The organism is Microbulbifer maximicatervae (SeqCode) (assembly GCF_052467065.1).
Window position 1 is genome coordinate 743,528 of the sequence record NZ_CP174299.1, and the last position, 115,343, is coordinate 858,870.

The window sequence follows — 115,343 nt, forward strand, 5'->3', positions numbered from 1 at the left end:
GAGGTTGCTTTAAAGGAATAGCCATCGGCGATTCATTTGGCGCCCCGTATGAGGGTGGCGTTCTAGAGAGACAACTCTGGAAAATTATCGGGAAAACCGAACAGGGTAAAAAGCGTTACACCGATGACACGCAGATGTCTATTGATATTGCGACCTCCTTTCTTGAGCATAATTACCTTGATCAGGACCACATTGCCAAAAAGTTTGCCCAAAGTTATCGCTGGAGTAGAGGGTATGGTCCCAGTGCAGCGACACTACTCAAAGGCGTCAGGGATGGTAAACACTGGCAAGATTTAAACCGAAAAAAATTTAAGCACGGTTCTATCGGCAATGGGGCCGCCATGAGAGCACCTATTATTGCCCTCTGCCATCCCCAAAATGACTATCGCCTCAAGCAATATGTACAGTCGGTGTCTGAAATCACCCACGCCCATCCAGTTGCTGTCGAGGGGGCATACTTGATCGCTATCGCCATCTGTGAATCCCTGCAAGAGCGTTCAAACAGAGAGATATTGAACAAACTGGAAGTAAGTTGTAAGTCCGAAATATATCGCTACAAACTGGAAAAGTGTGCGACTCTACTGTTTAACCAGAAAATCCCACATCCGCAGCAAATCAAGCAATGGCTAGGTAATGGCATTACCGCGCCAGAGTCCTGTATCACCGCCATTTACTTTGGACTTAAGTATCGAAACTCTCCTTTAACGTCTGTATTAGCTAATATTTTTTCTCTAGGTGGTGACACAGATACCTTGGGTGCCATGGCTGCTAGCATCTGGGGGGCATTAAATGGAGAAGACCGAATGGAAAGCATGGCCGACAAGGTCGAAAACATCGATTTTATTGCTGAGCTTTCTGAGAAACTCTATTTCACCAAATATCAGCATGAACAAGCCTTACAACCCGCATAGCCTACTAAAAGGAAGAATACACCGCGCTTGGACCCTATGGTGATTCTTTTCTTCCACCCCAGTATTAAGCCTTAAACAAGTAGAGCGGATCGTAAAATAACCAAAATGTTAATTTAAAAATCTCTGACAGCTTAACCAGAGCGCCATGAGGCTATTAAGAAGTGCTTTATTAGGACTGGATACTTCTCACCCTGGCCAAAAGCTTTTCGATACTTTCAACAGTAGTGCGCGCCCCAATAGCGCCAACAAAGAAGAAATGGTTACCTGTAACGGTCTGTGAAAAATAAGCGGAAGACGAGCGGATAATAAGCTGTACTAGCTCCCACCTTTCCCTTGGAATCTGCTCTGGAGATGCACCCCCTAAAAGTTTACTGGCAAGAACTCGATTGCGAATAAATGCCCAATCATCAATATTGCACAGCACATTTTCCAAATCCCCCATTGAATCACTCTGAATAACAACAGGAATTGGATAGTCCAAGAAGTCAAAGATGTTTGCCGTTTTCAATGCCCTGGAAAGATCTTCCTTAAACCCTTGCCCATCATACATTAATCCAGTGCCAATAAGCGCGATGGGAATTGCTCCAAGGAACGCGTCCCGATAGATATCTTTGGGGATAATTGTGTGTTGGTTTAAGGCATTCTGCTCATCAAGTGCGGCCAAAAAGGCAGGATATATGCCCTTTCGACTGGCCATCCCATCGGCTGTCATTTCGATGGCCTTAGCATTAGCTTCGGGAAGAAAACCCGGCAATGCGGGTTCTGCGGCCATAGCCACAAAGCATTCAATCGAAAAATTCATGGCTTTCGCCGCCCTCGCTAGAGCCCCAGCGATTTTCCCTCCCATACTCCAGCCGCACACCACTACCGAATTTGGAAGGTTATATTCAGACAAAATCTTGGCAATAATTTCTGCAGCCTGACCTCCCCAATCTTGAATTGTAAACTCCGGGTGAGTACTGCAAAATACCGCATTTTCCATAGGGTAAGAAATAGCAAGGAAGGGAAAACCCGCTCGATTGACCCAGTGACTTATAAAATCATCTGGGCGGCCACCGGGATAGCCGTAGAAAATACGCGCTAGATGTGCTGTGCCTGGAATAAATACCATTAGCGGATTGGTACTAACCGCCGGAATATAACGGTAAAGCACTGGAAAATCATTGATTGTTTCCAGGACTTCCCCGTCAAACAAAGTGGGACTCGGTGCCATATTCACCCTGCGGAGAGGCAATCCGTTAACTTGGCGCTTTCCCCCAGACCTCCTCTAAGCGCTTATCACGCCCACAGCGGTAGCGATAATACTTGTAACGCAGGGGATTACGTTGGTAATAGTCCTGATGGTAGGCCTCTGCGGGATAAAAGGTTGCAGCGGGTTTTATTTGTGTCACCACCTTTTTACCCAACTCCGCTTCTACCTTTTTCTTGCTTTCCTCTGCTAACACCTTTTCTTCTTGATTGCCGTAAAAAATCTCGGCTCGGTACTGGTCACCTCGATCGCAAAATTGACCACCGGAATCAAAAGGGTCAACGTTGTGCCAAAAAATATTCAGTAAGTCGGAATAGCTGACTTTATTCGCATCGTACTTTACCTGAACAACTTCCGCATGCCCCGTACCACCGGAAGACACCTGTTCATAGGTCGGGTTTTTGACATGGCCACCGCTGTATCCTGAGGTGGTTTCCAGGACGCCATCGACCTTGTCGAATGGCGGCTCCATGCACCAGAAACACCCTCCTGCAAAAATAGCCGTGCGAATATTCGATGAATCCTGAGCCAGGGAAATACTGGCCAATGAGAGGAACAAGAGAGCAATAATACTGCGCATCATTCAGTCCTTTACCGATTGTCGATGGAACACATTCTCTTCTGTCGTCTATTCGCAGGAATTTATTACAGAGTGACGGTACCTTCACAGGCGCGCAAGAAAATATCCCGATACTCTATCCCATTAAAACGCATCGGGTTAGTACTAGCGGAAGGCTCTACCGATGCCATTTTCCCAACTCTGTCGGCATCAGTGTCATCAATTCCAATCTCCGACAGGCTGTGGGGAATCCCCAGCTGCTTGCGCAATCCGAGCAACCAGTTGAGTACCGCATCAAATCCGCTATCAAACATTTCATTACCGGCCAGTTGTAGATAAAGTGCCAGATGCCCCATAGGCACCTGGATGGCTGGACGGTTGGCGATCAGGACGTAGGGCATCAATATCGCATTTAACAAACCGTGGTGCTTGTCGTACAGGGCTCCCAGTGGATGTGCCAGGGCGTGGATAGCGCCTAAGCCCCGCTGGAAAGCTGTAGCCCCCATACAGGACGCTACCAACATTTGCTGGCGCGCCTCGAGTTCTGCGCCTATAGCATAAGCTCGAGGCAAATACTCCTTGATCAGGCGCATCCCCTCCAGAGCAATTCCCTCGGCCATAGGATGGTATTGAGGGGAGTAAAAAGACTCCAGGTTGTGTGACAGCGCATCCATTCCCGTCGCTGCGGTGAGGTCTGGGGGCAACCCAATAGTCAATTGAGCATCGAGAATAACGATATCCGGCATCATGCGCGGATGGAAAATCAGCCTCTTAACCTGTGCCTTCTCATCGGTAATTACCGCAACCCGGCCAACTTCAGAACCTGTGCCAGCCGTCGTGGGAATGGCAATCAGCGGTAAAATACCCTCTGGGTCCACACGCCTGTAGTTGTCGCCAATATCCTCAAAATCCCAAATACTGTGCTGCTGTCCCGCCATAAGGGCAATGGCTTTGCCCGCATCCAGGGCCGAGCCCCCGCCCAAGGCAATGACCCCATCGCACTTCTGCTCACGCAGCTTGGCCACCCCATCGGCGATATTTATCTCATTGGGATTACCTTTGATTTTGGAAAAAACGCTAACTTCCAGACCCACCTGTTGGCATGGGTTAATCGCACTATCGACCAGTGGCAATGCGGCGACTGTAGGATCAGTAACTAACAGAGGCTTGTGAATATTCAGCTCCAGGCAAGCTTCAGCCAATTCAGTAATGCGACCGGGGCCAACCCAAACGGTCGTGGGATAATTCCAATTGACATGGTATTTATCCACAATTTCCTCTCTGACGTTCTGTCACTTTTGCATATTCAAAATAGGCTGTGACCTTTCGGAAAACAGGCAGACAATTTCACTTTCTGCATCCGGCAATCGTTCCCGCTAACCATCATGTTTAAAATGAAATGACTTGGGGCGGGTTAAATTCTCAAATCCAATTTTAGAAAGCGTACATCCACGACCAGATTGCTTAACACCCGTCCAGGCCAATTCCGGATCCAGGTAATCACAACGATTTAAAAAAACAGTGCCGGCCTCTAAATACCCTCCCATCTCCATTGCAACATCTTCATCGCGGGTAAAAATAGCCGCAGTAAGACCAAATGGGCTGTTATTCATAAATTCTAGAGCTTCGCCATCATCGTGCACTTTCTGCACCCCCAGCACCGGCCCAAAAGTCTCCTCACGCATCACTCGCATGTGGTGTCGCACCCGGGTTAACAGTTGCGGTGCCATATATTGGGTACCCCGCTTGTCCATTGGGAATTCATTCACATCCAAGTGGACCTTCGCACCCTCTGCTATCGCTTCATCCACCTGTGCGCGAGCCCGGTCTGCAGCTTCCGCACGCACCAAAGGCCCCAAAGTGGTTTCCACTTTATCCGGGCGCCCCAGTCGATAGTCACGCAGTAAGTCGACCGCTTGGGAAATAAACTCAGAAAAAATATCTTCATGCACATAGGCCCGCTCAATACCGCAACAGGACTGCCCGGAATTAAAATAGGCGCCGTCGACTACCGCAGCCACAGCCTGATTAATATCGGCGTCGGCGCGGACATAAGCTGGATCTTTTCCCCCCAGTTCAAGTCCCACTTGAATAAATCGACCGGCAACTGTGCGTTCTAGATTCGCGCCAGCGCCAACCGAGCCGGTGAAGGCAACATGCTGGATTTCCCCCGCACAGGCTAATCGCTGGGTATAAGCATGATTTAAATGAAGAAACTGAAAGACACCGTAGGGCAGTCCCGCCTCGCGAAAAATCTCCACCATTCGCTCAGCACACAGCGGTGTCTGCGCCGAGTGTTTTAAAATCACTGCATTGCCCGATAGCAGTGCCGGTACCACTGCATTAACCGCCGTCAGATAAGGGTAATTCCACGGGGCAATTACCAGGGAGACCCCTAAGGGCTCGCGGCGGATAAACCGGGTAAAACCCGGCTTCTCAGGTAACTGAATGTCAGCGAGGGCTTCAGTAGCAAGCTGTGCCATGGTCTGCGCACGATCCATAAACCCGTTAATTTCTCCTCCTGCATAACGGATTGGACGCCCCATCATCCAACACAGCTCCCGCCCCAAACGCTCTTTTTTAACGGCAAATATTTCCACAGCCCGCTCGACAATGGCGATGCGCTCATTGAGGGGAGTTCGCCTCCATGCTTTTTGTGCTTTACTGGCCCGATCCAGCACTACACGGATTTCCACCTCTCCCGCCAGAGCGCGCTCTACATAAACACTGTTATCAATAGGGGAAATACACTGAAGGTGGTGCATGATTTTTGTAGTCTTCATCGGCATCGATACTCCCAATTAAATAATTTCGAAGTACCGCTCCAACTCCCAGTCACTCACATGGCGGCGATATTCCCGCTCCTCCCATTCGCGACTGGCAGAAAAGTGTTCAACAAAGTCGCTGCCAAATAATTCCTGTGCCGCTTCTGACGCCTTAAATTGCTGAGTGGATTCCCACAGTGTACCCGGCAACACTTGTTCGTTTTCCAATTCCAGCGAGTAAGCATTACCGGCGACAGGCTCACTGGGCTGCCACTGCTGCATAACACCGTAAAGACCCGAGCCCAAAGCTGCTGCCAGTGCTAAATAGGGGTTGGCATCGGCGGCCCCCAAACGGTATTCGACGCGCTGGGAAGTGTCGCCGCCGGGGATAGCACGCAGTGCCGTTGTGCGGTTTTCCACTCCCCAATTGGCTCCCGTCGGCGCCCAAAAACCGGGTACCAGGCGGCGATAACTGTTAACGGTCGGTGCCATCAGGGCAAGGAATTGCGGCATCAGCCTTTGCTGCCCAGCTATGAACTGACGCATTATCTGGCTGATACCATCTGGCTGGCTCGAATCGAGAAAGGCGGAATCACCGCTGCCACTATTGCGCAGTGACAAATGAATATGCCCGCTTTGCCCCGGGTACTCACTGGACCAGCGGGACATAAAAGTAGCCATCAAACCCATCCGCTGTGCCAACACTTTCATAAAGGTTTTAAACAGAGCAGCTTTGTCTCCAGCGGCCTCAGCACCATCGACTGCAATAGCCGCCTCTAAAACTCCCGGGCCTGTTTCCGTGTGTAAGCCCTCCAAGGGGAAATCCATGCGCTCGCTCAGCTCCAGGATTTCCCGATACAGCTCTCCGTGTACGGAATTTCGCAGTATGGAATAGCCAAACACATCAGGGGTAAAAGGCTTTAAATTGCGGAAACCCTTGTTCCGCACTGAATCGGGCGTTTCGTCAAACAGGAAAAATTCGTACTCCAGGGCGGCACAGGGATCAAATCCCAATGCGCGACAGCGTTCAATCACCCTGCGCAGAACTGCGCGGGGGCACAGCGCCTGGGCTCGACCATCAAACTCCGCGAGAAACAACAACATATCGCCTTCAAAAGGCACATCACGGCAACTATCGGGGAGTATACGTACCGGGGCGTCTGGATATCCGGTATGCCAACCGGTATAACGAGTGTTGTCGTAGAGCTGATCCTTAACATCCCAGCCCAGGACCACATCGCAAAACGAGAAGCCCTTTTCCAGGGATGAGAGGAATTTGGCGCGGCTCATATATTTGCCACGCATTACACCATCGGTATCGAATAAGCCCACTTTGACATGACTGAGGCCTCGTTCTTCGACAATTGCGCGGGCCTCCTGAGCGGTTTTTACCTCCCGTGCCTTTACCATGACTGGTCCTGCCCCGTTGTTGTTATCTCCGAGTTACAGGATAGACCCGCCAGACGAGCTTCGACGCCATAAACCCGGCGCAGGCGTGACTTTCAGCCGAGCCCCTCAGCATATATAATCCGCGCTCCAGATTTTCAGTTATCTATTCATTCAGGACCAGCAATGAGCTTCGAAAAGATCCCGGCAGGTAAAGAACTGCCCAACGATATCAACGTAATCATCGAGATCCCTGCCAACCACGACCCGATCAAATACGAAGTGGACAAGGACTCTGACGCAGTATTTGTGGATCGTTTCGTTGCCACTCCGATGTTCTACCCAGCAAACTACGGCTATGTGCCCCAGACTCTGTCTGAAGACGGTGACCCCCTGGACGTGCTGGTTGTAGCGCCTTACCCGGTAATGGTTGGTTCTGTAATCCGCTCCCGCGTTGTGGGCGTTCTGAATATGACCGACGAATCCGGTGTTGACGCCAAACTGCTGGCCGTACCACACACCAAGCTGACCAAGCTGTACGATCACGTTGAAGAAATCAGCGACCTGCCCGAGCTGCTGATCAAGCAGATCGAGCACTACTTCGAAAACTACAAAGCCCTGGAAGCGGGCAAGTGGGTTAAAGTAGAAGGCTGGGCTGACGCCGAAGCTGCACGCAAAGAAGTTATGGCTTCCCGCGAGCGCTACCTGAAAGAAGAAGGCTAAGCCTCACTTCTTTCAGAAGACTCTGAGCAATAAAAAAACCGGCCTAGTGCCGGTTTTTTTATTGCCTGTTAGGAGAGACCCTGTCAGTTAACTTCCCAATTGGGAACAGGGACCGGAGACGGCTCCTCCCCCTTGCGCTCACTCTCATCCAGAAGCTGGCCTTCCGCTGCACGCAAACTGAGATGCTCTACCTCAACGCTGACCGGTTCCACCGACTTGCGTTCATGCTCCTTTACGAGGTTTCCCTCCATGGGTGCCAAGGTCCACTGCGGTTTGGCCGCAGCTTCCTCCTTGGGCTTGCTCTGCTCAGTAACAGCTGTTCCGCTTTCATCCTTAATGCTGACCTGTGCGCCTATTTTGGCCAGGTTTGCCTGAAACTGCTGTGCTTGGGGCAGAGACAAGCCTTTTTTCAGTACCAGCGGGCGCCCACTGAATAGTTTCTCTATCGCCTGGGGATTACTTTTAAACAGGCGCACCATACTGGCTTTTACATCACCAGCGGTAAAACCCGCCACCAAGTCACCGCGAAAAACCAAACTGTAGGTAGATTGCGACATCAATAATATTTCCCTGAGTTACTCTTCCGAATCCAGAGTCTGGTCCATGGTATAAGCCGGAGCCCCTTCAACACGCCCTCCTACCTGGCGGGCGGGAACACCGGCGACGGTTGTATGAGCGGGCACATCGTGCAAGACCAAGCTACCGGCGGCAATTTTGACGTCCTCTCCCACCTTAACCGGACCCAGTACTTTAGCACCGGCGCCAATCATCACTCCGGGGCCAATTTTCGGATGGCGATCGCCGCTGCCGCTGCCACTGCCGCCCAATGTCACCGAGTGGAGAATCGAGACATTGTCCTCAACCACACAGGTCTCCCCCACCACTAATCCAGTGGCGTGATCGATCATAATCCCGCAGCCAAATCGCGCTGCTGGGTGGATATCCACCGAGAACTGTTCCGATACCTGGCTCTGGAAATAGAGCGCCAAGGTATGGCGGCCTTGATTCCACAACCAGTGCGCTATCCGGTGGGATTGCAGGGCGTGAAAACCCTTAAAATACAGGAAAGGCGTCAGGTACTGGTCGCAAGCCGGGTCCCGGTCATACCAAGCGCAAATATCCTCGCCCATACAGCGGGAAATACTCGGGTCATTGGCCAGAGCCAGGGCAATCACTTCCTGAAGCGCGGTTGCCGTGAGGGCATTGTGCTCAAGCACCGAAGCCAAGTGATCAGCTATAGCATCATCCAAGGACTTGTGGCGCAAAATGGTATTGTGGAAATAACTTGCCAGGATAGGCTCACCGGCAGCTGCCTCTGAGGCTTCAGCCCGCATCGCCTGCCAGATATCCCGCTGGCCTTGAACGGCCGCTTCCTCACCCATAATTCATCTCCCTTATATTCCCCAGGGCACTCACTGCGGCGCAGCTTGGCAGGATCACTAGCCCCTTTCAAGAGGAAGCCTCCATCGCAAAGTAGCTTTCTTGCCACCCCCAATGAGGTGGTAATGAACTGTAACCAACCTATCTCAACAGGCCGCTATAGTTGCCCATTAAATGGGGGGTAGCAGTGATCCGGAACCCAGATATAGCGCGTATAGATGTCCTGAAGGTGCTCGCAAACCGCAGTGCCCAAGGATAGTTCTGACTCTTGCAGCAACTCGGACAGGCGTTCCACGCTGAGAAGTTCCTGAAGCTCTCGGGCCCTGGGGGCATAGCTCAGGTGCCAGCGTTCCGGTGCGACTCCGCCGCGATCCTCTGCGTAGGGTCGGAACAGCCCATAACTATTACCCGTGCTGATTTGGTTATCCAGCCAGCGATGGAAGGCGCCAAAAACTCCGTCGTCCGCCACCTCCTGGGGGGTGAGCTGGACTGCATAGTCAGCGGGGACCGCCGCCGCATCGATAATATCGAAATCGGTGCCCCAGTGGTGACGGGATGCTCCCGGCAATGCGGACCAGCGCAGAATGGCGAAGATCAGCTCCCGCTCGCTTAACTGTTCAATATCCAGGGGAGTACCGTGACTATCAAGAACCGGGCGGTGACCTTGTGCTTTGGCATTCCAAATCAACAGTTGTCGATCAAAGGCGCGAAAACCGGAAACGATTTTAGGGGCAAACCCCTCTTCACGGGCATTCCGGCTCAAGCGCTGGAAGGCGATCAGTGCTTCGGGATGTAAAAGCTGGTTAGAAGCTGGGTCGACAATGACATGCTCATCGCCGAGTCCAAACAACATACGCTTCAGCGGTGTCGATAACATTTGCATCTCATTATTAGGCGAACTCCAAAGGGCAGGCTAAATTATTCAACAGGCTATGCCTACTTTAACAGAGCGCAGACAGTCGCCCTTAACTATGACACCAAAGCAGGGGCACCAAAAGCAGGCGCGCCGCACAATAATCTGGCGGTAATGTTTGTTAGCCACCTGTTAATTTATGTTAAGTTCAAAGCCGCAGTCGAGGGGTTGGCTGCGACAACGGACGCTCAAACTGGTAGGGAAAACCGAATGCACCCGAGTCAATCAGAACTATTAAAACTAAAAAACCTGGGCCTGGCCTCGGTCAATATTCTCCACTCTATTGGCATTCGCTCCCACGATGACCTGCGCAGGGTTGGGCCTGTCGAGGCCTTTATCAGTATTCGCAACCGGGGGATTAACGCCTCCAAAGTAATGCTCTACGCTCTTCAGGGCGCCCTGATGGATGTGCACTGGAACGACCTGGAGCCGGAGCTGAAACAACACCTCACCAGCGAGGTCGACCGCCTCCTTGCCACCCAAAACTCTGACTAGTAATTCCCCTCAAGCACCACGGAAAGAGTCGCAGACACACGCACTCGACGGACTCGGCACAGCAGGCCAAGCTGTGCCGATCTACAGTAAGGCAAGTTGCGCCAACCCTATCTAAACTTACCGGTGGAGCCGCGGAATAATTCCGTAAAGACACTCACTCAAAGGAGAGATCCGATGTTGCGCATTGGGCTATTCCTGCTGACCAACCTTGCTGTCCTTGTATTGGTTGGCATTATTTTCAATATTTTTGGAATTGGGGGAATTCTTCAGGCAAACGGTGTCGATCTCAACCTCGGCGCCTTGTTGCTGATGTGCGCGATTTTTGGTTTTGGCGGGTCTTTTATTTCCCTGCTCTTATCGAAAACCATCGCACGGGTCAGTACCCGCACACAAATTATCGAGCAGCCCCGCAGTGCCGATGAACAGTGGTTGGTAGAAACCGTACGGGAACTCTCCCGCAAAGCAGGCATCGGTATGCCAGATGTGGGGATATTTCCAATGCCCCAGGCGAATGCCTTCGCCACAGGCTGGAATCGCAACAGCGCTCTGGTCTCTGTCAGTGCCGGTCTGTTGCAGCGCTTCAGCCGAGAGGAAGCCCGCGCCGTTATTGGCCATGAAATTGGTCACGTGGCCAATGGCGATATGGTGACGCTGGCACTAATCCAGGGCGTGGTAAATACCTTTGTGATGTTCCTTGCCCGCTTGGTTGGGTTCTTCGTAGACCGGGTTATCTTGCGCAACGAAGAGGGATTGGGCATCGGCTATTTTGTCACATCCATTGTTATGGACATCATATTCGGCTTCTTCGCCATGATGATTGTCGCCTGGTTCAGTCGCCGCCGTGAATATCGGGCCGACCATGCCGGCGCCACACTGGCCAGTCCTCAATCCATGATTGCCGCACTGCAACGGCTCAAGGTGGAGTCCGATCGCGGCCACGAGGAACCCCTACCCGGTAATATGAAAGCCTTCGGTATATTCGGTAGCATGGGAGCGCTTATGGCCACGCACCCACCACTGGATGATCGTATTCTCGCCCTGCAAAACTTCCGTAATTAGTGTCTAATTGGATAGATAAGTGATCAGAGCTGTAGTTTCAATTTCTCACAGAGCTGCCACTAAAACGTAGTTACTTTCTATGTGGACAGATGCAAAGTAAAAGCATTTATGCAAAGAAGTGTCCTGAAGTACATCCCACTACTCGTCGCCATATTTTTAATTGGGTGTTCTCCTTCATGGAGTGATGGCCCTTACGAGATTTATTGGATAGATGGCGAAAAAGCCCTTGGTTTTAATTTGGGTGACGATGCCTACATCCGCCGTATCGATAAGCCACATCATATCAGTGCAAACGAGATGTTCGTCTCAGTCTACGCTTGCCCTGAGGGTGCCTGCGCTTACTATTACATAGATCGACTTAAAGACCACAAATTTGCAGATTCTTCCGAGTTTGTTTTTGGCCCCTACACAGAAAAAACCTTTGTTCAATTGCAACAAAAGCTACGACTACCAAAACTGGAGCAACAATAAAAACATGAGAAAAGCATCAAGATTTATGCCTAAATACAAGCCTAAAAGGGCAAGTAAATTTACACTATTTGCTTTTCTAACAGCAGTGTTAGCTCTTCTTATTTACCATCCAATATACCTTTTAGCTTTAGTTGGCTTAGTATTATTGGCCATAATTTGGGGCTATCTCGAACAACCCAAAATTGATAGGCATTTCCAACATCTACGTGACAACCGCAAAGGTTTATCCATTTGTGAATTTGCCCGGGAGTTTGATTGCAAAATTGTAGATACATGGATTATTAGAGCGGTGTATGAGCAACTACAAGCGACACTTCCCACCAAACAACTGGTCCCAATTCAAACATCAGATGATTTCTTTAAGACCCTAAAACTGGATGAAGATGATCTCTATCTGGACTTATTTGAAGAGATCGCACAAAGAACCGGGCGAACCCTTGAGGACTATCAAAGCAATCCCTATTTTGGCAAGGTAACAACGGTCCGGAACCTGGTACTGTTTTTTAATCACCAGGCCCGTGGCGAGTCAACCTGACAGGCCGTAACAGGTTTTGTACTGTTCGACAAAACTAGCGCATATGTCATCATTAATCCCACCGCAGAAATTTCATTGCTCCAGCAGCAGTCGGCGACGCTCAGCCAAAGTGAGTTCCGATCCATAGCCCCCAACTTTAAATCTCGCCAGCAGCCCCCAATAAACAGCCAACACCGCATAACGATTGCAAACAAGATACACTTTTAAAACAGCAACAAACAAAAAGGAAGACGACAGTTACAGACGTCTCTTCCAATCCGGTAGTTCAAAGGGAGGATTGTATTAATGACTCTACTTAAAACTCTACGCGCCAGCTTAATCTCAGTCTTTTTGCTGCTTACCCCAGCAATATCTGCACAGGCGGAAACCTTTGCCACCGACGACGAACGCAACACCATGCAGGTGTTCAATTTTGCCAGTCCGTCGGTGGTCTATGTCACCAATGAAACCCTGGTGCGGGATCGCAGGACCCTGCGCCTCCACTCAGTGCCCAAAGGCGCCGGCAGCGGATTTATCTGGGACACTCAGGGCCATATTGTCACCAATTTCCACGTCATTGAGGGTGCGCGGCAAATCACTATTACTTTGCAGGATCGCAGCGAGTGGCCGGCCGAACTGGTGGGATCTGCGCCGGAAAAAGATCTGGCAGTTCTGAAAATTAACGCTCCCAGGGAGTTGCTAAAACCGCTGGTTGTGGGCACCTCCAGCAATCTCGCGGTAGGCCGTAAAGTACTGGCTATCGGCAACCCGTTCGGCCTGGATACCACTCTCACCACCGGGGTGGTCAGCGCTCTGGGGCGGGAAATTGAAGCCGCCAACAACCGCACCATTCGCAATGTTATCCAAACAGATGCGGCTATTAATCCAGGTAACTCCGGCGGCCCGTTGCTGGATTCCCAGGCGCGTTTAATCGGGGTCAATACCGCAATTTACAGCCCCAGTGGCGCCAGTGTCGGTATTGGCTTTGCGATTCCAGTGGATACGGTCAAAAAAATTGTGCCGGAACTGATCAATCACGGCCGCCTGGTGCGCCCGATTATTGGTATCGAATCCGCCCCGGACCAGTGGAGTAGCCGCTACGGCTTTGAAGGGGTCGCCGTATTGCGTACCGCTCCCGGGCTTCCCGCAGAGAAAGCCGGCTTGCGCGGTATCCACCGCACCCGGGGTGGAGGCTGGGAATTGGGCGATGTGATTGTAGAAATAGAACAGCAGCCGATTCGCAGCTACGACGATCTGCTCAATGCCCTGGAAAAACACAGAGCCGGTGACGAAATCACTATCGGCATACTGCGTGACGGGACAATTCGCTACACGTCCATTAGACTCGCGGCACCCGAATAAGCAGGCGCTTGCGCCCTGAACAAGAATTAGGCCGGGAGCCGAAAACCTATGCAGAAGTACTTCCTGTGTCGCTATGACGAATTAAGCGAAGGTCGATCCAAAGGGTTCTCCCTCGGAGACACTGCCGCCGGCACTGACAATGTGTTTGCTGTGATGAAAGATGGCGAGGTCTACGCCTACAAAAACACCTGCCCTCACCGGGGCATCAATCTGGACTGGCAGGAAGACCAGTTCCTCGATCCCGATGGCGCACTTATTCAGTGCGCCTCCCACGGCGCGCTATTCCTGATTGAATCTGGGGAGTGTATCGCCGGGCCCTGTACTGGTGATGCCCTTACGCCAGTACCGGTGGAATATGCGCAGGACGGTCTCTACGCATTACTGGCCGACTGACAGCCCCCTGCCTTTCCCTTACGGGAGAAAAGGCAGGGCCTCCACTAGCTCGACGCCTTCAGCACCGAGCCTCGCGCGGTATGCAAGCACTTGCACACCAGCATCAACAGCGGAATCCAGGGCCTCAGCATAAGCAGAGTCAATTTCCCGCGCCGCCTGCACCGTCTCGATACCGCTGTGTTGGACGCAGTAAAAAAGTACCGCCCGCACTCCGCTCTCAGCCAACTTTTGCAGTTCGCGCAGGTGCTTGGCGCCCCGGGTACTTACCGCATCGGGGAAGTAACCCCGTGCCCCATCTGCCAGGGTCACATTTTTCACTTCCACGTAGCAGTCCCCATCGGCGCCGGACAACAACAGATCGATACGGCTGTTTTCCTCGCCGTAGCGCACTTCCCTGCGCAGGGATTCATAGCCCTGTAACTCGCTGACTACGCCGGACAGAATGGCCTCTTCAACCAAAGCATTGGCGCGGCCTGTGTTCACCCCCGCCAGGGCTCCATCCGGGGTCGTACAGATTTCCAGAGTGTGGCGATACTTGCGCTTGGGGTTGCCAGAATCGGAGTACCAGCAGTCTCCCCCCTCCACCCAACAATTCTTCATAGACCCCGTATTTGGGCAGTGGATGGTAAACACTTCGCCACTGGCAGATTCCACATCGGCGAGAAAGCGCTTGTATCGGCGCAAAAGTGTTGCCTTTTGCAACGGAGGGGTAAATTTCACGGGCTGGACCACTTGGCTGTAATTTCAGGCGCCACAAAATAGCAGACAACTATTTGTGGCGCGAATCGCGCAGATTTGATAGCTTCCTCGCTCTCGGTCGCCAGGGGTATCGGTACCGAGAACAGGATTAGCCTGACACCACAGTGAATTTGATAGGTGAAAAAAGCATCACTTAGAAAGATTCCGGTCTAGGCTAGATTGAATTTGGTGGTATCGCCCCCATAAAGGGGGGCCCGTATAGAAAGAGAGGCAACGACTATGCCCAAAACTGCTGCGAGCACCGAATCTCTGCACGGCTTTGAGCCCTACAAGGAGACGCAGGGCGAAGAGTACATGAATGAGAAGCAGCAGGAGCATTTCCGCAACTTGCTGTTGGCCTGGAAGGCCGAGCTGATGGCGGAAGTGGACCGCACCGTTTCCCACATGAAAGACGAGGCCGCAAACTTCCCCGATCCCGCAGACCGCGCCAGCCAGGAAGAAGAATTTAGCCTGGAATTGCGCACCCGCGATCGCGAGCGCAAGCTGATCAAGAAGATCGATGCCACCCTGGAGCTTATCGACCAGGATGACTACGGTTTCTGCGAAGCCTGTGGTGTTGATATCGGCATTCGCCGCCTGGAAGCCCGTCCAACCGCCACTCTGTGCGTGGACTGCAAAACCCTCGCGGAAATCAAGGAACGGCAGATCTCCGGCTGATCCACAACCGATAGCGGCACGGCGTTCGCTTGCGATCGCCCTGCTCGGAGGGGGCGATCAATGTATCGCCCCTATTCATTTTGAACAGCACAACTCCCTATATTGGTCGCTTCGCACCCTCCCCGAGTGGACCGCTCCACTTCGGCTCACTGGTGTGCGCCGTCGGCAGCTACCTCGACGCTCTCGCCCATGGCGGACACTGGCTCCTGCGCATGGAAGACCTCGACCCTCCCCGGGAAGAGCCCGGCGCGGCAACCCGCATTCTGAAATCCCTGGAAGCCCACGGACTGCACTGGCACGGCCCCGTCGAATGGCAGAGCAAGCGCTACGCACTCTACGAGGAAACCCTGTCCACACTTCGCCAACGGCAACTTATTTACCCCTGCGACTGCTCACGCAGCCAGATTAAGAAAAATGGTGGACATGCGAACGACTTCTGTCGCCTTAAATACGATGTGAGCGAACCCTCAGCGCTGCGATTGCAATGCGCAGGCGGCGAGGAAGGCTTTGTGGATATTTGGCACGGAGAGCAGCGGCAGCTAATCCGCGAAGACACCATTCTCAAGCGCCGCGACGGCCTCTATGCCTACCAACTGGCAGTCGTTGTCGACGATATCGATCAACAGATCAACCAGGTGGTGCGCGGCTCAGACCTATTGGATACCACCGGTGCACAACAGCGCTTGTATAAAATCCTCGGCGCCACCCCGCCCCAGTTCGGCCATCTGCCGCTGGTGATGGGCCCTGACGACAGGCAAAAACTCAGCAAACAAAATCACGCGCCGGCTATCGACGACAACATGGCTTCCGATAACCTCTGTAAGGCTTTACAGTTCCTCGGCTTCAAACTGCCAAACACTGCCCTAACAGAATCCCCCGAGCATATTCTCAAGTGGGCTACCGCGCGCTGGCGCCGCCATCAGATAGATATGCGCAACCGCCAATTGCACTGATTCCAAGCTGCACTTACCATTTCCGCGCCAGCCGCCCTTAGGGGTCCGGCTGATAACCCGCGTTGACGATTACACAGGGATGACTTCTCACCGGTACAGTGCGCGGGCAACAAATTTCTCTAGCGGGTTTTCAAGGCGATCTATGAGTAACCGCACACTATTAATTCTGCTGGTGCTGGTGGGTTATGTATTCTCCCCCACCATCTTTACCTGGATGATCAATCCCGTCGGCGCCTGGTACCGGCCTTTTATCCTCTGGTTCGTGCTGATCCTACTGGCGATTTTTATCCAGTGGAGGCGCAAATCGAATGAGCTTTGATATTGCCCACATTGCCCTGGTGGGAGTGGCCTATATCGCCACCCTGTTTTTTGTCGCCTTCGCCACCTCCAAGGGCTGGCTGCCTTCCCGCTGGGTGCGCCACCCGCTGGTTTATGTGCTCTCCCTGGGCGTATCGTTATCGGCCTGGACTTTCTACGGTATCGTCGACCTGGCCTGGCAATATGGTTACGGGGTGCTCGCCTACTATCTGGGCACTGGCGCCATGTTCCTATTTGCGCCAGTAGCCCTGGAGCCACTGGCGCGCCTGGCACAGCGCTACCAGCTGTACTCCCCGGCAGATCTTCTGGTGTTCCGCTATCACAGCCGCCAGGCGGGGACTCTCGCCACCCTGTTTATGCTGTTGGCGCTGCTCCCCCTGATCGCCCTGCAAATCCAGGCGGTATCCGAGACCCTGGCCCTTTTGTCGCGGGATAGTGTGGCTGCCCTGGCACTGCCGGACAGCGGTGTATCGAGCAAAAATTTAATCGCATTTTTCTACTGCGTGCTGCTGGCAGTATTCACCAGTATGTACGGCGCTACCCGCGAGCGTGGCGAGGGCCTGGCCAGTGCCATGGCCCTGGAGTCCCTGGTAAAACTAGTGGCTCTCACCGCTGTGGGCGGCTATGCCATTTACGGCGTCTTCGGTGGGTTTTCCGGCCTGGATGAGTGGCTGCTGGAGAACCCCGATATGCACCAGCTGCTCTACACCCCCATCAAGCAGGGCTCATCCCACACCCTGCTGCTGGTGTTTATCGCCACTGCCGTGGCTATGCCACATATTTTTTACCTGAGTATTGCCGAGCGCCCCACCGGACAGGCAATGCGCACCGCCAGCTGGGGCTTCCCCCTGTTCCTGCTGCTGATGGCCCTGCCCATCTTCCCCATCATGTGGGCGGGCTTTGCCCTGGATGTGGCCGGCCCGGTGCAGTACTTCTCGCTGGCGGTACCCCGCGCCAGTGGCTCGGCACTGCTCACCACCCTGGCCTTTATCGGCGGCCTGTCAGCAGCCACTGGCGCGCTGATCATGATCACCCTGGCCCTCGCCACCATGGTGATGAACCACTGGCTGCTGCCCGGCACCCGCTGGCATTCTGAGGACAATATGTACCGGCAGCTGGTGTGGCTGCGCCGCGCGCTGATCGCCGCTCTATTTATTGCCGGCTTTGCCTTTTACCTGTTACTCAACAACCGACTCTCCCTGTCGGATCTGGCCCTGCTGGCATTTATCGGATCACTCCAGTTCCTGCCTGGGATTTTTGCTGTAATCCACTGGCCGCGAGGCAATCGACGCGGATTTGTCGGTGGTCTGCTGGCGGGCATGTTACTTTGGGGGGGCGGCCTGTTAATTCCGTCAATTTTTGGGATTACCGGCATCACCCTGCCCGGCACTTCCCTCCAAATTCCCTTGGGAATGTCTATCTGGACACAGATCACCACCCTGTCACTGGGGGTCAATGTCCTGTTATTTGTCAGTCTGTCTCTATTCACCCGCACCAGCAGCCTGGAGCAATACGCCGCTGACCTGTGTAGCGACGACACCATCGCCCAGGCTCTACGCCTGGGACTGGATGTGGAATCCGCCGCAGATTTTCGCCTGCGCTTGGCTGAAAGCCTCGGGGCCGCTACGGCGAATAAAGAAGTTAAACGCGCCCTCGCCGCCCTCAATCTGCCGGACAACGAGCGCCGCCCCTACGCCCTGCGCCAACTGCGCAACAAGCTGGAGTCCAATCTTTCCGGCCTGCTCGGGCGGGTTCTGGCGGTGCAAATTATTGATCGACACTTCCCATTCCAGAACAGCGACCAGCCGGCAAACAAGGACATCCACCTGATCGAGACCCGATTGGGTCGTTATAAGCATCAGCTCACCGGCCTGGCCGCAGAACTCAATAACCTGCGTCTGTATCACCGCCAAATGCTGGAAGAGCTGCCGATGGCCGCTTGCTCCCTGGGGCGCGACGGAGAAGTCCTGCTGTGGAACTACGCCATGCAGGACCTCACCGGTATCAGTGCCAGCGAGGTAATCGGCTCGAAATTGGAATACTTGGCAGAACCCTGGCGCAGCCTGCTGGGGGAATTTGCCCTATCCACCGATGCCAGCCGCTTTAAGCAACAGGTGAGCCTCGACGGCAATAGCCACTGGCTCAACCTGCACAAGGCGCGGCAAAAACGCAGCCGCAGCGACCGCTCCCGCGACGAGCGCGGCGATGCACAAATGTTGTTGCTGGAGGACATTACCGAAACACAGGTCTTGGAACAGGAACTTATCCACAGCGAGCGCCTGGCCTCTGTGGGTCGCCTGGCCGCCGGCGTAGCCCACGAAGTGGGTAACCCGGTAACGGGAATCGCCTGCCTGGCGCAAAACCTCCAGTACGACTGTGACAATCCGGAAGTCCTGGAAACCGCCGACCAGATCTTAAGCCAGACCCAGCGTATTAGCCGTATCGTCCACTCCCTGGTCAACTTCTCTCACAGCGGCAACCAGGAAGACAGCGAGCGGGCCCCAGTGGACCTCTATGCCTGTGTACAGGAGGCGGTCAACCTGCTGTCCCTGCAACGGGATAAGACCGAGGTCCAGTTTGAGAACCGGGTACCTGAAGACTTGATCGCCCCGGGAGACAACCAGCGCCTGATCCAGGTATTTATCAACCTGCTCAGCAATGCCCGCGATGCCAGCCCCGATGGCGGCCAGATTGTAATCGAGGGCTATCGCAAGAGCGGCAGCGCCTGTGTCTCTGTCACCGACAGCGGACCGGGAATTTCAGCTCAGCATCGTGAACGGATTCTGGAGCCCTTCTTCACAACGAAAGAGCCCGGCGAGGGTACAGGACTGGGCCTGGCAATGGTTTACAGCATTGTCGAGGAGCACGGCGGCCAGCTGGAATTGGTCAGTCCGGCCAACCCAGAAACCGGGACTGGCGCCCGATTTATTGTGCAGATCCCCCTGGGAGACTGAGGTGGCTGGACAACCATATCGATCATTATTTATGCAAAAACAACCCGATTAACCGTTTTTGAGTTGCATCGAAACGGCGCCCGGGTAAAACTAGGCGCTTACTGAGCATTTTGTAACCAGGCGTAACATATGAGCCACATCCTCATCGTCGAAGATGAAGCCATTATCCGAACGGCACTGCGCAAGCTTTTAGAGCGGCACCGCTACAAAATCAGTGAAGCGGGTTCTGTGAAGGAGGCGCTCACCAAGTACCGACTCAATGAAGTTGACCTGGTTATCTCCGATCTGCGCCTGCCCGGCGCACCGGGCACCGACCTGCTCAAGCACGCCGGTGATATTCCGGTACTGATCATGACCAGTTACGCCAGCCTCCGCTCTGCAGTGGACTCCATGCGTATGGGGGCCGCCGACTACATCGCCAAACCCTTTGATCACGACGAAATGCTCGCAACCGTCCGCCGGGTCATTGGCAAAGCGGAGCAGAATCGCGCCCAGCCCGTCAACGAGAAAGAAAATACCGGCACTATCGCCGGCATGATTGGCAGCAGCCCTGTGATGAGGGAGCTCTACGGTCGCATCCATAAAGTTGCCCCCACAGACGCCACCGTCCTGGTCCACGGTGAAACCGGTACCGGTAAGGAATTGGTTGCCCGGGCTATTCACGAGGAGAGCCGCCGGGCCAACAAACCGCTGATCTCCGTCAACTGTGCCGCGATTCCCGACACACTGATTGAATCTGAGCTGTTCGGCTACGAGAAAGGCGCATTTACCGGTGCCCAGAGTTCCCGCGAGGGACTGGTAGCGGCAGCCGATGGAGGAACCCTGTTCCTCGACGAGATCGGTGAGCTGCCCCTGGAGGCACAGGCCCGCCTGCTGCGTGTATTGCAAGAGGGCGAAGTGCGGCCAATCGGCTCGATCGAATCCCGCAAAGTGGATGTGCGCCTGGTAACAGCCACCCACCGCAACCTCCGCCAGTTGTCAGCGGAGCGTAAATTTCGAGAAGACCTCTACTACCGCATCAATGTGGTGCAAATGACGCTTGCCCCCTTGCGCGAGCGAGGCAGAGACGTCCTAGCACTGGCAGAGCACCTGTTGGAAAAGTTCTGCACCAAGATCGAGCGCCCTTTATTGCGCTTGTCACCGGAAGCCATCCAGGCTGTTACCACCTACACCTGGCCCGGTAACGTGCGTGAATTGGAGAACGCCATCCAGCGCGCTGTAATCCTAACGGATAAGAACAGCCGCGAAATCGACCACAAAACCCTGGATATCGACCTGGACCTGGTACCGATCGAAGAGGCCGACGGCATCCCGCGCCCCCGCAGTCTGCACACTGACCCCCGTGAGGACCTGTCCCTGGAAGACTACTTCGCCCGCTTCGTTATTGAGCACCAGGACACCATGAGTGAGACAGACCTGGCCAAGAAGCTGGGTGTCAGCCGCAAATGCCTGTGGGAACGACGCCAAAAGCTGGGTATTCCCCGCAAGAAGAGCCGCCGCAGCGCCGCCGCAGAAGCGTAAAACTAACGCTATCCCCAGGGGGCTTCGCCCCCTGCTCCCAATCCGTCCTCACCTGTCAAACTCCTTCGGCCACTTTGTTACCCCACCCCCACAGGGGTTACCAACCAGAGTGTTACCCACACCCACCCAGAAGTAACAACTCTCGCACCTTCCGTAACGCAATGGCTCTCAGAAAAGTTCCGTCAAATTTCGTAAAGATCGTAACTTATTGATTTATAAGGATTTTTAAAAGTTGGCATACTAAGTGCTTTACTCTTAGTACAAAAATTGAAAACAGCCAACAATAAAAATAAATGACTGTTAAAAGCCCTATAACAACTAACAATAAGTGGGGCGAAACATAATAAAAATAATGGGGCGGCCGACAATAAAAGCAATGAGTGGCCAAAACCGCAAGAACAACAATAAACAATAACAATAAAACTCAAGAAGAATAAGAATAACAACAAGCGCGTTGCAAACTGACTGAACTGTACCTGGGAGAGGGTGTTTGCTTGAAAGCAAATTGAGAGCGCAAGGAAGCCGCTGCCTTCATACTGGTAATAATAATTCCCATATTTCTTTTCCCCCGAACTTACAGGCACCCGCATATTGCGGGCGCATTCCTTTGCGTGTGTTAGAATCGCGCCCGCGAGTCCCAATCTCTGAGGATAAACAGCCACTGAGGCTCCTTTCCGGACTCGCTCCTGGGGTAGCCCAGGTATAGAGGCTCCAGCAGTGCCATCGTGAATCTCCCCAGAGGGACCACCACTTATACAGGCCGCCAACCAATGCGTGGCCAAGCACAGCGGGGCTTTCCCGGCCATCCCTAAATGGCAGCAGTCAACATAGACAGCCGTATGCTCAACAACCTGATTAGTAGTATCAAACGCTGGCGCAAGCCGGCCAGTAAAGGCCCCAGGGTTATCGCCCGCAACGACCACAGCATCTCGCGCCGGGAAATCAGCCGCGCGGCCTTAACCGTTATGAAGCGCCTTCAGGATGCCGGATACCAGGCGTATATCGTAGGTGGAGGTGTGCGCGACCTGATGCTCGGCGGTCACCCCAAGGATTTTGATGTGGCCACCGACGCCACTCCAGAGCAGGCCAAGGTGCTGTTTCGCGGCGCCCGCATTGTCGGTCGCCGCTTTCGCATCCTGCACGCCCGTATAGGCCGTGAAGTTATCGAAGTGACTACCTTCCGCGGTCACCACAGCGATGGCGAGACCCACGAGGCCAAGCAGTCCGAACACGGCATGCTGCTGCGTGACAATGTCTATGGCGACCTGGAAAGTGATGCCATGCGCCGGGATTTCACGGTCAACGCGCTCTACTACACCACCAAAGGGTTTGAAATCCACGACTACACCGGCGGTGTCGAGGATATTGAAAAGCGCCTGATTCGAATGATCGGCTCCCCAGAGGTCCGCTACAAAGAAGACCCGGTGCGCATGCTGCGCGCAGTGCGCTTCGCCGCCAAGTTGGATTTCACTATTGAAGGCAAGACGGAAGCCCCCCTGCACGAGCTGGCGCCACTGTTACGCAATATTGCCCCGGCTCGCCTGTTCGATGAGATTCTCAAGCTGCTGATGAGTGGCCACGGAGAGCGCACCTTTGAGCTGCTGCGCCAGTACCAGCTCTGGCAACACCTGTTCCCGGATAACGCCGCACAAATTGAGGCCAACAACGCGGCCCTGAAACTATCCCAGCAAGCCCTGCGCAATACGGACCAGCGTATCCGCGCCGATATGCGTGTTACCCCAGCGTTCCTCTACGCCGCCCTACTCTGGCCTGCGGTGAGCACCGAGCAACAAAAGCTGATTGCCAAGGGCACCCCGCCAGCGCCAGCGCTGGCCCAAGCAGCACAAAAAGTTACCAGTTCACAGCTGGCCCACACCGCTATTCCCAAGCGCTTCTCAATCCCAATGCGGGAAATCTGGGACCTGCAACAGCGCCTGCCCCAGCGCGGTGGCAGTCGGGCCCAGCGCTTACAGGAACACCCCCGTTTCCGCGCCGCCTACGACTTCCTGTTGCTGCGGGAAGAAAGTGGCGAGATTGAAGCGGGCCTGGGCAAATGGTGGACCGACTTCCAACAGGCTGACGATGAGCAGCGCCAGCAAATGGTACGCAAGCTACAGCGCACAGGCAGCGGTGGGCGCCGCAACCGCAACTCTCGCGGCCGCCGTCGCAAGCCGAGAGCAGAACAGTAATGGAAACGGTATACATCGGCTTGGGCAGTAACCTGGCAGAGCCCGGCAAACAACTGCGCAGCGCCCTGTCGTCCATGGAGCAAATCCCCAGTACAGAATTATTGGGGTGTTCGAGCTTTTACCGAAGCGCCCCGGTCGGCCCCGGCGATCAACCCGATTACATCAATGCCGTCGCAGCATTGAAAACAGCACTGTCCCCGCTGGCACTACTGGACCAGCTCCAATCTATCGAGCTGTCCCACGGGCGCGAGCGCTCCATCCGCTGGGGCGCCCGCACCCTGGACCTGGATATCCTGTTGTTTGGGGAATCTCAAATCGATGAGCCCCGCCTACAGGTCCCACACCCGCGCATGGCCGAGCGCAACTTCGTACTGCTACCCCTTTCTGAACTGGCTCCCGCGATGGAACTGCCCGGATTGGGAGCCCTTCCAGCACTCTTACAGGGCTGCCCGGAAAACCGCCTGGAAAAGGTTTGATCGACTGAGGCTCCCCAACTACTCGACGGGCGGCCCTCTCAATAGTACTTTTGCGTTTGCAACTCATCAGGGAAGACCCCAGACAAAGAGGAGTCGCTCAAGTGGTTATCGAAAAACCCGAGACCAGCACAGCTGAACTCAACCGGTCTAATAAAACACCGCCTAAGTTTATCGCGGTGGAAGGCAATATTGGTGTGGGAAAAACCACACTGGCAAAGAAGCTGGCCTCCACATTCAATTACGACACGCTGTTGGAATTACCCGAGGAGAACCCCTTTTTGGAGCGCTTCTACCGGGACCCCCAAAACGCCGCACTGCCCACCCAGCTGCACTTTCTCCTACAGCGATCACAGCAAATCCAGGCACTGCGGCAGGACGATATCTTTGAGCCGGTGCGGGTGTCGGACTTTTTGATCGAAAAGGACCAGCTGTTTGCTGAAGTCACCCTGGATAAGGATGAGCTGCACCTGTACCAACAGGTGTACAGACACCTCACCCTGGAAGCACCCAAGCCGGACCTGGTGATCTATTTGCAAGCCCCCCTCGATGTGCTACAAGCCCGAATCCGCAATCGGGGAATCCCAGCTGAGCAGGCGATAAGCAATGAGTACCTCGCCACCCTCAACAACGCCTACACCCGCTTTTTCCATTTTTACGATGAGGCGCCTCTACTCATCGTCAATACCGAGGAGATCGACATTGTCGATAGCCCAGAGGACTACCAACAGCTGGTCGAATATCTGTTCACGATCACCAGTGGCCGGCACTATTACAACCCAGGAAGTTAATCGTTATGTATGCACCCTCTGAATTAGAAAAGCTCGTAACCGTTCAAACCCTGCGAAAAATGAAAGCGAATGGTGAGAAGTTTATTACCGTTGCTCTCTACGATGCCCCTATGGCTGCGATGGCACAAAAGTCCGGGGTTGAGACACTGCTCGTCGGAGATTCCCTGGGCATGACCGTGCTGGGTTACGACAGCACCGTGCCAGTGACGATGGAGCAAATGATTTACCACGTCGAGGCGGTCGCGCGCGGCAATAAGAAGTCCCTGATTATGGGGGATATGCCGTTTATGACCTACGCCACCCCAGAGCAGGCACTCCAGAATGCAACCCGGATCATGCAGGCCGGTGCACATATGGTGAAGATTGAGGGAGGCGCCTGGCTCGCCGACACCGTGAAGATTCTTACTGATCGCGGTATTCCCGTTTGCGCCCACCTGGGCCTCACCCCTCAATCAGTACACAAACTGGGAGGCTATCGCGTTCAGGGGCGCGACGAAGAACACGCCAAGCAAATCCTCGAAGACGCTCTACAACTCGACGAAGCCGGAGCTGATCTGCTGGTGTTGGAATGTGTACCCGCCGACCTGGCAAAGCGTATTACCGAAGCCGTATCCATGCCCACCATCGGCATAGGCGCGGGCCGCGACTGCGATGCCCAGGTACTAGTAATCAATGACATCCTGGGCCTCACCCAACAGCCCCCCAAGTTTTCCAAAAACTTCCTGGTAGAGGCCGAGGATATTCCCGGGGCCCTGCGCAAATACGCCGAGGACGTCAAGCAGGGCGTTTTCCCCGGCGAGGAACACATATTTAAATAATACTCCCCTCATCCGGGTGCTTCTCACCCGGTATTTTTCTGCGGCAGGTCCCACCTGCCGCTCTCAAGCGGTAACACTATGACTTTCGACCAACTAATCCAGGATTGGCTCTCGACCAATGGCGCCACTTCTGTGCCCGAAGGCTGGACCCAGGGGCGAGCTACATTTGGCGGCCTTGTAGCCGCAATGCTGTATGAGCAGATGGCTTCAGAGCTGCCCTCTGAGAGCAGCTTACGCTCTTTTACCACCTCATTCGTAGGCCCGGTTGCCCCGGGGGAGATTAACACCCGTGCGGATGTCCTCCGCGCAGGCCGCTCTGTCACTCAGGTACAGGGGCACCTCGATCAGAATGGTGCCGTTATGCTGGCGGGCCTCGCCAGTTTTGGTCGCGGCAGGGAGTCATCCGTTCTCGCCAAAGGTCCCTCAGCACCGGAGTACCCCACCCCGGATAAATGCCTGCCCCTGCCCTATATCGAAGGTGTAGTACCGGAGTTCACACAGAAGTTCGATTACCGTATCGCATGTGGGAGCCTCCCTTTCAGCGGCGCGAAAGAGAGAGTTTTAGGTGGCTGGGTACGATTTAAGGATGGCAGTAAAGGCCGTACCGGTATCAGCCACTTACTCGCACTGATCGATGCCTGGCCACCGGCGACACTCCCGATGATGAAAGAGCCGGCTCCCGCCAGCTCATTAACATGGACAGTGGAGTTTATGGAGCCACTCCCAGAGCACACCGCTTCTGACTGGTGGCAATACGAGGCCGAAGTGGAACAGGCTGAGGATGGCTACGCAGTAATACAGGCCCGCTTGTGGGATGCCGATGGACGTTTAACCGCCCTCTCCCGCCAAATGGTCACTATCTTTGGTTAACCAGCACTCGTCGATCAACTATCCCTTTACCGCCACTCATTGAGTGCCTTGGCTCCACGGATGGAACCATTTAAACGGTCCTAAAGAATTTTGTAACTTTTCTGCAGCCTTCAGATAACTCTAAATAATACTTCCCGATCCTGCTTAACCCGCCTAACGAATCAATTATTACCTGCATAAAAATATACAACTTTCGTGATTTTTATTATTTTTTTATGAAAAAAATAATTCGCGCCGCCCTTACAGAAAAATAAAATAAAAAAAACCTCCTTTACTCCAATTTGTAATCTACGCTATCCATCATCCCCTCCATCGAAAACAAAGGGGCCGCCAGAGAAACGCCCCAATTTTCGACCCCACTACAAAACCGTCGGTAATAACAAAGTTGGAGAGCAATAATGATAAAAAGAATATTTTTTTCACTCACACTTCTATTCAGCCATTCCGCCGCAGCAGTAGATTTTGAAGACGTTTGGGATGCAATTACTTCTTGTAACTGGTTTGAATTTATTGATGATGTCGACGATACCGGCTCAAAAGACCTGGACGGCTATGAATACGGTGACACTGAATTTGCCGATGCCAATTCAGGCAGCTTTGACATGATCGTCTACAACATGGATGGATTTTTGGAGTGTATAGGCGGCAACAGCAAGTCTGACTTCAAACAAATTATTAACACTTTTGATAATAACCCCAAAGACCTCTGGTTGATGCAGGAGGCTTGGAGCAAAACCAAAGCCAATTATCTGGACGACGACGACAAGCTCGATAACGACACAGTCCCCTATCGCTCCAAACACTGGAAAGGCACTGGTACCAGCTTTGGCAATGGCCTGCTGACCTTTTCCAAGTTTCCGTTTGACCGAGATAATCGCGATGACGACGACTACACCTTCGCCACTTATGAGGAGGAAACTTTTGATAAGTGCGCAGGTAATGACTGTGATACCGAAAAAGGCTTTACCGTAGCAAAAGTTGAAGTGACCAAAAACTTCCATGTCCATGTGTACAACACCCATATGGATGCAGGACACCAAGACGATGACCTAAATGCCAAAGCCAAGCAACTCGACCAGATTGCCGATATGATCGTCGCCCATTCTAGTAATGCCACAGTCATATTAGCCGGTGACTTCAATATGGCGTTTGATGAAAATGACGATGGCTGGCGCGGTACAAACTACCAAACTTGGAAAGCATTTTTTGCCAAAACCGGCGGCAAGCATGCCTGCCAATATATGTTATCTGGCAGCGACACCAGCTTGGAAGCCTGTGCTGATGAACTTCAGGACGATACCGATCATGTCGTCGTTATTAATAACAACCCCAATTACACGCTGGACGTAACCAATTACTACATTGGCTCCGCAGAGTACACAGGGCTGAGCGACCACGACCCAGTATTTGTAGACTTCTCATGGGTTAAGCACTAAACGAGCGGCTCACAGCCTCTTCCGCAGGGGATCGGAAGGGGCTTAACCAATTTACCGACAGAGTGAACGACACCGGACTGAAAACACAATCCAGCTACAATTTTGCTTATTGAGGAGAACTTTAACCCACGCATAAACCGCATGCTTGGCGGGAAGGGCTTTCAGTGGACAGGATTAAGAACCTAGTTGTCGGGAGTGGTCCTGCGAGTATCGCTACAGTCAAGGCATTGCAAGATATTGGGCAAGAAGTTGAAGTCATTGACGTCTCATATGATCTTGAACATCACATTAAGCACCAGGTTCACTCCTTATCGCAAAAACATGTGGACAGCTGGAAAGATGAAGAAAAAAAACGGATTTTCCCTCCCCCCAAAGTCTCCAGCAGCGGCGTAGAAAGAAGGTATATCTTTGGGTCTGACTTTCCTTACAGAACCCCAGAACATTTTCAAGTCAACACAACCAACTGCAACACAGAGTTTTCCCATGGCTTTGGTGGCCTTGGAAACGTGTGGGGTGCAGCCATCCTTCCCTACAGCGAGCGCCAATTAAGAAACTGGCCACTCTCCCTAAGTGAACTGGCCCCATCTTATAAAAATGTTCTCCGATTTATGCCAATAAGTGCGGAGCCAGACAACCTCCAGACAAAATTCCCACTGTTTTCGGAAAATTATGAAACCCTGAAAAGAAACCCAGCAACGGATTTTATATTGCAAAAACTCACCAATGTCGAAGACAACCTCCGGGGCAATGGCATTGAGTTTGGTCGGGCTCGTTTAGCCGTGGATGCAAGTTCTGGCAAACGTGGATGTCGATATTGCGGACACTGCCTTTACGGCTGTGCATATCAATCCATCTTCAACCCCAAAACATTATTTGAAGATTTGCAAAAGGATGGTTTGACCATACACCAGGGATTTGTTGTATTGGAGCTAAAAGAGAACAAAGAGGGAGTGGAAGTTATTGCAGTTAGTATAAACGATGGAAAGGTATACAGTTTTTTTGCAGAAAAAGTCTTCTTGGCTGCGGGGCACTTCGCCACAACCACTATCGTAGCAAGATCCCTTAACCTGCTAAATACACCTATCGAGATTCAAAGCAGTCAATATTTCTTTTTTCCTTTTCTAACCTATAAAAGACACCACTATGAAATTGAGTTCACGTTAGCAGAAATTTTCCTGGAAATAGAAAACGCAAACATAAGCCCAGAACAGATTCACCTTCAATTATATGGTCGCAGTCAAATCATTGAAGACCAGGTTGAAGCTTTATTGCCATCATTTATCTCAAAAGATCTTGCCTTGGACCGTCTATATATCATTCAGGGTTTCTTATCTTCGGAAGATTCGGACACTCTGGAATTGACTTTAACTAACAAACGCCCAGATAGCTCTACAGTAGAAATAAAAGGGATTGAAAACCCCAGGGCCCGGTGGGTTATAGCAAGAACTCAGTCATTGATAAGGCGCAGTTTAATTAAATTGGGGGTGGTACCTCCCTTTTATTTGAAAGTACTTCCTCCGGGGAAAAGTTACCATAGCGGTGGAAGCTTCCCAATGAAGGGGGAACATGAAACCTTTTTCTCTGACCTGTTAGGACGGCCTGCAAACTTCAAAAACGTCCATATTGTGGATTCCGCTAACTTCCCCAACATTGCAGGTTCAACCATTGCTTATACAATAATGGCAAATGCAGATCGAATTGTAAGATCTATAGAGTTTTCGTAATTAACTGCTATATCGCCAAAATTCGAAAGCAGCGAAAGAACGCTACAACCACTTTTTCCAATAGAATAAAGCGACTTGTCCAGCCAATGCCACCACCAGCAAGATACAAAAAGCAATAAAGCCCAATGATGACTGCCCCCAGGGAATACCACCGACATTAATCCCAAACAATCCAGTGAGAAAGCTCAGAGGCAGGAAAACTGCTGCCACCACTGATAGTACATACATACGACTATTCAACTGATCTGAAGTGCGACTCAACAATTCCTCCTGAGCGATTGCCGCGCGCTCCCTTACCGCATCGATATCGTCGATATGGCGCTGTAATCGATCATTTACCTCTCCCAGGAGGGCGTGGCTGTGCTCATCAAACCAGGATAGGGATTCCTGCTGCAAACGCCCGAGCACCTCCCGCTGCAGGCATAAGTAGCGTCGCAATACGATAGTTCTCTTGCGTAGCCGAACCAGTAGGGAAGAGAGCTCCGAACCTCCCTTATCTAATAACAGGTTTTCCAGGTCATCGATTTTTTCTTCGAAGTCTTCGGCCCGATCACACATACGCAAGACCAACAGATCTGCCAGGGACATCAAAAGAGCCGCAGTTCCACGGGGACCAAAGCCACTGCGCAAGCGAGAAAGCAAGTCATCCTCTGACAGCAACTTCCGTCGGCCGGTACTGATAATACGGTTTTCCTCGGCCCAAATGCGAATGGCGATCATATCCTTTGCGCGCGGCTTGGATTTTCGCTCAATGCCGTACATAGCCAACATCAGCCCCTGATCCACAGTCATTACACAGGGGCGCGTTGTCTTCGCAGACAGGGTCTCTATCGCCGTAGCTGTGAGTCCACTATCCTGTTGCAGCCACTCGACGGTGTTCGTGCTGTCGTAGTCAAAATGCAGCCAGAGAATTCCCTGATCAGGTTGCCAGGATTTCACCTCTGCCCAGGAAAGCTCTCGGCCCGAGCCTTTGCGATCGAGTAAGACAGCGTAGACCAGACCAGTTTCCATAGGCTCTCATATCACCTGATATTGATTGGAGCATCACTTTCTTTGCGCGACTTATTTGCTGAGATGGGCCAGCTCTGCGGCGTTCTGCTCCCAGTTTTGACCATCGAAAGGTTCTACCTCCAAGTCTCCGGGTCTCTCATCAAAACAGCGCGCATTAAGACTATAGCCATCCGGGTTGGAGCGCGGCACATAAAAAGACTTAACGCCGCAATGGCGACAAAACAGGTGCTTGGCCACTCCCGTATTAAACGTATAACAATCCAGGTCTTTTTCCCCAGACTCCAGCTTAAAGTTTTCAGCGGGAATAATGACGTGCAGAAAACCCACTTTCTCACACATCGAGCAATTGCACGCATGGGCTACCAGTTTCTCCTCTGAGTCGCGCTCGTGCCGCGCCCGATAGCGAATAGCGCCACAGTGGCAACCTCCGCGAAGTTCAGTAGTAACTTTACTCATTTGAATTATTGTCCTTTTCAAATAACGGGCGGGCAGCCAACAGTGAAAACAGCGAAAGGCCCAGCAGCAGGTGGAACCAGTTTGTACGCGCCAAGCCCAGCACTCGCGGAGCGCCGGTACCCACAAACAATCCATCCATTGCAATGACTACTGCCCCTGCCCCCAGTAACAAAGGACCCGGTGGCGATAGTCGTCGCGGTGACATCAATTCCATCATTGCAACCCACAACCACAACAAAAGCCCCAGGGCGGAAAATACCTCTGTCACTTCCTGCGGCGATAACCTGCCACTTTCCGAGACGCCAATAGACGAGGCCAATACCAGCACCAGCACTACATAAGCGGGTCCCCGGGTACTCTGTCCAATACCTATCTCGAAACGTGCCCAAACCAACCCTATTCCAATTAGCAACAGCGAACTAAACCCGGATAGTTGCAGTAAAGCCCGGTGTAATTGGGTTGCCCCGGGATCAATACCGTAGCGATAGGCACCGACAATCGCGGAGACAGCGATAAATAGAAGACCCGCCATCACCAAGAGTGCAGCTGATTGGAAGCGAGCATTGGTAAGACGCCAGTACTGATTGGCAATCAGCAGTGCGGCGAGGGTGAGGAGAATGTCGATCAGCCAGAAGTTGTCCAATGTTTTGCCCTTTTTTTCCAGAATTCTAATAGAAAACCGGTAATAAGCGACAATTCCGCTTCGGCAGATACAAAAAAACCCGGCTTAAAAGCCGGGTTTTTTCAGTCCGTAGACTTAAGCTTCGTCGGAAGCTTGCTTGGCTTCTTCAGCGGCAGCTGCATCGGCCTTGGCTTCCTTGATAGAAAGCTTGATACGTCCACGCTGGTCAACGTCGAGTACTTTAACCTTAATCTTCTCACCTTCACTCAGGTAATCAGTTACGGCATTTACGCGCTCTTCAGCGATCTGGGAGATATGCACCAGACCGTCTTTGCCCGGCAGGAAGTTAACGAACGCACCGAAGTCTACGATACGTACCACGGTACCTTCGTAGATAGCGCCAATCTCAGCTTCCGCAGTGATCTCCTCGATGCGGGTTACCGCCGCTTCCAGGCTCTCACCGTCTTCACCGAAGACCTTGATAGTGCCGTCATCTTCGATATCAATGGAGGCGCCGGTCTCTTCAGTGATGGAGCGGATAGTCGCACCGCCCTTACCGATCACGTCGCGGATCTTGTCCGGGTGGATCTTCAGGGTCGCGTAGCGCGGTGCGTTCTCATTCACGGTGGTACGGGAAGAGTCGATCACCTTGTTCATTTCCGCGAGGATGTGCAGACGCGCGTGCAGAGCCTGCTCCAGAGCGGTCTCCATGATCTCTTCGGTAATACCTTCGATCTTGATGTCCATCTGCAGCGCGGTCACACCAGAGGCGGTACCCGCTACTTTGAAGTCCATATCGCCGAGGTGGTCCTCGTCACCGAGGATATCGGTCAGAACCGCGTAGCCTTCGTCTTCCTTCACCAGACCCATAGCGATACCGGCTACCGGTGCCTTCAGCGGAACACCCGCATCCATCAGCGCCAGGCTGGAACCACAGACGGAAGCCATGGAGCTGGAACCGTTGGATTCAGTGATCTCGGAAACCACACGTACGGTGTAGGGGAAGCTGTCCGGGCTCGGCAGAACTGCAGCGATACCGCGACGAGCGAGGCGGCCGTGACCGATTTCGCGACGACCGGTAGCACCTACACGACCCGCTTCACCTACAGAGTAGGGAGGGAAGTTGTAGTGCAGCATAAAGTAGTCTTTGCGCTCACCTTCCAGGGCGTCGATGATCTGTGCATCGCCAGTGGAACCGAGGGTAGCCACTACCAGAGCCTGGGTCTCACCACGGGTGAACAGCGCAGAGCCGTGGGACTTGGGCAGAGCGCCAACTTCCACAGCGATCGAACGTACAGTTTTGCTGTCGCGACCGTCGATACGGGGCTCGCCGCGAACGACAGCGCCGCGCACCAGCTTCTTCTCCAGCTTGCCGAAGTAGCTTTTTACCAGATCGGCGCTAATTTCTTCAGTAGCCAGGGCTTCAGCGGCTTCGCTGCGCAGTTCCGCCAGGCGGGTGCTGCGCTCTTGCTTGTTGGTGATGCGGTAGGCTTCGGCAACCTTCTCGCCAAATTGAGCGTCCAGGGCAGCTTTCAGCTCGGTGTTTTCCGCCGGAGCCTGCCAGTCCCACTGGGGCTTGCCCGCTTCCGCTTTCAACTCTTCACAAACCTTGATAATGGCCTGCATTTCCTGGTGTGCGTAGAGTACGGCACCCAGCATGATGTCTTCCGGCAGCTCCTGGGCTTCGGACTCCACCATCAGTACGGCGTCTTTGGTACCGGCAACGACCATGTCCAGCTCGGAGGTCTTCAGAGCTTCGTAGCCCGGGTTCAGCAGGTAGCCGTCTTGCTGGGTGTAACCCACGCGCGCAGCACCGATTGGGCCTGCGAAAGGAATACCGGAAACAGACAGCGCTGCGGAAGTGCCGATCATGGCAGCGATATCCGGGTCCATGTCCTTCTCAGCGGAGAGAACAGTACACATCACCTGAACTTCGTTCATAAAGCCGTTCGGGAACAGCGGGCGGATCGGGCGATCGATCAGACGGGAAGTCAGGGTTTCTTTTTCAGACGGGCGGCCTTCACGCTTGAAGAAACCACCGGGAATTTTGCCAGCCGCGTAGGCTTTTTCTTGATAGTGCACGGACAACGGGAAGAAGCCCTGATCAGGCTTGGCTTCTTTAGCGCCGACAACAGTACACAGGACAACAGTCTCTCCCATGCTAACCAGGGCAGCACCGGTAGCCTGGCGCGCGATACGGCCGGTCTCGATGGTGACTTGGTGTTGTCCGTATTGGAAAGTTTTGCTTACTGGATTCACTAGTTTTTTTCCTATTTCCTTACGGTTACTGGCCCATTCCAGTAACCCCTACAGTGGTTGCCTGGATAGAAGTTCCAAACCTTCAATCCAGAGCGATACGGGGATGTACCGCTACCGACCCGGGTGGCCGGTGCAAACGCAGCACATCCGCCGGGATATTTGCCCCTGGGGTTGTGTTGCGAAACTGCCGAAAAGTGACAACAGCGCCACTTTTCAGCAAGCATTAAAGAAGAAAGCCCGCCAGAGGCGGGCATTCCAGGGTCTTAGCGACGCAGGCCGAGCTTAGCGATCAGCTGTGCGTAACGGTTCAGATCCTTGCGCTTCAGGTAGTCCAGCAGCTTGCGACGCTGGTTTACCATGCGGATCAGACCACGGCGAGAGTGGTGATCCTGCTTGTGCGCAGAGAAGTGACCCTGCAGTTTGTTGATGTTGGCAGTCAGCAGGGCTACCTGGACTTCCGGAGAACCGGTGTCGCCTTCAGATTGGCCGTGCTCTTTCAGGATTGCTGCTTTTTCTACTGCAGACAGTGCCATAACGATTAACCTCGTCGTAATATGCTTTAAAAGATTCGGCTGGCCCGTGCATATTTACAGACCAGCTACTCACTGTTGTGGACATAGTCCACTGCAATACTCTCACATCAACCGCTATCGGCTCTCACCAATATAGCGTTTTCTGCTTAAGTACTGCTTACCAGACGCCGAGGCGCTACGCACCCGTCGTCAGTAATTTCTCCTACGCCCAGAAAATCGCCATTTTCCAGGAAGAGGCGCACCATATCACCTTCTTCACCGATACGGTAGACCTGCAAATCCATTACCGGCTGCCCCTGACGCACATAGTAACCAGACTCGTCCGGAAGGGTGAGTTTGGGCAGCGAAGAGGCGGGAGAATCCACCGATAACAGGTGGTGATCCAACTCCTCCGCCATGCCCTCACCGCGCTCCTCGGTGAGTTCATCCAGAGTCACTGAATCGGCTTCGACGTAGGGACCGGCTGCGCTGCGGTGCAACTCTTCCACATAGGCACCGACACCCAGGGCCTGACCCAGGTCTTCGGCAATACTGCGAATATAAGTGCCCTTGGAGCAGTGAACCTCAACTTCTGCACGGGGCTGGGCGCCCGGTGTAAAGCTCAGCAGTTCAAATTCAAAAATCTCTACTTCCCGCGCCTCGCGCTCCACTTCCAAGCCCTGGCGCGCCAACTTATACAGCGGCTGCCCCTTGTGCTTGAGGGCAGAGTACATGGACGGCACTTGCTTGATGGGACCGCGAAAGGCTTCCATCGCTTTCAGCACAGCTTCTTCGGTCAAATCGGAAGCATCTTTGGTTTCCAGTACATCGCCATCGGCATCGCCACTAGCAGTGGTCATACCGAAAACAAAAGTACTGCGATAGCGCTTGTCCGCATCGAGTAGGTACTGGGAAAACTTGGTCGCTTCGCCGAAACAGATCGGCAATACGCCGGTTGCCAGGGGGTCCAGCGCTCCGGTATGACCGGCGCGATTGGCGAAAAAGAGTCGTTTGGCTTTTTGCAGGGCGTCGTTGGCGGTAATCCCGGCGGGCTTGTTCAATAACAGCACGCCGTGAACCGGCCGGCCCCATTTTGGTCTGCGGCCCATGGATTAATCTTCGTTGGAGTCGCTATCGTCGTCTTGGTGTTTGCGATCTTCTTTAACCGCCTTGTCGATCAGGGCAGACAGCGCCTGACCGCGCACCGAGGTCTCGTCGTAGCGGAAGTGCAAACGGGGAATAGTGCGAATCTGGATTGCGCGCGCGAGCTGCGTACGCAAAAAGCCGGCGGCTTTGTTCAGCACTTCGATAGAGGTATTAATTTTGCTGCGATCATCCTCACCCACCAGGGTGACAAAAACTTTAGCAACGGTTAAGTCGCGGCTGACTTCAACATCATTGACGTTGATCATACCCAGGCGAGGATCGCGAATCTCGTGTTGGATCAGCTGGGCCAGTTCGCGGCGCATGGCGTCGGCGACGCGGTCTGCGCGATGAAATTCTCTTGCCATTGTTTACCTATTGAGAATGGCGGTTTAAAGACAGGAAAACCCGCACGGCTAGGCCGCGCGGGTTTATCCTCGATCCGCTGCGGAACTCCTTAGAGTTCGCGAGCAACCTTAACGATATCGTAAACTTCGATCTGGTCACCGGACTTAACGTCGTTGTAGTCCTTAACCCCGATACCACACTCCATGCCGTTGCGCACATCTTGCACATCGTCTTTGAAGCGACGCAGGGATTCCAGTTCACCCTGATAGATTACAACGTTGTCGCGCAGTACGCGGATCGGCTTGTTGCGGTAGACGGTACCTTCAGTAACCATACAACCGGCAATGGCGCCAAACTTCGGTGAGCGGAATACATCGCGAACCTGGGCAATACCCACGATTTCTTCACGTATTTCCGGATCAAGCATACCGGACAGCGCCTGCTTCACTTCGTCGAGCAGGTTGTAGATCACGCTGTAGTAACGAATCTCTACGCCTTCTGTCTCAGCAACCTTTCGGGCAGCCACATCAGCACGGGTGTTGAAGCCCAGTACGATAGCGCCGGAGGTCAGGGCCAGGTTGATATCGTTCTCGGCGATACCACCTACACCGCTGGACACGACGTTGACAGAAACTTCTTCGTTGCCGATATCCGCCAATGCGCCCAGGATAGCTTCCAGGGAGCCGCGAACGTCCGCTTTGATCACAACCGGCAGTACTTTGCGCTCGCCGGCTTCCATGTTCGCAAACATGTTTTCCAGCTTGGCCGCCTGCTGGCGCTGCATGCGCTCACGACGCTCTTTATCACCGCGCTGTTCAGCTACTTCACGAGCTCTGCGCTCATCCGCAACCACCATGAACTCGTCACCGGCGTTGGGTGTGGTGTCCAGACCCAGCAGCTCAACCGGAGTTGAAGGGCCAGCTTCTTTAACCTGCTTGCCCAGCTCGTTGGTCATGGCGCGAACACGGCCGTAGCTCTGGCCTGCCAGTACGATATCGCCGCGCTTCAGCTCGCCGTTCTGTACCAGCAGGGTGGCCACAACACCGCGACCTTTTTCCAGGCGGGATTCGATCACAACACCTGTTGCCGGTACCTTGACCTTGGCCTTCAGCTCCAGCATCTCTGCTTGCAGGGAAATCGCTTCCAGCAGGTCGTCGATGCCTTCACCAGTGTGTGCAGACACATTGATAAACTGGGTATCACCGCCCCAGTCTTCAGGAATTACATCTTTCGCAGCCAGCTCGTTTTTAACACGATCGGGATCGGCAGCTTCTTTGTCGCACTTGTTGATTGCAACAACCAGCGGTACACCGGCAGCGCGGGCGTGGTTCACAGCTTCTTCAGTCTGCGGCATCACACCATCGTCAGCGGCCACAACCAGAATCACGACGTCAGTCGCCTGGGCGCCACGGGCGCGCATCGCAGTAAAGGCGGCGTGTCCCGGGGTATCCAGGAAAGCGATCTCGCCCTGGCTGGTTTTCACACGGTAAGCACCGATGTGCTGGGTAATACCACCGGCTTCACCGGAAGCCACCTTGGTCTTACGGATGTAGTCCAGCAGGGAGGTTTTACCGTGGTCAACGTGACCCATAACGGTAACTACTGGTGCGCGGGACACCTCAGTGCCTTCACTGGCTTGGGTCTCGGCAACCAGCGCTTCCTCCAGCTCGCTCTCAGAGCGGAATACCACCTTGTGGCCCATCTCTTCGATGATCAGCTGTGCAGTTTCACGGTCCAGGCTCTGGTTGATAGTAACCATCTCGCCCATTTTCATCAGGCGCTTGATCAGGTCACCGGCTTTCACATTCATCTGTTTGGCCAGCTCGCCAACAGTGATGGTTTCGCCCAACTGTACTTCGTACACCTGTTTCTCCGTGGGCCTTTTAAAGCCGTGCGTAGGTTTAACCTTCAAGGTCGGACGAGACAGGGAGCGCGTGCTGCGCTTGGATGCTTCGTCTTCCTCAAATACTTCCAGCGCCTGTTCGTACAGAGCGGTTTTGCTGGATTTTTTCGGGCCGGACTTGGAGCGGCGACCGCGACGCTTACGCGGCTCGTCCTCAGAGCGATCAGCTTCAGCGGGAGCAGTGGATGCTGCCTCCAGCTTGCGGCGCAGAGCAGGCTTGACCTCAGTGGTCTTCTCAGCACTTTTTGCCGGTGCTGGCTTAGCCTTGGCTGTCTGTGCAGCTTGCGCAGCTTTCTCTTTCTTTTCCTGGGCTGCGCGTCGGTCAGCTTCTACTTTAGCTTTCTTCTCTTCAAGTTCACGCTTTTCCTGCTCAGCCTGCTGCTTGCGACGCTCCATCGCGGCAATACGCATTGCCTCGATATCGTCGGAGTAGCTTGAGCGGATTGGTGCGGCGGGCTCTGCCTTTTTCACTACGTTTTCCGCGGTCTTATCCTCTGATTTAGCCGCATCTTGATCGGCTTTTACTTCATTGTTTGCTTTCGCTTCGGCTTCAGCCTTGGCTTTTGCTTCTGCTTCGGCCTTGGCTTTCGCTTCGGCTTCAGCCTTGGCTTTCGCCTCGGCTTCGGCTTTGGCTAGCGCCTCTTCTTCCGCCGCTAGGCGTGCAGCTTCTGCCTCGGCTTCTGCGCGAGCGCGTTCGGCTTCGGCCTCCAGTCTTTCCTGCTCATTTTGCAGGGCATCGACTGCCGCTTCCTGCTCGGGGCTGCTCGATTCTTCGCCTGCCGCTACGGTTTCAAGCTCAGCTTGAGGGCGCTTCACATAGGTGCGCTTCTTGCGCACTTCCACATTCACAGTCTTGCGGCCGGTGCCAGAGCCAGTCTTCAGCGTGCTTGTGGTTTTGCGCTTCAAGGTGATCTTGCGCGGCGCGGCGCCCTGCTCCCCGTGACTGCTTTTCAGGAAACTGAGCAAGACCTGCTTTTCCTCGTCTGACACCACTGCATCCACAGAGGTGTGAGGCAAACCCGCTTCTTTCATCTGCTTGAGCAGACGGTCTTCGGTGGCACCAACCGATTTGGCGAGTTCACTAACTGTTACTTCGGCCATTCTCTCTCCTAAAAGTCACTTGGTCGGAGGGGGTTACTTATACGTAAGTTATTTTTCGCTGCACTTAAGCTTCTTCGCCGCTGTCATCGGCAAACCAGGGCTCACGCGCCTTCATAATCAGCGCTGCAGCGCGCTCCTGGTCGAGACCTTCGATATCCAGCAGGTCATCGACAGCCTGCTCTGCCAGGTCTTCCATCGTGGAAATACCACGGCTGGCCAGTTGGAATGCCAGCTGGCGCTCCATACCGTCCATATTCAAAAGGTCTTCCTGGGGCTCAGATGCATCCAGCTTCTCTTCGGATGCCAGCGCTTGGGTCAACAGGGTGTCCTTGGCGCGGGCGCGCAGCTCCTCAGCGATATCCTCATCGAAGCCCTCAATTGCGAGCATCTCTTCGATGGGTACATAAGCTACTTCTTCCAGAGAGGCGAAGCCCTCTTCAACCAGTACACCAGCAACGTCTTCATCGATATCCAGGCGATCCATAAACACCTGCATGATGGAGCTGGACTCGGCTTCCTGCTTGCTCTGCCACTCGTCACTGCTCATGACATTGATCTGCCACTGGGTCAGCTCGGAGGCCAAGCGCACATTCTGGCCGCTGCGGCCGATAGCCATTGCGAGGTTTTCCTCTGCCACGGCTACGTCCATAGAACCGGTGTCTTCGTCGACTACGATGGATTCAATTTCTGCTGGCGCCATCGCATTGATAACGAACTGAGCGGGGTTTTCATCCCACAGAACGATATCTACGCGCTCGCCAGACAGCTCGTTGGATACCGCCTGAACACGCGCGCCGCGCATGCCCACACAGGCACCCACCGGGTCGATGCGACCGTCGTTGGTATTTACAGCGATTTTTGCACGCAGCCCGGGATCGCGGGCCGCGCCTTTAATTTCGATTACCTGCTCGGAAATTTCCGGCACTTCAATGCGGAACAATTCGACAATCATTTCCGGGCAGGAGCGGCTCAGCATCAGCTGGGGGCCGCGGGCTTCCGGTTGGATTTCCAACAGGATTGCACGCACGCGATCACCGAGTCGGAAAATTTCGCGACCAACCAGCTGATCGCGGGGCAGGCGCGCTTCGGCGTTATTACCCAGGTCTACAGCGATAAAGTCGCGGGTCACCTTCTTCACAGTGCCGCTAACCATCTCGCCGACGCGATCGCGGTACTCGTCTACAACTTTGGCGCGCTCGGCTTCACGTACCTTTTGTACGATGACCTGCTTTGCAGTCTGTGCGGCGATGCGTCCAAATTCTACATTTTCCACCTGCTCGCGGAAAACGTCACCTGCTTTCAGGTCAGCATCTTTTTCGTGGGCTTCTTCCAGGGTGAACTGGGTACCCAACTCAGCCAAGACTTCATCACCGACCACTTCCCAGCTGCGGAAAGTCTCGTAATCGCCTGAACGACGATCAATGATAACCTCAATGGTTGAATCTTCGTCGTAGCGCTTCTTCGTGGCCGTTGCCAATGCCGCTTCGATGGCCTGGAAAATAATCTCCTGGTCAACGCCCTTCTCGTTGGATACCGCCTCGGCTACCAGCAAGATCTCTTTGTTCATGCAACTGTGCCTCAAAATCGCCTGAGCTCAGGCTCCTACAGGTTATTTGGTAAATTGGGGAATGATATTTGCTTTTTCGATACTGTCGATCGGCAAAAGGTATTCGTTTTCACTATCTACACGCAGAACCACTTCATCACCCTCTACACCGGCCAGCAGTCCGCGCCACTTACGCTGCCCATCCAGAGGCATACGCAGGCGAACTTCAATCTGGGCGCCGATAAAGCGCTCGTACTGGGCCAGCTTATAAAGAGGGCGGTCGAGCCCTGGGGAAGAGACTTCAAGTGTGTACTTACTACTGATGGGATCTTCCACATCCAGTACAGCACTGGATTGGCGGCTCACTTTCTCGCAATCCTCAACGGAAATACCGTTTTCGGAGTCGATATAAATGCGCAGCAGCGCGTTGCGACCGTGGGTTTGGTACTCAATACCCCACAACTCACACCCCAGCGATGCCACCACCGGCGCCAGAAGCTCTTCCAGCAATTCGCGTTTGCTCGCCATTCTCGTCACCACATACAAAAAATGGGCCTACGGCCCACTTCGAAAAATATCTGCAACTTTTCTTGCAGATACGAAAAAGCCCCTGACGGGGCTTTGACCGCACATTCGCGCAGTCAGTGTGCACGAATGCAAAATTTGGTAGCGGGGGCAGGATTTGAACCTACGACCTTCGGGTTATGAGCCCGACGAGCTACCAGGCTGCTCCACCCCGCAACAACGAAAGCGCAATCAAAGTTTCCCTAAGGAAAGTTGGTAGCGGGGGCAGGATTTGAACCTACGACCTTCGGGTTATGAGCCCGACGAGCTACCAGGCTGCTCCACCCCGCAACAACAAATGCGCAATCAAATATTTTACCCGAAGGTAAAATTGGTAGCGGGGGCAGGATTTGAACCTACGACCTTCGGGTTATGAGCCCGACGAGCTACCAGGCTGCTCCACCCCGCAACAACTCCAAGAAACAAAGCCTGGTTGATCTTTGTTTCCCTGCGGTGGGACCTGCCCAACCACTCAAGAGGCTGCGCATTCTATTGGTGCTGACCCGGTGAGTCAAGCCGTAATTGGCATTTGTTTTCACCGGGGGGTTAAAGCCGTCTCTACCATCTCGCAAATCAGTATAGAAAAGGAAGAAAATCCCGCAAGCAGGCCACTTCCATATACCGTCTTCTTTCTTGCACATGTACTTTTTATAAAAAGAACGAAGAGTAAAACTCTCTTAACAAGCCTCTGAATAAGCTAGCGAGTTAACTGGTGCACTATTGCTTTTCGAATTGGGGGAAAGCGATCACTGACCCGCAACACCATTTTGCGCAGCAACTTGGCCGGCAGGCGATCGTCGGTAAACAAATCCACCACCCTATTAGTTCCAGAGTAAATCGGCTTGGATTCAACCCGGTGCAGCATCTGGTAACGGGCCAGGGCCCGAGTCAGCTTGGCCGGGTTATATAGACGGCTAACACTATCCAGTTGGCGGGCCAAAGTATCCGCACCGGCCAAGCCCAAATTAAATCCATGTGCGGTCACTGGATGCATCCCCACAGCGGCATCTCCCACCAAGGCAAAGCGCTCAGCGAAAAAGTGATGTGCGTATACCGCAACCAATGGATAACAGTGGCGCTCACCAAAAGCTTCGACACCGCCGAGCTGGGACGCGCTTTCGCGGGATACGTGCCCGGCAAACTCTTCATTGCCCATCGCCATAATCTGGGCAGAGAGACTGGCGGGAACAGTAACCACGGCCGATGAAATATTTGCCTTGGGCAAAGGTAACAGCGCCAGTGTCGAGCCGTAGCGGAAACACTCCCGGGCAATACCATCGTGGGGTAATTCGGTGCGTACAGGGCCGACAATCGCCACTCGGCCAAAGTCGCGCATATCGGCGCCAATTCCCGCCATGCGTCGCACTTCAGAAAAACGGCTGTCGGCTGCAACCACCAGGGAAGCGCGCACGCCCTCCCCCTCTGCCAACTCAAGATGACGCATGGCGCCACTCAATGTCATCCCGGTAACGGTCGAGTTATCGAGCAGAGTTATATTCTCAGTCTCCAAAACTGTCTCATATAAGATTCGCCGGATTGCAGAGTTGGAGACAATAAAACCCAGAGGCCCCCTCTCTCCCGGGCTAAAGTGGAGTGTCGAAGGGGAATTGCCGTCGACTACTTCGGCAGCATTTAGCGGGCTAATCTCTTCCGGGGATAATCTCTGCCAAGCCCCCAGTTCTTGCAGCAGCTTGTAGGATTTATGTGTCAGGGCAATCTCGCGGCCATCATCAACGGGAGAGGACAGCGCCGACTTATCCTGGCGCTCAATAATTGCCACCTGACACCCTTTGCGGGCGAGCATCACCGCCAAGGAAAGTCCCGCCGGTCCAGCACCTACGATAGCTACATCGGACTCCGTCATTTTCACACCCCTGATTTGCACGCAACAAATACAATTCACTCTAGTGACTCACATCCGGGATAAACTGATCCAGATCAGGTTAAAGCCAATCCCAAGCCGCTCTACAGAGGTATAAATTGGTGAACTTTAGGGGTATAAAATATCACGCCCGCCACCAGCGCTTCTGAAAAACTGGAGCACCATGGAGTTCAAATATGGAACTTGAAATTCATTTCATTAACGCTTTTACCGACAAAGTCTTTCACGGAAATTCAGCAGGAGTTGTTGTTACTGAGGATTGGCTGGATGAAAATTTAATGCAATCCATCGCTGCAGAAAATAACCTTTCCGAAACCGCGTTCCTGGTAAAACGCCCAGATACCAGTTATGGAATTCGCTGGTTTTCACCGTTAACGGAAATTGATTTTTGTGGTCATGCCACCCTGGCGTCAGCCCATGTTCTTTTTTCTCAAAACCCTCTATGCGAGCAACTCCAGCTCCATGCGGCCGCTGTGGGCAAAATGACAATAAGCCGAGGGGAAAATAGAATTATTTCCATGGACTTCCCACGAAGGGAGCCACAACCCATAGATCGCATACCGCCAGAATTACTGGAGGGGCTTTCAATAACACCAAGTCAAGTGTTACTTCACAACCAAGCTTACTTTGCCATCTACAATAGTGAGCGAGAAGTATTGGATGTACAGCAGGATGCGAGCAGCCTGCGAAAGCTCGCCCCCTACGATGTGGTCGTCACGGCAAAATCCGATAAGTACGATTTTATCTCCCGATATTTCTGGCCATCCAATGGTGGTGCCGAAGATCCGGTGACCGGTTCTATTCACACAGGGCTCGCCCCTTACTGGTCACAAATTCTGGATAAGAAAGAGCTGATCGCCTATCAAGCCTCCAAGCGCGGCGGCCTGCTGAATTGCACCATCGCCGGGGACAGGGTCATTATCTCAGGCAAAGCAGTACCCTATTTGAGCGGGACCATACGGGTTTGATACCCCAAAAACCCACCGAGACATCCAAAATAAATCACAATTTCCCCCAATTACGATAAGTACAACTAAATAGAGGAGCATTGAGCAATGGAACAAAAAGGATCGTGCCTATGCGGCACTATTAACTTCGAAATTGAAGGTGACTTTGGGGGCTTCTTTCTCTGCCACTGTAGTTACTGCCGCAAAGATACCGGTTCAGCTCATGCAGCAAACCTATTCTTCGCATCAGCGAAACTTGAATGGCTATCCGGTGCAGAACAGGTCAAAACCTTTAAGTTAGCAGGGACGAGGCACAGCAAAAGCTTTTGCAATCAATGCGGTTCCGCAGTGCCACGAGAAGATCCTGAAATTGGCCTCTTAGCGGTTCCCGCTGGCAGCCTGGATCGCCCAATAGATGTAAGGCCTAATGCCCATATCTTTATGGCCAGTAAAGCCGAGTGGGACCGGGAACTGGAAACAGTACCTAAAGTAGACAAACTACCCCAGGTAGCTAGTGCGGACTCTGAATAGACCAGCTAATGATGGCTTTACTCGACCACAGTTGCTGCGATGATAAGGTTTCTCGCAGCAACTGAAGATCACATAGAGAGAATTAGCCGGGATGACCGTCAACGCGCGGCTGGAAAAGCACCGGGGTGTAATACAGTAAGAAAAGCGTGTAACCGACTACCCAGGCAATAATTGCTGCGAGCAAACCACTCGGGGCGGGTGCCCAAAACACACGTGCGAGAGCAGATAACGCCAGGGCCATAAAAGCCAGGGGCATCAAGCGCGGCGCCTTCAATATCCGACCTGTGTGGCCGAGACTGACGCGGCTGGTCATAGACAAGATCAATCCGCCAATACCGCCAACGGCAAATGCGTGTAAAGCGGGACTCTGCCAGGAAGGGGCAATTTGGCTCCAGGCCAGAGCCGCGAGAAAACACCCCAAAATAACTAACCAGTAGCTCACATGCAGAGACCAAACCATCGGTTCTGCCCATATTTTTGTCGGGTGCCAGCGAACTACCCGGATCACCTGCAAAATACCCAGAGAGACCGCAAAAAAAGCCCAAACCATTTGCGGCAAACCAACAGCCACCGACAGTAACAAACCCACCGCGGCAATATGGGTACCCCACTCTACAGCCGGTATCTTATCTCTTGGGCTCAAGTGAAAGCGGCGCGCCGTAAAGAAGGGTATAACCCGCCCGCCGATTATCAGAATAATCGCCGTCACCAACAGCAGAGCCAGCAAGGCGATTCGGCTCTGTGCCCCTGGCAGCAACCAGTGGCTAGCGGACAATGCGGCAAACATCAGCATCGCAGGCAATACAAACATATTTCGCCACTGCTTGGTTCGCAACACCCTGGCTCCGAGCAAAAACGCTGAGAACAGGAAGAAGGAGACTTCAGCAATTACCGGCATCCAAATAGGGACCGCCGCCAACAGGTAACCCAAACGGGCCAAGAGCCACAGGCCGACCAAAGCAATAAGTTGGGTTCCCTTTGGCGAGGGGATACCAGTCCAGGTTTGCATGGCCGTGCCGAGAAAACCTACAACAACAGTAGCCGCGAACCCGAACAGCATCTCATGAGAGTGCCAGACTACCCCCATTCGAAAAGCCGGCATCTGCCAACCGAATAACTGCCCCTGCCAGATAACCAGGGCAACCATACTCCACAGAGCAGCTCCCCAGAAAAAAGGGCGAAACGGCATACGCCAAATAGGTGCAATAGACTCCGCGCGCGCGCGGTCAACGATAGGTATCAAAATCCATTCTCCTTACCAACTACGGGAACACCAGGCTCCCTACACAAATAATTCGCAGTACAAGACCACCCCGACAGGCCTGCTTTGCTTGGAGAATCAAAGGCGTCCTAAAAAAAGCAGGACACAGGGGTTTATCTGTCCGGCGGCGCCGCAACCTAGGCAAAAGCGCCGACTTTTCAGTCATCCGCATCAGTGCGGGATATCGCCCGAGATTCCATTTCCAGGGATTGGGAAAGAGCCCTATTCTCACTCAATTAACAAAAATAGTTAACAAAAAAATGAGTAGTCTGTGAATTATTCTAACTGGGGTGAAGAATCTTTTTCTGTGTAGATAACCTGAAAAAACCACACGTTTTATAGGGTTATTTCTATTTTCAGGAAAAACTGGGCAAAGGTGAAGTGGACTTGAAGTATCTCACAAGTTTACTCAAATTGGGAAGCACTTCCATTTACAGAAACATACACGGAGCCACCAATAAACAAACACTCAACCAGGAATAAAGCTTGAACCTATTTCCCTAGTAATTCAGTACTTATCTCTCATATACAAACCATTATATTTTCACCATAATTTTATATGGCAATCATTACACGGTGCCCAGTGCCGGCAAGATACAGCCTAAGTTAAAGATTTACGCCAGCCTGTGCAGTGGAGGAATTATGCTCATACCAGGCTATCTTATCGCGGCATCAACCTTACTATTCTGCTGCCAGGCCCTCGCAACCAACACTTATATCCTGTCACAACAGGGTATTGGCAATCGGGCTATAGGGGACCAAAGCGACCCAACCATCATTAACAATCTCATCATGCAAACACAAGATGGTGAATTTAATAATGTGGTGGCTCAGCAATCCAACGGCAATACTGAAGGATCTATTATCCAGTTGCAGAGAGGCGTATCAAACGAGCTAATGTCAGTCCAATCCAGCAGCCTGGGTAGCACGACATCAGTCTCCCAGCTTAATGTTCTCAACAAGGCCGAAACCTCACAGACAAGTACACTGTTTAGCACTATAAGCATCAGTCAGGAACAATCCCTAAATCAAATTACGAGCATACAAAACCTTTCCACTGGTACAACTGCTAACATCTCGCAGATAGGAACCCTAAATTTTTCGGAATCTATCCAAGATGATGTTGCTCTTAGTGATGTCTCTATTAGCCAGTTAGGTAATTTTAATAGAGCTGAGATTATCGATAAAGAAAGTGGCATAGCAAACTCTGCCAGTATTATCCAAAGTGGAAGCCAGAATATTGATACTAGAATTATCCTGATACAGTCTCTGGGAACCAATAATCAAATTCAACAATTTGGCAATAACAACACTGCCCGGATAACAAATACTAACGGCGCCTTTAATACCAACTCAATAGTACAACTTACAGATTCCAGTGCTACTAGCATCCAAACAAGCAACTCTATTCAGGGATTTAACAGTTCCATCCAGCAAGGACAGAGTAATCGCGCTTCTATAATTGTTAATCTTGCTCAAAACAACCAGGCCTTTACATCTCAAAGTGGAACAAACAACGGGTCCACAATCAACCAGATAAACATCAATAATTTTTCCGAGATAACACAAACAGGAACAAGTAATAGCGCCACGTCAATACAACTCGCTATTGAAGGGGCCAGTAGTGTTGTCACACAAAGTGGATCGGATAATAGTGCTGATATTAGTCAAAGTGGATCAGTCTCTGAGGCAGCTATAGACCAGGAATTTGATCAAAACACATTAATAGCCATTCAAGATGGCTTTAGTGCAAGACTACAGTTGCTGCAACAAGGCCTACAGAATCAAGTAAGTTCAACGCAGTCTGGTTATATTGATGATGCGGACATCATTCAACTGGGTGAGCTAAACACTATCAATCTCACTCAAACCGGCAGCGTTAATAGTGCAGAGCTACTACAACTAGGTACAGACAACTTTCTCCAGGTAATTCAATTGAGTTTTGGTGCTACTATCTCCATTTCACAGATTGGCAGTAACAATTCTGCGATACACATACAGTAGAGAAAGAGGCTAAGAAAAACCATATTATTTATTGCTCAGATTTTTTCTTTCTGGGAAACATCCCCTTTCACAAACAGCAAACTTACAATCAGTGCTGCAGCAGCCAAACACGCATTAACAGTAAATGCCCGATCAATACCTTCAGATAATTCCGGAGCCATCGCAACAACCGTTGTATTCATCGCCAGACCAATAGCACCGCCGATAATTTGGAACATATAAATTAAGGCCGCCGCCAAGCTTGCCCTGGCAGGCCCCAATACCGTAACCGCAGTAGTCGTTATCGTAGGAAAATATAAGCCTAATCCTATACCGAGAGTGAGCATTCCCGGTACCAAGTGCAGATAGTGATCGCGAACCACTAGGCCAGAAAGTAAAAACATACCCAAACCTAAAAAGAGTGCCGCTCCCGCTAAAATTAGGCGAGCCCCCAAAAATTCATATAACCACCCTGCTATATATGAGACTACCGCATAGGTAATCATCACCGGCAATAAACCCGCACCAGACCAAACTGCAGAATAGCTCAACTCCTTAATTAAAAATTGAGGAATATAAAGCAACATAGATACAAAAGTGACCGATAGAAGCAAAGTCACCACACAGATAGAAAAAAAGCGCCAATTAGTAGCTACATCCGGGGGAATAAGTGGGTCAGAGCGAGTATGAGGCTCAACCCAGGCAAATACCAAAAAGAAAATCACCGATGTTACTAAAAGTCCAATCACTAAAGGACTTCTAAATCCTACATCGATAACAAAATCCAGAGATAACATTAAAGCCAAAAGGCTAATTGATAATGAGGCCATCCCCCAATAGTCAACCTTTTCATTGCTCTCATCGGGCTTATCATCCTCAATTACTTTCCAACCCACCAACATTGCCGCCAAAGCGATGGGTAAGTTAATAAAAAAAATCCAGCGCCAGCTAAGAAAATCTGTAAAAAAACCACCCAACAGTGGCCCTACAGAGTTCGCAAAGCCACACACCGTCATTATCAAACCGCCTGCCTGACCGGCGCGGTCGTCAGGCATGATCTGATAGGTCATGCCGAGCACAGCGGGCCACATCAGAGCACCACCAACACCCATTAATGCCCGGCTTCCCAGCAGCATCCATTCATTGACGGCCAGACCACCCAAAACTGAAAAAAAGACGAAGATTGAGGTTCCAACAAAAAATAGCCGGCGTCGACCAAACATATCCGCCAAGCGCCCGCCAGTAACTATAAAAATCCCGAACACCAATGCATAACCGTTAATCACCCACTGAAGAGTGGAGATATCTGCGTTAAAGTGTTTTTCCATTGCAGGGATAGCGACTGAGAAGGCCGTAAAATCATTGGCCACCAAAAAGACTGCCAACGACAATGCTGTTAAGCCAATAATCTGTGATCGCGATAGCGGGGTCTTTGAGGCTGCCATAAATGCCAAACTTTACACTTTGCAAATTATGCAATGGATATATAAGCTTGGACCAATGAAGGACCAACTGCAGCGTAAATTATCAGGCAACACCAAGTAACAGCCTAGTACCAAGGGGGTTCTCATAAACTTTATTACTAGATTCTCGGTGCTTTTCTCCTATATCCAGAATTACTTTCTTCCGCAATACTCTGATTAGGTCCCAGCTCAGGCATAGACAAGCATTAATGCCAACAACAATGGCTTGATGTCAGTGTAAGTCCGCAGTCTCACTAATCCTCATTCCATGTTTAGCAGATCGAAACAGTCCAAAAGCAGTATCCGGTAGCAGAAGTATTTAAAGCTATCAGCCGATGATCAATCAGGATTGATCGACAGTCTTGAGCGGGGCCCCTACTCCAATTCTTATAAACCAAAAATCAAAAATCAAAGACTGACAGGATTTTCCCATGAAGGTGCTATCTTTAGCCATTACCATTCTCTCGATCAATCATGGCCATCAGGCCCAGGCGAACAGTACTTACTCATCAACCAAGTAAGAACTGGCAACACTGCTACTGAAGATCAAATTGAACAAACAACCACTAACAACTTAATAAATCAAGCTCAGATTGGTGACAGTAATAACGTTGAAGCAACACAATTTAACGGCAACAACAATTAAATAATGCCCACGCAGGCAGGAATTAACGATAGCATCACCACTACTTAATTTGGTAATAATACCGCGATTTCTCTGCAGTAAAGCCATGTGCCTATCTCTAGGAATTTGTATGTTCAGACAGCTATCTCCCAGAATCTATCATCCAACCCTCCTCCCAGCAGCCACATCCTAACACACTGAAAATATCAGATATTTTCCGACTTTAGTCCCAGTATCTCTGTGCTTTTATCTCATTCCCCTGAGGAGTCTCATTGTCAATACTTTTTCCAAGGCTCCAATATCTGAAACGAGCTGGATTTCGACTTTTGGAGAGCCCAATCAAACGGATTACAGAGGAGAAATATCTATGACAAACGGTGAGCACTTATGCCCACCAGAATTTGGAATCATTGAGCCTTTTAGATAAAGCCGCCAATGATCACCGCCCCGGCATAGCCAGGTATTAATGCCGATGGCTTGGAGCCAGTGCAAGTCAGCAGTCTCACTACTTCTCTCACCATTTAGGGCCGATCAAATAACCTCCAATGCCCGACGGATGGTAGGTCGACGTTCGATTACACGGGATTGGATATGGATTTCACCTGTGTTGTACAGGAAGTACTGTGGACGCAGTCAAAGCGCCATAGCGAGTTGAAGTAAAGAAGTTACTTGTGAAGATCTTACCTATAGCCGTTACCGCTCTATCCCTTGCCATCAGTGGCCTGGTTCATGCAGATGACAATGAATATATTATCTATCAAGAAGGTACGGGAAATACAGCCTCAGGGGATCAAAGTGATCCCACTATATTTAACAACCTCATCGAACAGACTCAAATTGGGGATAATAATGATGTTGAGGCCATCCAGTCTAATGGCAATACCAACGGCACTATTATTCAATTTCAAGAAGGGGATAATAACACTTCAGATGCCACCACTGACTCCATCATTGAGGTCATTATCTTTGGTGACGGCAATGATATGGATCCCACGCAAACATCAACCAGCAATTCCTTCATGCAATTGGATGTAACAGGGAATAATAATTCTGGAGGCGGCTCACAGGATGCCACTTCTGATACCTCATTAATATACATCATGGAAGGCAATGACAATCTTGGCTTTCCAGTTCAGAATAATGTTTCCAACAGTTCAATGAGCTTTACCTTTGTAGGTGACGATAATCTTGGCTCCTCTGTACAACAAGACTCCGATTCCGCAACTTTAGTAGCTGAAAGTTATGGTGACGATAATCTTGTTAGCACCACCCAGAATGTCAGCTCAAGTACTACGATAATGATCTTTCAAACCGGGGATAGTAATCTTGCGGCCGCTGGAGAGCAGATTGGTAGTGCGAATAATACAGCCACAATTACTCAAATTGGGAGCTCAAATATAGGTGGACTTGGTCGTTTTAATAGCTTTAGTCAAAGCACTACGTATGAGCAGTTTGGAGACGGTAACCTATTTGATAATGCAACCATTGACTCAAGCAATAGTATTGGAACGGTCCTACAGCAAGGAAATAGCAATACTAGTCTTACCCTATTACAGACGGTATCTGATAACGCCTATTACATATCACAGATCGGTGATGGAAATATGGTATTTCTTACCCAGTCTGGATCAAGTCACACTGCTGAGATCATTCAAATGAGTGATTTAAATGAGATAAATGCTGATCAAGAAAGCTTTGATAACGACCTTTACTCCCTACAAAACGGTGAGGACAACCTGATCAATTCACTGCAGGATGGGGACAGTAAATGGCAACACTAAGTCAGGCAGGCACCCTGAATGAAATAGATCTCACCCAAAGTGGACAACAGGACACTGCCACTCTACCTCAGGATGGTAACAACAGCTTCCTGAGTGTCACTCAAACAGGATTTAGCGATAGCATCAATGTTACCCAGCTAGGTGACAATAATAGCGCCACTTTTACACAGTAAATCGTTGATAGGAGTCCGTATACCCATATATGGACTCCACCTAACCATACATATTCTATCCACTATCAAATATCAATATAACTCTGCAATGAAAATACTGATTAAATCAGACTTTTTTACTAGCATCTCAGTGCTTTTATCTCATACCAATTATCTTATTTATTAATAATACTAAAAGCGATACCGTAAGTAGGGGTCATTTATCACTTCACTACATTTTGGCGGACCAACAAACCAAATAGGAGCAAATTAAATGAATAGTAAAATCAACCAATACAGGTGAAAAATTTGGAATAAATATTTCACATCAATCGAAGCAAAAATGAATATAGCCTCGGCATCTCCAAGCATTAATGCCAAAAAATGGCTTGGGATCAGTACAAGCAAGCATTATCACTACTTCTCTCACCATTTAGGGCCCTTAAGCTTCTTACTTAGCGCTCATTAAAAATTAACTGAGCTACAGAAGTTTCATTCGTTAATTACCTTTATAGAAGCAAGAGATCTATCGCTCTTAACACCATCCATAAATCATTAAATGAAAGGAATCATTTATGAAAACATCAGCCTTTGCAATCACTACCTTAGCGTTAGCCATTTCCGGTATTGCGTATGGTGACAATACTTATATTGTCAATCAAGAGGGAATCGGAAATATGGCCATGGGGGACCAAACTAGTGCCACTGATAGTTTAATCTCGCAGACTCAGATTGGAGACAATAACGATGCCGAGGCAATACAATTCAATGCCACCAGCAATGGAACCATTATTCAAACCCAGCAGGGAGACAACAACTTCGCGAATAGTGAGCAAGACGGCAGTAGTAATTCTTCAGCAGTAATTACTTTGATAGGAGACAATAATAGTGCAGGAACGGACCAAATATCAACTAGTAATAGTCTAATGCAAAAAACATTAATCGGCACTGACAACTCCGCTAGTTCAAGACAGGAAATAACCACCAATACAACTATGACATACACCATGATGGGGACCAATAATGGTAGTGGCTCCATACAGGAGAATACGACTAATACGGTAATGACCTTCACAATAACGGGAACCGACAATAATGGCGGATCAATACAGGAAAATACCACCAATACTACAATGATCTATACCATTAGCGGAACAAGCAATATTGGTAGCTCTCCGCAAAGGGACTCTACCAATAGCTCAATGCAATTTACTATGATTGGCACCGATAATATTGGTTCTTCAGGACAGACCAATATGGATGAAGCATTTCTGAACGTAGTATCCATCGGTGATAGAAATATTGGTACATCAGGCCAGTGGGATAGTTTTAATAGCAGTATCAGCGTCTTTCAAATGGGTGATGATAATACCGGCGGAGGGGTAGATGATGATGGCAGCTCAAACACTTCAGTCCAATTAACACAGATCGGCAATTTCAATTCAGGGTTTACCGTACGAGGCCAAAGTTCTGATCAATTTACTACAGTTGAACAATATGGAAATGACAATATCTTTGGTTCCACAGATGACAATGCCAATAACAGTGTAGGTTCAAACCTTCAGCAAGGTGACAACAATAGTATTTCTGTTAGCCTGCAAACTGTATCTGATAATAACTACTCCATCAGCCAAATTGGTAATGGCAATGATGCGGATCTGACACAGACCGGCTCCAACCACTCGGCTGAGATAATTCAAATGAGTGAAATAAACACAATAAATGCGGAGCAAACCAACTTCAATGCCGACCTTTACGCCTCACAAGATGGCGAGGACAACTTGATTAATTCCCTCCAAGACGGAGACAGTATTTCAGCCACCCTTAACCAGAGCGGCAATCTCAACGAAATAGATCTGACTCAGAGTGGATCTTCAGATATTGCTACATTGTCTCAGGATGGCAATAGCAATTTCCTAATGGTAACGCAGACCGGTTTTAGCGATACAATCAGTGTCACCCAACTAGGTGACAACAACAGCGCCACCTATATGCAGTAAAAAAACCAAGGGCCTTGCAAACCTCTTTGCAGGCCCTATCAGACCTTATTAGAATTTCAAATACTGACAAGACAGTTTTGAAATTATCGGCTTGAGTTTTTCTTACTACTTTCTCAGTACTTTTATCCTATATACATCTCACCGCTCATTGACAATAATTTTTTGGGACAATTTAATGGTAGATATCAGCAACAAACATTTCAATTGTCACTATTGCTTTATCAGTGCAGTACATCATAGGCTTTAATTTAGTACAAAGCAGTACAGTGTACGTTTGGAAGTTCTATGCTTTATCCCAAATAAACGAAGAGTTCCCCCACCTGGCATAGTCAAGTTTTAATGCCAAAAATATGGTTTGAAGCCAATACAAAAAGGCAGCACCAGCGATGATTTTAAATTTAGCTTTAACGATGAGCTATAAATCTAAGTCACCCACTAAACCAAACCTTAGTCACAGCGTAGCTCGAAGAGGAATTCAACAATGAAATTCAAAGCCACAATTGCCGGATTATCCACCCTTGCTGTGATACAGCTAGCACAAGCGAGCAACACCTACATAGTCAATCAAAATGGTAACAATAACACTGCCATGGGGGATCAAAGTGATCCCACCGTTGCCAACAACCTAATTGTGCAAACCCAAAATGGTGATAATAATACAGCTGAGGCAGAACAAATCATAAATAGCAATAATGCAGTGATCACTCAGACTCAAATTGGAGATGGAAACTTAGCCACAGCAAGCCAAGAAAATAGCACCGACACAATCGATACCGTCGTACAGATGGGGAACAATAACGAAGTCGATTCCTTTATGCAAAATGATACCGCGAGCACCAATTTCGTTTTTCAAAGTGGTGAATTGAATTTCACCTCTACCGTTAATTTCAACTCTACATCTAATAGTACTAATGTTTTACAAACCGGAACCGACAATGAAGTTTTCACAGCTCATAGCTTTAACTCAAGCAACAATTCCATATTTGTAAACCAAAGCGGATCTCAAAATACGAGTTCTCCAGGCGCAAGTTTCGATACGGAGAACAACAGTATTGTCATCTTACAGGATGGATCGTTGAACAATGGGGGAGTTGGGCAAGTTAGTGGCTCTCAATTTATGACAAGTACGGTCATTCAAAGTGGCGATGATAATCTAGGGGGAGCTAGTAATTTAAATAGTAGCTTCGGCAGTACCTTTTCTAATCAAGTGGGAAGTTTAAATTTAGGAAGTTCAAGCCAAATTGATAGCACACAGAGCCATACATTTATCCAGCAAACCGGTACTGACAATTTAGGCAGCATATCGATAAACTCTAGCAATAATGTTAGCGCCTCCATCACACAAATAGGCGACCAAAATATAATTGGTGGTTCAGGCCACTCCTCCAGTAGCAATGGTACTGTAGAGGTCACTCAAATAGGTATTGCTAATGATGCAATTGCTTTCCAAATTATGAGCGACTCGGGATTGTTAGCTATTTCTCAAAATGGAGAACAAAATATGGCCCTGGCGGGGCAAACAGGGATATCTAACATCCTTCTTGGCGTGCAAACAGGAATACAGAACGTACTTTCTATTATTCAGGATGGTGATTCAATTTCTGCCGATACCAATCAGAGTGGCACACTTAATGAAATTGACCTTGATCAGACCGGCATGAGTAGTGTTGCCACACTTACACAAAGTGGTAACAATAATTTTCTACAGGCTATGCAGGCAAATCCATCTGCCTCATCCACTGTGACGCAGTTTGGCGAAAACAATAGTGGTAATATCATGCAGTAACTCACCCACTATTAGCTCAAAGTACACAAAGTAGCGGAATACATGACCATTCATAAAGGACATGCATTAGGAGAAATGCTCATATCATTTACTCCACTTAAGACGTGAATTTCTTTATATGTAGTCGATGATACCAAATGCTTCTGTTTGGTGTCATTTTTTCTGTTAAAAAAGGGTGTAAGTTTATCCCCGGATAATCTTCCTGGATAAATCAAGGCAACAGGGTTAGCCTAAAGCTTTCATAAGCTAGGACTGCAACCTCTATCTAGATTTAAAATTATTCACAACCAGATAAATTTTGATCCATTCTAGAAGAGAAAAATTATAGTGCAAAAAATATCAGTTGGCCTAACTCACTGGAAGTAAACTTTATTACTAGCAGTTACACACTTATCTCTCATTGAAAAGACTCATGCTTCATCAATACTTTTACCAAACTTTCAACTTACTCAGGGAAACCAAAGGCAGTAATCATATATAGGTAGGGTAGAAGATTAAATAGCTCTACCCGGCATTAATAGATTTCAGGAGGTTTAAAGGAGAATTAGACAGTAAGCATGCATTTATTAATCGCAAAATTTTTAGTCCATACTTGATGAAATCTTAAGCATGTTCAGCTTTGATCAATAACAGGCATAGCTAAGTATTAATGCCGATTAGTCAGTTTCGGAAAATTTCTTTTGGCAGCTCTGAAACTTCCCCAAGCAAATATTGATCTCTATAGCGCCAACCTGCTATCAGCTCCAGATAGAAATGGACATTAATGATATTCATTTAAGCTTGTACCTACTCAATTTAAATATGTAACAAGCCTTTTTAAAATTTTGTTTTAGGAAAATGACTACACTAGAGAAGTCGAGGTTTTATCAATGAGAATGTCTTCGTATATTCCAGCAATCCCATGCATTTTAGCAATTAGTATCAGCGCTGCGGCACAGGCTAGTAATATATATATTGTAAATCAAACAGGCAATAACAACATGGCTATGGGAGACCAAAGCGATCCCACCGTTACCAATAATTTGATTGTACAAACCCAGAATGGGGATAATAATACAGCAGAGGCGGAACAGATCATTAATAGCAGTGATGGCGTGATTATTCAGACCCAGATTGGAGATGGAAACTTAGCCAACGCGAGCCAGGAGGATAGTACAGGCACAACGCTGACAACCTTACAGGTAGGTAATACTAACGAAGTTACATCCAGTATGCTTGGTGACTCCAATAACACCAACTTTGTCTCCCAAACCGGTGAAATCAATTTTGCTGAAACCGTAAACTTTAACTCCAGCTTAAACAGTACAAATATTTTTCAGGTTGGTACTGACAACCAATCAGCAGCTTCTCATTTCAATAATTCAAATAACAACTCCATATTTATTAGCCAGGATGGATCTGAAAATATTGGTTCTGCATCTGCAAGCCTTAATACAGACAACACCACCTCCGTAGTTTTACAAACTGGATCACTTAACAACGGTGGAATTTCACAGTTCGACAATTCTGACTTTATGACAAGCACTGTTATTCAAAATGGCACTGATAACTTGGGGGGGAGCAGTAATTCAAACAGTAGTTTTGGTAGTACTTTTACTAATCAGGTCGGGAACTCAAACCTTGGGGGCTCAAGCCAACTTGACAGTACACAAAGCCACTCGTTTTCCCAGCAAATAGGGAATGATAATTTAGTAGGTGGTGTGCAGGCACTTTCAAGTTCCAATGTAATCGGCTCTGCAACCCAAATCGGCGATCAAAATATCATTGGAGGTATGGGCCATTTTTCCAGTAGCAACGGTATTGTAGAAGTCACTCAGATAGGCATTGCCAATGATGCAATTGCTTTCCAAATTATGAGTGATTCATCAATATTAACCCTTTCACAAAATGGCGAACAAAATATGGCCTTGGCTAGCCAAACTGGATCATCAAATAGCCTTCTAAGTACGCAAACAGGTACACAAAATGTCCTCACTATTTTTCAGGATGGTGATTTGATTTCTGCTGATACAGACCAAAATGGTACGCTCAACGAAATCGATCTTAACCAGACAGGTATGAGTAGCTGGGCCACACTCTCACAAAGTGGAAATAATAATTTTCTACAGGCCATGCAGGCGAACCCATCTGCCTCAACTACCGTGACACAGTTTGGAGACAACAATAGCGGAAACATAATGCAATAATATGCCTGGCTTCAAGCTCACTTTAATTTCATAGAAAAATATTTAGTGATCATAAATTGGGGATTCACTGAACTGATACAATTATTGAATATATATTATTCTGTTTTGTTATCATATCTATCGTCTCAGTGCATCCCCAAAACTACTATTTCTTATAGAACCAACCATCAGCACATTGAATATCGTGGTAATACCACAAAAAGAGGCAATTTAAAATTACACCCACACTTACTCACACTCTTCGGTTTGTTTGCGCCCCCCCAAATTACCGAAACACTACAGCATCGCTGCACTCACATAGTACTCTCCAAAAAAGTCCCCTCTTGAAAATTTCAAATACCTGGCTACATATACGCCATCAGACATCCATCGTATTTTAAGTGGTGAACTTAGGAATATATATTTAACATTTAGATCATGCTTACTAACCGCATACCTGCTGTTCAACTCAACATCCTATTAATGCCTAACTTTTAAAATACTCATCTAATCTTCCACATCAAAATCTCATACATGGAAACATATCAACATTTAGATGCAAATATTATTTAATTCATACAATAACATTTAAAGTGAAAAATACACGCCTGAGAGCCCTTTACAAGATACTCACCTTAGAGATATTTTTATTTTAATTAAACCTCTACCACATTTCACTATAATAGATATAAATATATTTATATTATGCTACATAAAGGAAGCTCATATATTTCATATACGAGCCCCTAATAGATTGCTGATTGATAAGTTTTATAAAAAAATTAAGTAAATCGATCTATAAAATTCCACAAAACGTTACCACCAAATTTAACAGCCCATGGAAAAGAAATTGTCTATTAAGAATTGTCAATCCAGGCAATCTGGATCTTTAGTGAGATATTCATTGTTTACCCAAATATTAGTACCACTGCAATCAGGGTCAACTGTATCCCTCAGATCAAAAGGATCATTACCAAGAGAAGAGTTCGCAGAAATAATATTGAAGTTGGAATTAGTAAAAATAAGAACTATACCACCATCTTGGCTATCACCGTTGCCATTATCGGTAGTTGTGTTCTGTGATATCACATTATTTGACGATCCTTCTATCAGAATACCAGCCCCTCCATTTCCACTTGAAGTGTTGTTAAAAACTCGTGAAAAACTATCATCCACCTGGATTCCGTCGGCAACACTACCTGTTACGGTACAGCCAGAAAAAGTATTGTAGTCATCATCCATATCGACTCCGACTCTACCACTATCAGTAATAACGCAGTCATTTATAGTATTGTAAATACTATCTATATCTATCCCATCATTAACACTATTAACAACTTCGGTACCAAGTACTTTGTGATACCCCTCTCCCTCTAAGAAAATTCCATCAAAACAGCCATCTATAACGCCCCCAGTGAGGGTGGCGCCATTGCCTTCGATTCGAATTCCTGCACCACCTAGATCTCCTCCTGTAGTACAGGTCAGGGAATAGTCGCCCATATTTAAGCTGCCACTTGGGCCGACAATAGTAAGTGCATCAGGTTCATCGGTAGTTAGATCACAAGATAAGTCCTCAGTGAGCACTTCTGCAGTTGTAATTACATCGCCACAAGCCACTTCAGCCAAGGCAATTGATGAATATGAAGACGCCGAAAAAGCCATTATCGCTAATAGTGCCACCTTATCTACAGACTGCTTAATTTTCACATCCAACTCCTATCAGTTCAGAATAAAGAATACATCTCAGCACAGAGATACTGAGTCCCCTAAGTTTGGATGCAATAATAGCTTCCACCATAAGAAAAATTGCCTAAAATAATTGACGTTCGAACGAATAAAAAACTACGTCATTCTTTTGAAGAAGCTAGCGCAGCCATATCGATAGCAACGATTAAAAATAGAATCTTAAGCTGGCGCAATTACTTTTTAATGATTACTAGCATTTAATCCAGAACCCATACTCTGATCCAATTTTGGAAAGTACGATTTTATTCGCCAGCTAGTGCATGCAGCTTATTATGAAAAACTTAGGTTATTTATATAAAATTTACTCATGATAGAAGTACTAACTTCGGAAAACTGTTACTTAATGTTCGGTCATAGAAAGGAATTATCATGTACACCAAGGCTGGTATTTACGTCGCTCTATCTTCATTTATTGCCACAAATTCTTTGGCTGAAGCAAATAGTACATCACTGTATCAGTAGGGTAGCGCTAACAGTGCCACTACTGACCAAAGCGATATTACTAGTATTGGCTACCAGATTGGCGATAGCAACCAGGGAAGTTCACTACAAGACTCCATTACTAACAGCCATTTTAACTATATCCAGTTAGACCATCAAAATAACGCCCAAGGTGTTCAAACCTACTCTAAAAATGCTTCTATTTCTATCTATCAAAAAAACACAGAAAATTCTGCCACTAGTTCACAAGGTAATATTATTAATGGAGAAATGCAATTTCATCAGATAGGACTTAGTAACAAACCAACAATACTAGATTCAAACAATGGCTCTAATAATAGTACACTTTCCGCTCAAATCGGTGATACCAATCAAAACTAGGTATTTATTAGCACGACAAACTCGGCAATAGACTATATCAAGAAAGTTGGTGCGGACAACCAGGTTTTTCTAATTCACAGTGTTAGTGATAATGACAAAGTAGAGATTATACAAGCTGGGGCCAGGCACACTATCGATATTAGTCTTATCTCTACAGCTAACAATGAGGTCATTATTAATCAATTCGGCAGTAGTATTATTAAAACAGTGAATTTGGGCGGCACAAGTAGCGAACTGCAACTACTGCAGGAGGGATATATTAATAGTTTAAACGTCACTTAGAGTGGAGAAGAGACTCACCTCTACACTCACCAAATAGGTAGCGATCATGGGCTCAGTCTAACCCAGAGTGGGAGACAAAATACTGTCGAACTCTCCCCAATTGGTAGCAATAACTTTATACAAATGATGCAAACTGGGGGTTAATAGCAGTGCTGACATACTACGAATAGGTGGTGACAACAGCGCAAACTACCAGCAGCAATAACCTAGCCCTTTCAAGGTTGTCTCGAAAGCTGTGCTGATCGGTGAGCTGATGTGATCATCAGGGCGCAACCTCCCTATATTCTTGTCAATCTATAAAATATAGATCAGCCCAGTACGTAGTCAGTCAAAACACAAACTCGACTTTATTCCTAACTTTGCCAAACTAAATTCTCATAGCTACATACCAATTCATCGACAAAAATTAAAGTAGCCTTTGATTGATCTGACGCTATAAATCAAATGGCTAACAACCCAACCTATGGCTTTAAACCATATCATCGTGTAGTAGAGTGATATTTTTTATGTACTAGCCTCCACTTAAGATTCCCAATCATTATTGACCGCACATAATTTTTCGTAGAAACACGAAAAACACTCTGCCTTTATATGGATGTTAAAGGCAGAGTATATGCTTACCACCCAAAGTCCAAATTGGTAAAGGAGTTATCCAATGAAGACCTATTCCCTTATAGCCACGGCCTTATCCTTTATGCTCAGTGGGATTTCCTATGCGGAAAATACTGTCATCCAGAACCAGATGGGTACAGATAATAACGCGACAGCTGATCAAAGTGATCCGACCGTATTTGATAACCTTATTGTGCAAACACAAATTGGTGATAACAACGACGCTGATGCCAGTCAAACTAATGGCAATGTCAGCGGCGCCATTTATCAAACACAGCAGGGGGATAATAATAGTGTCACCTCGACACAAGATGCCACAACCAGCACTACGGCATCAGCACTCCAGGTCGGGGATAACAATATCGTTTTAACCAGTCAGGAAACCGCTTCAAACGGTAGCAGTGAAATCCTCCAGAATGGTGACACTAACTTTGCCAGCTCTGAACAAACCTCCTCAGATTCTGATTCTATTTCAATCAGCCAGTATGGCGATCAAAACCTGGCTACTAGTACTCAGGACACGAGTTCCAGCAATATTGTAGTCATTACCCAATCCGGTGACTTAAATATTTCAACTACATTGCAAAACACAGCAAGCTCTGGTAACAGCGCTACCACAATTCAATTTGGGCAACAAAATGCTGCTGGGATATCTCACCTTAACTCCTTTACCAATTCAGACTTGATAAGTCAGGTTGGTGATTTCAACAATGCCTCAATTAACAGAAACACCTCAAGTTCCGATAGTGCTATCGTAGTACAGTCCGGAGACTCCAATTTTGCCAGTGCTACTAGTTTTGATACTGCAGACAATACATTATCCATCTACCAATATGGGGATAATCAATCAGCGGTTGCCACACAAAGTAGTGCTTTTGAAAGTAACATTTATATTAGCCAAAGTGATGACAATAATATGGCTTTGGCAACACAATCAGGAGCCAGTGACAACATTGAAATTTATCAGTCAGGCTCATCCAATATGGCTACAGCCTTACAGGCGTCGACTGACAATAGCTCCAATATTATTTCCCAGGACGGTACACAAAACGATGCTACTGTCACACAAAGCGGTTCATCGGATACATCCTCTGTTGAACAAATTGGAAATATGAATATGGTTTTAGCTAGCCAATCAGCATTCAGTGGCTCATTGGATATCACCCAGGAAGGTGATGAGAACGAAATTACCTCAACACAGGATGGAGATATGGAGACAGCAACCATGCTGCAGGCAGGTAACTTGAATTTGATTGAGTTGGCCCAGAGCGGCATGCAAAACACTGCAACATTATCTCAAGACGGTAGCAGTAACTACATATCGGTTACGCAAACTGGCTTTAATGATGCTATCAGTGTTACCCAACTTGGAGACGGCAATAGCGCTACATTTATACAGTAGACTGATAGAGACTTTCGTTAAGGTGCCCTTTGGGCATCTTAACCTACTCAATATGCAAAAGTTAATGAGCACATCGCCTAAACATCACCATATACTGTCATAGAGATTTTGTAGTCAAGGAGTACCTTATGAAAATCTCTTCCTTCCTTACCGATTCCCTGGCGCTGACCATCAGCAGTGCTGCTATCGCCGAGAATAATTTTGTTACTTCACAGCAAGGTAGGGCCTTTCTGAGCACCGCTGTAACACAAAATGGCAGTACCATGAGGCAGACAATACCCATACGGATCTGAGAAATTTGATGATATTAATCCAGATTGGCTGCTGTCATTCTGAAGAAATTTCACAAAGTGTATGTAAACCAAACTTCATTTACGTTACAAATTGGTAATGCCAACTTTGCCAGTGTGCAGCAATAGTTATATCCAAAACTCACAGGATTAGGCTCTGTATGCAGTATCGTTCATCGGCAGAGCCTCAAGTGGATATCAGTGGTCAATTCGATTTACAAGGAGGAAGCAGTAACTGAACGGACAATGATTTAGGGATTTTTAGTTTAAAGGAGTAACTTATGAAAATCTCACCACTTATCTTTAGCTCACTTGCGTTGGCAATCAGCAGTGTGGTTTTTGCCGAAAACAATTTTGTAATCCAAAACCAAACTGGCATAGGCAATACCGCGACAGCCAATAATGCAGACTCTGATGTTAACAACAGCTTAATAGTACAAACTCAAATTGGAGTCAACAACAGCGAGGATGCCCTCCAAATTGATGGAACCAGTGAAAGCACCATCGTGCAAAGCCAGATCGGTGTCGCCAATGACAGTGAGACTGCCCAGGAAAATACCAGTAATGGGCATATCAACACTTCTCAGACAGGGGATAGTAACAGCGCTAATGCTGGCCAGGGAAGCTCATCAGACGGATCGATTATCGTCAATCAAATCGGCGTATCGAATACCGCTACCTCCCAACAGGTTGTGACCTCTTCAATCTCATCACTCACCACTCAATTGGGAGAACAAAACTCTGCGGAAATTTACCAGGAGAATATAAGTTCTGCTAGTGGCACACTTCAACAATTTGGAGTATCAAATACGGGAAATATTCTGCAACTGCTAAGGTCTGGTAGCACTGGAACTCTGCTTCAGGTCGGATCATTAAATACAGGCCGTATTGACCAAATCGACAGCGACACCGCTCAAGGGTCTATTACCCAAATTGGAGGTAATAACTATGCGAAGATTTCTCAGCTGGATGCCAATTCTGATAGTGCAGAAGTATTACAAACTGGCACTCAGAACTCCGCTGAAACTACCCAGACTATTAGTAACTCTAATAGTGTATTCATTGCCCAGCTAGGAACCTTAAATACAGCGACTACTAACCAGAATCTATCTGAAGATGGCTCCCTAATCATTACCCAAGGCGGTTCAGGAAATAGTGTTGAGGCCGACCAAAATACACTGATTAGTAGTGGTGAGATTGCTCAGCTCGGAAGCCAAAATGCAGTGGATACTGATCAGTTAGGGCTTGATGTACACTTGCTGGTTGCACAGATCGGAACAGCTAATGCCGTCAGCCTACAACAGGATGGCGTTATTCTCAGTGCAGATGTTGCCCAAATTGGTAATTCCAATGAAGCAGTGATCTCACAAAGTGGCCTGAATAACTCCATCACACTCCTACAAATCGGCGAAGGGCATTACAAGGAGATATCACAATCTGGTGAAGGTCATTCCTCTTTCACGATCCAAATCGGCAGCGCCAACTTTGCCCAGGTCACACAGTAGGAGTAAACCGGCACCCCTATTTTTAAGTAGCTCTTGAATATGTTGTAACACCATGCCGCCAATATCCTTTGTGATATTCGGCGGCATTGTAGTTTATTAGTCCTGTTGCATATTTCCACCTTATACGCAAGGCGCAGTCACGATACCACAGAGTAAAAAGAGTAATCTGCACGTATAAAAACAGTCTGTCCAGGAAGTTCTGAGCCGCTAATTATTCCTACTTGTTTGGCTGGAATCTATGCAAATATCAATAACATGCACCCATTTCCCACGCCTGATCTCCGTCATCTATTACCTCACCCTCCAATCAATCATATCTATATTTTTCTCAGAAGATCCGCTCAAAGGATCTCTTTTAAGCGCCACCTTAAAGCAACTGACAGAGAAGAACCCCATGCAGGCAGGAAAATATTTCCCGTTAATTTTTGCATCCGTGCTTTTACCAACCCTATCTTTTGCTGACGTTCAGTGCGGCGATACCATTACCAGCGCTGAAATAATGACTGAAGACATATTATTCTGCACTGCTATGCCGCCAATCACCATATCCGGTCCTAGCGGCAATCTGGATATGAACGGGTTTACCGTGCACTGTGCCGAACTTCCCGTGCTAAATACTGGCATTATTTTGTCTGGTCAGGGGGCTTTTCTCTCAAACGGGACTATTGAAAATTGTTATACCGGCGTCAGCGCAGAGGACTCGGGATTTCATGGAATTTACAATATCCTAGTGCAAACTAACGAAATAGGTATTTCCCTAACCAGCAATAACAACTTTGTTAGCAGTTCGACAATTTCTTTAAATACCGAAATGGGTATCTCTTCCGATGGGGATTTTAACAGCATACTTTCAAATGAAATTGTAAATAACGAGAGGGACTCTATTGTTATCCAAGGGGACTATGCACTCGTTTCGCAAAACACCATAGAGCCAGTAACTGGAAGTTTCGTAACAGGAGAGAATGGTATCGTTATCGGAAGCTCGTCCGGGGGTATTATTACGCAAAATACCGTTTTAAATATTATGTTTAGCGGCATATTGATGCAGGAGTTTGCGCAAACCAATTACCTTATCACTGGCAACAGAGTTGATGCGGGCGGCTTCGGCATTGGCTTCGACCTTAATGACGCCAATGCGGATGCCTGTACGTCTTCCAATACATGGATCTCTAACACTTTTACAACTGCTAACCCCAACTGCCTGGATTAGAATTTTGTCTAACAGGAATGTATATGCCTGTAGATAGGTTTGGAGAAAGATAACACCGAAGGAAAGGCAATAAAAAAGTGACTTGGCTGCGGGGGAGAACCAAGTCACTGAAAAGGTTTGGGTGGGGGCTATTCAGCCCCCTGGTTTTTAGTCTTGGTAATCGATGGTCATATCAAAGTTGCCCTCAACACACTTGGCATAATCGCCCTCATTCAGTGCTGAGTAGGCAGTCTGGTAATTCACCAACTGACATGCGTAGCTCTCATTATTTGGGGTATCTGCAGACCATCCCCAATCTTTATCCCAGTAAATATCCAGGGAGGCTGCACCACCAGTCTGGAACTGCCCCATATTGGCACAACCGAGTTCTTCATCTGCCGGAATTTCTACACCGAAGTATTCCGCTGTGCTCTGGTAGTACTCGATCCGATACTGTGAGCGGTAGTCTTCAGTACCAGAACTACATTCGATCGCTCCATTAATAATATTGGTGGTAACACCGAATCCAGAAGTCAGGTTATTAGCCAGATCCACACTGTTCGGTTCCCAGGTACCATCGATTACATGCAATATGCTTGGCTTGGGTGGCTGTGGATAGACGAAGAAGAAGATGGAGCTTGCCAGGTTCAACCAGGTATCCGCTACCAACTCCGGTGCTTCCAGCAGGGTGTAAATATCACCGTACATCGCCTGGGAGAAGGGACCATAGTTATAGTTCCAACTCAACTGCTTGGCGCCGCGGCCGAAGTAACTCTTGTAGCCACCATCACTATTGATCGCACAGGGCCATGCTTCAGCTGCCCAGCTGCTGCTGGCATCACAGGCGCCGTAGCCACCGGAAGTATCTTCAGTCCAGCCAATTTCCCGCAACCAGTACAGGCCCTGGCGCCATTCCGGCACTTCCCAACCTGTTGCGTGGGCACCGGTTTCCTGGGCGTAGTGTGCAAACATTACCGCCATCGACTTGCGACAGATCGCCTCGGCATCACGGCCATCGGTGTAGTCACCACAGAAAGCTGGGAACTTGGCTACGGCTCGGAGGAAATTGGTGTAGGTGTACTCTTCCGCTCTGAGGGCGAAAAGGTAATCCCAATCTTCTTCAGACAGGATGCTCTCAACGCGGAGGACATTTTCAGGGTTTGCACTGCGGCCAGGTTGCACCGCCTCAACCACGGCGTTGTCCCGGGTTTCGACAGTATCCTTTACTTCCTGAAGCAGGGAATCACTGCTGGTAATCGACTCTTCTGCAACTTCCAGTTCGCTGATGCCCATCACATAGCCATCGGCTGCGGCACAGCCATCCTGGCTAATGGAGACCTCGTCCACATCACTGGCTTGGGTGGAGTCAGAGGCCGTCAGCTGGAAGGTATAGGTTACATCGCTGTATACCTCAGACAGGGTCACTGAGGTAGCGCTGCCGGTATAGTTGGTCATCTTTACAACCGGGCCACTGGTTTGGCTCCAGATGTAAGAGATATCGCTGCCACCGGTACTGCCAGAGCCATCCAGATTAACCATTCCACTACAGCCAACGTTGATACTTGAAGCCGAGATATTTGCGGTTACTGAACTCTCAGAACCATCGGTATTATCATCATCCTCGTCTTCATCGGTATCGTCCACCGCGAGGTTTTGCACGGTTACCTGTGCTTCTTCTGTAGTGTCACCATCACTGACGATTAGGCTAAAGACATAGCTCACATCAAAAGTGCTTGATGGTAGGGTAACAGTGGTGGATGCGCTGGTCGCAGAAGCAATATCTGCTTCAGGAGAGGCCGGGGATAATTGGGCCCAGCTGTAAGATAAATTGCCCTCGCCACCGGAGGCACTGGCATCAAGTGTTACAGTGCCACCACCGGTAATTTGTGTCTGCGACACTGAGGCACTGACCGTAATCGGAGTGCCGTCGGAATTATCGCTGCCATCGTCACTGTTGTCGTTATCGTCGTTATCACTGCCGCCATCGTTGCCACCGGTGCCGGTGTCGTCATCTGAGCCGCCATCACTGGAGCAACCATCCGCTTCCTTAAGAAGCCAAGGGGAACCCCAGGTATTTTCAGCCGTTAATGCATCGGTGGGGTGGTCGTCACCATTAGCCCACCACTGGGCAACAAATAAGTCGCCGTCGTAACAAACTTCTTCGCCTTTGCGATAGTTTTGACCGGAAATATAAGTATCGGAGCCACCAGTGCCACCACCACTGCCGGAACCTGCATCATCATTGTTACCAGAATCCGTATCTCCGTTATTACCGGTATCAGTATCATCATCAGAGTCGTTGTTATCACCATCACCAGAATTGGAGTCATCGCCACCACTGGTATCGCACGCACCTGACTCCTCCAAAATCCAGGGGGAGTCCCAGCGGTTTTCTGCTGTCAGGGCATCCGAGGGAATTTGAGAAGCTGTTGCCCACCATTGAGCTTTATATAAGTTTCCCCCGTAGCAAACCTGGCTGCCACCGGTATAACTCTGCCCCGCAACGTAGTCGTCGGCGGGTTGTGCCGCACTCAAACCTTGAGCGCCCAGCATCAGCGCCGATGCTATGGCTGTGCGAATAAAAATATGGCTCATAGAATCTCCAATTGTCGTTTTTAGGGTTCTATTTAAAAACGCAGTTTTATGCGATGAGGCAACCACCGAACTGCTAGGTATTACTTGTAAAAATAGAGATTAAGAGCTCGTGTGAATGATCTGTAACGGATAGCGTTTGCGATTTGAGCAGTAGACAATTATGAAATTGTTTTATGCGATCAAAGTCATTGAACTCAGCGAAGGGCAACATCCCCTCTCCCGTTATTATTCACTCGATTAAATGCAGCTGCCTTTGCGCCCCTTAAAAACCTTTACAAATACTTACTTTATTTTTGTACGCTGTTCATATAACCCCATACGTACACAGCAAATTCGATAAACCCCAGGGGGAATGGTTCCAGACATACAGAAAATATTTCGTGACCACCTAGACATAGATGATGTGCGCAAGTGGGCAAATATTATTAAACGAGGAATTAATTGCAAAAAATAAAGAATAAGGGGTTTTTAAAACTCAAATATAGCTTTAACTGGCAAATTATCCTAACCGATGGATCGGGAAGTATATGAACAGGGAAGAGATAGTTGCGACCCAATGTGACTTTGAGAATTTCTGGAGCCGTATCCGTCATCATTAATGGAGTCAAGTGCTTATTTTATGAATAAATGAGAACAATTTCCTAATACCACTGTGACCCACAGACAGTAAATAATAAATTAAATAAGTACCAACCTTATAAAAAGTGACTTTATTCTCAAGTTTAAAGTACTTATATCCCATGGCATTCCCCCCACTTCATACGACACTTAAGTCGGCAATATCAGTAGTAATAAGCCGAAACTAGCAACCCTTCACCTTATCGACAGTATCAACTCATCGCCATAAGCCTCAAACAAATATGTATTTTGATTAGCTCAATATTGGGAGTTTTCTGTGAAGCAGCACCATTTCCTTTTTGCGGTCATACTTCTTTTGCCAAGTATGGCTATTCGCGCCGACAGTAATACTTCCAATGTGGAACAGACCGGTGATGGAAATCTGGCAGTCGCCGATCAAACCGACCCCTCCGTTGAAAATAACCTGATAGATCAGTCGCAGACAGGTAATACCAATTCAGCTGAAGCCATACAAACTGTAAACTCTTCATTTAGCTCGATAATTCAAACACAAACCGGCAACAGCAATGATGCCTCTTCCAGCCAGGAGGAAAGCAACTCCACAATGATGTTGATACAACAGGTTGGTGATAACCAAATTGCATTGAGCACCCATTTTCTCGCAGAAAATACTATCGGGGAGATTTACCAGGAGGGGCAATTGAACGATGCTGAGATGTTCCAAACTGACTCACTCAATGATACCGGCTACCTATTTCAATCAGGACAAAGCAATATAGGCTTTGTTCGCGCCACCAGTGGTGAATTCCATACAGGGTCATTATTACAAACAGGAACCTCAAATGACGGTGTCCTTATACAACTGCGTGGTGCCTTCTACACGGCAACAGTTACACAAAACGGTGTAGGAAACGAGGCGACAAGCGCACAGAATTTTGGCGAATCCATTATGAATGAAATAACCCAGAGCGGCGATAGTAATAATGCGAGTGTGTTGCAAATATTCATTGAAAATAGCTACGCCCAATCAAGTCAAATTGGATCAGACAATATTTTATTTACCCGACAAGAGGGAGAATTTATGAATATAAGCACGACACAGGTCGGTATGACTAATGAGATTACAGCAAATCAGGGTGGCTCTTTGAGTTTTACTACAGCTCAGCAAAATGGGCTGGATAATTTTATGGAAATTTCACAAGATGAGATGAATGGAAATATCACCGCTAATCAGGCCGGCAACGGGAATACCGGGATGATATTCCAGTAGTAATAGTAGGAATAAACCGTGGGAACACTCACTTTCCGTTGACTTACAGAGAGCTTAATGTGCCCCCAAACACAAAGGGAAATACTTTAAGGGCTTTTGTGCCTGAGATTATTTTCTTTACACTTCCTCTCTGGCACACCTGCTACCTAATGGCCAACAAAAATTATACGCTGATAGGTTCAAAACTTGGTGAAAACACTCTAAGTCGACCCTCACGCTTCTCCTCGCTAAAGTCACAACTGGTCAACCTAAACATCAATACATATTCGGAAAGGCAATGAGTATCGTGAATATCCCCTGGTAAGAACGCACTACAGTCACCGGGCTTCATTTGATAACAGCCCCGGCTCACCAGTTGTTCACCGTCGTCTTGATTGAGCAAACCATAGGTAGACATCTCCACTTCACCATGTTGCACCGCGTAAAATACCCAGCCATTGCCATGATTATGTGGTGGACGATAGAGCCCACGAGGCTCCACATGAGCCAGTAAGATAAAACCCTTATCTTCGTCACGGTATAACTCTACACTGGGTTCTTGGCGACTGTGTAGATCAGCCAACCACGCTTCATCAGAATTTGATACTGCCAATTTTCCCAGCGCTTCTCGACATCTCACAATCGATGAAGTATCAAGTCCCTGCCAATTCGCTTTAAGTGCTTCAACACACTGTCTCAAAGAATTCTTCACTGTTTGGTCCTCCTAAAGCTCTCTCGATATCTTGTTGAAAATTACTGCGAATCCACAAATTTAAGATACAACTTGAAGCCAGCTTTAAGTCAACCAGATCTGCGCCTGTATTTTTAGCTATTTAAGTCGTGGGTGAAGTGTAAAGGCGTTGGCCTGGAAAATCGGAATAACTCGGGAAATAACGATGGGTAATAACAGCTCCAGCAGCTATTAATACCCGCGAGTGCTCACTAAAACGAAGCACTCGCTAATGGGTTTACTTTATAATTCTGGAGGTAATCTTTAATTTTGCGCTTTGGAAGCAAGCTTGCTGGCAAGAATAGACACCACCTGTATTGTTAATGCGGTTAACAAGAACACTGATGCCAGGCGATAAACGGCATTGAGACCATCCGCTATCTGCGACGGGTTCATGTCTTGCAGGGGCTGGCTGGGTACAAGCCCTACAAAAATCACACTCATCACTGAAGCTCCAGTCAATAAACCCAATCCTCGTGAAAGGCTGAGAAACCCGGAAATACGCCCACGAACTTCGGCCCGGGCGCTATTCATGGTCATGGTATTAACTGTCGACAGGTAGGTTCCGTAACCCATTGCCATAGTGACGGAAAAAATCAGATAGCCTACCAAGCCCTGCTCTACCCTGAGCAGCCCCATTCCCATGGCTCCACAAAGTAAAATTACCAGACCCAGTAATACGATACCTCTACTATTGAATCGATCCACGGCTCGACCGGCTAGATTTGAACAAGTAGCCACCATAAATGAACCGGTTGTCATCACCAGCCCTGCGATAAAAAGGTCCAGATCCAGTGCCAGAGTCAAATAAAAAGGCCCTACAATCAGGCTGCTCATTACCGATGAAGCCACCAAAAAGTTTCCAGCCACATTCGCCAAGAATGTCTGCTTTCCAGAAGATTCCGTAAATCCTTCACGCAGGGGTTGTACTTTCTGCCTGACATAAAACAACCCCACACCAAATATCACCGATAGAGCGATAGCAATTCCATTAACCGCTGAATATCCCTCTCCCAATGGTTTAATCGCCAGGGTATAAAAAACAATGCTAAAGAACAGGAATGCTGCGGCCAGGTAGCGTTTGAATCGACTTCTGCCATCAACAACTTCGCCGACTATGTTTTCCGGCAGGGTTCGATATGCCAGGAAAAACACCCCCAATCCCACCGGCACCACCAGCCAAAAGATGGCCTGCCAATTCAGATTTTCGACAATCAAGCCGCCCACGATAGGGCCCATACCAGTCCCAACCGCAGACAGACTGCCCAGTAATCCAATTATCTTTCCCGTTTCACTTTTATCGAAAACGTCGCTGGCAATAGCCATAGACACAGCCACGAACATCGCGGCACCGACCCCTTGTATTGCGCGGAAAAAAACCAGGGTCCAAACATTAAAAGACAGCGCGCAAAGTAATGTCGATAAGGTGAATATCAATCCGCCACTTAGGAACAATTTTCTGCGACCCAGCTTGTCGCTGAGACTGCCGGCAATAGGCAGGGTCGCAGTCATACACATCATGTAGGCCACGGTAATCCACTGAGTATTACTGAAGGAAGCCCCTAAGCTTTCGATTAATACAGGCAGCGCCATATTAATTGCGCTGACTCCCAAGGCTGCGAGCAAGGTCGCCAAGCACAAGGTGATCAGGACTCCTCTTTTGGAAACCTGAGCAGCCTCTTGGGAAATTGGGTCTTCGGAATAACTTTTCGCGGTGTGCATAAGCTGAACTTTGACTTGCCAGTAATGACGCGTGAAACTAGCATACAACTTCAAGTGAGCTTGAGGTCAATAAGCGATGAATAACAGGGAAGAACTGGATATACGCGAAGTCTCCAAACTGTCGGGACTCCCCTCTTCCACACTTCGGTATTATGAGGAAAAAGGCCTGATAAAGTCATGTGGTCGTCGGGGAATTACCCGGATTTTTAAAGCCACAGTGATAGAACAGTTGTCCCTTATCTCCCTTGGCCGCTACGCCGGTTTTTCCCTGGATGAAATTGGCGAGATGTTTTCCTCTAATGGCAACCCCGCTATCGACAGGGAGCAGCTCCTCGCCAGGGCCGACGATCTGGAAAAGAATATCCGCCGACTCGAAGCTATGCGCGATGGGCTACGCCATGTGGCCAACTGTCCCGAGGTCAATCAGCTGGAGTGCCCCAACTTCCAAAACCTGATCAGGAAAGCGACCAAGTTACAGCATAAGGAAGACAGGAAACAGAAGCGACGCTGACAGAATAGCAGCGAATAAAGTCAGGAGACACTAAACTCTGTCATCATTCCCGAGTCTTCGTGTTCCAAAACATGGCAGTGCGCCATGTAGGGCATATCCGGCATCGCCGGCAGCGGGAAACGAACAAATATTTCCGCTTTGCCGCCATCGGATATGGGCATCGTATCTTTCCAGCCACGCATATAGAGTGGCGGTTCTGCATTATTGTATTTCGTGACTCGAAACTGGCAGCCATGGATATGTACCGGGTGTAGCATTCGGTCCTGTCCTTCAGAGATCTCCCAGCGCAGGTCCTTATTCCTCGCAACCTTAAACCCGGGCTCGGTAAATGCGAAGGAAACCCCATTAATCGCATTCGCAGTTAATTGCTCTTTTAACGGCAATGCCGGCCCCTCTGTAATTAGCTTCAATACTTTGGCCACCACATCGGGGTTGGTCGTACCTGCGGCAACCATCTGCGGCAGCCCCGTTGCACCGATCACTGCTTGCGCCTGCTTCTGTCGGTTCATTTGCATCACCAGCTTCTGACTGATTGGTGGCAGGTTTTGGGGGATCTGCGGCAGGGATACCAGGCGCTCCGGCAATTTTCCTTTCCCCTCGGATGTTCCAGGCACCACACTGAGAAAACTGTGGGCCTGATCAAATGGCGGCAGGCGCATTATTGGCTGGGGCACTGGCAGTGTTTGGAAGTCGAAAGGCTTGCCATCGCGGGTATCGATCATTACTTCGTAGCGCTCTCCCGCAGCAATAGGTAGTACATCCACTTTCACTGGTTCCGAGAGAAAACCGCCATCGCTGGCGATCACGTAGAGTGGTCGCTTGTCACTGGTGGCAAGCCGATAGTTGCGTCCGTTGGAGCCATCCAAAATACGAAAGCGCACCCAGCCTTTAGGTGGCCTGACCACCGGATTAATAACGCCATTAACCAGAAGTCGATCCCCACAATAGCCCGCCGCAACCGTCACTTCGTTAAAGCGATGGAAGAACTGACCATCATCGGTGAAGCGGCGATCCTGAATCACTAACGGAATGTCATCCACACCCCACCGCGAAGGTATCGGCAGTGCATCGCCTTCTTCATCGTCGATAATAATCAATCCCGCCAAGCCTTTGAGTACCAACTCGGCGGTTGTCGGGTAGAGGTGGGGATGAAACCATAAGGTGGCGGCGGGCTGGATTATGTTCCAATCTACGGTCCAGGTTTCTCCAGGCTTCAATGGCATATAGGGGCCACCATCGGCATTGCCGGGTACGATTAGTCCATGCCAATGCGCAGTTACATTTTGCGGCAGATGATTGACCACGCTGACGGTTACTTTCTCGCCCTTGCGCACCCGTATCGCCGGACCTAAAAACGGACCATTGAACCCATAAGTACGCGTAGTCACCCCGGGTAGGAAAGACTGCTTGCCCGGGCGCGCTGCCAATTTAATCCGGCCTTGCCTATCTGCACGCAACTCCGGGGGAATCGGTAAAGCCTGACGGCGACCCTTCTGTTCCTGGGCAGCTTTGGATGTCGGCACCCCTGTTAGCAAGGCCGCCCCCAATGCGCCAGTGGCAAAACAAAATTCCCGTCGCGACAATTGAGCCATTGGCTCACCTCCCTATGCGCCATAGCTCCAAGTGTCTAGGGCATTGGTCATTTTTATCCCCAGAAATCTTAGACGGCTTATTCCCATAGCCCAGTAGTATATTGCGACAACTGTGCACTCAATACAAAGTGGTACCCTGGTGCACAACTCCGTGATCCACAGCTCTTGTGTTCTAAGCGAACTCGGTTAACCTTGCCCTCGAAAAGTTAGTCGTGAAAATAAGAAGAGTAATCCCTATGCCGTTTCTTATTCTATCCATCCTTATTCAGGCAGCTTTTGTAATTCACGTGCTCAAAACCGGGCGCAACACCACTTGGATTTGGGTTCTGGTGATGCTGCCCATGGCCGGAGTTATTGCTTACCTGGTCCTGGAAATTCTGCCGGAAGTAAACCAATCACGCAGTGCCAAAAATGCGCGCAGGACGGTGCGGGAAACTCTAAATCCCAATCGGGATATCCATCAGGCTGCGCAAGAATTGTCCCGTTCCAATAATGTGGAAAACTCTATGCGCATGGCCGATGAATGCGTGAAACGCGGCCTTTATCACGAGGCAAAAACTCTCTATGAAAAGTGCCTCCAGGGGGTTCATCAGGATGACCCTGAGCTGATGTTTGGGTTGGCACGCTGTCAGTTTGCTCTCAATCTGTTTGAACTGACCAAGGAGACACTGGATCAATTAATCGAAAAGAACCCCGATTTTAAAAATCAGGATGCTCACTTACTTTACGCTCGTACACTAGCGGCATTGAAGCAAGTAAAAGAGGCCTACCACGAGTATGAAACGCTGTACCAATACTACAGCGGACCAGAAGCGACTTTTTACTTTGCCTTATTCTTGAAAGATCAATCCCAGGTGGAAAAGGCCAATGTCTTGTTCAATGAAATCCTTGATAAATCCAAAACACTGGGCAAGCACTACAAAGCGACTCATAAGCAGCTGTTAAAACAGGCAAAACTGGAAGTATCCTGAACCAATCGCAACATTCGGCTCAATGGAAAAAAAAGGCTCCCAATATGATTTTGGCGGTAGATGTAGATTACCGGGACCCCGGAGCAATGGTAGCCGGGGTCGGCTTTGACGATTGGTCAGCTCCTGAGCCCGAGCAACTATATCTCAGTAAAATAGAGAGTACCTTGGCCTATGAGCCCGGTGCTTTCTACAAGCGAGAACTCCCCTGTATCCTCACCCTAATCGAGGAGCACAAGATAGAAGCAGAACTGATTGTTATCGATGGTTATGTATTTCTCGGAGGGGAACAAAAACCGGGGCTGGGTGCCCATCTCTACTCTGCTCTCCAGCAGGAAGTTCCCATCATCGGTGTCGCCAAGAAACCGTTTAAGGACACACCTGTTAAGGCGGAACTGCTGCGGGGAAAGAGTGTAAAACCACTGTATATCAGCAGCCTCGGTCTCCCTTTGCCGGAAGCCAAAAAATTGGTGAAAAAGATGCATGGAGACCACCGTATCCCCACTTTATTGAAACGCGTGGACCGCGAGTGTCGAAAGTCCACGCGATAATTCCCGAGAGAATGAAAGGCGGTTATCGCCGCCATTTCCCAGTCACATCCCTGGGACTTTCTTCCTACATTTTCAATACTTATTTCTCATATCCTACCCCTTCGATGCCAGCAATAATTTTTCTATTCGGCGGGAAATAGCTACTGAAAGTGAAAGCTTCCTGGCATCCGTTTATCCCATAGGGATAATTTGGCGCTTAGATAGACGGCTAGAAGTAGCTAAGATCCCATACTGATGTATTCGGCTCGTAGTTTTTGATGTCCACTTGTGAAGTGCGAGTGGACGATGTTCATTAGCAGCCCCGAATGGGCTCCTTGGAAGTTTTGTAGTAAAGGAGTTACTCATGAAGTTATGCGCCAGTATTGCGACACTCGCACTGGTTGCCTTTAGCGGCAATGCGCTGGGCACCAACTCTACTGACTTGGAACAAATCGGTTCAGGTAACTCAGCAAATTCCGATCAAACTGAAGCAGGTTTCGGCAATACTATTATCAAACGCCAAATAGGTGATACTAATACCGCTACCGCCACTCAAAGTGGCGGTGTTATTAACAGTAGTATTCAGAGTTCCCAAATCGGCAGTCAAAACGAGACCACGATATCTCAATCCGGTGGTGCTTCTCTAAGCGCAACCAATACACAAATCGGATCGCAAAATACTTCCGAGATCACCCAAGAACTCTCTCTCGACAGCCAGGTCTCAATTCTGCAACTCGGTACCTCCAACGCTTCCACTATCGAACAGCGCTTTGGCAGCGGTAATACCATTACCAATATCCAGGACGGAGACAGTCACTTTTTTATTGGTCGCCAGGAAGCCAGTGCTAACGGCAGCATTTTTGTATTCCAGGACGGCGAAAGGCAAAGTGCCGTGGTAGAGGAAACCGCAGGCAATATAGGCAGTTCCGTTTTAATCTTTCAGTTTGATCGGGACGACTTCGCCACCGCCAGCCTGGTTGCCACAATCGATGGCACCTTGGACATACTGCAGGATGGCAGCGATATCTATGGCGGGCTCGCACAATTTGCCAGTGTCAGCAGCAGTATGACCTTACGGCAAACAAACAATCGCCACTTCGCCTTTGCAACCCAAGTAGACAGTCTGTTCAATGACCTTCTGATTATCCAAAGACTCGGCGATGCCAATATCACCTCGATTACCCAAACCGGTGCCTTTAATACCCTTGAGTTGCGCCAAAATGGTGGGGGCAACAACGCGGCTTTAGAACAATCCGCACTGAGTAGCAGTATCGATATACGCCAGACCGGTACCACCAACCAGATTACGGGTTCCCAGCTGGGTGCCGAATTCAACTCCATGAACAGCGAACAGTTCCTGATTGATAATGTGGTTGTTATTAATCAAGGTGGCTTCCTGATCAGCGCGACCAATGAACAAACCGGGTTGCAGAATGTTGCCAATATCGAACAGGCTGGAACAGAGGTAGATATATTCACCCGTCAATTGGGTTTCGATAACCGGGCAACGTTCGAACAGGCTGGTGAGTCTCTTTCAATAAGCTCCCGACAATTTGGCGATAGTAATAACATCACCATCACCCAGAGTGGCGATTCCAACTCAGCTTTTAGCCTGCAAATTGGTAACAACCACACAAAAGAAATTACCCAGACAGGTTCCAATGGCCGCGCTTTTAACTTCCAGATCGGCGGTGAGAGTAATACCGGCGTAATCCTCCAATAATTTCAGCCAAAATTCAGAAGCCCCCGGTAATACACTGCGGGGCTTTCGATTGCGAAATCTACAGGAAAAAGAAGAAGGGAAAAGTCGTTGTGCAGCCCCGCGAGAGCGGGGAACAACTAGGATGCACTCCGACAACTTCTCCATCGTCGGTTTATCCCCGAGCATTCAGGGAACACCTTGCGCAAAGCACTAAGGCTATGCCTTATCCGGTTTACCCCTGTACAAACAGGGAACAGTCGCGCAAAAGGAGCGCGATCATAGCACACCCCCATTGCATCCCCGAACTTTCGGGGAAACATTTTCAGAACTAATGTCCGTGCGCTATCGGCTACGGTCCAGCCCCGCCCAGCGGGGGAACAAACTCAGGTGTCGGCACAACCCAACCCCACACTCGGTTTACCCCCGCAGCAGCGGGGAATAGCCCGAATAATTACCGTGCAGCTTTGACGATTTTCCACGGTTTAACCCCGCCTGGGCGGGGAACAGACTCGGTTAAGATCGCCTTATTGCGCAATTACCGGTGCAACTCCGCTTATGCGGAGAACCTATTCGGAAAGGAGTGTATAACAGGATACCCTCCGGTTTAGCCCCGTATATACGGGGAACAATATCAAGCTGGTTTGACCATCATATCACCGGTCGATTTATCTCCGCTGATGCGGGGAACTCACTAAATCTGCCTATTTGCTATCCGCTAAAGTCTTAGTATCGTTGCAGATACTTTTGAATCCCAGCCCTCGCTCTCAAACACTTCCAGCTGTATAAAAACTCTATTTATCCCAATCAGATTCGGCGGATTAACATCAATCCACAACCAAATGCTTTGGCCGGCCCCATACCCGCAAAAATATTTTTTATAAATAATTCGGGTTCAGTAACCAAAAGCTCTCCCCGGTAATCCACAGAACTGAAACCAGCACCGCGCTGCTTTTTATGTAACAAATTCCAACGATAGCCATTGCAGTGAAGCTTTGGAGGGTAAATATCAAATCCGAGGCGCGTCCCCCGGTGAATTAACCAGCTGCGGGCAGCAGTTTGGCTGACATCCTGTAACCGGGTTTCAATCTGCCCCTGATCAAACTGCTCCGGCTTTTCCTGCACCAAGCTCTGCTTCAGCTGCCCTTTGCCACCTTCAACAGGTAAACCATGCAATTCGCACTGCTCCCGCAACCAATGGTATTGGGCATCCATCAACACATCGTGCCGCTTGCCGCGCTTTTGCCCTTCGGTTTTACGCGCCACTGTAGGGTTCGCCCGCAGGCGAAAGGCCAGCCGATCGCCGGGGTTTAAGCGGGGCTCAAAGATTTTAGTCTCTACTAAAAATATCGGATTGTCCTGCACAGGCCGGACTTTTGACAGCAGGTAATACACCGGTAGGTTGCGTTTGCTAAGCAGCTGTTCCCGCGAGGATTCCTCACGAAATAAAAAACGCTCATCACCATCAAAAAGATCCCACAAGATTTGATGGATACCGTAGCTGTTTTCGCTGAGCAACCGTGCCAGCTGCTTCTGCACCGCCAGCGAGGGAGATAGTTGAACTCTGGATAAATACATAGCCGCTCCCTTATGACTGCCAGAGATTTTCAATACGCGGCTGGAACTGCCAGCGCTTGCGAGATAGGGGCTGATCGAGACGGCTAAGCCGCTGTACAGATCCTGCTGAAAACACCCCATCTTCCGCAGAGAAATCATCCAAGCTACCCTCCCAGTAGTAACGACAACTCTCTTCAGTGGGCAACCAGCGCTCCTGCCGGGCCCATTCCGGTTGGTAATCCAGCAACTCCGGGGATTCATAATGATCCAGGGCGCTGCGGAAATTGTCCGCACCAATCACCCGTGCGGCAGTGGGGGCTGAAAGGGGAAATGCCTTGCGCCCCAGGTAGAGGTGATACTTTGGCCGGGCCAGGGCTTCACACAGCTCCGCCAGAGTCCAGTTAGCCTCTTCACAGGATCTCAGGGCCACTATCGCCTGCGCATCCACCAGATACTCCCTGCGGGATAACAGGGTTCCCAGACGCGCTCTCCCTACAACCAGCTCATCCCGGCGCGTACGGTAGCGGCGCTTGCCGGCGGAATCTGGGACCTGTACCGTGTGGAAATCCTTCAGCAAAGTACCGACATTCAGCACTTTTACCGCCTGGCAATATTGCCGGGCCAGGTTCTGATGTAAATCCTCTCGCTCCCGAGGTATCCCCAGTGCCGCACCAAATAGTCCCGCAATAGCGGATTTACCCGGATAGCGTGCGCTGTGGCGGGATTCCCCCACAGCCACTTCCCCCCAGGAAGCCATGGCACCGTAAAGACGAAATACTAGGTATTCCATAGCGCCACCTATTCGCTGACAAAGGCCAAAAGTTCCTCGATATTACCTTCGCCAGTTACGGCATTGAGAACATAGCGGCTATCGGCACAATCCCCGTACACCTTATCGAAACTCTGCAATTGCTTTTGCAGTGCATCAATAGCGTCATGGGCGTAATCCTCGCTATAGCGATCAACCGGCTTCAGGTAGGCCGCAGAGAGAGAGCGCGGTTGCTGGTCACCGGCTTCGGCCACGACATATGAGGCATAGGCACGGCTGGCATAGCTGTTTTGTTTACCGCTGGGAGAAACTTTAAGGATTGTCTCAGTCAGCGCAGCTACAGCTCGATCGGCCAGGGGTTTATCCCCGCCCAGGTTTTCAATGAGCAGCTCTTTGTTAATGCAGATATAGGAATAAAATAATCCCGCAGCAAAACCCGCCTCCCCCAAGTGAGCAGCACCGGCATCCTCACTGCGATCATTCAAATCGTCTACCGCAGTAAAGTAATCATCTTCAATCACTACAGAGTGAGCCGAGAGTGCATGGGCCACCTGGCACGCCGCTTCAACGTTATAGGTGGGCTTGGAAGCGAGCATACGGCCAAACAAGGCGATATCCACTGCCATGTTTTCCTTGCGCAATAAATCCAACTCTGTCTTCTCCGGCTCCCGCCCCTCTTCTGCCAAGGTTTTCAGTAGTGCATTGATCCCGTTTTGCTCGGCACTACTGAGGTGAACCAACTGCTCGATTTCCAAATCGGCCAGAGGGTTATCTTTTTCCGGCTTTTTTAACTTACCGAATTGCTCGGCAATTTTCTGCGCCCACAATTTGGCCTTTTTCTCAGAGACGCCCAGTTCCAATAAAGTCTCATAGGCCAGTACCCCCTGACGCTTGGTTCTGGTGCCAATGAGGCTATCCCCCTGCTCCGTTGCCAATACCTGTTGGAACAACTCCGACGTTCGCCAGTGACGCTTAAGGCTCTGGGAGGAAATTCGCAGGCGATCACAACCTCCCATCTTCGCTGTTTTTGGCCGCCCCAAGTCATCCCGGTTCAGGTTCGCAGGGGGATAGGCGGTCAATACATGCAATTGAATAAAGCGGCTCATAAATCTCTCCTTGTTGCGACCGTCAGGCCATCACATTACTTCGATTCATTTCTCAGGTATCTGATCAACAGTCACTGTCAATCGGTCTGGCTTTGCTCTGTGCTTAGTGTTGTTATGGGAATAGCTTTTAAAAATTCTTTAGGCCCCTAAGACACCTTTAATTTGTAATTCTCTAAATACTTCTCAGTCTGGTAATACGGCGTAGTAATCAGTTGCCCAACGCACAGCTAGGCGTTCCTGTGGATGCCGTGCTGGAATCGTGCGCATCTCTCTTTGCCAGTGCAGCAAATCATTGGCAAGAGAAGCTATATTGGCTCTGCCATCCAGCAGGGCCAGGGCCCGTACTATGCGGCGGTAGAACTCAGCCGTATCGCGACTTTTTTGCAACTGAAAAAAACGCAGCTCACTTAAAGGGGGGCGCCCGCCTCTCTCCCGGGGCATAGCCAGGGACCGGGCAAAACTGATATCCATAGCCTCGCTGCTGTCAACATCAATTGTTTTGCTGGTGTTATCAGCTTTTACGTGTGCAATTACGGTGGCTACCAGAGCCGCATCTTCGATACGAATTTGCTCATCTTTCTGCCAGCGCTCGGGCATATCCTTTAAAAAACGGATAAAGGCGGGAGTAGGCATTACATCCATGGGCTCTACCGCACGGCGCAAACGCGCTCGGTCGGCTCGGCCAGCTTTGTCATTGAGCCAGCGGTGCCATTCGCGCAGTCGGCTCACATCTGTATCGCTAAGATATTGATATCCGGCCATCACAATTCCTCCTGTTGTTGCTCAACTTTGGCTGTATTATCCAGAGTCTTTAAACTTGCCAAGCTGGCGAGCTTATTCCTTAAAAAACGTCGCGCCCGAGTCACTCGCTGCAATTTCAAGTCTTCCGCCGAGCCCTCCATTGACCAATGGTCAAACTGCGCCAAGGCCGTTTTTTTCAATGTGTGTGCCCAGGTAATAGCCACTGGTGCAGGTGTAAATTGGGATTTCTTGGATTCGAGGGATAATTGCTTGAGCGAGTGATAAAACTGGCTTTCCGTCGCCTGCCAAAACGCCTGATCGACAAATGAAAAATCCCCTTTAGTCTCATTAGGGTTATTAAACCAGGCAGCCTTGACCCTAAAGCGCAGCTCTTTCAAAGTATCTTTTGCAGCCGTTAAAAGCTGCCCTGCCAGCTGAATAAATAGCGACCGGTACTCGGGGGAAATAGGCAGTACTGGCATTTCCTGTTCATACCAGCAACGCGCTTTCATATTGTCCATGTCATAGCCAAATCCCCACAGACGCACATCGACATTCGAATCCAGTTCTTCGAGAATTTCCGCATATTCCTCGTGGAACAAGCGCACCGCCCAGCTCGCTTCATCGCCATTTGAATGGTCATTCCACATAAGCCCCAACCAGTGCCGATAACCGAGACCACTCTGTTGACCTTTCAAACTCAAGGGTGGGGCTTTTTTCTTGGGATCACGTCGATAGGGCGTCAGGGGATGAATCCAGGGACCCTCGTAATTAATGCCATAATTCTTAGTGGTATATTCCCGGATTAATTGATTCGTCTGCTCTCCACAAAGGTCGCAGTAATCCTTGCCTTCTCTCGGGATTTGGAAACGTATCCTGCGCGGCATACCCCAGTACATTTGCAGAGGATGGGTATCATTGGGAGACGTAGAGGAACCTTGTTTGTCAGAGAGGCGGGAGGGAGCGAGCCAGGGGAAGATACAACTATCAGAGCTTTCAGACCTCGCCCCAAACTCCTTTTGTGGCAGGATATTGAGCCACAATTTCTGCCAAAGGTTGGCATCTTCTGCCTCTGGAATTATCAATGTGGTCAAAGGGCCACCACCACGCAAACTGGTTCTATGCCCCACTCCTCCGGAGGGGGCGTTAATTTGCAAGGTAAACAAGGCACTAGCGGCACAGCTGGGACATACACCCTGCACCCTACCGCCCTTAATAAATAGATCCTGATTATCTCTACAGGTTTTACTGCCCGGCGCCTCAATCAGTAGGGCAGCAATCGACTTTGATTCCCCCACACTCAATTCCAAGTCCTGCATAAATGCAGGCCCGGACTCTTGAAACAATTCAAAATTGGGAGCGTAGCTTTGCAGCCGTGATTTCAGTGTTTCCTCAGTAGGTGCCTTTTTCCAGTAGACTCCCCAATCATCGACACTTTCAGGTGCAAAAGCTGTTTGCAACAGGCCAATTAAAAACTGGAACAGCGCCCCGCGAAAATCCGGTCGTACCGTACAGATATCTACGACAGGATTATCCACCTCGACAATTTGCCAAGGAGCAATTCTTTCCTGCATGCCGCATCGCCGGATAATTGGCAGCCAGGAATCTTCAACCAAATTCACCACGATCCTCCCTGATCCAGTCTCCGCCCTCTTACTCTGCTATAGCCATGCTTTTTTCAAGAGCTAGAGGGAACAGTTACACTCAGAGCAGTGCGAGCGCCTCTGCCTCATTTTTGAGTGCTCAATCTCTCAGCGTCACTGCCGGGACACTAATTGCATTACCTTATGCCACTCTGACTAGGGAAAAATGATCTGGCTCAAGTCTGGGCATCTTTCTCACTTCCCGCATAGGAAATCATAGGTAGCGCCTACTACCTGACACAAAGTAAAGTGCTCGGTTATCGCATAGACCACACACAATATAAGGATATTTATCCCATTCCCTTCTCTATATACGAGTATTCCTGTACAGACAATTCCCCCACCCTTTAGCCTGCATCAGCTATTGACCTCAATTGCCAATCAACAGATACAAAAAAGCCCATTGATGGGGCTCAAAACTAGCGACAGATTCTATTGTGGAGGAAATTTAACGAATCGGTATCCAGCTCAATATAAGCTCATCACTTTTAACCGGCCGGTAGCTATCGGCACTGAATCGCCACTACTAAGCCCTTCAACCCTTACCGACTTCAGATAAAAGAAAAGACTTTATTAACTGCTTCTGACTCTGCTACAGAGCTGACATCATTTCTATTAGATGTGCGGTGATCCACTACTTTTGATTGTATGGATATACTAGATTGGAGTTCGACTGTGAAAGTGCCGGCAATTATTACCGACACTTTCATACTATTAACTAGAAAATTTCGTAGGTGAAAACTTTTAAATTTACATCTTCAATAGCCTCTAAATCACCCTGAATATCAACTGTCAAGGTATCGCACATATCCGCGGCAATTGAACCATTATCTATCGTTAAGACTACTTCATTGCGAAAATCTGAAATGGGCACATTCGTAAAAATATTTTTATCGTCCCTATCAACCCCTATTGCAGTTTGAGTACCATCTTTGGCAACACAACTTGCCGTGATCGAAACGTCATACACATAGTCAAAAATTCTAGGATGATTTCTAGTGTAGCAACGCTCCCCCCTATGGGAATAACGACAAACGACATCTGGCCTCAACCGTCCCAAACCAGATACAATCGCAGTAATATCGAAACTGATTTCTTGAGCACTATCACCCAAGATATCAATCTCAGCAATTCGCCGAGTATCCGAAGTATAAGAGTACTCAGTAATATTGTGCTTAACGCCGCTAATAAAAGTCATTTCTGCAAAAGACTGACTCGCTAACAACAAGGCAAACACCGGCAACATAGACTTCAAAAACTTCATTTTTCATCCTTAAAAAAATAATCGAGCAGGCAGTATAAATACCCAAATATTAACTAGCAAGAAGATCCAAACAAAAAATTAAAATTATAAATACTTCAGAAATTACAGCAAAAAACCTATATATTCAGACTGCATTCACACTCAGTATGCCTTACAAAAATCTCAAAAAATATAAATCAAAACTTAAATTAACCGATTATTTAAATCTTCATTTATCTTTACTCGCCACAAAATGACAGATCACAACACCCCAACCAAACGACAGGAAACCACTTAAAGACAAACTTAGCTTCTATTTGAATATTGCCCCTAGATTAAAAAGCAATAATTAACAAAGCAAAGGAAACATCAATCACATCGCAGACATCGACAACATGTTTAAGAACCTTATGATATTAAAAAGCTAAAACAAACAAAGTAATAAAACATCAATTCAGCTAGCCTAAAGCTTATTCTCGATCGAATTACAGCTTAAGCACTCTTTTATTTTACTTAAAGTACACCACCTCGATTACAAGGTAGCTCCTGGGTTATCTCAAACTGGTTAAGTTGATTTCACTCACCCCAACCACTTTTCTTTATTGCTGAATCTAGCATCAATACTCTTCAATCAATTTTCTGCCACCACTTGATCTACTAGTGGAGAAGAAGTAGCAGATATTGACTCCAACTATCCACTCTTTTCCTTATGATCAGCTGATACCCTTCAGAGTCGAAATCTGGTGACCTACCATCCTAAAGAGAAAGCAATATCAGGAACCAGCTTCATTTTTGAGAACTAAGCCTCTCAGCGTCACTTTAGGGGCACTAACTTTATTACCGCATGTCACCCTGATTAGAAAAAATACCTTACCCAAGTCTGGGTATCTTTTCCAGCTCACTAAGGAAGTGTATGTACGATTGCTTATCAGCCAAAAATCGACTGCTATTATATAAACTGTAAAATATGCAAGGTAATTGCATCAACTTCGGTCATTATTTTGATACTTAAACCCTTTAGTGCAAAGTTATTAGAAACAAATATTAGCTAATTACTTTTAGCACCCCTGCATTTAAACATTAAAAAAGCCCCTAAATAGGGGCTTTACGTTTACTTACTAAGAATTATTTAATCAAAATTTGGCACCAAAATAAGAGCTTCATTTTTTATCTCACCTGCATCCACAGAGACAGCCTCACCATTACTTAGCCTCTCAACCTCAACTGACTCTAGGGTAATCGAAAAGGCCTTACTTACGGGCTTTTCTTCTGGCTCAACTATGTTATTCGAAGAATCAGCACAACCACCAACATAAGCAGCGATAACTAAAACAAAATAAAAGCGCACATTGGATTTTAAAGGTTTCATATATCCACCAATTAATAGCAGTAATTCCGAAAAACTCTCTGAGGCTTTAAAATTCATACGTCACCAGAAACTGGGCCTCACCAACGGGCAACTGAAACTTTTTGAATAAATCTAACTTCAGATAGCCATTATCAATTGAAAAGAGACCATCGCCGATTAACTCCGAATTACTGGCAATTCCATTGTTATCCATATCCAAATACAAACGCACCCTCTGTATGTCCGATACTTCATCCAACTCACCATCGGCCTTGAGTGTGAGTGACTTCAGTATCGCATCAGCAGAGTCACTCTGTAGGGAGAAAGCCAACACCGGTGCCTCCTCCTCTAACTGAAACTGTGAATTCTCAAGTGCATAGGATTTTATATTTACAATAGGCTCTTTAACATTGAGGGTCGCGACAGCACCAGGATCGACAATAATGCCATTCATCTCTCCGTCATCATCATTGAGGCCACCATCTACCAAGCTAAGCTGGATACAAAAATGGCCCTCATGGAGCCCAGGCTGGTACTTCTCACTACCCGGCTCAGGACAATCACCCAACTGCCCCAGTGCAGAAGATACACGGTTAAATTCATCCTCAATAAAATCCACCCATCCAACACTTTGGCGGTATTTCAGATAACGAGCACCTTCGAGTAAAGCGGCATTTAAAGGGACAACAATGTTAGCGCTTTCCCCAAAATCTGTATCGTAAATAACAAAGTCAAAAATACCATGCAGGAATTTATAACTATTCTGTCCTGCCAAATTATCCTCAAAGAGATTATCTATATCCTCCAACGTAACCTGGCCCACTTGTTGACCGGCAATATAGGCACTATCACCAAGTCTCAAGCTTGTCCCTTCAGAGCTTTGCATCACTGCACCAGTTCTATTTACCGGCAGCTGGGAACGAACCGCTACCCTATCTAGATAGTCCGGTATTCGATCACCATCTAAATCTAAGAATCCCTCAACGCTGTCACTCAGCCCATCCTGATCAGCATCTTCATTATCGGACAATACAGGGGCACTGCCATCCACTCGCAATATCAGCTTCGCAGTATCTGACAAACCACCAGAATCTGTAACAGTAACAGTAACTTCGAAAGCTCCCGACAAACCTGTTGGATCAAAGGTAAATACGCTTTCACCAGAGTCGTTGAGCTGAACTAGCTTTGGGCTGTTCCAACTATAGGTAAATGGGTCCAGCTCATACTCATCTGTGACCCAGGCTTGAATCTCTGCCGGTCCCTGATCCTCATAAATTACAGCCCTGAACTGGCCAGCTTGAAATAGCTTTGCCGTAACTTTGGGGTAAAAGTTAAATGTAGCGCTAGGTATAAGTGGAATACTTGAAATAGCAACTAAACTGTCACCATCAGCCCAATCTTGAAAACTAATCGTTGACTCAATAACACAAAAGCTATCACTGTCCTCGGAGAAATCACTAGCACCGCACCCGTTATCAACTAAAGGGAATTTAGATAAATCAATAACAGATACTTCATTACCTTCTACTGGAGATTCGAAATTAATATAGGGTAATTCTATCTCAGCACCTGTTAAATCCAAGGTCAGCACTACCGAACTGAATACACATGTCGTATCGAAGTCTCCATTGGAAATTGTACTAGACTCAACCGCTTCGCCCGAGCATCCCTCACTAGGGTTTGCCGAGTCTTCTCCTGCGGGCATAACACCCATGAAAGAAACAACGGTATCAACTGTAGTAAGGTTATGTATTTCCGCCGATTGAGCATGTCCCAGAAGGCCTGAGTGTTCATTTAGAATTGTAAATTCCCCTCCATTGAAGTTTATATATAAATTACTGATGGAATAGCCATTACCTTCAAAGGTCGCAGTAAACGGGTTTTCACTTGTACCGATTGGCTCCCAGCCCAAGCCCTCGTTCCAGTACTCATCATTCGCATCAACATAACTATCGCCATTGGTATCAAAATTCAGGTCTTTGGTCAGCTCAAAGCCATAACAGCCACTTTCTGGGCAACCATAGTTACTACTGTATAAAGTTGATCCGTCTAGGTTGTTACGAATCTCATTAAGATCTTTGAAACTGCGAATCTCAATCAGACCATCATTATCAATATCAAGATCAGAAAGAGAGGCGTCAGCTGATACACCTTCCATGGACAGTAGCCCGACAAATATTAATAGCCCCCGAAGTGTCGAAAGCTTTTTGTATTTAGTGGTATAAGACTTCAATCGAAAACTCCTTTTTCTATATTTACCAAAAATCTCAGCCAATTTTTAATTCACTTTCAGAACTGGTGCCGAGAATAGGGATCGCGAAAGGGAAGCAAAATAGTTACTAACTTGATACCGAGCAACTGGAGTAATCCAGTATCCATCCCCCCAAATAAACCCGCAACCAAACCTCCCTAAAAAGCTATTACATAGAATTACAGGCCTACTAGTGAATGTTTCCTGTCCACAAAATCACATCAACCACCGGTGAGCTCTGCAGATGGCTTATAAATTATTGGAGAGGCACCTGGTCTTAAATGAGTGAGCCAGGAAGGGATATTCAAGGCTATGCAGGGCAACTCCTGACAAAGTGAAAGGTTAATATTTTTATTTTTTAAATAGTAAAAAGCCCGGACCAGCCGGGCTTTTTGGGTGATTCTGAGCTTCTTCGTTTCTTGATCAGTGCGGGACTTGAAAAATAACTTCTAGCCAGTGGTTACGGGACGTATAGGAAAGCACAACAAAAAAGTAACACCACTTTGAATCCTCCCTCTACTGAGGCGTCTCAACGACTGAGCGTGATACTGAAATTCAAGCGTGGCTTCACCTACTCCAAATCGACAAAGTGCGAGTTTACCTAATACTGAACAGGCAAGCCGGCTTTAGCAAAAGTGGTTATCAAAAGACCCCAAAGGGAGTCCAGAATCGCCCCCTTACAACCCTTGGTGGTTGGCAAGGTCCAGGACTTCAAACAGTATGGACCATCAAGACCGCACTATTCAGCTATGCATATGCGCGCTTGTAAAAATTTTCATTCGTCTTCGCTATACATACCAGAGTAAAGCCACGTTGAGAAACCGACGAATATTACACCAACTACAAGACAGCCAATCACCCACAACCATGGAAAGGCAAGAAGCCAGTGCAGGACATAAATTAGGACGAATATACTAAAACTTATAGACAAGCAACTGCGTAGGGTAGGCATAATTATTCCCTGACTTAGTCAAATAGCTAGTAGCCCATATCGCTTCTAGCTGAAATGACTAGCTCTCTACTTGGCCAAAGTTGAGATCTAAAGCTGATCTCAGGGCTCAAGTTATATTGATTACATTACTTTGCGTATTGAGCACTGAGCGGAAGAGCCGCATACAGAGCTACCAGATATCCGCAAACCACAGCTTCTTGCCACTTGGTTTGGCTGGCTTGATTTGAGTATCTGTCAGAGCCATGGTGGTGCTACCTGTTTCTAAATTGAACTAGGTAGCACCAAATGTAGCACCAGGTAGCACCGGGTGACAACGAACGAGAACGGAGGGCTGTGTACCCTTCAGATAGCAAAAAGCCCGGATTTACCGGGCTTTTTGGATGATTCCGAACTTCCTCGGATCTTGATGTGGTGCCCAGGGCGGGACTTGAACCCGCACGAGCATAGCTCACTACCCCCTCAAGATAGCGTGTCTACCAATTCCACCACCTGGGCAAAAATCTTTTACTGCTGTTCCTCACTTTCCTGGTTAGCAGCTGGCTCTTCTGAACCGGTGCTGTCTGCAGGAATCTGCGGGATATCGCCAGTTTCCAAATCTGTTTCGAGCTGCGGGATATCGCTATCGATAGCCGGCAGTTCTTCAGCTGGGCCAATTTGCTGCACCGCTGCTGGAATTTGCGGAAGGTCCGCATCAACGTTGGTGCCTGCACCTTGCTTAGCCAGGATGGCCAGGCCGAAACTGGTGACGAAGAATACCGTCGCAAAAATTGCTGTCAAGCGGGAAAAGAAATTTCCGCTACCTTGACTGCCAAAAACTGTCTGAGACGCGCCCGCACCAAAGGATGCACCGGCTTCGGCACCTTTACCTTGCTGCAACAAAATCAGGCCAATAATGCCCAGTGCGGTCAAAACGTGTACAACTAATACCAATTTTTCCATCTTCTGGAAACTCTCTACCGGGGTCTAAACAACCCGTTATTCAGTATTCGCCAACCCGCGTGCTGTTAATTTAAACAGCAGCGCGACAAATCTCAGCAAACTCGCTGGCATCCAGCGAGGCTCCACCCACCAGGGCACCATCAATATCTGCCTGGGCAAAAAGCTCCCTGGCATTTGCGGATTTTACACTACCGCCATATAAAATCTGTACTTCAGCGCCCAAATCTCCCAACTGCGAGCGAATAAATGCATGTACAGCTTGGGCTTCATCAGGGGTAGCAGTTTTTCCGGTGCCAATGGCCCATACCGGTTCATAGGCAATCACGGACTGCTTCCAGCCAGCCGAATCAATGATGTCGGCAACCGCTTGAAGTTGTTCTGCAACCACTTCGAGAGTGCGCTCCTGCTCGCGTTCTTCAAGGGTTTCCCCGACGCAAAGTATTGGAGCCAGTCCCGCCTCTTGGGCCGCAACAAATTTTTTCGCCACTAACTCACTGGTTTCTCCGTAGAGACTACGGCGCTCAGAATGCCCGACAATAACGTAACGGGTATTCCAATCCAGTAACATGCTAGCGGAAACCTCACCAGTAAACGCCCCTTTGGGCTCCTGGCTAAGGTCCTGGGCACCCAGACTAAAACCTCCGCTCTTTTCCGCCGCATCAGCCACCAAGCCGAGGTATGGAAAAGATGGGCAAACAACAACACCGGACTTCACACCTTCGAGGTTGAGTTCGGTGAAAAAACGTTCGGCAAACTCGCGGCTGCCGTTCATTTTCCAGTTTGCTGCTACTAGCGGTGTTCGCATGTGTGCTCCTTCAAGGGGCGCAAATCTTAGCGACATTGACGCCAACATACAACCAAAATTATACGAGTTTCTTCTGCGCCCCAAGAGGACCGATTTACTACGGGTTAAATCGCAGCAGATCAGTTATTTCCAATTCGCTCCACCACGGAGGAAATATCTTTGGCCAGCTGTTCCACCAGGGCGCTGTCGCGGCCTTCAACCATTACCCGGATCAGAGGCTCTGTGCCAGATGGCCGCAGCAGCACACGTCCGCTGTCTGCGAGCTGACGTTCTGCATCGACAACAATGGCCTTAACGTCTGTGTGATCGAGAACACCATCGCGATGAGCCAGTTGCACATTAATCATGTGCTGGGGGAACATTGTCATACGGGATTTAAGCTGATGCAAGGGCTCATCAAATTCACACAGGCCACGCAGTACCTGCAATGCGGCAATGATACCGTCGCCGGTGGTAGATGCATCGGCACAGATAATATGGCCTGACGACTCGCCTCCCAGCTTCCACTGATTAGCTGACATTTTTTCAAGCACATGGCGGTCGCCCACTTTGGCTCTCTCAAACGGAATTTTGTTTTCGCGCAATGCAAGCTCAAAACCGTAATTGCTCATCAAGGTGCCGACAACACCACTACAACCGCCCAGGAATTTATGCTGGTGCATAGCGATGATATACAACAGCTGATCGCCATCGACCAATTCCCCATTGGCATCGACGAACAACACCCTGTCCCCGTCACCATCAAAGGCTATACCCAGGTCCGCACCGCGCTTAACCACGGCCCGTTGCAACTGCTGAGGTTTAGTGGAGCCGCAATCTAGATTGATATTGAGTCCATCAGGGCCCGCTCCAATTACGCTGACTTCTGCTCCCTGCTCACGAAACACCATCGGCGCTACGTGATAAGTGGCTCCATTGGCGCAGTCGAGAACAATCTTCAAACCCTCAAGGGAGAAACCCCAGGGCGTGGAAGCCTTGCAGAACTCGATGTAACGCGCGGCTGCATCATCAACTCGATAGGCGCGACCGAGATCGTCAGAAGTTTCCATCGGCAGCTCGAGAGCGGCTTCAATCTCCAATTCAACCTCATCCGGTAACTTGGAGCCTTCAGCGCTGAAAAACTTAATGCCATTGTCGTGGTAAGGATTATGGGAGGCGCTGATAACAATGCCTGCACCGGCATGGAAAGTCCGGGTCAGGTAGGCGATCGCCGGAGTCGGCATTGGCCCCAACAGGGCGACATCAACACCGGCATTAATCAGGCCCGCCTGCAGCGCTGCCTCAAACATGTAGCCGGAGACCCGTGTGTCCTTACCGATAAGGATGCGGGGGCGCCGGTGGTGTTTAGCTTTGGAAATTCTTCCCAGTACCTTGCCCGCTGCATATCCCAGACGCAGCATAAAATCGGGAGTAATTGCTCCCTCGCCAACGCGACCACGAATACCATCAGTGCCAAAATACTTTCTTTCCATAACGCTTCTCAATTGTGTACTTCGCCGCTTTTCTGTTCTGTCGGAAAACCACAACAGGACCCTGCGGCTCAAGGTCTCTGTAAGACATCACTCATCAAATTTCTCTGCAAACCAATTGCTGCATGCGCAACACATCCACGGTTTCCGCAACATCGTGGACACGTAAAATTCTTGCGCCCTTTTGCGCAGCCAACATGGCCAGGGCCAGGCTACCGGGGAGGCGGCCATCTACATCTCGATTGAGCAGGCGGCCAATCATCGACTTGCGCGACAAGCCTGCCAGTATGGGCATATCCGCCGGCGCCAGCTGCGACAAATTACGCAACAACGCCAAATTGTGCTCATCGGTTTTGCCAAAGCCAAAACCCGGGTCGAGAATAAGCCGGTCCCGTGTCACCCCCAGTTCGATACAGAGATCGACCCGTTTCTGCAGATACCTGGCGACATCCTCTACAACATCAGTGTAAGACGGATCATCCTGCATGGTGCCGGGCTGACCCTGCATATGCATCAGACAGATCGCCAAGCCACTCTCGACGGCTGCTTCCAGTGCACCCGGGCGCTCCAGGGCACGAACATCATTGATCAGTCCCGCCCCTACCGCAGCTGACTCACGCATCACTTCCGGGGTACTGGTATCGACAGAGATGATCGCGTCAAAGTTCGCTTTGATCGCCTCCACCACCGGCACTACCCGATCCAGCTCCTGCTGCTCGGTGACCGGCGATGCGCCAGGGCGTGTCGATTCTCCGCCAATATCCAGGATTTTCGCTCCCTCAGAGAGCATCTGTTCTGCTCTCTGCAGAGCCAGGGTCAAGTCCAGGCTACCGGAGGCATAGTAATTGCCACCGTCGGAAAAGGAGTCCGGCGTTGTATTCAGGACCCCCATAACCACCGGTTGGGAGAGGTCTAGGGTGTGGTTACCACAAATAATTTTCATTGGCTGAAATAAAAAAATGCCGGATTGGAACAGGCTATCGCCCTATCCCCAACCCGGCATTTGATTTTGTCCAGTTAGTCGCTTCGGAGAATCAGTGGCCGTTTAATGGGCCGCCGACGGTATTGCTCTTATCCGCCTCAGTTGAGGCCTCTGTGGTTTCAGTATCCTGGGTCGGGCTGTTTCCACCAGAACCGAAGTTATTGTCTTCCCAATCCCTCGGTGCGCGAACTTTGCGGCGAGCCATAAGATCGTCCACCTGCTCCGCATCCAGGGTTTCGTATTCCATCAGCGCATCTTTCATCGCTTCAAGAATATCGCGGTTATCTTCCAGCAGCTTTTGTGCTCGCTCGTAGCAGACATCGATAATACGGCGCACCTCCACATCAATTTCATTGGAAGTCTTGCCGGAAACCGGATTGCCCTGACCGGGCTGGCCACTTTCATCTTCGCCGTAATGCAATGGACCGAGCTTTTCGGACAAGCCCCACTTGGTCACCATACTGCGCGCCAAGTCAGTGGCTCGCTCGATGTCATTGGAAGCGCCCGTAGTAACGCCGTCGATACCCAGTGTCATTTCTTCAGCAATACGGCCACCAAACAAGGAGCACAGTTGCGATTCAATCGCACGCTTGGACAGGCTGTACTTGTCTTCCTCCGGCAGAAACTGAGTGACGCCCAGTGCGCGGCCACGGGGAATAATAGTTACTTTGTGTACCGGATCATGCTCGGGTACCAGTCGACCAATTATGGCGTGACCGGCCTCGTGGTAGGCGGTATTCACCTTCTCCTTTTCATTCATCACCATGGACTTGCGCTCGGCACCCATCATGATCTTGTCACGGGCGCGCTCGAACTCTTCCATGGTCACGGTGCGTCTATTGGCCCGCGCAGCAAACAGGGCAGCTTCGTTGACCAGATTGGCCAGATCGGCACCGGAGAAACCAGGGGTTCCACGGGCAATCGTCTGCGGATTCACCTTGTCGTCCATAGGCACTTTGCGCATATGAACCTTGAGGATTTGTTCGCGGCCGCGAATATCCGGCAAACCAACAAATACCTGGCGGTCAAAGCGACCCGGGCGCAGCAGGGCATGGTCCAGTACATCTGGGCGGTTGGTCGCTGCAATAACGATCACACCCTCATTACCTTCGAAACCATCCATCTCAACCAGCAACTGGTTCAGGGTCTGCTCGCGCTCATCGTGACCGCCGCCAACACCGGCTCCACGGTGACGGCCAACAGCGTCGATCTCATCGATAAAGATGATACACGGAGCCTGTTTCTTGGCTTGCTCGAACATATCCCGCACACGGGAAGCGCCCACCCCCACAAACATCTCGACAAAGTCAGAACCGGAGATAGAGAAGAAAGGTACTTTAGCTTCGCCGGCAATTGCCTTGGCAAGCAGGGTCTTACCGGTACCGGGAGGACCACACATCAGTACGCCGCGTGGGATATTGCCACCCAGGCGCTGGAACTTGGTGGGGTCGCGCAGGAACTCGACCAGCTCCTGTACCTCTTCCTTAGCTTCATCTACTCCGGCAACATCGGAAAAAGTTGTCTTGATCTGGTCTTCGCCCAGCAGGCGCGCCTTGCTCTTACCGAATGCCATAGGACCTGAGCGACCGCCGGCTCCGCCCTGCATTTGGCGCATAAAGAACATAAATACAGCGATAATAATCAGGATCGGGAAGCTGGCTACCAGGAGCTGCTGCCAGATGCTCGGTGACTCAGGCTCGCGACCAACGAATTGCACATTGCTGCGAACCAGTTCATTGGTGAGTTCATCGTCGATAATCTGTGGCTGGATGGTCTTGAAGCGGCTGCCATCGGCTTTTTCGCCGGTGATTACCAGACCGTCTACGATCACGTTCTTAACTTGGCCCGACTGCACATCCTGAACAAAGTCGGAGTAACTGAGAGCCTCATCCCGTGACTGTGGTTTAAAGTTTTGAAAAACCATCAGCAGTACCGCTGCGATGATCAACCACAGTACCAGGTTCTTTGCCATATCATTCAAAGGGATAGCCCTCTCGCTTTCGCAATCAAAATCCGTTCATTCCGGCAACGCCGGCCACATCAATACCGGATAAAACCAGTATAGGTGCGGGGGGTCAACAGCCTTCGCCCCCGATACAGGTATCGCTTATACCATATGGGGAGTCAGACTAGAAATACGCCGATGTTCTCAGTCGCTCTCAGCCCTTAAATCCTCGCGCCACCACGTATACTTCACGTGAACGGGGGCGGGAAGCACCAGGTTTGCGAGTTACGACACTGTTGTAGCTCCCACGCAAGTCGCGGATCAACTCGTCGAAACCCTCTCCCTGGAATACCTTTGCAACAAATGCACCACCGGGCTTAAGTACCTGCCGGGCCATATCGACTGCCAGTTCCACCAAATACATGGAGGCGGGCTGATCAACATCGCGTATCCCACTCATATTGGGGGCCATATCGGAAATCACAAGGTCTGCCAGTTCATCGCCCATGCGCTGTAACAGTTCACTGAGCACCGACTCCTCTGTAAAGTCCCCCTGGACAAAGTCCACACCGGCCAGCGGGTCCATCGGCAATATATCTGACGCCAAAACCTTGCCTTTGTGCCCTACCAACTCCATCGCTACCTGGGACCAGCCCCCTGGAGCCGCACCCAGGTCGACAACAGTCATTCCCGGCTTGAATAAGCGGTCCTTATTTTGTAGCTCCTGCAGCTTGTAGCTGGCACGGGAGCGATAGCCCTCTTTTTGGGACTGTTTGACGTAATGGTCATTAAAATGTTCACGCAGCCAACGGTGGCTGCTCTTAGATCGGCCCATCGGGTACAATGCCTACAATCACTACAGCTTAATTATAAGAGCGGCCACTGGCCGCGATCGGGTCCGCCGAACAAACGCTGGCGACGATCGCGGTCTGTGGCCGCTCCCACATCGAATTCCACAAAGTGGTAATGGAGTATTGTATGCCTTTAACCGCCGACCGCAAAAAAGCTCTTCGCTCTCTAGGTCACAACCTGAAACCTGTCGTGACCGTAGCCGGCAACGGGCTGAGCGAGGGGGTGATGGAAGAACTGAACCGTGCACTCGAAGACCACGAGCTGATCAAGGTCAAACTGATGATCGCCGACCGGGAAGTACGCCACCAAATCGTTGGTGAGCTTTGCGAAAAATCCTCATCCGAGCTGATACAGGAAATCGGCAAGATTGCCCTGATTTTCCGTGCAGCGCAAAAACCGGATATTCGCAAGTCCAACCTGCTGCGTTAAACAAAAAGGGGAGCTAATGCTCCCCTTTCTTTTCTCAACCAGTGGAAACTGGCTTACACATCACAGGCAACTCCCAGGATTCTCCATTGGACAATCGCCTCAACCAGCATTTCTCACCATTGCCGACTAATTGAAACTTGATCGGCCGCCCCATATCCCGGCCAATCAGAGCCATCTTTTTGGGATCATTCTCAATCACCAAAATAGTATCGTCCACAAACACCCTCGGGCCCAGGGTCACATTAACCCCGCCCAGCGCTTGCGAAACTGCCACCTGCAGCTTGTCCTGAATCTCCGGGCTCGTTTCCAGTAACAGTGCCGGTTGTGCAGTTTCAATATTTTGCTGGGAGGAGCAGCCAAGACACATCAATGCAAAACCACAAAGTTTAGCCAAAGCTGCCTTTTTCATTTTATTTCACCATTATGCGGTTACTGCGAGAGACTTCCTTGGTCACTCGTGCATTGAAAGCGGGGGCACCCTCGCTTTCACCGGAAATGGAGAATGCGCTAACCGCAATATCTCCACATTCGCCAGTCTCAATGTAATTCAACGCAGTGGCAAATCGCGCTTCATCAGCATCACCCAAGAGATTGTCAAAGTCATCCCCAATCACACACCCGGGCAAATCTGCATCAGTTCCATAATTACCATTGGGTACAAAGCCATCGGAGTAATCGCCAAAGCCTTTTGCATTCACACCGGAGAACTGAATAGTGAAATAAGTGGTGCCACAGTTATCCAGGGGATAAAAACCGTAAGGCTTACCGCAAGTAGTCTCACCGATCTGAATAACTTCTACATCAATTCCGCGCAAGCCATTGATAATTGCCTCACTGGCTGAGCAGGTATTTTCACTGGTTAAGACAAACAGTCGCGACAGATTTAAAGTCGGCAATTCTTCCCCGTATAAAGACTCATCAACAAAGCCCAGACCGGTCGAGTAGAATGGAGTCCCATCCAATGGCGCTCCGGTAATTGGGTTAGTTTCCGGATGCTGGTCGTTAAACTGGGCAATTTCAAATACCTGCCCCGCAGTATTATCACCTGCGATCATATAAGCTAACTCTGCAGCGATATCGAGGTAACCACCACCGTTATAACGAAGGTCTAGTACTAAATCGTCAACAGACTCAGACTCAAGCTCGCTGACAGCATCAATCAATTCCGCTTCGGCTGTCGCAATATGATCATTGAATAACATATATCCGACTTTGCGGCCCGAATTTGTGTCCACCGTTTTAACATATTGAACAGGATCTGATTGCACTGGTGATGCGACCAAAGTGACAGTCTCAATCGTTGAAGAACCCAAAGGTCTTATTTCAAATACATGGGACTCACCATCGTTTTCCGGCCACATACCGTAATTTAAGGTATCGACATCATTACCGTAAGCCAGGTCAACGCCATCCACACTGATAACTTCTGCACCGCGGGTGATAATATCCGGCAGATTACCACCGTTTTCCTCATCCAGATATGCGACTACCGCTTTACGTGGCGGCTCATCGGAAAGTAAAGCCCACTGAATACCATAGCCAACATAAACCCCAGATTCGGTTTGTGAATACCACTCATTTGATGGAACCGTATAATGGAAGCGATCCTTTTCCTGACCCGAGGGGGTTAAGGCGAAAGTTTTCAGCTCATCGAAATAAGCCAAGGAATCATCGAAGCTCGCTGGATCCTGGTCTTCAATCTCGTCGTACCATAGGTAGAGCTCATTACTCATTGAGCGCAACCAGTTATTTTCATCCTCGCGGGTGCCCGCTACATCAGCATAAGCTGAACCCGTTGCTGGGTCTGTGCCACTGCGGGGAGCAACACACCGGCTCGCATAAGTTGAGACAGGCAGGAAGTTACCCTTTTCCCAAGTGCCGCCAACGGCGGTTGGCGTCTCAGAACCATCTCCACTATCAGAGTCAGAGCCACCTCCGCCTCCCCCGCAGGCTGCCAAGCCTAAAGCTCCCAGAGTAACAACCCCTGCTAAAGCTAGCTTACGTAGACGGATTTCCATCCCCAAACTCCTATTAACCTTTTTATTAGTAAAGATATGTAAAGCGGTGGAGCCTACCACTATTTGAAAAAGGGTTCGATAACCAAGTTTTTCATCAAAAGAAATTGCTAAACCAAAATACAGAAAGGCCTGAAGAGGCACATCACAATTTGTACCCCACCAGGCCCTTCAGTACAAAATAGGTTAATTACTATTATTAACCCGAGTCAGCAACTAATTGCCGACTTTACCCAAAACCCCCTGCAAACTATCTTTTGCATCACCGAACAGCATACGTGAGTTTTCTTTGTAAAACAGCGGGTTAGCAACTCCCGCATACCCGGAAGCCATAGAGCGTTTGAGGATAACAACCTTACCGGCCTTCCAAACTTCCAACACCGGCATACCGGCGATAGGCGAGCCCGGTTTTTCCACTGCATCCGGGTTTACCGTGTCGTTCGCACCGATCACCAAAACCAAATCTGTAGCGGGAAAGTCTGGATTAATCTCATCCATTTCCAGAACGATATCGTAAGGCACGTTAGCCTCAGCCAAGAGCACATTCATATGTCCGGGAAGACGTCCAGCTACCGGGTGAATACCAAAGCGCACTGTTTTGCCTGCTTTTCTCAAACGATCAGTCAAGTCACTAACCGCCTGCTGGGCATGGGCTACCGCCATTCCGAATCCGGGAACAATAATGATACTGTCCGCCGCATCCAGTTCATCCGCAAGCTCCTGTTGATCAATGGCAATTACTTCACCATCGACTTCCTCATCGGACACTTCACCACCATCAGAGCCAAATCCACCGAGAATAACGCTGATAAAAGAGCGGTTCATTCCCCGGCACATGATGTAACTCAGGATGGCACCGGAAGAACCCACCAGGGCGCCCACTACAATTAACAGATCATTGCCCAGCATAAATCCGGTAGCGGCAGCGGCCCAACCGGAGTAGCTGTTCAGCATGGATATAACCACCGGCATATCAGCGCCGCCAATAGCCGCCACAAGGTGAATACCTAACAGCAATGCAATTGAGGTCATTAACAGCAAGTTAATAACCGTACCCGCATGCACATCTGCCGGTACAAACAACACACCCAGAACAATACAGGCCAAAATGGCAATCAAGTTAAGCCAGTGCCGGGCCGGTAGCATTAATGGTTTCCCGGAAACCAATCCCTGCAACTTACAAAAAGCAACCAAAGAACCGGTCAGGGTAATTGCCCCAATAAATACACCCAGGTATATCTCAGTGCTGTGGACAACATGAGCAGCCCCGTGTAACTCCACAACCGGATCGAGGAAACCGCCCCAACCAATTAATACCGCAGCCAAGCCGACGAAGCTGTGTAGCAAAGCCACCATTTGTGGCATTTGAGTCATAGCCACACGCTTGGCCAGTGCCAAACCAATCACCGCGCCGACGATCATGGCGATGGCGACCATCCAGTAAGCCCCGGCGGCCACTCCAGCAATAGTGGCGATAATGGCAACTGCCATTCCCACCATGCCGTAAATATTTCCCCTGCGCGCAGTTTCGTGACTGGATAAACCTCCCAGACTCAAGATAAACATCACTGCCGAGAAGAGATAAGCCATTGCAATCATACCGTTCATCACTCTCTCCTCCCCTTACCGGCGAAACATTTTCAACATACGGTAGGTCACAAAGAAACCACCGAATATATTAATACTGGCCACCAACACACCGATGAAAGCAAGCAGGCTCACCAAACCCGAATTGGCAATCCCAAGCTGCACTAACGCACCAACAACCACTATGCCGGAAATTGCATTAGTAACACTCATTAGCGGAGTGTGTAGCGCATGAGTAACATTCCAAATCACTTGCCAGCCAACAAATATTGCCAGGACAAATACGGTAAAGTGCGAGACGAAATCAGGAGGTGCCACGCGCCCCAACCACAGCAATAAGATTGCCGCGATCGCCCAAAATGCAAAAATAGATACGGGAGATTTTCGTTTCTCAGCTTTCTCCTCAACAATTTTCACTTCCTCAGTAGCTTTCACCGATGGCTTGGGCTGAGCAGAAATTTTTGGTGCGGGTGGAGGCCAGGTAATCTCACCGGATTTAACCACTGTGGCACCACGAATCACTTCATCTTCAAAATTGAGATTAATCTCACCATCTTTCTCTGGAGTTAGCTCCCCAAGCAGGTGAGCGAGATTGGTTGAATACAGGCGCGAGGATTGTGCCGCTGCTCGACTGGGCAGATTGGTATAACCAAGAATAGTGACGCCGTTCTGCTCCACTTTTTCATGAGCCACCGTATAGTCACAGTTACCGCCCATTTCTGCTGCTAAATCCACGACGACAGAACCTTTAGGCATACTGTCGACCATATCTGCAAGCCATAATTTCGGAGCGGGTTTCCCCGGAATTAAGGCAGTGGTAATCACAATATCCACTTCTTTGGCCTGCTCGCGGAACAGTGCCATTTCAGCATCAATAAATTCCTTCGACATCACCTTGGCGTAACCACCGGAGCCCGAGCCTTCCTCCTCAATTTCTACGGTGAGGAATTCAGCCCCCATGGACTCCACTTGCTCACGTACTTCAGCGCGGGTATCGAAGGCCCGCACTATAGCTCCCATGCTTTTTGCCGTACCTATTGCAGAGAGCCCCGCTACACCAGCACCAATAACAAGTACTTTTGCCGGGGGAATTTTTCCTGCTGCCGTGATCTGCCCTGTAAAGAAGCGACCGAAATTGTGGGCAGCCTCCACAACCGCACGATAGCCGGCAATATTTGCCATGGAGCTGAGCGCATCCATTTTTTGCGCGCGGGAAATTCTTGGAATCGACTCGACCGCTAGCGCATTGATATCGCGCTCGGCAAGTTTCTGTAGGAACTCGGCATTTTGTGCCGGCTTCAGAAAGGCGATCAGCGTAGCCCCTTTGGGAATCAGGGCCAACTCTCGATCAGTTGGTGCTTGTACTTTTAATACTATGCCCGCATCAGCCAGGCACTGTTGCATATCCTCTCGGATTTCTGCACCGGCTTCAGCATAAGCTTCATCAGTAAAACTGGCCCTGTTACCAGCCCCCTTCTCCACCGCTACGGAAAAACCCAAATCGCGTAATCGTCTTACGCTATCGGGAGTCGCTGCAACACGTGCTTCTCCCTCTGCGGTCTCTCTAGGTATGGCTATAATCACCGCCGTGCCCCTCTTAGTTGGTTTTATGAACTTACAGCTACATCTACCTCAAAAAGTATTGGATTGCCCAATTTATAAACAGATCGAGTGTAAACGTCGTCACATAGGATGAAAAGGGGGATAACCTGATAGCCGTAATTGGTGAAATTAATAAGACTATATATCCTGAATTGGCTATATAGACCTGAGAGAAATAAGCAAAAATTAGTCTCGCTCGAAACCTTTTCCCTGAAGTTAGATTGCTATTTTTTTATCCAAAATATAAGGAGTTTCACTTTTTAAATGGCCTTACCGTTCAATTCACTATGAATTTTCAATCCAAAAAAATCCCCACAGTGGAGCAAGCACCTACAAACAAACAAAAAACAACAAAAATTTAGGGGTAACTGACTATTTTTAACAGCTACAAATAGATCACCAAACACACCATGTTAGTTAAATATTATCGACAAAGACAACAATCACATTACATTTATAATAAAAAATAACGCGCCATGTGACAGTCTGTTCACACAAACCACAAATGTGCAGATAATTTTGCCTCCATAGTACCAAGTCACACTTTTCTGCCTGAAAAATATGTACTAGCCCCCTACTTGTGCAAAAAAAACAATATCCGCAGAATGTCGCACCAGGAAAAAGCAGTAACACCAGATTTATCTCATGGAATTAGAGACACACATCCACTCCCCCACCCCTGCGTATTTGGCACAACTATTGATTAAAAGTTGGTAAAGCCCAATAAAAAATATTAGATGAGTGCCGCAGTAAATTGTGACTAATCCAAGCCCTGGAATCATGCTGGTTGATGACAATCCCGAGCGAGCCCACTTGGTTTGTGAGCGATTACGTGCTGCTGGATACAGTATTCTCGCCCAGATCAACAGTGCCGAGGGGCTCCTCTTCCAGGTGGAAAAATACCGTCCAGATATTGTGCTGATAGACATCGAATCCCCAGACAGGGATATCCTGGAAAGCCTTGCCATAGTCAATCGTGAGGCGCCAACCCCAGTGGCTATGTTTTCAGGTAGCGGAAACGCAGACTTTATTAGTCGCGCGGTCGACTCCGGGGTAAGCGCTTATATGGCCGAGGGAATGACTCCTGAGCGCGTGGCACCGGCGATAGAAATCGCTATGGCACAATTTAAACATTTCCAGCAATTGCGCCAGTCTCTCGAGCGCACCCAGCAGCAACTCACAGAGCGAAAAGCAATCGAGCGGGCCAAAGGGCTATTAATGGCCAAGAAGAACCTCAGTGAAGAGGATGCCCATAAGACCTTGCGCAATCTCGCGATGAACAGCAACTCGACCATCCATACAGTTGCCGAGCAAGTAATCCAATATTTTCAGAAAGAGCATTAGAGTACCGATGTCAGCCCTTCTGTGCCCGGAAAAAAAGACCATCAAACTTCTTTACCTGCGCCTGACCGACAGCGCACCGCTGATTGTCGCCAATGAACTAGGCTACTTCCAAGAATATGGATTAAAGGTACAGCTGCAAAAAGAAACAAGCTGGGCCACCCTGCGAGACAAGTTAATTGCGCGCAAAGCAGATGCTGCAGCAATGCTCGCTCCTATGCCCCTGACACTGGAACAAGCGTTACCCAATTGCCACGAACGCTTGTTAAGTGGATTAATTCTCAGCTGCAATGGTAATGCTATTACCCTTTCCGCAGAATTATTCGAACGCCTGCAAAATTACTGTGAAGGTGACTCACAAAGCGATATCGCCTTGGCGCTAAAGCGCTACCTGCACGACAATAAATACCCTCCTACTGTCAGGCTCGCCACGGTTTATCCATTCTCCAGTCATAGCTTGCAATTAAGATACTGGTTGCGCTCCGTCGATATCGACCCGGACCGGGATATAAAACTGGTGGTATTACCGCCTGAACAAATGCTGGAAAACCTCCACAGTGGCGTTATCGATGGCTATTGTGTAGGCGAACCCTGGAACTCCCTGGCCGCCCACAAAGGGTCCGGCGTAGTCATTGCAGCCTGTAATACACTGCTGCCAGCTATGCCGGAAAAAGTGCTGACAGTCACTGAAAGCTGGCACCAAGCCAACCCTGCGACCCACCTAGCCCTAAGGGCCGCTCTTCTCAAAGCCTGTACCTGGCTTGCCGCACGCGCAAACAGAGCCGAAGCTGCCAAGCTCTTATCCCTGGGGCAATACCTCAACTTGCCTGAGGAGCTGATTCAGCGCTCCCTCAATGACCAGATTCTCTACCACCGGGACCGGGAGATTCTCGCCAATCCCGGCTGGCACCTCTTTGCCCATATTGATAACGACTGCGGGCGCCCAACTCAGGAAAAAGCACGGCAACTGCTGGAGATGTATTCAGATCTGGGGAGCTCGACACTTCGTGCAGCAGAAGCCTATCGTCCAGACCTCTACCGGCAAACGGTGGATTTCCTGCTCGCAAAAAAATAGTGGCACATTAATTGAATGGAAATAATTCGATGATGCAATTGCCTTCCCTCAGGCGCATCAGCGCGGTGAAGCGGTTGTTCGCCGAATATAACGGGCAACGAAGTCCATCGTCTGCAGTCAAGCGGCTGCAGCTGTGGGCTTTTTTTGTGCCTGCGGAATTAGCAAACAAAGGAAATGCGCATGTCCAGTGACTCACTTAATCTATTCTCGTTCCGCGGGAAGATAAAAGTGCTCCACCTAACTTGGGTGGCCTTCTTTATCACTTTCTTTGCCTGGTTTAACCACGCACCATTGCTAATGGCAATTGCGAAAAGCCTTTCATTAACTCCGGACCAGGTCAAAACCCTACTTATTTTAAACGTGGCCCTGACAATACCCGCACGCATTGTAATCGGGATGCTCACTGATAAATATGGCCCCAGACTCACCTATTCGCTATTACTGGCAATCGGCAGTGTGCCTTGCTTTATTTTTGCCCTGGCAGACAATTTTGTGCAGGCAGCCATTGGCCGATTCCTTTTGGGCTTTATTGGTGCAGGTTTTGTTGTAGGTATCCGCATGGTATCCGAATGGTTCCCGGCTCGACAGCTGGGTACCGCAGAGGGTATTTACGGGGGATGGGGAAATTTTGGCTCAGCCGCAGCGGCCATGTCCCTACCCACCATCGCCCTGTTTTTTGGCGGTGACGACGGCTGGCGCTATGCCATTGGCCTCACTGGCGCAATCGCACTGGTTTACAGCGTAGTTTATTACTTCTCTGTGACTGATACGCCCAAGGGGTCAACCTATTTCAAGCCCAAAAAAATTGGTGCTATGGAAGTCACCAGTCCCGGGGATTTTTTCCTGCTTCTGGTGATGAAAGTGCCCATGTATGCGGCACTGGCTCTGCTAACCTGGAAATTATCCAGCGGCGTTGCATTAATATCCAACCTTACCGCCAACCTGATCTATGCAGGCCTGGTATTACTGTATCTTCTGGACGCGTATAAAACCTACAGTATTAACCGTGAAGTACTCAGCAACCCACCAGCACCGGTACACCGCTATAAGTTTAAGCAAGTAGCAGTTTTGAATCTGCTCTACTTCGCGACTTTCGGTTCCGAATTGGCTGTGGTTTCCATGCTGCCCCTGTTCTTCTCCGAGACCTTTACACTGGACCCGGTAAAAGCTGGCTTGCTGGCCTCCGCCTATGCCTTTATGAACCTCATGTCACGCCCTGCCGGCGGATTGATTAGTGACCGCTGGGGGCGCAAACCTACCCTGCTGATCCTCACCGCTGGCCTGGCTCTGGGTTACTTCACTATGAGCATGATCGATGCCGAGTGGCCCCTGTACCTGGCGGTCGCCGCTGCCATGGCCTGTTCCTTCTTTGTGCAAGCTGGCGAGGGCGCTGTATTCGCAGTGGTGCCCTTGATCAAACGCCGCCTAACCGGGCAGATTGCCGGCATGACTGGCGCCTACGGCAATGTCGGAGCCGTTTTCTATCTCACCGTTCTCAGCATGGTGTCTTACCAGGCCTTTTTCCTGGTAATCTGCGCTACCGCATTGCTCGGCTTTGCCGCCCTGCTTCTACTGGAAGAACCGGAGGGACAAATGGCAGAAGTACACCCCGATGGCAGCGTATCCATGATCGATGTTGCCTAATAACGATCTACCCACTGCAGCGAGCACAGAAGAATCCGGGCTCGCTGCCAGTGACAGTTCGCAGGGCGATAAAGAAGATGCCCTGCAACTGTTCACTGCCTCCTGCGCCGGACTTCGCCAACACAATGACGACGCCTGCGCAGTGAGGCTTCCCGAAGGCGCTGAATTACAGCGCCACGGCAGCCTTGCCGCAGTAGCCGACGGTGTTGCCAATGCAGAAGCCGGCGGTGAAGCAGCCCGCGCTGCCATCAATGGATTCTTTTCCGATTATTACAGCACCCCGCAAACCTGGTCGACAAAGCACGCTGTTGCGCGGGTTTTGCACTCGCTCAATAGCTGGCTGTTTCGACAGAGTGGCGGCAGTGCCGAAATTAAACGAGGTTGGTTGACCACTTTTTCTGCCGTTATTTTCAAAGGCACCAGCGCACACCTGGTTCACATCGGCGACTCCCGGATCTACCGACTACGCAACAGAAAATTAGAGTGCTTGAGTAGCGATCACAGCCACAGCCTCGGACCTGGACGCACCTTTTTGAGCCGCGCCCTGGGAATGGATGCCCATATTGAAGTGGACTACCGCTGTGAGGAACTGCAACCCGGGGATATTTTCCTGGTGAGTAGCGATGGTATTCACGATTTTCTGCCTGAAACAGAGTTAATTGAGCTATTGCTTAATTTTTCCAGCTCAACCCCTCAAGGGCTTATTGATGCTGCTCTGAAAGCGGGCTCCACCGATAACCTGACTGCTGTCACTTGCCGGATAAATTATGTAGGACTGCCCCAGTGCGATGAATTGGCTATGCGCAATCGCGAACTCCCGTTCGCACCTGACCTGCGCCCAGGCCAAAAGCTCGACAACTTCCTTGTTTTACAGGAATTACATGCCAGCAGCCGCAGCCATCTCTATCTGGTCCGAGACCTCAATACCGAAGTATTGCGGGTGATAAAAACCCCCTCAGTTAATTTCTGTGATGACCCCCACTACATCGAGCGATTTATTGCTGAGGAGTGGACCGGGCGACGAATCTCCCACCCAGGAATTATTAAAGTTTTTGCTCCCACTTCTGAAAGGCACTGTCTCTATCATATTCTCGAATATATCGAAGGACAGACTTTGCGTCAGTGGATGCAATTAAATCCACAACCTCAAATTCCCCAAGTGCGGGAGCTAATGGCACAACTGGTTAGTGCGTTGCGAAGTTTACAGCGGTTGGAGATCGTTCACGGCGATCTCAAGCCAGAGAATATTATGATGCGCAACGACGGGCGCCTGGTAATCATTGATCTCGGTGGTGCCGATGGCCCAGGGCTCAGAGAGCAATTACATCTATCTGGTGAAACAGCACCCGGCAGTAAGAATTATGCAGCTCCGGAATTCTTTTTTGGGGATAGCGCCAGCCATCGATCAGACATCTTTTCCCTGGGAATCATTGCTTATGAATTGCTCACGGGCAAATATCCCTATCCCGAGCGCTTTGGTAGCTACCACTACCGTTTAAAGAGCTATAACCAAATGCGCTTTACTCGCGCATCCGCACACCGCAAAGATATTCCCTACTGGATTGATAGCGCTCTACAAAAGGCTTGTGCTCCTGATCCTAAAAAGCGCTACAACGCATTGTCAGAATTTATCCAGGATCTGCAATCTCCCAGCCCAGATTTTAAAGCCCCCCAAAGCCGTCCCCTGCTAGAAAGAAATCCGGTTCTTGTCTGGCAGCTACTAACTTTAATTCTACTGCTCTCTCATCTGCTCTACTTTTTTTGGCGCTAATACATAAGATTTGAATAAGCACATTTACAGCGCAGGAAATTAATTAAATGCACCACTTTGTCGCAAAAATTGTGGACAATCAGGCCAAAACCCCTTTATTACTAAAAATAAAATTGGCATAGAGATTGAATGTATTTAATTACCAACAAATTATTCCCCCATTACGAGGCAACGGCGCCTGTACTCTTCGGCAGAAGAGGAGACGCCCTTGCCATTTCAGACGGGCCCTCTTCCTGCCGAATAAAACGAATTGAGACGGCAGGATTGTAAATGAAGGCAAATGTTAAACCTCAAAAGCTGATTGTGATTGGCAACGGTATGGTCGGGCACCATTTCCTGGAACAGCTCGCCAACCATCAATACGCCAACCAGTTTGATATCACCATATTCTGTGCAGAGCCCCGTCCCGCTTATGACCGGGTCCACCTTTCCGAATACTTTGCCGGACGCACAGCTGAAGACCTGTCCATGGGAAACTTGGAGCAGTATCAGCAGTGGGGTTTTAATATCCTGCTCAATGACAAGGTGGTGCAAATTGATCGGGACAATAAAACAATTACTGCGGCAAGTGGAGCCAGCCACTCTTACGACCAATTAATACTTGCCACCGGCTCCTATCCCTTTGTTCCGCCAATACCCGGGCATCAACACCCGCGCTGCTTTGTATATCGAACCCTGGAAGATCTCGATTCCATTCGTTCGATTGCCGCCAGTGCAAAAAGTGGTGTAGTTGTCGGCGGTGGCCTACTGGGCCTGGAAGCTGCCAATGCCCTGAAAGCCCTGGGACTTGAAGCCCACGTTGTCGAGTTCGCCCCAGGCCTTATGGCCACTCAGTTGGATGAAGGTGGTTCAGCCCTATTAAGAACAAAAATTGAAGCGCTCGGGGTTCAGGTACACACCAGTACCGCCACGGAATTGATTGAAGAAGTAGACGGCCGCCTGCGTATGCAGTTCAAGGGAGATAAAGAACTGCTTACCGATATGATTGTTTTCTCCGCAGGCATTCGCCCTCAGGATGAACTGGCAAAATCCAGCGGGCTGGAAGTTGGCGAACGCGGCGGGATCGTAATTGACAGCAGCTGCCGTACTTCAGACCCGAATATTTTCGCTATCGGCGAATGCGCGCTTTACGATCAGAAAATTTTTGGCCTGGTCGCTCCCGGTTACAGCATGGCGCGTACTGCTGTCGCTCAACTGACCGGTGGAGAGGAAAGTTTTAACGGTGCTGACATGAGCACCAAACTGAAACTCCTGGGCGTACAGGTCGGCTCTATTGGCGATGCCCATGGTCGCACCGACGGCTCTGCCGCTATTACTTTTGTAGACGAGCAGAGCGGCGTTTACAAACGTATGATCACCGATAGCGAGGGCAAAAAGCTGCTGGGCGCGGTGATGGTAGGAGATACGGATGACTACGATACCCTGCTGCAATATCACCTCAATGATATTGAACTGCCCGAACATCCGGAGCAATTAATTTTACCGGCAACAGATGGCGCCGCTCCCGGACTGGGTGCTGCTGCACTTCCCGCTTCGGCTACCGTATGTTCCTGCCACAATGTAAGTAAAGGCCAGATTATCGATGCCGTTGCCGGTGGCTGCCACTCACTGGCTGATGTTAAGGATGCAACAAAAGCATCTACAGGTTGCGGTGGTTGTGCTGGGCTACTGAAAAATATTGTCGATGAAGAGCTAGCGGCGCTCGGCATGGAAGTGAACAATCACTTATGCGTGCACTTTCCCTTCTCCCGCCAGGAGTTATTTCATATTATCCAGGTGGAAGAAATAAAAACCTTTAGTGAATTATTAAGCAAACACGGTTCAGGGCGCGGCTGTGAAATTTGTAAACCTGCAGCCGCATCCATATTTGCCTCCCTGTGGAATGAACATATTCTGGAGCAGACTCACGTCGGCTTACAGGACACCAACGATACTTTTATGGCGAATATGCAGAAAAACGGCAGCTATTCCGTAGTTCCACGTATTCCCGGCGGCGAGATCACACCGGAAAAATTAATAGTGATCGGTGAAGTGGCCAAACGCTACAACCTCTATACCAAAATTACCGGTGGCCAGCGTATCGACTTGTTTGGCGCGCGCTTGGAGCAGCTACCGGAAATTTGGCGAGAACTGATTGATGCCGGATTTGAAACCGGCCATGCCTACGGCAAATCCCTGCGCACGGTTAAGTCTTGTGTTGGTAGCACCTGGTGTCGCTTTGGGGTTCAGGACAGCGTTTCAATGGCCCTTCAAGTAGAAAACCGCTACAAGGGATTGCGCTCTCCACACAAAATAAAAATGGCTGTTTCCGGCTGTACCCGTGAATGCGCTGAGGCTCAAAGCAAAGATGTCGGGGTTATCGCCACTGAAAAAGGTTGGAACCTATTTGTTTGTGGCAACGGTGGCATGCGCCCCCGCCATGCAGATTTGTTCGCCACCGACCTGGATGACGAAACCCTTATCCGCTATATCGACCGTTTCCTGATGTTCTATGTGCGCACCGCCGATAAATTACAGCGCACATCTGTGTGGCTGGAAAATCTTGACGGCGGCCTGGATTACCTGCGCGAAGTCATTATCGATGACAAGCTGGGGATTTGTGCTGAGCTGGAAGCCCAGATGGCCCGAGTAGTAGACACCTACCAATGCGAATGGAAAACAGCCATTAACGATCCGGAAAAACTCAAGCGCTTCCGTCAATTCGTTAATAGCAACGAAACTGACGAAAAGATTGTTTTCGTTAAAGAGCGCGGGCAACCGCGTCCGGCGACCACTGACGAGCTAGTGGAAACAGCCGAATCCGCCTAAAGCTTCACCCGGCGGCGCAAGCCGCCAGTTATACCTTTATTAATAAATTGCTTTTGAATCCTTTCCATCCATTGTGAGGAAATTATTATGAGCCTGGCTGCCCTGCAAGAAACTCCCTCAAATTCAGTTGCCATAACCCACCCCCAATGGTCTCCAATCTGTCAGCGATCAGATTTGGTCACCAACTCTGGGGTATGTGCGCTTTGGGGCGATACCTCCGTATACCCAACGAAGGCTTTGAATACAGTGACTAAAACTGTCTATCAAAGAAGCATCGCCCTGTTTTTTTTACCCGACCAGGAACAACAGCTTTATGCCGTTGACAACTGGGACCCAATCGCACAAGCTGGTGTGATTGCAAGAGGAATTATAGCGGAATTGGAAGGGGAATTAACCATTGCTTCCCCAATGTATAAAAACCATTTCCGCCTTAGCGATGGAGTCTGCATGGAAGACAGCGATATCAAGCTTGCCACCTACCCGCTGGCATTTAGTGGGGACACGGTTTACATCGGCAACAATAAGCTACAGTAATGGCAGTACAGGAATTTCTGAGCGCGCACCGCTCCTGCACTACCTGCCCCTATTGTGGTGTCGGTTGTGGGGTTTCGGTTAACAGGGAAGAGCGCGCAAATACTACAGCGATAACTGTTAGTGGCGACTCCCAGCACCCTTCAAATTTCGGCAAATTGTGCGTTAAAGGTTCTGCGCTCGGCGAAACGCTGGGCGAACACGGCCGTCTCCTGCACCCTCGCCTGCACGGAAAAGATTGTGACTGGGATACTGCGCTCTCTTATATGGCCGATGCCTTTAAGCAGACAATTCGCGACCATGGCCCTGACTCTGTAGCTTTTTATCTGTCCGGTCAGCTTCTCACCGAAGACTACTATGTGGCCAACAAGTTAATGAAGGGATTTATTGGCTCTGCCAATATTGATACCAATTCCCGACTTTGTATGGCCTCTGCGGTGGTGGGATATAAACGCGCATTTGGTGCCGATGCGGTACCCTGTTCCTATGAGGATCTGGAACAGGCTGAACTTATCGTGCTTATCGGTTCCAATGCAGCCTGGACACATCCGATCTTATTCCAGCGAATGCAGGCAGGTGCTGCAAAGCTTGTCGTTATCGACCCCCGTGGCAGCGCTACCAGTGAAATGGCAGATCTGCACCTGGCAATTAAACCCGGCACTGATGCGGCACTATTCAATGGACTACTGCGTTTTCTCAGCCGGCACTATTATCTAGATACCGGCTACATAAAAAATCATACACAGGGATTTGCCGATACCTTAGCTGCGGCTCAAGACTGGTCACCAGAATTAACTGCGGCCACCTGTGGCATATCTATCGAAAAACTATTGGAATTTTTTCAGGCATTTGCAGCAACAGAAAAGACCATTAGTTTTTATTCCATGGGAATCAATCAGTCCAGCAGCGGCACTGATAAAAACAACGCAATCATAAACTGCCATTTAGCCACCGGACGCGTGGGCAAAATTGGTGCAGGACCATTTTCTATTACCGGCCAACCCAACGCGATGGGTGGACGCGAGGTGGGCGGACTTGCCAATACCCTCGCCGCGCATATGGAGTTTAACGAGCAGGATATTGACCGGGTATCACGATTCTGGAATTCCGATCAAATTGCTACCAAGCCGGGAATGAAGGCTGTGGATATGTTCCGCGCGGTAGAAAGCGGAAAAATTAAAGCCATTTGGATTATGGCTACCAACCCCGCCGTCAGTATGCCCGAAGCCGATAGAGTCAAAGCTGCGCTACAGAAATGTCCGCTGGTTATTGTCTCCGACTGCATTACCAATACTGATACCGCTCGCTGTGCCGATTTGCTACTTCCCGCAACGGGCTGGGGAGAAAAAAACGGCACTGTCACCAATGCAGAACGACGTATCTCTCGGCAGCGTGGATTTTTATCCCCAGCGGGAGAAGCTCGCCATGACTGGCAAGCCCTGTGCGGACTGGCCCAGCATCTGGGCTATGGGGATCAGTTTAATTATTCACACCCCGCCGATATTTTTCGTGAGCACGCCCAGCTTTCCGGCTTCGAAAACCACGGCTCCAGGGCTTTTGATATCTCCGCACTCGCCAATATCAATCGCAGTGAATACGATGCATTGGCCCCGGTACAGTGGCCGGTCAATCAGGAGCACCCGGCTGGGTGCAAACGCTTATTCACCAGTGGACAGTTTTTTACCCCGGACAAGCGTGCGTGCTTTATCCCCATAGCGCCGCAGCCTCCGGAACAGCAGATCAGTGGCGAGTATCCCATATGGCTCAATACCGGCCGTATGCGCGACCAGTGGCATACCATGACCCGAACCGGGCGGGTAAGAAAATTACTCGATCACAGCGAACTGCCGGAAATACAAATAAACCCCAAGGATGCCGCTCGCTTCCAGGTTAACGATGGCGAATTAGTTCAGTTAAACAGCGCCTCATCTAAAATGGTCGGCCGCGCCGCTCTCAACGGAGGGCAAAAAAGAGGGGAGATCTTTGCCCCCATTCACTGGAGTGAAACCTTCTCACAGGATTCCAAGCCCAGTGCCCTGGCGGACTCCAGTATTGATCCCTACTCCGGCCAACCTGAATTCAAACAGGTTCCCGTTAATGTCAGTCCCCTAGCAGCTGAATACTTTGCCACAATGATCTGTGCCGAAGAGACTGCCGATAGAGTATGGGATTGGTTACAGCAGGCCAACGACAGCAGTATCCTGCACTGGTATCGAGTCCCCTTGGAAAATGGCTTTCGCTATGAAATTGCCGCGAACCAACTTATCCACGGGCGGGAACTGGCATCCAAGATAATGGACGAGCAGCCCCAATTGTTCTGGCAGGAATTGGTTACCCCTAAAAGTCAGCGCTGGATCGCCTACGATAATAGCTTAAAATTTCTGATTTTCTCTGGTAGAGACTGGCACCAATTACCCAGCCGACAGCACCTGGAAAATTACCTGGCCACTCCCCTGCCGGAATCACCGGGGCAACTGCTTCATCCCATAAAGCCCGGTGTGAAGATGATTTGTACCTGCCTCCAGATTTCCCGGCCACAGATAGAGGAGGCCATCGTCCAAGGCATTAACACCGTCGAAGCACTGGGAGAAACCCTTGGCTGCGGTACCAGCTGCGGTTCCTGCAAACCAGAAATCGCCAGTATTATTCGCACAGTTAATGTCTCTGAAGACACATCCATGGAGTCAACACCGGCAAAGCAAGATCCTGCCGAAATAAGCAGAAACCCCCAAATAAATATGGTTCAGGAATTTATTCCGCAGTAAGGTTTTAAATTCTCCCATGAATAAAAGAACCTCTGCCCGTAAGCGACCAACCTTGACGGCAGAGGCCTCTACCGAGCTATTGAGAACCTTCCGGGACAATCAATCAACCGCTTCTGCAGCTAGCTTTTGCGTTAAATCGCGAGGATGGCAGGCAGCAAGCTGGGTATCACTATCGGCCAAATAATCAATCAGTTTCTGTATAGGACCTTCGGAGACTCCGTTTGAAGGTCTAACTGCATAGGCGGGTAAATTCGGAAGCTGCCAGTCTGGCAATAACTCTTGTACATCATCCTGTGCGCTTATTAAAAATCGAGGTGGCGCCGATAGTCCCAGGCCGCAGCTCGTCAGTCGATAAGCCGCTTCAACGCTGTCGACAGTCGCTACCGGGGTGTAGCTAACTTCATATTCGCCCTGCTGCCGATGTAGAAATTGCCGGTGATTGGGCCGCATTGTCAGCCCAATCCAGGGCCAGACTGCAAGGTCGCGAGGATGACCCGGAAAACCATAGCGATCCAGCATATCGCCACTGGCAATTAACACCCGCTCTAGTTCAAATATCTTACGCGCTTTCAAATTGCTGTCAGGCATATTACCCAGGCGAATTGCCAAGTCAAAACCACCGCCAATTACATCCTCGTGCTGGTCGCTGCATTGAAGTTGTAAATGAATACCCAGATCCCGCCGGACAAAGTCCACTATTTTGCTCAGCAAGCGGCTGTGGATCAAAACGGCGGGGATTGCAATTTTAAGCCGACTGATACTGCGTTCCTCTCGCGCTTTGTATTCTCCGAGACCATCGGCGTACAAATCCAATATATTCTGTGCCGTTTTATAAATCTTTTCCCCATCTTCGGTCAGGGACAACTTGCGGGTATTGCGATACAAGAGCGCAACCCCAAGACTTTCCTCCAACCTCGCCACATAGGAACTAACGCTGGCGACAGAAATATCCAGTTCCGAAGAAGCGCCTCTAAAAGAGCCGCTTTCCACAACCTTGGCAAACACCAGTAAATAGCGAATATCCTTTAGCACAATAGCAACTCCCTATGAATTCTCTAAAGGTACTTCTGGGTCAACAGGAAAGAATACACCGCTCTTGCGAAGATCTGTGAATATATTGCTGTTAGCACGTAATCGGCACCCAGTCTCATGCAGCACACTCTTCCATACTTACTACTGGGGTGGAAGGAAAGAATACACTGCACTCGAGACACGCAGTGAATACATCCCTGTAAGCTCCTAATCGGCATCCATGCCTCATAGGGTCCCAAGTGCAGTGTATTCTTTCCTTCTCCCTTTTTAGTAAGTAAATTTTTATAAACAATATATTTCAGTTTTAAGTATCTAATCATTTTCCTACCAGGACATTAAAGTCTCCAAACAATTGATAACTGCTAGGAGCAGCGAATGTCACTACTTCTTGCTATGTTTGGGTTTTCCCTGGCTATGTCCATTACACCGGGGCC

95 protein-coding genes and 4 tRNA genes (2 of these 99 running past the window's edge) are annotated in these 115,343 nt (G+C 49.4%); 48 read left to right on the forward strand and 51 right to left on the reverse strand.

Annotated elements, in window-relative coordinates:
• Positions 1-911, forward strand: the 3' portion of a protein-coding gene (locus ACJJI1_RS03415) for an ADP-ribosylglycohydrolase family protein (protein ID WP_444958546.1). Its footprint begins 22 nt before the window's first position; 911 of the gene's 933 nt are visible here — the last part of the coding sequence; its start codon lies off the left edge, out of view; it ends in the stop codon at positions 909-911.
• Positions 912-1,080: 169 nt separating this feature from the next.
• Here ACJJI1_RS03415 and ACJJI1_RS03420 read toward each other — a convergent pair whose 3' ends face one another.
• The 5 genes from ACJJI1_RS03420 to ACJJI1_RS03440 form a co-directional block, all read right to left on the reverse strand.
• A complete protein-coding gene (locus ACJJI1_RS03420; protein WP_444958547.1) occupies positions 1,081-2,124 on the reverse strand; it encodes a lipase family protein in 1,044 nt (347 codons plus the stop codon).
• A 25-nt stretch (positions 2,125-2,149) separates the two neighbouring features.
• Positions 2,150-2,740 carry a peptide-methionine (S)-S-oxide reductase MsrA gene (gene msrA / locus ACJJI1_RS03425; protein WP_444958548.1) on the reverse strand — a complete coding sequence of 197 codons (591 nt, stop codon included), beginning with the start codon at positions 2,738-2,740 and terminating at the stop codon, positions 2,150-2,152.
• Positions 2,741-2,805: 65 nt separating this feature from the next.
• Positions 2,806-3,990 (reverse strand): iron-containing alcohol dehydrogenase, encoded by a 1,185-nt coding sequence (locus tag ACJJI1_RS03430; RefSeq protein WP_444958549.1) that lies wholly within the window; start codon positions 3,988-3,990, stop codon positions 2,806-2,808.
• 105 nt (positions 3,991-4,095) lie between these two features.
• Positions 4,096-5,508, reverse strand: coding sequence for an aldehyde dehydrogenase family protein (locus tag ACJJI1_RS03435; protein WP_413663164.1), 1,413 nt, complete (start codon positions 5,506-5,508; stop codon positions 4,096-4,098).
• Between the two features lie 12 nt (positions 5,509-5,520).
• Positions 5,521-6,894, reverse strand: coding sequence for a glutamine synthetase family protein (locus ACJJI1_RS03440; RefSeq protein WP_444958550.1), 1,374 nt, complete (start codon positions 6,892-6,894; stop codon positions 5,521-5,523).
• Positions 6,895-7,056: 162 nt separating this feature from the next.
• On the opposite strand from ACJJI1_RS03440, the gene ppa reads away from it, so the two are divergent.
• Positions 7,057-7,593, forward strand: a complete 537-nt coding sequence (gene ppa / locus ACJJI1_RS03445; protein WP_282931443.1) for an inorganic diphosphatase — start codon at positions 7,057-7,059, stop codon at positions 7,591-7,593.
• A gap of 83 nt (positions 7,594-7,676) precedes the next feature.
• Here the strand turns inward: ppa and ACJJI1_RS03450 are convergent, their stop codons facing one another.
• The 3 genes from ACJJI1_RS03450 to ACJJI1_RS03460 form a co-directional block, all read right to left on the reverse strand.
• Positions 7,677-8,150 (reverse strand): hypothetical protein, encoded by a 474-nt coding sequence (locus ACJJI1_RS03450; RefSeq protein ID WP_413663166.1) that lies wholly within the window; start codon positions 8,148-8,150, stop codon positions 7,677-7,679.
• A gap of 18 nt (positions 8,151-8,168) precedes the next feature.
• On the reverse strand, positions 8,169-8,975 hold the full coding sequence (cysE, locus tag ACJJI1_RS03455; RefSeq protein ID WP_444925793.1) for a serine O-acetyltransferase: 807 nt from the start codon (positions 8,973-8,975) through the stop codon (positions 8,169-8,171).
• A 155-nt stretch (positions 8,976-9,130) separates the two neighbouring features.
• On the reverse strand, positions 9,131-9,850 hold the full coding sequence (locus ACJJI1_RS03460; RefSeq protein ID WP_444958551.1) for a M15 family metallopeptidase: 720 nt from the start codon (positions 9,848-9,850) through the stop codon (positions 9,131-9,133).
• A 246-nt stretch (positions 9,851-10,096) separates the two neighbouring features.
• On the opposite strand from ACJJI1_RS03460, the gene ACJJI1_RS03465 reads away from it, so the two are divergent.
• The 6 genes from ACJJI1_RS03465 to ACJJI1_RS03490 all read left to right on the forward strand — a co-directional run bounded on the left by ACJJI1_RS03465 (position 10,097) and on the right by ACJJI1_RS03490 (position 14,180).
• Positions 10,097-10,381 (forward strand): TfoX/Sxy family protein, encoded by a 285-nt coding sequence (locus ACJJI1_RS03465; protein ID WP_108735343.1) that lies wholly within the window; start codon positions 10,097-10,099, stop codon positions 10,379-10,381.
• 174 nt (positions 10,382-10,555) lie between these two features.
• Positions 10,556-11,440 carry a protease HtpX gene (gene htpX, locus ACJJI1_RS03470; RefSeq protein ID WP_282931439.1) on the forward strand — a complete coding sequence of 295 codons (885 nt, stop codon included), beginning with the start codon at positions 10,556-10,558 and terminating at the stop codon, positions 11,438-11,440.
• A 108-nt stretch (positions 11,441-11,548) separates the two neighbouring features.
• Positions 11,549-11,911 carry a hypothetical protein gene (locus ACJJI1_RS03475; RefSeq protein WP_444958552.1) on the forward strand — a complete coding sequence of 121 codons (363 nt, stop codon included), beginning with the start codon at positions 11,549-11,551 and terminating at the stop codon, positions 11,909-11,911.
• A 4-nt stretch (positions 11,912-11,915) separates the two neighbouring features.
• Positions 11,916-12,446: a hypothetical protein gene (locus ACJJI1_RS03480; RefSeq protein ID WP_444958553.1), complete on the forward strand. Its 531-nt coding sequence runs from the start codon at positions 11,916-11,918 to the stop codon at positions 12,444-12,446.
• Positions 12,447-12,731: 285 nt separating this feature from the next.
• Positions 12,732-13,787: a S1C family serine protease gene (locus tag ACJJI1_RS03485; protein ID WP_444958554.1), complete on the forward strand. Its 1,056-nt coding sequence runs from the start codon at positions 12,732-12,734 to the stop codon at positions 13,785-13,787.
• 48 nt (positions 13,788-13,835) lie between these two features.
• Positions 13,836-14,180: a Rieske (2Fe-2S) protein gene (locus tag ACJJI1_RS03490; protein ID WP_444896214.1), complete on the forward strand. Its 345-nt coding sequence runs from the start codon at positions 13,836-13,838 to the stop codon at positions 14,178-14,180.
• An 18-nt stretch (positions 14,181-14,198) separates the two neighbouring features.
• On the opposite strand, the gene sfsA is transcribed toward ACJJI1_RS03490, so the two are convergent.
• Complete coding sequence (sfsA, locus tag ACJJI1_RS03495) at positions 14,199-14,900, reverse strand: DNA/RNA nuclease SfsA (RefSeq protein WP_444958555.1); 702 nt, start codon at positions 14,898-14,900, stop codon at positions 14,199-14,201.
• A gap of 258 nt (positions 14,901-15,158) precedes the next feature.
• Here sfsA and dksA point away from each other — a divergent pair, with 258 nt between their 5' ends.
• From dksA to ACJJI1_RS03520, 5 genes are all read left to right on the forward strand, one after another.
• Positions 15,159-15,596, forward strand: a complete 438-nt coding sequence (dksA, locus tag ACJJI1_RS03500) for an RNA polymerase-binding protein DksA (RefSeq protein ID WP_108734345.1) — start codon at positions 15,159-15,161, stop codon at positions 15,594-15,596.
• 29 nt (positions 15,597-15,625) lie between these two features.
• A complete protein-coding gene (gene gluQRS / locus ACJJI1_RS03505) occupies positions 15,626-16,549 on the forward strand; it encodes a tRNA glutamyl-Q(34) synthetase GluQRS (RefSeq protein ID WP_444958556.1) in 924 nt (307 codons plus the stop codon).
• 142 nt (positions 16,550-16,691) lie between these two features.
• A complete protein-coding gene (locus ACJJI1_RS03510) occupies positions 16,692-16,868 on the forward strand; it encodes a hypothetical protein (protein ID WP_169337099.1) in 177 nt (58 codons plus the stop codon).
• Positions 16,858-19,821, forward strand: a complete 2,964-nt coding sequence (locus ACJJI1_RS03515; protein WP_444958557.1) for an ATP-binding protein — start codon at positions 16,858-16,860, stop codon at positions 19,819-19,821. The genes ACJJI1_RS03510 and ACJJI1_RS03515 overlap by 11 nt, the downstream gene beginning before the upstream one ends.
• A gap of 129 nt (positions 19,822-19,950) precedes the next feature.
• Positions 19,951-21,342: a sigma-54-dependent transcriptional regulator gene (locus ACJJI1_RS03520; protein WP_444907386.1), complete on the forward strand. Its 1,392-nt coding sequence runs from the start codon at positions 19,951-19,953 to the stop codon at positions 21,340-21,342.
• Between the two features lie 182 nt (positions 21,343-21,524).
• Here the strand turns inward: ACJJI1_RS03520 and ACJJI1_RS03525 are convergent, their stop codons facing one another.
• The gene (locus ACJJI1_RS03525) at positions 21,525-22,004 is read right to left on the reverse strand and encodes a hypothetical protein (protein ID WP_444958558.1); all 480 of its coding nucleotides are present in this window, start codon (positions 22,002-22,004) and stop codon (positions 21,525-21,527) included.
• Positions 22,005-22,154: 150 nt separating this feature from the next.
• On the opposite strand from ACJJI1_RS03525, the gene pcnB reads away from it, so the two are divergent.
• The 7 genes from pcnB to ACJJI1_RS03560 all read left to right on the forward strand — a co-directional run bounded on the left by pcnB (position 22,155) and on the right by ACJJI1_RS03560 (position 29,643).
• Positions 22,155-23,531 (forward strand): polynucleotide adenylyltransferase PcnB, encoded by a 1,377-nt coding sequence (gene pcnB, locus ACJJI1_RS03530; RefSeq protein ID WP_444918100.1) that lies wholly within the window; start codon positions 22,155-22,157, stop codon positions 23,529-23,531.
• A complete protein-coding gene (gene folK / locus ACJJI1_RS03535; RefSeq protein ID WP_444958559.1) occupies positions 23,531-24,007 on the forward strand; it encodes a 2-amino-4-hydroxy-6-hydroxymethyldihydropteridine diphosphokinase in 477 nt (158 codons plus the stop codon). Before pcnB ends, folK begins: the two co-directional genes overlap by 1 nt.
• A gap of 101 nt (positions 24,008-24,108) precedes the next feature.
• Complete coding sequence (locus tag ACJJI1_RS03540; RefSeq protein WP_444911442.1) at positions 24,109-24,795, forward strand: deoxynucleoside kinase; 687 nt, start codon at positions 24,109-24,111, stop codon at positions 24,793-24,795.
• Between the two features lie 5 nt (positions 24,796-24,800).
• Positions 24,801-25,613: a 3-methyl-2-oxobutanoate hydroxymethyltransferase gene (gene panB / locus ACJJI1_RS03545; protein ID WP_413663177.1), complete on the forward strand. Its 813-nt coding sequence runs from the start codon at positions 24,801-24,803 to the stop codon at positions 25,611-25,613.
• 78 nt (positions 25,614-25,691) lie between these two features.
• Complete coding sequence (locus ACJJI1_RS03550) at positions 25,692-26,483, forward strand: acyl-CoA thioesterase (RefSeq protein WP_444958560.1); 792 nt, start codon at positions 25,692-25,694, stop codon at positions 26,481-26,483.
• 398 nt (positions 26,484-26,881) lie between these two features.
• Entirely contained in the window at positions 26,882-27,919 is a 1,038-nt protein-coding gene (locus tag ACJJI1_RS03555) for an endonuclease/exonuclease/phosphatase family protein (protein WP_444907381.1), read from the forward strand.
• Between the two features lie 164 nt (positions 27,920-28,083).
• Entirely contained in the window at positions 28,084-29,643 is a 1,560-nt protein-coding gene (locus ACJJI1_RS03560; RefSeq protein WP_444958561.1) for a Rossmann-fold NAD(P)-binding domain-containing protein, read from the forward strand.
• A gap of 42 nt (positions 29,644-29,685) precedes the next feature.
• Here the strand turns inward: ACJJI1_RS03560 and ACJJI1_RS03565 are convergent, their stop codons facing one another.
• The 14 genes from ACJJI1_RS03565 to ubiM all read right to left on the reverse strand — a co-directional run bounded on the left by ACJJI1_RS03565 (position 29,686) and on the right by ubiM (position 42,972).
• Positions 29,686-30,654: a zinc transporter ZntB gene (locus tag ACJJI1_RS03565; RefSeq protein ID WP_413663181.1), complete on the reverse strand. Its 969-nt coding sequence runs from the start codon at positions 30,652-30,654 to the stop codon at positions 29,686-29,688.
• Positions 30,655-30,705: 51 nt separating this feature from the next.
• Complete coding sequence (locus ACJJI1_RS03570) at positions 30,706-31,110, reverse strand: GFA family protein (RefSeq protein ID WP_413663182.1); 405 nt, start codon at positions 31,108-31,110, stop codon at positions 30,706-30,708.
• Positions 31,103-31,753: a hypothetical protein gene (locus ACJJI1_RS03575; protein ID WP_413663183.1), complete on the reverse strand. Its 651-nt coding sequence runs from the start codon at positions 31,751-31,753 to the stop codon at positions 31,103-31,105. The genes ACJJI1_RS03570 and ACJJI1_RS03575 overlap by 8 nt, the downstream gene beginning before the upstream one ends.
• A 114-nt stretch (positions 31,754-31,867) precedes the next feature.
• Positions 31,868-33,991, reverse strand: coding sequence for a polyribonucleotide nucleotidyltransferase (gene pnp / locus ACJJI1_RS03580; protein WP_444918105.1), 2,124 nt, complete (start codon positions 33,989-33,991; stop codon positions 31,868-31,870).
• Between the two features lie 263 nt (positions 33,992-34,254).
• Positions 34,255-34,524, reverse strand: coding sequence for a 30S ribosomal protein S15 (gene rpsO / locus ACJJI1_RS03585; protein WP_252083174.1), 270 nt, complete (start codon positions 34,522-34,524; stop codon positions 34,255-34,257).
• A 146-nt stretch (positions 34,525-34,670) separates the two neighbouring features.
• Positions 34,671-35,612 carry a tRNA pseudouridine(55) synthase TruB gene (gene truB / locus ACJJI1_RS03590; RefSeq protein ID WP_444958562.1) on the reverse strand — a complete coding sequence of 314 codons (942 nt, stop codon included), beginning with the start codon at positions 35,610-35,612 and terminating at the stop codon, positions 34,671-34,673.
• A 3-nt stretch (positions 35,613-35,615) separates the two neighbouring features.
• Positions 35,616-36,014: a 30S ribosome-binding factor RbfA gene (gene rbfA / locus ACJJI1_RS03595; RefSeq protein ID WP_108734361.1), complete on the reverse strand. Its 399-nt coding sequence runs from the start codon at positions 36,012-36,014 to the stop codon at positions 35,616-35,618.
• Between the two features lie 89 nt (positions 36,015-36,103).
• Positions 36,104-38,998 (reverse strand): translation initiation factor IF-2, encoded by a 2,895-nt coding sequence (gene infB, locus ACJJI1_RS03600; protein ID WP_444958563.1) that lies wholly within the window; start codon positions 38,996-38,998, stop codon positions 36,104-36,106.
• 64 nt (positions 38,999-39,062) lie between these two features.
• Entirely contained in the window at positions 39,063-40,565 is a 1,503-nt protein-coding gene (gene nusA / locus ACJJI1_RS03605) for a transcription termination factor NusA (protein WP_413663186.1), read from the reverse strand.
• Between the two features lie 42 nt (positions 40,566-40,607).
• On the reverse strand, positions 40,608-41,072 hold the full coding sequence (gene rimP, locus ACJJI1_RS03610; RefSeq protein ID WP_108734364.1) for a ribosome maturation factor RimP: 465 nt from the start codon (positions 41,070-41,072) through the stop codon (positions 40,608-40,610).
• 136 nt (positions 41,073-41,208) lie between these two features.
• Positions 41,209-41,285 (reverse strand) — tRNA-Met (locus ACJJI1_RS03615).
• A 37-nt stretch (positions 41,286-41,322) separates the two neighbouring features.
• A tRNA-Met gene (locus ACJJI1_RS03620) sits at positions 41,323-41,399 on the reverse strand.
• Between the two features lie 41 nt (positions 41,400-41,440).
• A tRNA-Met gene (locus ACJJI1_RS03625) sits at positions 41,441-41,517 on the reverse strand.
• 288 nt (positions 41,518-41,805) lie between these two features.
• On the reverse strand, positions 41,806-42,972 hold the full coding sequence (gene ubiM / locus ACJJI1_RS03630) for a 5-demethoxyubiquinol-8 5-hydroxylase UbiM (RefSeq protein ID WP_444958564.1): 1,167 nt from the start codon (positions 42,970-42,972) through the stop codon (positions 41,806-41,808).
• A 194-nt stretch (positions 42,973-43,166) separates the two neighbouring features.
• Here ubiM and ACJJI1_RS03635 point away from each other — a divergent pair, with 194 nt between their 5' ends.
• Together ACJJI1_RS03635 and ACJJI1_RS03640 are read left to right on the forward strand one after the other, a co-directional pair.
• Positions 43,167-43,958 carry a PhzF family protein gene (locus tag ACJJI1_RS03635; protein WP_444958565.1) on the forward strand — a complete coding sequence of 264 codons (792 nt, stop codon included), beginning with the start codon at positions 43,167-43,169 and terminating at the stop codon, positions 43,956-43,958.
• A gap of 87 nt (positions 43,959-44,045) precedes the next feature.
• Positions 44,046-44,468, forward strand: coding sequence for a GFA family protein (locus ACJJI1_RS03640; protein WP_444896197.1), 423 nt, complete (start codon positions 44,046-44,048; stop codon positions 44,466-44,468).
• Positions 44,469-44,550: 82 nt separating this feature from the next.
• On the opposite strand, the gene ACJJI1_RS03645 is transcribed toward ACJJI1_RS03640, so the two are convergent.
• A complete protein-coding gene (locus tag ACJJI1_RS03645; RefSeq protein ID WP_444907373.1) occupies positions 44,551-45,711 on the reverse strand; it encodes an NnrS family protein in 1,161 nt (386 codons plus the stop codon).
• Positions 45,712-46,371: 660 nt separating this feature from the next.
• Here ACJJI1_RS03645 and ACJJI1_RS03650 point away from each other — a divergent pair.
• Positions 46,372-47,733 carry a hypothetical protein gene (locus tag ACJJI1_RS03650; RefSeq protein WP_444958566.1) on the forward strand — a complete coding sequence of 454 codons (1,362 nt, stop codon included), beginning with the start codon at positions 46,372-46,374 and terminating at the stop codon, positions 47,731-47,733.
• Positions 47,734-47,768: 35 nt separating this feature from the next.
• Here the strand turns inward: ACJJI1_RS03650 and ACJJI1_RS03655 are convergent, their stop codons facing one another.
• The gene (locus tag ACJJI1_RS03655; RefSeq protein ID WP_413663192.1) at positions 47,769-49,157 is read right to left on the reverse strand and encodes an MFS transporter; all 1,389 of its coding nucleotides are present in this window, start codon (positions 49,155-49,157) and stop codon (positions 47,769-47,771) included.
• Between the two features lie 367 nt (positions 49,158-49,524).
• On the opposite strand from ACJJI1_RS03655, the gene ACJJI1_RS03660 reads away from it, so the two are divergent.
• The 6 genes from ACJJI1_RS03660 to ACJJI1_RS03685 all read left to right on the forward strand — a co-directional run bounded on the left by ACJJI1_RS03660 (position 49,525) and on the right by ACJJI1_RS03685 (position 57,705).
• Positions 49,525-49,821: a hypothetical protein gene (locus tag ACJJI1_RS03660; protein ID WP_444958567.1), complete on the forward strand. Its 297-nt coding sequence runs from the start codon at positions 49,525-49,527 to the stop codon at positions 49,819-49,821.
• Positions 49,822-50,471: 650 nt separating this feature from the next.
• Positions 50,472-51,581, forward strand: a complete 1,110-nt coding sequence (locus ACJJI1_RS03665) for a hypothetical protein (RefSeq protein WP_444911451.1) — start codon at positions 50,472-50,474, stop codon at positions 51,579-51,581.
• Positions 51,569-51,754 (forward strand): hypothetical protein, encoded by a 186-nt coding sequence (locus ACJJI1_RS03670; RefSeq protein WP_444896192.1) that lies wholly within the window; start codon positions 51,569-51,571, stop codon positions 51,752-51,754. The genes ACJJI1_RS03665 and ACJJI1_RS03670 overlap by 13 nt, the downstream gene beginning before the upstream one ends.
• A 554-nt stretch (positions 51,755-52,308) precedes the next feature.
• Entirely contained in the window at positions 52,309-53,733 is a 1,425-nt protein-coding gene (locus tag ACJJI1_RS03675; RefSeq protein WP_444958568.1) for a hypothetical protein, read from the forward strand.
• 481 nt (positions 53,734-54,214) lie between these two features.
• Positions 54,215-55,519: a hypothetical protein gene (locus tag ACJJI1_RS03680; protein ID WP_444958569.1), complete on the forward strand. Its 1,305-nt coding sequence runs from the start codon at positions 54,215-54,217 to the stop codon at positions 55,517-55,519.
• 869 nt (positions 55,520-56,388) lie between these two features.
• A complete protein-coding gene (locus tag ACJJI1_RS03685; protein ID WP_444958570.1) occupies positions 56,389-57,705 on the forward strand; it encodes a hypothetical protein in 1,317 nt (438 codons plus the stop codon).
• A gap of 846 nt (positions 57,706-58,551) precedes the next feature.
• Here the strand turns inward: ACJJI1_RS03685 and ACJJI1_RS03690 are convergent.
• Positions 58,552-59,391 carry a right-handed parallel beta-helix repeat-containing protein gene (locus ACJJI1_RS03690; protein WP_282931394.1) on the reverse strand — a complete coding sequence of 280 codons (840 nt, stop codon included), beginning with the start codon at positions 59,389-59,391 and terminating at the stop codon, positions 58,552-58,554.
• 1,176 nt (positions 59,392-60,567) lie between these two features.
• On the opposite strand from ACJJI1_RS03690, the gene ACJJI1_RS03695 reads away from it, so the two are divergent.
• From ACJJI1_RS03695 to ACJJI1_RS03715, 5 genes are all read left to right on the forward strand, one after another.
• A complete protein-coding gene (locus tag ACJJI1_RS03695) occupies positions 60,568-60,678 on the forward strand; it encodes a hypothetical protein (RefSeq protein WP_413665889.1) in 111 nt (36 codons plus the stop codon).
• A gap of 511 nt (positions 60,679-61,189) precedes the next feature.
• Positions 61,190-62,548: a hypothetical protein gene (locus ACJJI1_RS03700; protein WP_444958571.1), complete on the forward strand. Its 1,359-nt coding sequence runs from the start codon at positions 61,190-61,192 to the stop codon at positions 62,546-62,548.
• A gap of 128 nt (positions 62,549-62,676) precedes the next feature.
• A complete protein-coding gene (locus tag ACJJI1_RS03705) occupies positions 62,677-62,841 on the forward strand; it encodes a hypothetical protein (RefSeq protein ID WP_282931392.1) in 165 nt (54 codons plus the stop codon).
• Between the two features lie 278 nt (positions 62,842-63,119).
• The gene (locus ACJJI1_RS03710) at positions 63,120-64,343 is read left to right on the forward strand and encodes a hypothetical protein (protein ID WP_444958572.1); all 1,224 of its coding nucleotides are present in this window, start codon (positions 63,120-63,122) and stop codon (positions 64,341-64,343) included.
• Between the two features lie 238 nt (positions 64,344-64,581).
• On the forward strand, positions 64,582-65,553 hold the full coding sequence (locus tag ACJJI1_RS03715; protein ID WP_444958573.1) for a NosD domain-containing protein: 972 nt from the start codon (positions 64,582-64,584) through the stop codon (positions 65,551-65,553).
• 147 nt (positions 65,554-65,700) lie between these two features.
• Here ACJJI1_RS03715 and ACJJI1_RS03720 read toward each other — a convergent pair whose 3' ends face one another.
• A complete protein-coding gene (locus ACJJI1_RS03720; protein WP_444958574.1) occupies positions 65,701-68,127 on the reverse strand; it encodes a glycoside hydrolase family 19 protein in 2,427 nt (808 codons plus the stop codon).
• Between the two features lie 895 nt (positions 68,128-69,022).
• On the opposite strand from ACJJI1_RS03720, the gene ACJJI1_RS03725 reads away from it, so the two are divergent.
• Positions 69,023-69,976, forward strand: coding sequence for a hypothetical protein (locus ACJJI1_RS03725; protein ID WP_444958575.1), 954 nt, complete (start codon positions 69,023-69,025; stop codon positions 69,974-69,976).
• Between the two features lie 163 nt (positions 69,977-70,139).
• On the opposite strand, the gene ACJJI1_RS03730 is transcribed toward ACJJI1_RS03725, so the two are convergent.
• Positions 70,140-70,667 (reverse strand): hypothetical protein, encoded by a 528-nt coding sequence (locus ACJJI1_RS03730; RefSeq protein ID WP_444958576.1) that lies wholly within the window; start codon positions 70,665-70,667, stop codon positions 70,140-70,142.
• Between the two features lie 282 nt (positions 70,668-70,949).
• Positions 70,950-72,407 carry an MFS transporter gene (locus tag ACJJI1_RS03735; RefSeq protein ID WP_444958577.1) on the reverse strand — a complete coding sequence of 486 codons (1,458 nt, stop codon included), beginning with the start codon at positions 72,405-72,407 and terminating at the stop codon, positions 70,950-70,952.
• Positions 72,408-72,483: 76 nt separating this feature from the next.
• On the opposite strand from ACJJI1_RS03735, the gene ACJJI1_RS03740 reads away from it, so the two are divergent.
• The gene (locus ACJJI1_RS03740) at positions 72,484-72,918 is read left to right on the forward strand and encodes a helix-turn-helix domain-containing protein (protein ID WP_282931385.1); all 435 of its coding nucleotides are present in this window, start codon (positions 72,484-72,486) and stop codon (positions 72,916-72,918) included.
• 20 nt (positions 72,919-72,938) lie between these two features.
• Here the strand turns inward: ACJJI1_RS03740 and cueO are convergent, their stop codons facing one another.
• Complete coding sequence (cueO, locus tag ACJJI1_RS03745; protein ID WP_444958578.1) at positions 72,939-74,510, reverse strand: multicopper oxidase CueO; 1,572 nt, start codon at positions 74,508-74,510, stop codon at positions 72,939-72,941.
• Positions 74,511-74,746: 236 nt separating this feature from the next.
• On the opposite strand from cueO, the gene ACJJI1_RS03750 reads away from it, so the two are divergent.
• The 3 genes from ACJJI1_RS03750 to ACJJI1_RS03760 all read left to right on the forward strand — a co-directional run bounded on the left by ACJJI1_RS03750 (position 74,747) and on the right by ACJJI1_RS03760 (position 77,731).
• Positions 74,747-75,481, forward strand: a complete 735-nt coding sequence (locus tag ACJJI1_RS03750; RefSeq protein WP_444958579.1) for a tetratricopeptide repeat protein — start codon at positions 74,747-74,749, stop codon at positions 75,479-75,481.
• Positions 75,482-75,525: 44 nt separating this feature from the next.
• A complete protein-coding gene (locus tag ACJJI1_RS03755) occupies positions 75,526-76,029 on the forward strand; it encodes an endonuclease V (RefSeq protein WP_444958580.1) in 504 nt (167 codons plus the stop codon).
• Between the two features lie 343 nt (positions 76,030-76,372).
• Positions 76,373-77,731, forward strand: coding sequence for a hypothetical protein (locus ACJJI1_RS03760; RefSeq protein WP_444958581.1), 1,359 nt, complete (start codon positions 76,373-76,375; stop codon positions 77,729-77,731).
• Between the two features lie 783 nt (positions 77,732-78,514).
• Here the strand turns inward: ACJJI1_RS03760 and cas6e are convergent.
• From cas6e to rlmE, 15 genes are all read right to left on the reverse strand, one after another.
• Positions 78,515-79,285, reverse strand: a complete 771-nt coding sequence (gene cas6e / locus ACJJI1_RS03765; RefSeq protein ID WP_444958582.1) for a type I-E CRISPR-associated protein Cas6/Cse3/CasE — start codon at positions 79,283-79,285, stop codon at positions 78,515-78,517.
• 10 nt (positions 79,286-79,295) lie between these two features.
• Positions 79,296-80,054, reverse strand: a complete 759-nt coding sequence (gene cas5e / locus ACJJI1_RS03770) for a type I-E CRISPR-associated protein Cas5/CasD (protein WP_444958583.1) — start codon at positions 80,052-80,054, stop codon at positions 79,296-79,298.
• Between the two features lie 8 nt (positions 80,055-80,062).
• Positions 80,063-81,139: a type I-E CRISPR-associated protein Cas7/Cse4/CasC gene (gene cas7e, locus ACJJI1_RS03775; RefSeq protein ID WP_444958584.1), complete on the reverse strand. Its 1,077-nt coding sequence runs from the start codon at positions 81,137-81,139 to the stop codon at positions 80,063-80,065.
• 183 nt (positions 81,140-81,322) lie between these two features.
• Complete coding sequence (gene casB, locus ACJJI1_RS03780; RefSeq protein ID WP_444958585.1) at positions 81,323-81,901, reverse strand: type I-E CRISPR-associated protein Cse2/CasB; 579 nt, start codon at positions 81,899-81,901, stop codon at positions 81,323-81,325.
• Entirely contained in the window at positions 81,901-83,502 is a 1,602-nt protein-coding gene (gene casA, locus ACJJI1_RS03785; protein ID WP_444958586.1) for a type I-E CRISPR-associated protein Cse1/CasA, read from the reverse strand. Before casA ends, casB begins: the two co-directional genes overlap by 1 nt.
• A gap of 739 nt (positions 83,503-84,241) precedes the next feature.
• Complete coding sequence (locus ACJJI1_RS03790; RefSeq protein WP_444958587.1) at positions 84,242-84,787, reverse strand: hypothetical protein; 546 nt, start codon at positions 84,785-84,787, stop codon at positions 84,242-84,244.
• A 1,108-nt stretch (positions 84,788-85,895) separates the two neighbouring features.
• Complete coding sequence (locus tag ACJJI1_RS03795) at positions 85,896-86,192, reverse strand: hypothetical protein (RefSeq protein ID WP_444958588.1); 297 nt, start codon at positions 86,190-86,192, stop codon at positions 85,896-85,898.
• On the reverse strand, positions 86,182-88,347 hold the full coding sequence (locus ACJJI1_RS03800; protein ID WP_444958589.1) for a hypothetical protein: 2,166 nt from the start codon (positions 88,345-88,347) through the stop codon (positions 86,182-86,184). The genes ACJJI1_RS03795 and ACJJI1_RS03800 overlap by 11 nt, the downstream gene beginning before the upstream one ends.
• Positions 88,348-89,726: 1,379 nt before the next feature.
• Positions 89,727-89,812: transfer RNA gene (locus ACJJI1_RS03805), tRNA-Leu, on the reverse strand.
• Between the two features lie 9 nt (positions 89,813-89,821).
• The gene (secG, locus tag ACJJI1_RS03810) at positions 89,822-90,256 is read right to left on the reverse strand and encodes a preprotein translocase subunit SecG (protein ID WP_413663227.1); all 435 of its coding nucleotides are present in this window, start codon (positions 90,254-90,256) and stop codon (positions 89,822-89,824) included.
• 70 nt (positions 90,257-90,326) lie between these two features.
• Positions 90,327-91,061 (reverse strand): triose-phosphate isomerase, encoded by a 735-nt coding sequence (gene tpiA, locus ACJJI1_RS03815; protein WP_444934101.1) that lies wholly within the window; start codon positions 91,059-91,061, stop codon positions 90,327-90,329.
• 119 nt (positions 91,062-91,180) lie between these two features.
• Positions 91,181-92,533 carry a phosphoglucosamine mutase gene (gene glmM / locus ACJJI1_RS03820; RefSeq protein ID WP_282931361.1) on the reverse strand — a complete coding sequence of 451 codons (1,353 nt, stop codon included), beginning with the start codon at positions 92,531-92,533 and terminating at the stop codon, positions 91,181-91,183.
• Between the two features lie 94 nt (positions 92,534-92,627).
• Positions 92,628-93,473, reverse strand: coding sequence for a dihydropteroate synthase (folP, locus tag ACJJI1_RS03825; RefSeq protein WP_444958590.1), 846 nt, complete (start codon positions 93,471-93,473; stop codon positions 92,628-92,630).
• A 91-nt stretch (positions 93,474-93,564) separates the two neighbouring features.
• Positions 93,565-95,484 (reverse strand): ATP-dependent zinc metalloprotease FtsH, encoded by a 1,920-nt coding sequence (gene ftsH, locus ACJJI1_RS03830; protein WP_444959358.1) that lies wholly within the window; start codon positions 95,482-95,484, stop codon positions 93,565-93,567.
• Between the two features lie 187 nt (positions 95,485-95,671).
• Complete coding sequence (gene rlmE, locus ACJJI1_RS03835; RefSeq protein WP_108734402.1) at positions 95,672-96,292, reverse strand: 23S rRNA (uridine(2552)-2'-O)-methyltransferase RlmE; 621 nt, start codon at positions 96,290-96,292, stop codon at positions 95,672-95,674.
• 143 nt (positions 96,293-96,435) lie between these two features.
• On the opposite strand from rlmE, the gene yhbY reads away from it, so the two are divergent.
• Complete coding sequence (gene yhbY, locus ACJJI1_RS03840) at positions 96,436-96,738, forward strand: ribosome assembly RNA-binding protein YhbY (RefSeq protein ID WP_413663230.1); 303 nt, start codon at positions 96,436-96,438, stop codon at positions 96,736-96,738.
• 34 nt (positions 96,739-96,772) lie between these two features.
• Here yhbY and ACJJI1_RS03845 read toward each other — a convergent pair whose 3' ends face one another.
• The 4 genes from ACJJI1_RS03845 to ACJJI1_RS03860 all read right to left on the reverse strand — a co-directional run bounded on the left by ACJJI1_RS03845 (position 96,773) and on the right by ACJJI1_RS03860 (position 101,924).
• Complete coding sequence (locus tag ACJJI1_RS03845) at positions 96,773-97,147, reverse strand: hypothetical protein (RefSeq protein WP_413663231.1); 375 nt, start codon at positions 97,145-97,147, stop codon at positions 96,773-96,775.
• A gap of 1 nt (position 97,148) precedes the next feature.
• Complete coding sequence (locus ACJJI1_RS03850) at positions 97,149-98,756, reverse strand: S41 family peptidase (protein WP_444958591.1); 1,608 nt, start codon at positions 98,754-98,756, stop codon at positions 97,149-97,151.
• 213 nt (positions 98,757-98,969) lie between these two features.
• Positions 98,970-100,361: a Re/Si-specific NAD(P)(+) transhydrogenase subunit beta gene (gene pntB, locus ACJJI1_RS03855; protein WP_413663233.1), complete on the reverse strand. Its 1,392-nt coding sequence runs from the start codon at positions 100,359-100,361 to the stop codon at positions 98,970-98,972.
• A 15-nt stretch (positions 100,362-100,376) separates the two neighbouring features.
• The gene (locus ACJJI1_RS03860) at positions 100,377-101,924 is read right to left on the reverse strand and encodes a Re/Si-specific NAD(P)(+) transhydrogenase subunit alpha (RefSeq protein WP_444958592.1); all 1,548 of its coding nucleotides are present in this window, start codon (positions 101,922-101,924) and stop codon (positions 100,377-100,379) included.
• Positions 101,925-102,698: 774 nt separating this feature from the next.
• Between ACJJI1_RS03860 and ACJJI1_RS03865 the strand changes: the two genes are divergently transcribed.
• The 7 genes from ACJJI1_RS03865 to ACJJI1_RS03895 all read left to right on the forward strand — a co-directional run bounded on the left by ACJJI1_RS03865 (position 102,699) and on the right by ACJJI1_RS03895 (position 113,877).
• Positions 102,699-103,286, forward strand: a complete 588-nt coding sequence (locus ACJJI1_RS03865; RefSeq protein ID WP_282931354.1) for an ANTAR domain-containing response regulator — start codon at positions 102,699-102,701, stop codon at positions 103,284-103,286.
• 7 nt (positions 103,287-103,293) lie between these two features.
• Positions 103,294-104,358, forward strand: coding sequence for a CmpA/NrtA family ABC transporter substrate-binding protein (locus tag ACJJI1_RS03870; protein ID WP_444958593.1), 1,065 nt, complete (start codon positions 103,294-103,296; stop codon positions 104,356-104,358).
• A 180-nt stretch (positions 104,359-104,538) separates the two neighbouring features.
• A complete protein-coding gene (locus ACJJI1_RS03875; protein WP_444958594.1) occupies positions 104,539-106,002 on the forward strand; it encodes a NarK family nitrate/nitrite MFS transporter in 1,464 nt (487 codons plus the stop codon).
• Positions 105,992-107,773: a bifunctional protein-serine/threonine kinase/phosphatase gene (locus tag ACJJI1_RS03880; RefSeq protein ID WP_444958595.1), complete on the forward strand. Its 1,782-nt coding sequence runs from the start codon at positions 105,992-105,994 to the stop codon at positions 107,771-107,773. Before ACJJI1_RS03875 ends, ACJJI1_RS03880 begins: the two co-directional genes overlap by 11 nt.
• A gap of 270 nt (positions 107,774-108,043) precedes the next feature.
• A complete protein-coding gene (gene nirB / locus ACJJI1_RS03885; protein WP_444958596.1) occupies positions 108,044-110,581 on the forward strand; it encodes a nitrite reductase large subunit NirB in 2,538 nt (845 codons plus the stop codon).
• Between the two features lie 87 nt (positions 110,582-110,668).
• On the forward strand, positions 110,669-111,115 hold the full coding sequence (gene nirD, locus ACJJI1_RS03890) for a nitrite reductase small subunit NirD (protein WP_444940813.1): 447 nt from the start codon (positions 110,669-110,671) through the stop codon (positions 111,113-111,115).
• Positions 111,115-113,877 carry a nitrate reductase gene (locus ACJJI1_RS03895; protein WP_444958597.1) on the forward strand — a complete coding sequence of 921 codons (2,763 nt, stop codon included), beginning with the start codon at positions 111,115-111,117 and terminating at the stop codon, positions 113,875-113,877. Before nirD ends, ACJJI1_RS03895 begins: the two co-directional genes overlap by 1 nt.
• A 99-nt stretch (positions 113,878-113,976) precedes the next feature.
• Here the strand turns inward: ACJJI1_RS03895 and ACJJI1_RS03900 are convergent, their stop codons facing one another.
• Entirely contained in the window at positions 113,977-114,909 is a 933-nt protein-coding gene (locus ACJJI1_RS03900; RefSeq protein ID WP_444958598.1) for a LysR family transcriptional regulator, read from the reverse strand.
• Between the two features lie 375 nt (positions 114,910-115,284).
• Here ACJJI1_RS03900 and ACJJI1_RS03905 point away from each other — a divergent pair, with 375 nt between their 5' ends.
• Positions 115,285-115,343: the beginning of a LysE family translocator gene (locus ACJJI1_RS03905; protein ID WP_444958599.1), read on the forward strand. Its footprint extends 544 nt past the window's final position; the window shows 59 of its 603 coding nt (coding positions 1-59); its start codon is at positions 115,285-115,287; its stop codon lies off the right edge, out of view.

Bases quoted from the DNA above. Each gene is read 5' to 3' on its own strand.
- ACJJI1_RS03870 (WP_444958593.1), top strand. From the start codon at position 103,294: ATGTCAGCCCTTCTGTGCCCGGAAAAAAAGACCATCAAACTTCTTTAC.
- rlmE (WP_108734402.1), bottom strand. From the start codon at position 96,292: ATGGGCCGATCTAAGAGCAGCCACCGTTGGCTGCGTGAACATTTTAAT.
- cueO (WP_444958578.1), bottom strand. From the start codon at position 74,510: ATGGCTCAATTGTCGCGACGGGAATTTTGTTTTGCCACTGGCGCATTG.
- folP (WP_444958590.1), bottom strand. From the start codon at position 93,473: ATGAAAATTATTTGTGGTAACCACACCCTAGACCTCTCCCAACCGGTG.
- ACJJI1_RS03555 (WP_444907381.1), top strand. From the start codon at position 26,882: ATGATAAAAAGAATATTTTTTTCACTCACACTTCTATTCAGCCATTCC.
- ACJJI1_RS03880 (WP_444958595.1), top strand. From the start codon at position 105,992: ATGTTGCCTAATAACGATCTACCCACTGCAGCGAGCACAGAAGAATCC.
- ACJJI1_RS03680 (WP_444958569.1), top strand. From the start codon at position 54,215: ATGAAATTCAAAGCCACAATTGCCGGATTATCCACCCTTGCTGTGATA.
- ACJJI1_RS03650 (WP_444958566.1), top strand. From the start codon at position 46,372: ATGCTCATACCAGGCTATCTTATCGCGGCATCAACCTTACTATTCTGC.
- glmM (WP_282931361.1), bottom strand. From the start codon at position 92,533: ATGGAAAGAAAGTATTTTGGCACTGATGGTATTCGTGGTCGCGTTGGC.
- ACJJI1_RS03675 (WP_444958568.1), top strand. From the start codon at position 52,309: ATGAAAACATCAGCCTTTGCAATCACTACCTTAGCGTTAGCCATTTCC.
- secG (WP_413663227.1), bottom strand. From the start codon at position 90,256: ATGGAAAAATTGGTATTAGTTGTACACGTTTTGACCGCACTGGGCATT.
- ACJJI1_RS03490 (WP_444896214.1), top strand. From the start codon at position 13,836: ATGCAGAAGTACTTCCTGTGTCGCTATGACGAATTAAGCGAAGGTCGA.
- cas5e (WP_444958583.1), bottom strand. From the start codon at position 80,054: ATGGAATACCTAGTATTTCGTCTTTACGGTGCCATGGCTTCCTGGGGG.
- pcnB (WP_444918100.1), top strand. From the start codon at position 22,155: ATGGCAGCAGTCAACATAGACAGCCGTATGCTCAACAACCTGATTAGT.
- nusA (WP_413663186.1), bottom strand. From the start codon at position 40,565: ATGAACAAAGAGATCTTGCTGGTAGCCGAGGCGGTATCCAACGAGAAG.
- ACJJI1_RS03485 (WP_444958554.1), top strand. From the start codon at position 12,732: ATGACTCTACTTAAAACTCTACGCGCCAGCTTAATCTCAGTCTTTTTG.
- ftsH (WP_444959358.1), bottom strand. From the start codon at position 95,484: ATGGCAAAGAACCTGGTACTGTGGTTGATCATCGCAGCGGTACTGCTG.
- rimP (WP_108734364.1), bottom strand. From the start codon at position 41,072: ATGGCGAGCAAACGCGAATTGCTGGAAGAGCTTCTGGCGCCGGTGGTG.
- ACJJI1_RS03740 (WP_282931385.1), top strand. From the start codon at position 72,484: ATGAATAACAGGGAAGAACTGGATATACGCGAAGTCTCCAAACTGTCG.
- ACJJI1_RS03700 (WP_444958571.1), top strand. From the start codon at position 61,190: ATGAAGACCTATTCCCTTATAGCCACGGCCTTATCCTTTATGCTCAGT.
- ACJJI1_RS03720 (WP_444958574.1), bottom strand. From the start codon at position 68,127: ATGAGCCATATTTTTATTCGCACAGCCATAGCATCGGCGCTGATGCTG.
- ACJJI1_RS03755 (WP_444958580.1), top strand. From the start codon at position 75,526: ATGATTTTGGCGGTAGATGTAGATTACCGGGACCCCGGAGCAATGGTA.
- ACJJI1_RS03750 (WP_444958579.1), top strand. From the start codon at position 74,747: ATGCCGTTTCTTATTCTATCCATCCTTATTCAGGCAGCTTTTGTAATT.
- ACJJI1_RS03510 (WP_169337099.1), top strand. From the start codon at position 16,692: ATGAGTAACCGCACACTATTAATTCTGCTGGTGCTGGTGGGTTATGTA.
- infB (WP_444958563.1), bottom strand. From the start codon at position 38,998: ATGGCCGAAGTAACAGTTAGTGAACTCGCCAAATCGGTTGGTGCCACC.
- ACJJI1_RS03460 (WP_444958551.1), bottom strand. From the start codon at position 9,850: ATGTTATCGACACCGCTGAAGCGTATGTTGTTTGGACTCGGCGATGAG.
- ACJJI1_RS03475 (WP_444958552.1), top strand. From the start codon at position 11,549: ATGCAAAGAAGTGTCCTGAAGTACATCCCACTACTCGTCGCCATATTT.
- rbfA (WP_108734361.1), bottom strand. From the start codon at position 36,014: ATGGCAAGAGAATTTCATCGCGCAGACCGCGTCGCCGACGCCATGCGC.
- msrA (WP_444958548.1), bottom strand. From the start codon at position 2,740: ATGCGCAGTATTATTGCTCTCTTGTTCCTCTCATTGGCCAGTATTTCC.
- rpsO (WP_252083174.1), bottom strand. From the start codon at position 34,524: ATGGCACTGTCTGCAGTAGAAAAAGCAGCAATCCTGAAAGAGCACGGC.
- yhbY (WP_413663230.1), top strand. From the start codon at position 96,436: ATGCCTTTAACCGCCGACCGCAAAAAAGCTCTTCGCTCTCTAGGTCAC.
- nirB (WP_444958596.1), top strand. From the start codon at position 108,044: ATGAAGGCAAATGTTAAACCTCAAAAGCTGATTGTGATTGGCAACGGT.
- ACJJI1_RS03715 (WP_444958573.1), top strand. From the start codon at position 64,582: ATGCAAATATCAATAACATGCACCCATTTCCCACGCCTGATCTCCGTC.
- ACJJI1_RS03515 (WP_444958557.1), top strand. From the start codon at position 16,858: ATGAGCTTTGATATTGCCCACATTGCCCTGGTGGGAGTGGCCTATATC.
- ACJJI1_RS03655 (WP_413663192.1), bottom strand. From the start codon at position 49,157: ATGGCAGCCTCAAAGACCCCGCTATCGCGATCACAGATTATTGGCTTA.
- htpX (WP_282931439.1), top strand. From the start codon at position 10,556: ATGTTGCGCATTGGGCTATTCCTGCTGACCAACCTTGCTGTCCTTGTA.
- ACJJI1_RS03465 (WP_108735343.1), top strand. From the start codon at position 10,097: ATGCACCCGAGTCAATCAGAACTATTAAAACTAAAAAACCTGGGCCTG.
- ACJJI1_RS03420 (WP_444958547.1), bottom strand. From the start codon at position 2,124: ATGGCACCGAGTCCCACTTTGTTTGACGGGGAAGTCCTGGAAACAATC.
- ACJJI1_RS03685 (WP_444958570.1), top strand. From the start codon at position 56,389: ATGAGAATGTCTTCGTATATTCCAGCAATCCCATGCATTTTAGCAATT.
- pntB (WP_413663233.1), bottom strand. From the start codon at position 100,361: ATGAACGGTATGATTGCAATGGCTTATCTCTTCTCGGCAGTGATGTTT.
- tpiA (WP_444934101.1), bottom strand. From the start codon at position 91,061: ATGCGAACACCGCTAGTAGCAGCAAACTGGAAAATGAACGGCAGCCGC.
- ACJJI1_RS03480 (WP_444958553.1), top strand. From the start codon at position 11,916: ATGAGAAAAGCATCAAGATTTATGCCTAAATACAAGCCTAAAAGGGCA.
- folK (WP_444958559.1), top strand. From the start codon at position 23,531: ATGGAAACGGTATACATCGGCTTGGGCAGTAACCTGGCAGAGCCCGGC.
- truB (WP_444958562.1), bottom strand. From the start codon at position 35,612: ATGGGCCGCAGACCAAAATGGGGCCGGCCGGTTCACGGCGTGCTGTTA.
- ACJJI1_RS03795 (WP_444958588.1), bottom strand. From the start codon at position 86,192: ATGAATTTTAAAGCCTCAGAGAGTTTTTCGGAATTACTGCTATTAATT.
- cas7e (WP_444958584.1), bottom strand. From the start codon at position 81,139: ATGAGCCGCTTTATTCAATTGCATGTATTGACCGCCTATCCCCCTGCG.
- ACJJI1_RS03520 (WP_444907386.1), top strand. From the start codon at position 19,951: ATGAGCCACATCCTCATCGTCGAAGATGAAGCCATTATCCGAACGGCA.
- cysE (WP_444925793.1), bottom strand. From the start codon at position 8,975: ATGGGTGAGGAAGCGGCCGTTCAAGGCCAGCGGGATATCTGGCAGGCG.
- ACJJI1_RS03760 (WP_444958581.1), top strand. From the start codon at position 76,373: ATGAAGTTATGCGCCAGTATTGCGACACTCGCACTGGTTGCCTTTAGC.
- ACJJI1_RS03570 (WP_413663182.1), bottom strand. From the start codon at position 31,110: ATGAGTAAAGTTACTACTGAACTTCGCGGAGGTTGCCACTGTGGCGCT.
- ACJJI1_RS03895 (WP_444958597.1), top strand. From the start codon at position 111,115: ATGGCAGTACAGGAATTTCTGAGCGCGCACCGCTCCTGCACTACCTGC.
- ACJJI1_RS03565 (WP_413663181.1), bottom strand. From the start codon at position 30,654: ATGGAAACTGGTCTGGTCTACGCTGTCTTACTCGATCGCAAAGGCTCG.
- panB (WP_413663177.1), top strand. From the start codon at position 24,801: ATGTATGCACCCTCTGAATTAGAAAAGCTCGTAACCGTTCAAACCCTG.
- ACJJI1_RS03705 (WP_282931392.1), top strand. From the start codon at position 62,677: ATGAAAATCTCTTCCTTCCTTACCGATTCCCTGGCGCTGACCATCAGC.
- ACJJI1_RS03850 (WP_444958591.1), bottom strand. From the start codon at position 98,756: ATGGAAATCCGTCTACGTAAGCTAGCTTTAGCAGGGGTTGTTACTCTG.
- cas6e (WP_444958582.1), bottom strand. From the start codon at position 79,285: ATGTATTTATCCAGAGTTCAACTATCTCCCTCGCTGGCGGTGCAGAAG.
- nirD (WP_444940813.1), top strand. From the start codon at position 110,669: ATGAGCCTGGCTGCCCTGCAAGAAACTCCCTCAAATTCAGTTGCCATA.
- ACJJI1_RS03670 (WP_444896192.1), top strand. From the start codon at position 51,569: ATGGCAACACTAAGTCAGGCAGGCACCCTGAATGAAATAGATCTCACC.
- ACJJI1_RS03790 (WP_444958587.1), bottom strand. From the start codon at position 84,787: ATGAAGTTTTTGAAGTCTATGTTGCCGGTGTTTGCCTTGTTGTTAGCG.
- ACJJI1_RS03635 (WP_444958565.1), top strand. From the start codon at position 43,167: ATGGAACTTGAAATTCATTTCATTAACGCTTTTACCGACAAAGTCTTT.
- ACJJI1_RS03710 (WP_444958572.1), top strand. From the start codon at position 63,120: ATGAAAATCTCACCACTTATCTTTAGCTCACTTGCGTTGGCAATCAGC.
- ACJJI1_RS03450 (WP_413663166.1), bottom strand. From the start codon at position 8,150: ATGTCGCAATCTACCTACAGTTTGGTTTTTCGCGGTGACTTGGTGGCG.
- dksA (WP_108734345.1), top strand. From the start codon at position 15,159: ATGCCCAAAACTGCTGCGAGCACCGAATCTCTGCACGGCTTTGAGCCC.
- ACJJI1_RS03735 (WP_444958577.1), bottom strand. From the start codon at position 72,407: ATGCACACCGCGAAAAGTTATTCCGAAGACCCAATTTCCCAAGAGGCT.
- casB (WP_444958585.1), bottom strand. From the start codon at position 81,901: ATGGCCGGATATCAATATCTTAGCGATACAGATGTGAGCCGACTGCGC.
- ACJJI1_RS03440 (WP_444958550.1), bottom strand. From the start codon at position 6,894: ATGGTAAAGGCACGGGAGGTAAAAACCGCTCAGGAGGCCCGCGCAATT.
- ACJJI1_RS03435 (WP_413663164.1), bottom strand. From the start codon at position 5,508: ATGCCGATGAAGACTACAAAAATCATGCACCACCTTCAGTGTATTTCC.
- ACJJI1_RS03640 (WP_444896197.1), top strand. From the start codon at position 44,046: ATGGAACAAAAAGGATCGTGCCTATGCGGCACTATTAACTTCGAAATT.
- ACJJI1_RS03845 (WP_413663231.1), bottom strand. From the start codon at position 97,147: ATGAAAAAGGCAGCTTTGGCTAAACTTTGTGGTTTTGCATTGATGTGT.
- ACJJI1_RS03875 (WP_444958594.1), top strand. From the start codon at position 104,539: ATGTCCAGTGACTCACTTAATCTATTCTCGTTCCGCGGGAAGATAAAA.
- ppa (WP_282931443.1), top strand. From the start codon at position 7,057: ATGAGCTTCGAAAAGATCCCGGCAGGTAAAGAACTGCCCAACGATATC.
- ubiM (WP_444958564.1), bottom strand. From the start codon at position 42,972: ATGACGGAGTCCGATGTAGCTATCGTAGGTGCTGGACCGGCGGGACTT.
- ACJJI1_RS03550 (WP_444958560.1), top strand. From the start codon at position 25,692: ATGACTTTCGACCAACTAATCCAGGATTGGCTCTCGACCAATGGCGCC.